General features: G+C 64.3%; 79 protein-coding genes, 1 tRNA gene, 2 pseudogenes and 1 riboswitch. Of the genes and pseudogenes, 46 read left to right on the top strand and 36 right to left on the bottom strand.

Features of this window, described 5'->3' with window-relative positions:
* Positions 1 to 147 precede the first annotated feature (147 nt).
* The 6 genes from dnaN to FJ471_RS08570 all read right to left on the bottom strand — a co-directional run bounded on the left by dnaN (position 148) and on the right by FJ471_RS08570 (position 7,364).
* A complete protein-coding gene (dnaN, locus tag FJ471_RS08545) occupies positions 148 to 1,266 on the bottom strand; it encodes a DNA polymerase III subunit beta (RefSeq protein WP_140802743.1) in 1,119 nt (372 codons plus the stop codon).
* Positions 1,267 to 1,569: 303 nt separating this feature from the next.
* Positions 1,570 to 3,117 carry a chromosomal replication initiator protein DnaA gene (gene dnaA / locus FJ471_RS08550; RefSeq protein WP_140802744.1) on the bottom strand — a complete coding sequence of 516 codons (1,548 nt, stop codon included), beginning with the start codon at positions 3,115 to 3,117 and terminating at the stop codon, positions 1,570 to 1,572.
* 843 nt (positions 3,118 to 3,960) lie between these two features.
* Positions 3,961 to 4,227, bottom strand: coding sequence for a 30S ribosomal protein S20 (gene rpsT, locus FJ471_RS08555; RefSeq protein ID WP_140802745.1), 267 nt, complete (start codon positions 4,225 to 4,227; stop codon positions 3,961 to 3,963).
* Between the two features lie 195 nt (positions 4,228 to 4,422).
* A complete protein-coding gene (locus FJ471_RS08560) occupies positions 4,423 to 5,196 on the bottom strand; it encodes an enoyl-CoA hydratase (RefSeq protein WP_140802746.1) in 774 nt (257 codons plus the stop codon).
* A gap of 46 nt (positions 5,197 to 5,242) precedes the next feature.
* Positions 5,243 to 6,133, bottom strand: a complete 891-nt coding sequence (gene mutM / locus FJ471_RS08565; protein WP_140802747.1) for a bifunctional DNA-formamidopyrimidine glycosylase/DNA-(apurinic or apyrimidinic site) lyase — start codon at positions 6,131 to 6,133, stop codon at positions 5,243 to 5,245.
* Positions 6,126 to 7,364 (bottom strand): phosphopentomutase, encoded by a 1,239-nt coding sequence (locus tag FJ471_RS08570; RefSeq protein ID WP_140802748.1) that lies wholly within the window; start codon positions 7,362 to 7,364, stop codon positions 6,126 to 6,128. The genes mutM and FJ471_RS08570 overlap by 8 nt, the downstream gene beginning before the upstream one ends.
* 173 nt (positions 7,365 to 7,537) lie before the next feature.
* On the opposite strand from FJ471_RS08570, the gene FJ471_RS08575 reads away from it, so the two are divergent.
* Positions 7,538 to 8,434, top strand: coding sequence for a PhnD/SsuA/transferrin family substrate-binding protein (locus FJ471_RS08575; protein ID WP_140802813.1), 897 nt, complete (start codon positions 7,538 to 7,540; stop codon positions 8,432 to 8,434).
* A 4-nt stretch (positions 8,435 to 8,438) separates the two neighbouring features.
* Here FJ471_RS08575 and FJ471_RS08580 read toward each other — a convergent pair whose 3' ends face one another.
* From FJ471_RS08580 to FJ471_RS08590, 3 genes are all read right to left on the bottom strand, one after another.
* Entirely contained in the window at positions 8,439 to 9,050 is a 612-nt protein-coding gene (locus tag FJ471_RS08580; protein ID WP_140802749.1) for a TadE/TadG family type IV pilus assembly protein, read from the bottom strand.
* Positions 9,051 to 9,091: 41 nt separating this feature from the next.
* Positions 9,092 to 9,673, bottom strand: coding sequence for a TadE/TadG family type IV pilus assembly protein (locus tag FJ471_RS08585; RefSeq protein ID WP_224666575.1), 582 nt, complete (start codon positions 9,671 to 9,673; stop codon positions 9,092 to 9,094).
* Positions 9,674 to 9,844: 171 nt separating this feature from the next.
* Complete coding sequence (locus FJ471_RS08590) at positions 9,845 to 10,267, bottom strand: pilus assembly protein N-terminal domain-containing protein (RefSeq protein WP_140802751.1); 423 nt, start codon at positions 10,265 to 10,267, stop codon at positions 9,845 to 9,847.
* A gap of 347 nt (positions 10,268 to 10,614) precedes the next feature.
* Between FJ471_RS08590 and FJ471_RS08595 the strand changes: the two genes are divergently transcribed.
* The 9 genes from FJ471_RS08595 (at position 10,615) to FJ471_RS08635 (ending at position 19,852) form a co-directional block, all read left to right on the top strand.
* On the top strand, positions 10,615 to 10,794 hold the full coding sequence (locus FJ471_RS08595) for a Flp family type IVb pilin (RefSeq protein ID WP_140802752.1): 180 nt from the start codon (positions 10,615 to 10,617) through the stop codon (positions 10,792 to 10,794).
* Between the two features lie 157 nt (positions 10,795 to 10,951).
* Complete coding sequence (locus FJ471_RS08600) at positions 10,952 to 11,470, top strand: prepilin peptidase (RefSeq protein ID WP_140802753.1); 519 nt, start codon at positions 10,952 to 10,954, stop codon at positions 11,468 to 11,470.
* Between the two features lie 254 nt (positions 11,471 to 11,724).
* On the top strand, positions 11,725 to 12,537 hold the full coding sequence (cpaB, locus tag FJ471_RS08605; RefSeq protein ID WP_140802754.1) for a Flp pilus assembly protein CpaB: 813 nt from the start codon (positions 11,725 to 11,727) through the stop codon (positions 12,535 to 12,537).
* Positions 12,534 to 14,042 (top strand): type II and III secretion system protein family protein, encoded by a 1,509-nt coding sequence (locus tag FJ471_RS08610; protein WP_140802755.1) that lies wholly within the window; start codon positions 12,534 to 12,536, stop codon positions 14,040 to 14,042. Before cpaB ends, FJ471_RS08610 begins: the two co-directional genes overlap by 4 nt.
* 14 nt (positions 14,043 to 14,056) lie before the next feature.
* Complete coding sequence (locus FJ471_RS08615) at positions 14,057 to 14,788, top strand: CpaD family pilus assembly protein (protein WP_140802756.1); 732 nt, start codon at positions 14,057 to 14,059, stop codon at positions 14,786 to 14,788.
* A gap of 39 nt (positions 14,789 to 14,827) precedes the next feature.
* A complete protein-coding gene (locus tag FJ471_RS08620; protein WP_140802757.1) occupies positions 14,828 to 16,117 on the top strand; it encodes a CpaE family protein in 1,290 nt (429 codons plus the stop codon).
* 30 nt (positions 16,118 to 16,147) lie between these two features.
* Entirely contained in the window at positions 16,148 to 17,653 is a 1,506-nt protein-coding gene (locus FJ471_RS08625; protein ID WP_140802758.1) for a CpaF family protein, read from the top strand.
* Positions 17,654 to 17,808: 155 nt separating this feature from the next.
* Positions 17,809 to 18,822 carry a type II secretion system F family protein gene (locus FJ471_RS08630; RefSeq protein ID WP_140802759.1) on the top strand — a complete coding sequence of 338 codons (1,014 nt, stop codon included), beginning with the start codon at positions 17,809 to 17,811 and terminating at the stop codon, positions 18,820 to 18,822.
* Between the two features lie 13 nt (positions 18,823 to 18,835).
* Complete coding sequence (locus tag FJ471_RS08635) at positions 18,836 to 19,852, top strand: type II secretion system F family protein (protein WP_140802760.1); 1,017 nt, start codon at positions 18,836 to 18,838, stop codon at positions 19,850 to 19,852.
* Between the two features lie 215 nt (positions 19,853 to 20,067).
* Here the strand turns inward: FJ471_RS08635 and FJ471_RS08640 are convergent, their stop codons facing one another.
* Positions 20,068 to 20,913: a tetratricopeptide repeat protein gene (locus tag FJ471_RS08640; RefSeq protein ID WP_140802761.1), complete on the bottom strand. Its 846-nt coding sequence runs from the start codon at positions 20,911 to 20,913 to the stop codon at positions 20,068 to 20,070.
* Between the two features lie 124 nt (positions 20,914 to 21,037).
* On the opposite strand from FJ471_RS08640, the gene FJ471_RS08645 reads away from it, so the two are divergent.
* The 5 genes from FJ471_RS08645 to pdeM all read left to right on the top strand — a co-directional run bounded on the left by FJ471_RS08645 (position 21,038) and on the right by pdeM (position 27,265).
* Positions 21,038 to 22,405 (top strand): leucyl aminopeptidase family protein, encoded by a 1,368-nt coding sequence (locus FJ471_RS08645; protein ID WP_140802762.1) that lies wholly within the window; start codon positions 21,038 to 21,040, stop codon positions 22,403 to 22,405.
* Between the two features lie 56 nt (positions 22,406 to 22,461).
* Positions 22,462 to 22,812, top strand: coding sequence for a MarR family winged helix-turn-helix transcriptional regulator (locus tag FJ471_RS08650; RefSeq protein ID WP_140782196.1), 351 nt, complete (start codon positions 22,462 to 22,464; stop codon positions 22,810 to 22,812).
* Between the two features lie 94 nt (positions 22,813 to 22,906).
* Positions 22,907 to 23,767, top strand: a complete 861-nt coding sequence (locus FJ471_RS08655) for an NlpC/P60 family protein (protein WP_140802763.1) — start codon at positions 22,907 to 22,909, stop codon at positions 23,765 to 23,767.
* A gap of 236 nt (positions 23,768 to 24,003) precedes the next feature.
* Positions 24,004 to 26,526: a ligase-associated DNA damage response DEXH box helicase gene (locus FJ471_RS08660; RefSeq protein WP_140802814.1), complete on the top strand. Its 2,523-nt coding sequence runs from the start codon at positions 24,004 to 24,006 to the stop codon at positions 26,524 to 26,526.
* Between the two features lie 22 nt (positions 26,527 to 26,548).
* The gene (gene pdeM / locus FJ471_RS08665; protein WP_140802764.1) at positions 26,549 to 27,265 is read left to right on the top strand and encodes a ligase-associated DNA damage response endonuclease PdeM; all 717 of its coding nucleotides are present in this window, start codon (positions 26,549 to 26,551) and stop codon (positions 27,263 to 27,265) included.
* Positions 27,266 to 27,270: 5 nt separating this feature from the next.
* On the opposite strand, the gene FJ471_RS08670 is transcribed toward pdeM, so the two are convergent.
* Genes FJ471_RS08670 through FJ471_RS08680 form a run of 3 tightly spaced genes read right to left on the bottom strand, consistent with a single transcriptional unit; the run spans position 27,271 to position 31,877 of the window.
* Entirely contained in the window at positions 27,271 to 28,206 is a 936-nt protein-coding gene (locus tag FJ471_RS08670; protein WP_140802765.1) for a DmsC/YnfH family molybdoenzyme membrane anchor subunit, read from the bottom strand.
* 9 nt (positions 28,207 to 28,215) lie between these two features.
* Positions 28,216 to 28,950, bottom strand: a complete 735-nt coding sequence (locus FJ471_RS08675; protein ID WP_140802766.1) for a 4Fe-4S dicluster domain-containing protein — start codon at positions 28,948 to 28,950, stop codon at positions 28,216 to 28,218.
* Positions 28,947 to 31,877, bottom strand: a complete 2,931-nt coding sequence (locus tag FJ471_RS08680) for a molybdopterin oxidoreductase family protein (RefSeq protein WP_140802767.1) — start codon at positions 31,875 to 31,877, stop codon at positions 28,947 to 28,949. Before FJ471_RS08680 ends, FJ471_RS08675 begins: the two co-directional genes overlap by 4 nt.
* Positions 31,878 to 31,954: 77 nt before the next feature.
* Between FJ471_RS08680 and FJ471_RS34715 the strand changes: the two genes are divergently transcribed.
* Both FJ471_RS34715 and FJ471_RS08690 read left to right on the top strand, forming a co-directional pair.
* Positions 31,955 to 32,101 (top strand): hypothetical protein, encoded by a 147-nt coding sequence (locus FJ471_RS34715; protein ID WP_181179256.1) that lies wholly within the window; start codon positions 31,955 to 31,957, stop codon positions 32,099 to 32,101.
* 55 nt (positions 32,102 to 32,156) lie between these two features.
* On the top strand, positions 32,157 to 33,062 hold the full coding sequence (locus FJ471_RS08690) for a LysR family transcriptional regulator (RefSeq protein ID WP_140802769.1): 906 nt from the start codon (positions 32,157 to 32,159) through the stop codon (positions 33,060 to 33,062).
* On the opposite strand, the gene FJ471_RS08695 is transcribed toward FJ471_RS08690, so the two are convergent.
* From FJ471_RS08695 to FJ471_RS08710, 4 genes are all read right to left on the bottom strand, one after another.
* Positions 33,063 to 34,319, bottom strand: coding sequence for an Hsp70 family protein (locus FJ471_RS08695; RefSeq protein ID WP_140802770.1), 1,257 nt, complete (start codon positions 34,317 to 34,319; stop codon positions 33,063 to 33,065).
* A gap of 181 nt (positions 34,320 to 34,500) precedes the next feature.
* A complete protein-coding gene (locus FJ471_RS08700) occupies positions 34,501 to 35,292 on the bottom strand; it encodes a TIGR02186 family protein (RefSeq protein ID WP_140802771.1) in 792 nt (263 codons plus the stop codon).
* Positions 35,292 to 36,215 (bottom strand): sulfite exporter TauE/SafE family protein, encoded by a 924-nt coding sequence (locus FJ471_RS08705; RefSeq protein WP_140542037.1) that lies wholly within the window; start codon positions 36,213 to 36,215, stop codon positions 35,292 to 35,294. The genes FJ471_RS08700 and FJ471_RS08705 overlap by 1 nt, the downstream gene beginning before the upstream one ends.
* 192 nt (positions 36,216 to 36,407) lie before the next feature.
* Positions 36,408 to 40,496: an SEL1-like repeat protein gene (locus tag FJ471_RS08710; protein ID WP_140802772.1), complete on the bottom strand. Its 4,089-nt coding sequence runs from the start codon at positions 40,494 to 40,496 to the stop codon at positions 36,408 to 36,410.
* 452 nt (positions 40,497 to 40,948) lie between these two features.
* Between FJ471_RS08710 and FJ471_RS08715 the strand changes: the two genes are divergently transcribed.
* The 7 genes and pseudogenes from FJ471_RS08715 to FJ471_RS08745 all read left to right on the top strand — a co-directional run bounded on the left by FJ471_RS08715 (position 40,949) and on the right by FJ471_RS08745 (position 49,198).
* The gene (locus FJ471_RS08715) at positions 40,949 to 41,413 is read left to right on the top strand and encodes a MerR family DNA-binding transcriptional regulator (protein ID WP_140802815.1); all 465 of its coding nucleotides are present in this window, start codon (positions 40,949 to 40,951) and stop codon (positions 41,411 to 41,413) included.
* 229 nt (positions 41,414 to 41,642) lie between these two features.
* Positions 41,643 to 43,439 carry an acyl-CoA dehydrogenase gene (locus FJ471_RS08720; protein WP_140802773.1) on the top strand — a complete coding sequence of 599 codons (1,797 nt, stop codon included), beginning with the start codon at positions 41,643 to 41,645 and terminating at the stop codon, positions 43,437 to 43,439.
* A 309-nt stretch (positions 43,440 to 43,748) separates the two neighbouring features.
* Positions 43,749 to 44,006: a DUF559 domain-containing protein gene (locus FJ471_RS35245; RefSeq protein ID WP_246684658.1), complete on the top strand. Its 258-nt coding sequence runs from the start codon at positions 43,749 to 43,751 to the stop codon at positions 44,004 to 44,006.
* Positions 44,003 to 45,172, top strand: coding sequence for an acyl-CoA dehydrogenase family protein (locus FJ471_RS08730; RefSeq protein WP_140802774.1), 1,170 nt, complete (start codon positions 44,003 to 44,005; stop codon positions 45,170 to 45,172). The genes FJ471_RS35245 and FJ471_RS08730 overlap by 4 nt, the downstream gene beginning before the upstream one ends.
* Before the next feature lie 33 nt (positions 45,173 to 45,205).
* Positions 45,206 to 46,414: an acetyl-CoA C-acetyltransferase gene (locus tag FJ471_RS08735; RefSeq protein ID WP_140802775.1), complete on the top strand. Its 1,209-nt coding sequence runs from the start codon at positions 45,206 to 45,208 to the stop codon at positions 46,412 to 46,414.
* A 13-nt stretch (positions 46,415 to 46,427) separates the two neighbouring features.
* Positions 46,428 to 48,647 carry a 3-hydroxyacyl-CoA dehydrogenase NAD-binding domain-containing protein gene (locus FJ471_RS08740; RefSeq protein WP_140802776.1) on the top strand — a complete coding sequence of 740 codons (2,220 nt, stop codon included), beginning with the start codon at positions 46,428 to 46,430 and terminating at the stop codon, positions 48,645 to 48,647.
* Positions 48,648 to 48,656: 9 nt separating this feature from the next.
* Positions 48,657 to 49,198 (top strand): annotated as a pseudogene (locus FJ471_RS08745) (thioesterase family protein).
* Positions 49,199 to 49,312: 114 nt separating this feature from the next.
* On the opposite strand, the gene FJ471_RS08750 reads toward FJ471_RS08745, so the two are convergent.
* Complete coding sequence (locus FJ471_RS08750; protein WP_140802777.1) at positions 49,313 to 50,962, bottom strand: hypothetical protein; 1,650 nt, start codon at positions 50,960 to 50,962, stop codon at positions 49,313 to 49,315.
* Positions 50,963 to 51,672: 710 nt separating this feature from the next.
* Here FJ471_RS08750 and FJ471_RS08760 point away from each other — a divergent pair.
* Together FJ471_RS08760 and FJ471_RS08765 are read left to right on the top strand one after the other, a co-directional pair.
* Positions 51,673 to 52,314 (top strand): helix-turn-helix transcriptional regulator, encoded by a 642-nt coding sequence (locus FJ471_RS08760; protein WP_140802778.1) that lies wholly within the window; start codon positions 51,673 to 51,675, stop codon positions 52,312 to 52,314.
* 10 nt (positions 52,315 to 52,324) lie between these two features.
* Positions 52,325 to 53,182, top strand: coding sequence for a thermonuclease family protein (locus FJ471_RS08765; RefSeq protein WP_348643324.1), 858 nt, complete (start codon positions 52,325 to 52,327; stop codon positions 53,180 to 53,182).
* On the opposite strand, the gene FJ471_RS08770 is transcribed toward FJ471_RS08765, so the two are convergent.
* Complete coding sequence (locus FJ471_RS08770; RefSeq protein ID WP_140802779.1) at positions 53,145 to 54,794, bottom strand: lysine--tRNA ligase; 1,650 nt, start codon at positions 54,792 to 54,794, stop codon at positions 53,145 to 53,147. The genes FJ471_RS08765 and FJ471_RS08770 overlap by 38 nt on opposite strands.
* A gap of 210 nt (positions 54,795 to 55,004) precedes the next feature.
* On the opposite strand from FJ471_RS08770, the gene FJ471_RS08775 reads away from it, so the two are divergent.
* Entirely contained in the window at positions 55,005 to 55,418 is a 414-nt protein-coding gene (locus tag FJ471_RS08775) for a tellurite resistance TerB family protein (protein WP_140802780.1), read from the top strand.
* Here FJ471_RS08775 and FJ471_RS08780 read toward each other — a convergent pair.
* Positions 55,415 to 56,236 (bottom strand): transporter substrate-binding domain-containing protein, encoded by an 822-nt coding sequence (locus FJ471_RS08780; protein WP_246684659.1) that lies wholly within the window; start codon positions 56,234 to 56,236, stop codon positions 55,415 to 55,417. The two genes, FJ471_RS08775 and FJ471_RS08780, sit on opposite strands and share 4 nt — an antisense overlap.
* Positions 56,237 to 56,515: 279 nt before the next feature.
* On the opposite strand from FJ471_RS08780, the gene FJ471_RS08785 reads away from it, so the two are divergent.
* The 3 genes from FJ471_RS08785 to FJ471_RS08795 all read left to right on the top strand — a co-directional run bounded on the left by FJ471_RS08785 (position 56,516) and on the right by FJ471_RS08795 (position 58,745).
* Positions 56,516 to 57,247 carry a LuxR family transcriptional regulator gene (locus FJ471_RS08785; RefSeq protein WP_140802782.1) on the top strand — a complete coding sequence of 244 codons (732 nt, stop codon included), beginning with the start codon at positions 56,516 to 56,518 and terminating at the stop codon, positions 57,245 to 57,247.
* Between the two features lie 98 nt (positions 57,248 to 57,345).
* Positions 57,346 to 57,984, top strand: coding sequence for an acyl-homoserine-lactone synthase (locus FJ471_RS08790; RefSeq protein ID WP_140802783.1), 639 nt, complete (start codon positions 57,346 to 57,348; stop codon positions 57,982 to 57,984).
* Between the two features lie 11 nt (positions 57,985 to 57,995).
* Positions 57,996 to 58,745 (top strand): enoyl-CoA hydratase-related protein, encoded by a 750-nt coding sequence (locus FJ471_RS08795; RefSeq protein ID WP_140802784.1) that lies wholly within the window; start codon positions 57,996 to 57,998, stop codon positions 58,743 to 58,745.
* A 146-nt stretch (positions 58,746 to 58,891) separates the two neighbouring features.
* Here the strand turns inward: FJ471_RS08795 and ppk2 are convergent, their stop codons facing one another.
* The gene (gene ppk2, locus FJ471_RS08800) at positions 58,892 to 59,797 is read right to left on the bottom strand and encodes a polyphosphate kinase 2 (protein ID WP_140802785.1); all 906 of its coding nucleotides are present in this window, start codon (positions 59,795 to 59,797) and stop codon (positions 58,892 to 58,894) included.
* Between the two features lie 202 nt (positions 59,798 to 59,999).
* Between ppk2 and FJ471_RS08805 the strand changes: the two genes are divergently transcribed.
* The 3 genes from FJ471_RS08805 to FJ471_RS08815 all read left to right on the top strand — a co-directional run bounded on the left by FJ471_RS08805 (position 60,000) and on the right by FJ471_RS08815 (position 63,286).
* Positions 60,000 to 61,265, top strand: a complete 1,266-nt coding sequence (locus tag FJ471_RS08805) for an ATP-binding protein (RefSeq protein WP_140802786.1) — start codon at positions 60,000 to 60,002, stop codon at positions 61,263 to 61,265.
* Positions 61,266 to 61,373: 108 nt separating this feature from the next.
* Positions 61,374 to 62,096, top strand: a complete 723-nt coding sequence (gene phoU / locus FJ471_RS08810; RefSeq protein WP_140802787.1) for a phosphate signaling complex protein PhoU — start codon at positions 61,374 to 61,376, stop codon at positions 62,094 to 62,096.
* 185 nt (positions 62,097 to 62,281) lie between these two features.
* A complete protein-coding gene (locus tag FJ471_RS08815; RefSeq protein WP_140802788.1) occupies positions 62,282 to 63,286 on the top strand; it encodes a magnesium and cobalt transport protein CorA in 1,005 nt (334 codons plus the stop codon).
* A 128-nt stretch (positions 63,287 to 63,414) separates the two neighbouring features.
* Here FJ471_RS08815 and FJ471_RS08820 read toward each other — a convergent pair whose 3' ends face one another.
* The gene (locus FJ471_RS08820) at positions 63,415 to 63,933 is read right to left on the bottom strand and encodes a GcrA family cell cycle regulator (protein ID WP_140802789.1); all 519 of its coding nucleotides are present in this window, start codon (positions 63,931 to 63,933) and stop codon (positions 63,415 to 63,417) included.
* A 357-nt stretch (positions 63,934 to 64,290) separates the two neighbouring features.
* On the opposite strand from FJ471_RS08820, the gene FJ471_RS08825 reads away from it, so the two are divergent.
* From FJ471_RS08825 to FJ471_RS08835, 3 genes are all read left to right on the top strand, one after another.
* On the top strand, positions 64,291 to 65,490 hold the full coding sequence (locus tag FJ471_RS08825) for an aspartate aminotransferase family protein (RefSeq protein WP_140802790.1): 1,200 nt from the start codon (positions 64,291 to 64,293) through the stop codon (positions 65,488 to 65,490).
* 17 nt (positions 65,491 to 65,507) lie between these two features.
* Entirely contained in the window at positions 65,508 to 66,419 is a 912-nt protein-coding gene (argF, locus tag FJ471_RS08830; protein WP_140802791.1) for an ornithine carbamoyltransferase, read from the top strand.
* A 122-nt stretch (positions 66,420 to 66,541) separates the two neighbouring features.
* The gene (locus FJ471_RS08835; protein ID WP_140802792.1) at positions 66,542 to 67,570 is read left to right on the top strand and encodes an Hsp33 family molecular chaperone; all 1,029 of its coding nucleotides are present in this window, start codon (positions 66,542 to 66,544) and stop codon (positions 67,568 to 67,570) included.
* 50 nt (positions 67,571 to 67,620) lie between these two features.
* On the opposite strand, the gene apaG is transcribed toward FJ471_RS08835, so the two are convergent.
* A complete protein-coding gene (gene apaG / locus FJ471_RS08840; protein WP_140802793.1) occupies positions 67,621 to 68,013 on the bottom strand; it encodes a Co2+/Mg2+ efflux protein ApaG in 393 nt (130 codons plus the stop codon).
* Between the two features lie 320 nt (positions 68,014 to 68,333).
* Between apaG and FJ471_RS08845 the strand changes: the two genes are divergently transcribed.
* Complete coding sequence (locus FJ471_RS08845; protein WP_140802794.1) at positions 68,334 to 69,479, top strand: ceramide glucosyltransferase; 1,146 nt, start codon at positions 68,334 to 68,336, stop codon at positions 69,477 to 69,479.
* An 83-nt stretch (positions 69,480 to 69,562) separates the two neighbouring features.
* Here the strand turns inward: FJ471_RS08845 and FJ471_RS08850 are convergent, their stop codons facing one another.
* Positions 69,563 to 70,753 carry an O-succinylhomoserine sulfhydrylase gene (locus FJ471_RS08850; RefSeq protein ID WP_140802795.1) on the bottom strand — a complete coding sequence of 397 codons (1,191 nt, stop codon included), beginning with the start codon at positions 70,751 to 70,753 and terminating at the stop codon, positions 69,563 to 69,565.
* A 56-nt stretch (positions 70,754 to 70,809) separates the two neighbouring features.
* Positions 70,810 to 70,887: riboswitch (SAM riboswitch) on the bottom strand.
* A 77-nt stretch (positions 70,888 to 70,964) separates the two neighbouring features.
* Here FJ471_RS08850 and FJ471_RS08855 point away from each other — a divergent pair.
* A complete protein-coding gene (locus tag FJ471_RS08855) occupies positions 70,965 to 72,059 on the top strand; it encodes a 2'-deoxycytidine 5'-triphosphate deaminase (protein ID WP_140802796.1) in 1,095 nt (364 codons plus the stop codon).
* Between the two features lie 13 nt (positions 72,060 to 72,072).
* Here FJ471_RS08855 and FJ471_RS08860 read toward each other — a convergent pair whose 3' ends face one another.
* From FJ471_RS08860 to chvE, 5 genes are all read right to left on the bottom strand, one after another.
* Positions 72,073 to 72,525 (bottom strand): hypothetical protein, encoded by a 453-nt coding sequence (locus FJ471_RS08860; RefSeq protein WP_140802797.1) that lies wholly within the window; start codon positions 72,523 to 72,525, stop codon positions 72,073 to 72,075.
* Positions 72,526 to 72,549: 24 nt separating this feature from the next.
* Positions 72,550 to 73,542 (bottom strand): AraD1 family protein, encoded by a 993-nt coding sequence (gene araD1, locus FJ471_RS08865; RefSeq protein ID WP_140802798.1) that lies wholly within the window; start codon positions 73,540 to 73,542, stop codon positions 72,550 to 72,552.
* 201 nt (positions 73,543 to 73,743) lie between these two features.
* Positions 73,744 to 75,036 carry a multiple monosaccharide ABC transporter permease gene (mmsB, locus tag FJ471_RS08870; protein WP_140802799.1) on the bottom strand — a complete coding sequence of 431 codons (1,293 nt, stop codon included), beginning with the start codon at positions 75,034 to 75,036 and terminating at the stop codon, positions 73,744 to 73,746.
* On the bottom strand, positions 75,033 to 76,565 hold the full coding sequence (gene mmsA, locus FJ471_RS08875) for a multiple monosaccharide ABC transporter ATP-binding protein (protein WP_140802800.1): 1,533 nt from the start codon (positions 76,563 to 76,565) through the stop codon (positions 75,033 to 75,035). The genes mmsB and mmsA overlap by 4 nt, the downstream gene beginning before the upstream one ends.
* Before the next feature lie 199 nt (positions 76,566 to 76,764).
* The gene (gene chvE / locus FJ471_RS08880) at positions 76,765 to 77,835 is read right to left on the bottom strand and encodes a multiple monosaccharide ABC transporter substrate-binding protein (protein ID WP_140802801.1); all 1,071 of its coding nucleotides are present in this window, start codon (positions 77,833 to 77,835) and stop codon (positions 76,765 to 76,767) included.
* 292 nt (positions 77,836 to 78,127) lie between these two features.
* On the opposite strand from chvE, the gene FJ471_RS08885 reads away from it, so the two are divergent.
* The gene (locus tag FJ471_RS08885) at positions 78,128 to 79,117 is read left to right on the top strand and encodes a LysR family transcriptional regulator (RefSeq protein ID WP_140802802.1); all 990 of its coding nucleotides are present in this window, start codon (positions 78,128 to 78,130) and stop codon (positions 79,115 to 79,117) included.
* A gap of 83 nt (positions 79,118 to 79,200) precedes the next feature.
* Here FJ471_RS08885 and FJ471_RS34720 read toward each other — a convergent pair whose 3' ends face one another.
* Complete coding sequence (locus FJ471_RS34720; RefSeq protein ID WP_181179258.1) at positions 79,201 to 79,653, bottom strand: hypothetical protein; 453 nt, start codon at positions 79,651 to 79,653, stop codon at positions 79,201 to 79,203.
* A 179-nt stretch (positions 79,654 to 79,832) separates the two neighbouring features.
* Here FJ471_RS34720 and FJ471_RS08895 point away from each other — a divergent pair, with 179 nt between their 5' ends.
* The 3 genes from FJ471_RS08895 to FJ471_RS08905 are packed head-to-tail and all read left to right on the top strand — an operon-like array spanning position 79,833 to position 82,166.
* On the top strand, positions 79,833 to 80,747 hold the full coding sequence (locus tag FJ471_RS08895) for a quinoprotein relay system zinc metallohydrolase 2 (protein ID WP_140802817.1): 915 nt from the start codon (positions 79,833 to 79,835) through the stop codon (positions 80,745 to 80,747).
* An 18-nt stretch (positions 80,748 to 80,765) separates the two neighbouring features.
* Complete coding sequence (locus tag FJ471_RS08900) at positions 80,766 to 81,581, top strand: quinoprotein dehydrogenase-associated SoxYZ-like carrier (protein ID WP_140802804.1); 816 nt, start codon at positions 80,766 to 80,768, stop codon at positions 81,579 to 81,581.
* Positions 81,582 to 81,620: 39 nt separating this feature from the next.
* The gene (locus tag FJ471_RS08905; protein ID WP_246684656.1) at positions 81,621 to 82,166 is read left to right on the top strand and encodes a rhodanese-like domain-containing protein; all 546 of its coding nucleotides are present in this window, start codon (positions 81,621 to 81,623) and stop codon (positions 82,164 to 82,166) included.
* Positions 82,167 to 82,190: 24 nt separating this feature from the next.
* On the opposite strand, the gene FJ471_RS08910 is transcribed toward FJ471_RS08905, so the two are convergent.
* Positions 82,191 to 82,264 (bottom strand) — tRNA-Gly (locus FJ471_RS08910).
* A 142-nt stretch (positions 82,265 to 82,406) separates the two neighbouring features.
* Here FJ471_RS08910 and FJ471_RS08915 point away from each other — a divergent pair.
* Positions 82,407 to 82,670: a DUF6460 domain-containing protein gene (locus FJ471_RS08915; RefSeq protein WP_140802805.1), complete on the top strand. Its 264-nt coding sequence runs from the start codon at positions 82,407 to 82,409 to the stop codon at positions 82,668 to 82,670.
* A gap of 12 nt (positions 82,671 to 82,682) precedes the next feature.
* Here the strand turns inward: FJ471_RS08915 and FJ471_RS08920 are convergent, their stop codons facing one another.
* A complete protein-coding gene (locus tag FJ471_RS08920; RefSeq protein ID WP_140802806.1) occupies positions 82,683 to 83,585 on the bottom strand; it encodes a histone deacetylase in 903 nt (300 codons plus the stop codon).
* 179 nt (positions 83,586 to 83,764) lie between these two features.
* Between FJ471_RS08920 and FJ471_RS08925 the strand changes: the two genes are divergently transcribed.
* Positions 83,765 to 85,096, top strand: a complete 1,332-nt coding sequence (locus tag FJ471_RS08925) for an MATE family efflux transporter (protein WP_140802807.1) — start codon at positions 83,765 to 83,767, stop codon at positions 85,094 to 85,096.
* Between the two features lie 28 nt (positions 85,097 to 85,124).
* Here FJ471_RS08925 and FJ471_RS08930 read toward each other — a convergent pair whose 3' ends face one another.
* The 3 genes from FJ471_RS08930 to FJ471_RS08940 are packed head-to-tail and all read right to left on the bottom strand — an operon-like array spanning position 85,125 to position 87,556.
* The gene (locus FJ471_RS08930) at positions 85,125 to 86,087 is read right to left on the bottom strand and encodes a cysteine synthase family protein (protein ID WP_140802808.1); all 963 of its coding nucleotides are present in this window, start codon (positions 86,085 to 86,087) and stop codon (positions 85,125 to 85,127) included.
* A 30-nt stretch (positions 86,088 to 86,117) separates the two neighbouring features.
* The gene (locus FJ471_RS08935) at positions 86,118 to 87,212 is read right to left on the bottom strand and encodes a quinone-dependent dihydroorotate dehydrogenase (protein WP_140802809.1); all 1,095 of its coding nucleotides are present in this window, start codon (positions 87,210 to 87,212) and stop codon (positions 86,118 to 86,120) included.
* Positions 87,209 to 87,556: a DUF952 domain-containing protein gene (locus FJ471_RS08940; RefSeq protein WP_181179260.1), complete on the bottom strand. Its 348-nt coding sequence runs from the start codon at positions 87,554 to 87,556 to the stop codon at positions 87,209 to 87,211. The genes FJ471_RS08935 and FJ471_RS08940 overlap by 4 nt, the downstream gene beginning before the upstream one ends.
* Positions 87,557 to 87,667: 111 nt before the next feature.
* On the opposite strand from FJ471_RS08940, the gene FJ471_RS08945 reads away from it, so the two are divergent.
* Both FJ471_RS08945 and FJ471_RS08950 read left to right on the top strand, forming a co-directional pair.
* Complete coding sequence (locus tag FJ471_RS08945; protein WP_140802811.1) at positions 87,668 to 88,102, top strand: hypothetical protein; 435 nt, start codon at positions 87,668 to 87,670, stop codon at positions 88,100 to 88,102.
* A gap of 186 nt (positions 88,103 to 88,288) precedes the next feature.
* Positions 88,289 to 88,948, top strand: coding sequence for a response regulator transcription factor (locus FJ471_RS08950; protein ID WP_140802819.1), 660 nt, complete (start codon positions 88,289 to 88,291; stop codon positions 88,946 to 88,948).
* 9 nt (positions 88,949 to 88,957) lie between these two features.
* Here FJ471_RS08950 and FJ471_RS08955 read toward each other — a convergent pair.
* Positions 88,958 to 89,528: pseudogene (locus tag FJ471_RS08955) on the bottom strand (MFS transporter); the annotation flags it as partial.

Here is an 89,528-nt window from a genome sequence, read left to right on the forward strand (position 1 = left end):
GTTTTCCGTCCGGAATTGCGACGGACAAAAGCGCAATTCCAGGAAAAGTGCATAGCGGTTTTCCGTCCGGAATTGCGACAGACAAAAGCGCAATTCCAGGAAAAATGCACAGCGGTTTTCCGTCCGGAATTGCGTCGACAGGGAGACCTAGACACGCATCGGCATCAGCACATAGAGCGCCGTCTCGTCGGCCATGTCGTGAATCAGCGTCGGCGAGCCGGCATCGGCCAGCATGAACTTCGCCTCCGAACCGGTGAGCTGGGCAGCGACGTCGAGCAGGTATTTGGCGTTGAAGCCGATCTCGATCGGATCGGACGAATAGTCGGCCGCCAGTTCCTCGGTGGCGCTCCCCGAGTCGGGGTTGTTGACGGCAAGTGTGACCTGACCCTCGTTGATCGAGAGCTTTACCGCGCGTCCGCGTTCGGACGAGATGGTCGACACGCGGTCGACGGCGGCGGCGAAGGTTTGACGGTCGATGATCAGCTTCTTGTCGTTGCCGGTCGGAATGACGCGCTGGTAGTCGGGGAAGGTGCCGTCGATCAGCTTCGAGGTCAAAACGACGCTGCCGATGGTGAAGCGGATCTTGGTGTCCGACAGTTCCGTAGTCACCGCCACATCGGGATCGTCGACCAGCTTCTGCAGCTCGCTCACCGTCTTGCGCGGAATGATGATGCCGGGCATGCCTTCCGAGCCTGCCGGCGCGTCGATCTCGGCCCGCGCCAGGCGATGCCCGTCGGTCGCCACCGAGCGCAGCTTCAATTTGCCGCCCACCTCATGTGTGTGCAGGAAGATGCCGTTGAGATAGTAGCGCGTCTCTTCGGTGGAGATGGCGAATTGGGTCTTGTCGATCAGGCCCTTGAGCGCCGCCGATTCCAGCCGGAAGATGTGCGAGAACGAGCCCGCCGAAAGCTCCGGGAAATCGGATTGCGGCAGGCACTGCAGGCGGAAGCTCGAACGGCCGGAGGTGACGGTCATCGCGTTGCCGTCCTCGTCCGTCTTCAGCATCACCTCGGCGCCGTCGGAAAGCTTGCGCACGATGTCGTAGAGCAGATGCGCCGGTACCGTCGTCGCGCCGCCGCGCTCGACCTTGGCGGGCGTTGCTTCCGTCACTTCGAGGTCGAGGTCGGTGGCCTTCATCTCGAGACTGGCGCCCTCGGCGCTGAGCAGGACGTTGGACAGGATCGGTATGGTGTTGCGCCGCTCGACCACGCGGTGGACGTGGTTGAGGGACTTCAGGAGATTTGACCGTTCCAGGATAACACGCATGACGAAACAGGCTCGCTTCAATGAATGAACGGGTTACCGGCAGGCGGCATCCCGCGAAAGCTCTGAAAGGCTTTCAGAATCTGTGTAAGCTGACAGTAAAAAGCCTGCGAACGCAAGCCCGCGGCACCGGTTCCGGCCGGTAGCGCGGGCTTTCTGGGGATAAAGCCGGCGAAGCGTGCCGCCCTATGCATGTCGCCCAAAACCGCGCAGCGGTTTTGGGAAAACGACATGCACGAAGACAATGCTTGAAGCGCGTCGCCAAATCCGTTTCGACGCGACGCGCTTTAGGATTTCCGCGCCCCTTCAGGCCTGGTCGTTGATCAGCCTTCTGAGCAGCTCGAGCTCCTGCGCCAGCGTGTTGTCGCCGCCCGAAAGATCCTCGATCTTGCGCACCGCGTGCAGCACGGTCGTGTGGTCGCGGCCGCCGAAGCGCCGCCCGATCTCCGGCAACGAGCGCGGCGTCATCACCTTCGACAGATACATCGCCACCTGCCGTGGCTTGACGATCGTGCGCGTGCGCCGGTTGGACAGAAGCTCCGTCTTCGACACGTTGTAGTGGCGCGCCACGATGCGCTGGATATCCTCGATGCGCACCCGCTTGGGCTCGCCGGAGCGGTAGATGTGGCCGAGGATCTCGTCGATGCGATCGATGGTGATCTGCGGCTCGAAGGACTGGCGGAACAGAAGCTGGTTGAAGGCGCCTTCGAGTTCGCGGCCGCTCCCGGTCACCGTGCGCGCGACATGCTCCAGAATCTCGTCCGAGATATCGAGCGAGGTGTCATCGGTCTTGGTGGTGGCGCGGCGCAGCTTCAGCATGCCGAGCCGCATGGCGAAATCCGGCGCCGACATTTCCAGCGCCACGCCGCCATTGAGGCGCGAACGCACGCGCGGCTCCAGCGATTCCAGTTCCGACGGCGGCCGGTCGGCCGCGACCACGACCTGCTTGGCGCTGTCGAGCAGCATGTTGATGAGGTGGCAGAATTCGTGCTGGATCGACTTGCCCTGCAGGAACTGCATGTCGTCGATGATCAGGAGATCGATGTCGCGCAGCTGTTCTTTCAGCGTCAGCGCGTTGTTGTCGCGGATCGCGGTGGCGAAGCGCCACATGAAATATTCCGCCGTCAGGTAGACAACGCGCGACTTCGGGTTGTGCCGCAGCGATTCCGCCGCGATCGCCTGCAGCAGGTGCGTCTTGCCGAGCCCGACCGTCGCGTGCAGGAAAAGCGGGTTGAAACGCACCGCGCTCGACTGCGATTCCGCCACCGCCCTGGCAGCCGCGAAGGCCACTCTGTTCGACGGCCCCTCGATGAAGGAGGCGAAGGTGTAGCGCGGGTCGAGTGGCGACCCCAGCACATTGTGGCGAAACTCCGGTTCCGCGGACGCGCCCTGGCGGGGCGCCGGCGCCCGTTGTTCCACGCGCCCGGCACTGGCGGTGCCGTTGGCCAGCGCGGTATGCACCTGCTTGGTCATCTTGCGCGCGGGCGCCACTTCCGGCTCGATAGGGTTGCGCCCCTGGCGCGTCGCGGTGCGCACGACGATCTCGATCTTGAGGATCTCCGGATCCTCATGCCGCCACAGCTCCGCGATGAGCTCGAGATAATGGCCGTTGATCCAGGACCGCAGGAAGGCCGTGGGCACCGAGATGCGGACGACGCCACGGGAGGCCTCTGCGACCTTCATACGGCCGAACCAGCTCGAATAAACCTCGGCTCCGAGACGCGCCTTCAACTGGGTCTTGACCCGCTCAAACTTCTGTTCCGCGTCGCTGGATGCCGCCACGTCGTGCCCCCCGGCAAAAGTTGCTGGAAATGGGAGCTCGCCCGCTAGCTCCCTCTCGATGCCGCTCTGCATGATCAAAGTTCCTTGTCTTCTCGTACCTGTTTTCCGCCGGGGATGCGCCTCCTGCATCCTTGGTCCAGCGACCTGATTTCGTCGCGTCGCCACTGCCGCCGCCGGCAAATGAACGTCGCAACTCGCGCAAGGGACCGGCTGCCGGCTCCGCACGCCGGCTATCCGACAACGACAAGGCAATACGGCACCCTCCGGCGAAAACGCCGGCGAGACATCGACCGCCATGTACAATTACGCCAGTCCCCTACCCGCACCGCAGAGACAAACCAAGCCACACGCGGAATTGCTCCACGTCATGAATTCTGCCATTTTGTGCTGGCCGATTCAGGCTGGGTCAGGGGCTAAAGCCCGTCCCTTCGATGGAGGGACATTACCGAAATCGTTGTGGATAGGGCAAGGCCACGTCTAACGGTTTTTTAACGAATCTGGTTAGCGGATGGAGCTTGAAATCGGGTGCCGCGGCGACAGGTTTTGACAAAGCCATTGTGATTCAAACCCTTTTCCGGCGAATATGAAAAAGGTCGCCCGAAACGAAATATTCTGAAATAATTCTCTTGACAGCTACTTCTCCCCCGCCGCTCGACCTTGAGTTGAACAAGCTGTGGATGACCAGCTATAAGCCTATGAAAAAACTACAGATTTTTTGACAGGCAAATTTGGGCCGGTTGCCGCGGGGCGGCGTGCTGATATCAGCCTTCTTGTATATGCCGGCAAAACATTACTGGCATTGGAATCGCGTCACAAGCGTTGCTCGCGAGCATTTTTTTCAAGTACTTGCCGGCAAACGAAAAAACCCGGCCTGTGCGGCCGGGTTCAACGTCGATGAATTGAGGCGGAGTTCGGTCAGGCCGACAGCGTCTTGACCCGCTGGGCCAGCCGCGAAACCTTGCGGGAAGCCGTGTTCTTGTGGACCACGCCCTTGGTGGCGGCGCGCATCAATTCCGGCTCGGCCACCTTGAAGGCTTCCACCGCCGCGGCCTTGTCGCCGGCGGCCAGCGCCTCTTCGACGTTGCGGACATAGGTGCGGACACGCGAGCGGCGGTTCTTGTTGACCGCTGCGCGGCGGGCGATCTTGCGCGTTGCCTTTTTGGCCGAAGACGTATTGGCCATGATGCCTCTCTTCTGATCTGGTGGCGCCAGCGGGGTGCCGCAGGGCGCAAAAAACAAACGGGCAGCCACAAGGCCGCCTCGGTTGGTGCGGCTTATAGTTCAGCTTTTCCGGCGCGTCAACGCCACTTGGCGGTCTTTTTGGGGACTGGAAGCGCTTGGGGTCATAACCCGCTTTCAGTCATTGCGCAGCATGCCCTAGCGATTGATGAAATTCGGCTTCCGCTTCTCGACGAAGGCGGCCATGCCTTCCTTCTGGTCGTCGAGCGCGAACAGCGAATGGAACAGGCGGCGCTCGAAGCGCAGCCCTTCGGCGAGTGTCGTCTCGTAGGCGCGGTTGACGGCCTCCTTGGCCATCATCACCGACGGCAGCGAGAACTCGGCGATCTTGGCCGCCGCCTTCAGCGATTCGTCGGCGAGATCGGCGACCGGCACCACCCGCGATACCAGCCCGCTGCGCTCGGCTTCGGCCGCGTCCATCATCCGCCCGGTCAGGCACATGTCCATTGCCTTCGACTTGCCGACGAAGCGGGTCAGCCGCTGCGATCCGCCCATGCCCGGCATGACGCCGAGCGTGATTTCGGGCTGGCCGAACTTGGCGTTGTCGCCGGCGATGATGAAGTCGCACATCATGGCCAGCTCGCAGCCGCCGCCGAGCGCATAGCCCGCGACCGCCGCGATGATGGGCTTGCGCGTGCGCGTGAGTTCCTCCCAGCCGACGAAGAAGTCCTGCGTATAGGCTTCGGCGAAGGACATCGCCTGCATTTCCTTGATGTCGGCGCCGGCGGCAAAAGCCTTTTCCGAGCCGGTAAGCACCATCGCGCCGATCCCAGGGTCGGCATTGAACGTGCTCGCGGCCGCCACGACCTCCCCGAGGACTTGCGAATTCAGCGCGTTGAGCGCCTTCGGCCGGTTCAGCGTGATCAGCCCGACCTTGCCGCGTGTTTCCACGAGAATGGTTTCATAGGTCATGGTTCGCTTCCTTCCGCGGCAGTGGGATGATCGTACCGTTCCTAGCTTACCGCTGACAGGTCCGGCAATAGAAGGTCGAGCGGCCGCTTTGCACGATGCGCTCGATGTGGCCGCGGCAGCCCAGCTTCGGGCATGGCTCCCCCTCGCGGTCGTAGACCGCGAAGGAATGCTGGAAATAGCCGAGCGATCCGTCGGTCTGCACATAGTCGCGCAGCGAGGAGCCGCCGGCGGCGATCGCATCGGCGATGACCGAACGGATCGCCTCGGCAAGGCGCCCGCTTTGCTCCTTCGCCTTCTTGGCCGATCCGGCGATGGTGCCGGCTTCGCGCAGCGGCGAGAGGCCCGCACGCCACAGGGCTTCCGCCACGTATATATTGCCGAGCCCGGCGATCAGCCGCTGGTCGAGCAGCGCCGCCTTGAGCGGCGATCTGCGGCCCTTCAGCCGCGAGGCCAGCAGGGGGCCGTCGAGCGCGTTGCCGGTTGGCTCGATGCCGAGTCCCGCCAGCATCGGATGCGTGTCCGGCGCGCCTTCGGCAAACAGCATGAAGCCGAAGCGGCGCGGGTCGTTGAAGATGACCCGGGAACGTTCGTCCTTCGACGAGACGACGTCGAACACGACATGGTCGTGCGCGGCACTTTTCGAGCGCTCGTGATGGAAGGTGCCGGGAATGTCGCTTGCCCCGGCGGCTTCGACGCGGAACGATCCCGACATGCCGAGATGACAGATGAGAACCGGGCCGTTCTCGATATGCATCGTCAGGTATTTGGCGCGCCGGCCAAGCGCCGTCACGGTCTTGCCGGTCAGCCGCTCCGAAAAGCGCTCGGGAAACGGAAAGCGAAGGTCCGGCCTGCGCGCTTCCACCTTGACGAGCCGCGCCCCTTCCAGGACCGGCTGCAGTCCGCGTCGGACAGTCTCGACTTCAGGCAGCTCAGGCATGGCCGCCTATCGTTGCGAGGAAGGATGTTCCGTGGTGGCCAGCCGCCAGGCCGAGGTGTTCCGCGACGGTTTCGCCGATATCGGCGAAGGTCGGCCTGAGCCCGATGTCACCGCCCTTCAGCCCCGGCCCGGTGCCGATCACCGGAACGCGTTCACGCGTATGGTCGGTGCCGCGCCAGGTCGGATCGTTGCCATGGTCGGCGGTAAGGATCAGAAGGTCGCCCGGCCCGATGCGCGACAGCGCCTCCGGCAGCCGGCGGTCGAACGCTTCGAGCGCTCCGGCATAGCCGGCGACGTCGCGCCGGTGACCGAACTCGGAATCGAAATCGACGAAATTGGCAAAGACCAGGTCGCCGTCGCCGGCATCGTCCATTGCGCCGAGCGCCTTGTCGAACATAGCCATGTTGCCGCCGGCCTTGCGCACGTCCGAAATGCCGCGATGAGCGAAGATGTCGCCGATCTTGCCGACGGCGATGACCTTGCTGCCGCGGCCGGTCAGCCTGTCGAGCAGGGTCGGCTCCGGCGGCGGCACGGCATAGTCGCGGCGGTTGTGGGTGCGCTGGAACGCAGCTTTTGTCTCGCCCACGAAAGGCCGCGCGATCACGCGCCCGATCTTGAGCGGATCGACCAGCCGGCGCACCGTGAGGCAAAGCTCATAAAGCCGCGCCAGGCCGAAATGCGTTTCATGCGCGGCGATCTGCAGCACGGAATCGACCGACGTGTAGCAGATCGGTTTGCCGGTGCGGATATGCTCTTCGCCGAGCCGCTCGATGATCTCGGTTCCGGGTGCATGGCAATTGCCGAGGATTCCCGGCAGCTTGCCCTCGCGGATGATCGCTTCGGTCAATTCGGCCGGAAAGGCAGGCACGGTGTCGGGGAAATAGCCCCAGTCGAAGCGCACCGGCAGGCAGGCGATTTCCCAGTGGCCGGAGGGCGTATCCTTGCCGCTCGACACTTCCTGGGCGGCCCCGTGGAAGGCCGAGGCGATCGGCGACGCGTCGATGCCGGTTCTGAGGCCTGTCGCGGTTTGCGCCGCCCGGCCAAGTCCGAGCGACATCATGTTGGGCACAGTCAGCGGCCCATTGCGCAAGCCTTCCCGATCGGCGCGACCATCGGCGCAGGCCTGAAAAATATGTCCGAACGTGTCGGCGCCGGCATCGCCATAGCGTTCGGCTTCGGCCGCGCCGCCGATGCCGAAAGAATCGAGAACGAACAGGAACGCGCGCGCCATGGGTATCTTTGTTGTCAGTCCTGGCTGCCAGACATAAGGTTCCCCGGCGGTGTTGGCAAATCGGAAACCAAACTGCAACGGCTTGGCGCCATAGTTGCGGCGAGGCGCGGATGCGGCGGGAGCGAACAGGGATGGCAAGGCGCGGCAAAACCGCGGCAAGGCAGGCCGCGAAGATGTGCGCGGCCGCTCTCGCGGCGTTCGGCGTCGCCTGCTCGCCGGCACGCGCCGACTGGCGTGACGGCATCGGCACGTTCCGGATCGGCGTCGTTGCTGAACCCGGCGGCGGCAACACCGTTCCGGGGCTCGCGCGCCTGACCGACGCCTATGCCAATGCGCTCGGCATGAAGGTCGAGTTCGTCGTCGCGCGCGACTACGCGGCACTGATCGAGGCGCAGGCGAGCGGGCGTGTGCAATATGCGGTTTACTCGGCTCTCGCCTATGCCGTGGCCTCCGAACGCTGCGGCTGCGTCGAACCTCTGGTGGCACCGGTCGATGCCGACGGTGCCGTCGGCATCCGTTCCGTCCTGGTTACGCGCGACGGCAGGCTTCCGGACCTTGCCGCCATGGCTTCGCACCGGATCGCGATAGCGCCGGCCGAAAATGTCGGCGGCGCGCTGCTGCCGCTGGCGGCGCTGTCCGCCGAAGGCGTCAAGATCACGCGGGATTCGCCCTTCCTGGCGCGCGCCGCTTCGGCCACTGCGGCCGAAACGATGCTGAGCGGCGGCGAGGCGGACGCCCTGTTCGGCTGGGAACCGGCCGATGCCGACGGCCGATCCACCCATTCCGACGGTACGGTCGCGCGGCTGGAGGCTGCCGGGATCCCTGAAGCGTCGCTTCGGGTGTTGTGGACCTCGGACCTCTTGCGTTACGGGCCGCACGCCGTCCGCAGCGATCTCGATCCAGAGGCGAAACGCCGGCTGATGGTCTTCCTGACCAATCTCAAGTCGCAGACGCCCGATGTGTACGACCTGCTGGAGGGAGCGCATTCCGGCGGCTTTGGGCCGGCCGTGCAGAAGGACTATGCGATGGCGGTGGCGATCGTGCGGCAGGAAACGGCCGGGCAGGAATAGCGTGTCAGCAGTCGCTGCAGGGAATCGTCGGACTCCGGCGGGGCCTTAGATAATAGGTTTCGCTCATCGATATGTTGCTGAAGGCCGAGGTCAGCCCGAGCCCCTGCGAATTGCTGGCGGACCAGGTGATGATCGGTCTGTAGCCGAGGTCGCTCTCGACGCGGATCAGGAAGGTGTTGCGGATTCTCAGCGTCGCCGGCACCGTGGTGATCGCGTTCACGGCCGCGTCGGCGCTATAGGTGGTGCCCACCACCTTGCGCGACCATGCGACCTGCACCCTCGGCGCCGCTTCGTCCGTGATCTGTATGCCTGTGATGATGATCGTCGGCAATGAACGGTTGTAGGGCTGCAGCGTCGATGTGCCGATCTTCATCATGGCATCGAGGTTCGCCTTCACGACGGCCTGCTGCTGCGTGACGAGATCCGCGACCATGCTGCCGATGCGGCTGACCTTCTTGCTGGTCTCGATGGCCTGCGAGGCCTCCATCGTGATGAAATACATGATCAGGAGTACCGGCACGATGAAGGCGAACTCGATCGCCGCGACGCCCCGGCGATCGCGGCAAAACCGCTCCACCTTCGCCGAAATCCCCTGGAGTGCCCCCGCACTATGCATATCGTCCTCCATGCCGCGGCTTAGCCGTCGAGCAGTCTCACTCAATTGTCGTCGAATGGTTCGTTCTGCCAGGTCACGGACGCGAAATGCAGCGTTTTGCTGTCCTTCAGATTTGCCATCGATTTGGCCATGAAATCGGTCATCACCGGCCATTTGTAGAACACGCGCAGCATGTTGATGGACTCCGCCAGTCCGGGCGAGACAGTAGGAGACACCGTGCTCGCGCCCTGCGTCAGCACGATATCGCCGCTTACGATCTTGAAGCCCGCCGTCGCGGCGTCCGCGAAGCTCGAATATTCGCGCAGATCGACCAGCAGCGGAGCATTTGGCCCGGTATCGGTGCAGTTGTTGGAAACCATGATCTGCAGGCGATTGCAGATCAGTTGCTTGATCGAGGCTTCGGTGACGTTGTTCTGCTGAAGCTGCCCGGTGCGCAATTGGCGGGCGACATCGTCGGTGACGTTGGCCATCACCTCCTGGCCGGCGAACGAAATGCAGCTCTCGAGGATGGCGAAGACGAGAAGCGCGAACGGGATGGCCAGCATCGCGAATTCCATCGCCGTGCTGCCGCGCCTGTCGCTGAAGAAGCCAGGGCGGGCTTTGGCGCGCGCCTTGCTGTCCATGCCGTCGCCGGACGTCGCATCCTTGCTCATATCGCGTTCCTGCCGATCCCCTTTGTGGTACCGGCGGCAAGGTTAGCGAAAACCCATTGAGTTCCGGTTTGGATGATCGTTAAATTCGTCGGGCAAGCTTTAAGCGGTCTTTAATGCCCGTGGATTCGCCCCTCGCAGAGCTCAGTGCCCGGCGCTCATTTCGGATTCGGAAGCTTTCTCGGCATCGCTCTTGAACGCGCTCTCGCAATAGGGCGTGCAGGACATGGTCTGGACTTCGGCGCGTCGGTAGATGCGTACCGAGGAGGCCGCCTGTCGCACGACGGTTACCTGTTCGTCGATGATCGGGCTACCGTCCGAATCGAGCACGACCATATTGGTGACGCCGAAGCCCTTGCCGGTGAGAACGATGGTCGAGGCGTCCTGCACGGAAGCGTCTGCGATCGCCGGATTGCCGATGACGACCGTGTCGGCCGCGCGTGACAATTTGACGATCTTTGCCTGGTTCATGGTGACTTCTATGCCGGCGCCGGCCCTGGCCGGCATGACCAAGGCGGCAGTTGCCAGCAGCGCGGCGACTGGAAACAACGATCTCGACAACGTCATTGAAGCGCTCCCGGCGGGCAGATTCTTCAACGGAACATGAACGAGATTGGTGAAGCAACGGTTAAGCCGGGCCCGGCATGATTAAGGATCGGCCTGCATGGCGCGTCATGCGTCGGTGGCGCTTACTGTTTTAGGAATATTGCACAAGCGCCGGTTTCCCGGGGGCCCGAGTTGGCTGGCGTTGTTTAGGCCGCGGTTAACCACACAGCGCGTTCGCCGCCGGAAAGGAATCGGTAAGGCTGTTTATTAAGCCGATCGAAACGGCTTCTCCCTAGATTTGCAGCATCCGATCAACCGAAAAGAGAAGTTGACGGAAGTGCTGTAACACGTGGAGTAGGAGCTCTCGAATGTCTAATCTCATTGCACGTTTCGTGAAGGACGAATCCGGCGCGACCGCTATCGAATACGGTCTGATCGCCGCCCTCATCGCGCTCGCCATCATGGTTGGCGCTACCCAGCTCGGCAGCGCGCTGAACAGCAAGTTCGCGAACATCGCCGCCACCCTGAACGGCGCCAACGCTCCGTGATAAGGACGCGATATCGCATCTTTCGATAGAGAGAAAGGGCCGCCAGTTGGCGGCCCTTTTTTCATGCGGTCGGCCGGCTTTGATCGTCCGGCCTCATCGATCGTTAATCCAGCGCGCCTAGGATGCCGCTGGAAATTGTCATGGGCGCGCCGTATCGATGCTTGAAGCCGTGATCTTCGTCGTCTTTCCTTTCTGCATGCTGTTCGCTGCGGTCTCTGACACCTTGTCGATGACGATCGCCAACCGTGTTCCCGTGCTGTTGGTGGCGACATTCGCGCTTGTCGCGCCGCTCACCGGTATGGACTGGGCGACCTATGGCTGGCACTTCGCAGCCGGCGCCCTCGTGCTTGCGGTGACGTTCGGTCTTTTTGCGCTTGGTGGCATGGGCGGCGGCGACGCCAAGCTTCTGGCCGCCACCGCCCTGTGGATGGGCCTCAGCATCAACCTGATCGGCTATCTGGTGACGTCGGCTTTCATCGGCGGCCTGCTTACCCTGGCAATCCTTGCCTACCGGAAATCGCCGCTCGCCATGTACACCGGCCACAGCCGGTTTCTGCGCCATTTCGCGGACGAGAGCGTTGGCGTCCCGTATGCCATAGCGCTGGGCGCGGGCGGACTGATCACCTTCCCGGATTCGCCGCTGATGGTCTGGGCGCTGCAGAGGCTCACGACATAGGCCTGGCGACATCGGTGTCGGCGATCCTGGCGGCACTGCCGCTTCTTCTAGATCCCAGGGCGGCCTGGCCGCCTTTTGCTAGATACCAGGCGGCCTTGCCGCCTTTTTTGTTAACGGCGGGCCGTTCCATCCAATTTGAGTAAACCTTAAATTAATCACGATCGTAAGCATTGCATTAACCTTGTTTTGACGATTGCGGCTGCAAAGTCCGGCCTGGCGAGGTGGTTTGCCTTGAGGCGAAGGGTTTCGGACGAATGCCAGCATCCCGATTGATTATTCTGGGCGTGGCTGCGGTCGCGGCGGGTGGCGCGGGCTACGTGGCGAAGAACATGGTCGTGGCGCCGCCGCCCCAGGTCGTGGTCGATGCGCCGAAGCAGCCGGCAATCGCATTGCAGGATGTGCTGGTGCTTTCCGGCGACGTGCCGATGGGCAGTCAGCTCGGCACCAACATCAGCTGGGAACAATGGCCGGCCGACGGCGTCAACGCCAATTTCATCACGCGCGCCGCCGAGCCTGACGCAGTCGAAAAGCTCAAGGGCTCGGTCGCCCGCGTGGCCATGTACACCGGCGAGCCGATGCGCCGCTCCAAGCTGGTCGGCGAGGGGCAGAGCTTCATGTCGTCGATCCTGCCTTCCGGCATGCGCGCCGTCGCCACCGCGATATCGGCCGACACGTCCGCCGGCGGCTTCATCCTGCCCAACGACTTCGTCGACGTGATCATGACCCGCCGCGCCGATACCGGCAATGGCGGCAGCGGCTTCAACACCGAGACCATCCTCAAGAACATCCGCGTGCTGGCTATCGACCAGACCATCCAGGAAGACGAGGAAGGCAAGAAGACCAGGGTCGGCCAGACAGCGACGCTGGAGCTGACGCCACAGCAGGCGGAGATCATCACGGTGGCGCAGCAGATGGCGGACCGCCTGACGCTGGCGCTGCGCCCGATCACCGACATCCATGAGAAGAGTACGGACGAAGCCGACTACCTGGTCAACGGCAACGGCCGACGCGGGACCGTGCGGCTGATCAAGTCCGGTGAGGTTTCCGAGGTGGGAGCAAGGAAATGAGGCTAAACGGTAGACTGCTCCCCTTCCTGGCCGCCGCGGCGATCGGCTTTTTCCTGGTCGGCACCAGCGCACCGGAACTGGCCGAAGCCAAGGCCGCGAGCGCCGGCGTGTCGGCCTCCGTCGCCACGCAGCGCGTCAAGCTCGGCCTCAACAAATCCGTGGTCATCGACTTGCCGAGCGACGCCTATGATATCCTTGTCGCCAATCCGGCGGTTGCCGATGCCGTGACCCGCACGGCGCGGCGCATCTACCTGTTCGGCAAGGCGGTCGGCGAAACCAACATCTTTGTTTTCGGCCCTAATGGCGAACAGATCGTCAGCCTGGATCTGGCCGTCGAACGCGACGTCGCCGGGCTGGAGGACTATCTGAAGCGCTTCATCCCGTCCTCGCAGATCAAGGTCGAGCTTCTCAACGACAACGTCGTCCTGACGGGCACCGTCGACACGCCGCTCGATTCCAAGCGCGCCGTCGACCTGGCGACCATCTTCGTGTCCGGCGGTGAAGCGACGACGGGCCAATATTCGCAGACCGCCGCCGGCGGCTCGGTCAATGGCGGCGTCGACATCAACAACCCCGACCAGGAACGCCGGACCTCCAAGATCGTCAACCTCTTGCAGATCATCGGCGACGATCAGGTGACGCTGAAGGTAACCGTCGCCGAAGTCAGCCGCTCGGTGATGAAGCAACTCGGCGTCAACATGGTGGGCAATGGCAGTGCCAACGGCATAACCTTCGGCTCCGCTGTCGACACCTATCCCGGCCTCGGCAAACCGTTGTCCAGTTCAGGCCTCGACTTCAAAAGCTCGTCTCTGCAAGGCACCATCAACGCCATGGAGCAATCTGGCGTCATGAAGACGCTGGCAGAGCCGACACTGACCGCCGTTTCGGGCGAAAAGGCGACGTTCAAGGTTGGTGGCGAATACAATATGGTGAGCAGCGTCACCAACAACAAATCGACAGACAATCAGACTGGCGAAAGGACCTGGACGGCAAGCCAGGTCGAATACGGCATCGGGTTGGAGTTCCAGCCGGTGGTGTTATCTGCCGGCCGCATCAGCCTGAAGGTAAGAACCGCGGTTTCAGAGCCGACCACGGAAGGCTCGTTCGCGTTGGGCGACACGAATATCATATCGCTGCGCAAACGCTTGGCGGATACGACGGTGGAATTGCCTTCCGGCGGCTCGATGATGATAGCAGGCCTCGTGCGCGACGATGTCAGGCAGGCTGTCACCGGGTTGCCCGGCCTGACCAAGATCCCTGTCCTTGGCACGCTCTTCCGCAGCAGGGACTTCGTGCGCAACGAAAGCGAGCTCGTCATCATCATCACGCCCTATCTGTCGCGGCCGGTGGCGCGCAACGACCTGGCCAAGCCGGACGACAATTTCAATGCCGCGAGCGACGGCGCCGCTATGTTCCTAGGCCGCGTCAACCGCGTCTACGGCACCATGCAGACGGACAAGCCGGCCGGCCGCTACCACGGTGTCGTGGGCTTCATCTACAAATGAGTGGGAATGCGGATATGTCCAAGGCAGCATCGAAGGTCATGACGGTCCGGACAGCATCCGGCATCGCAAGGATCCGTCGGCAGATGGTTCCGGCACTGGCGGTCATGCTTGCGGCGTCGCTCGCAGGCTGCGCCAACCGAGACAGCGTCACGGTAGGGTCGATACCGGACGATTACCGCACGACCCATCCGATCGTCATCGCCGAGAAGAACCAGAAGATCGACCTGCCGGTCGGCGCCGGCGATCGCGGCATGACCGGCGCGCAGCGCGACACGCTGCTTGGCTTCCTCGACGGCTACGACAAGGGAGCCGCCCCGTCGCTGACCATCGCAATCCCGCGAGGCTCGGCCAACGAGGTGGCGGCACTGGTCGCGGGACGCGACTTCGCACGGGTCGCCATGGCGGCGGGCGTCAAGCGCAACCGTATCGTCATGACGTCCTATCAGTCGGATGTGCCGGAGGCGTCCGCGCCGGTGCGCGTCGCCTTCGTCGCGGTGAGGGCCCAGACCGACAAATGCGGGCGTTGGCCAGATGATCTGACGGAGACGTCGGAGAACAAGCACTATGCCGACTTCGGCTGCTCGTACCAGAACAACCTCGCCGCCCAGGTGGCCAATCCCAACGATCTGCTCGGGCCGCGCAAGCAGTCCGATATCGATGCCGAGAACCGGGGCGCGGTAATCGACCTTTATCGCTCGAGAGGCATTTCGAACGAATTCCTGGGCAATTCGGAAGTGACTTACTAAGCCGCGCCGGACGACGAAGAAAGCAGTCACGGAAAGAGCATGACGATGAGCAATCTTGCCTACGACACGCCCGCGGAAACCGGCGACCTTTCGCAGCAGGACATCGCCGCCATGCAGGCGCTGCGTCCCGTGCCGCGCATTTCGATCCAGGCCTTCTGCGAGACCGACGGGGTCGCCAACCCCGTCGAGCGCGCCGGCGAGGATCGCCGGATGGCCAAGGCCCATCTCAAGGTCCATATGGGCGGCATCCCGACCGCGATCGAGTTCTACCAGTCCGCGCCGACGCCGAACCTGATCCTGTTGGAATCGCGCAGCGAACCGCAGCAGCTGCTCGAGCAACTCGGCCAGCTCTCGGAATATTGCGATCCCTCCTCCAAGGTCGTGGTCATCGGCCACTACAATGATGTCGGGCTCTACCGCGAGCTTATCCGCTCGGGCATTTCCGAATATGTCATCGCGCCGGTCTCGATGACCGACATCGTCAGCGTCGTGTCGTCGATCTTCGTCGATCCGGAATCGGAGCCGATCGGCCGGTCGATCGCGTTCATCGGCGCCAAGGGCGGCGTCGGCTCGTCGACCATCGCCCACAATGTCGCCTGGGCGATGTCTTCCCTGTTCAAGTCCGAAGTCGTCATCGCCGATCTCGATCTCGCCTTCGGCACCGCCAACATCAATTTCGACCAGGATCCGGCGCAAGGCATCGCCGAGGCGGTGTTTTCGCCCGAGCGGGTCGACGAGGTCTATCTCGACCGTCTGCTCGCGCAATGCGCCGAGCATCTGTCGCTGCTCGCGGCTCCCTCCACGCTCGAGCGCGTCTATGATTTCGACGCCGAGGCCTTCTCGCAGATCATAGAGACGGCGCAGCGCAGCGCGCCTCTTTTGGTCCTCGACATCCCTCACGTCTGGAGCGGGTGGACGAAGAGCACGCTGATCAAGGCGGACGAGATCGTCATCACGGCGACGCCCGAGCTCGCAAATCTTCGCAACACCAAGAACATGGTGGACATGCTGAAGCGGCTGCGTCCGAACGATCCGCCACCGAAGCTGATCATCAACCAGGCGGGCGTGCCGAAGCGGCCGGAGATCGCCGCTTCCGATTTCGCCGAACCGCTCGGCATCACGCCGATGGCCGTGATCAACTTCGAACCGCTGCTGTTCGGCAACGCCGCCAACAATGGCCGCATGCTGAGCGAGATGGACGCCAAGAGTCCGGTCGTCACCACCATCAACGAGGTAGCGCATGTGCTGACCGGGCGCAGCGAGATCAAGGCAAAGAAGAAGGCAGGCCTGGGCTCGATCCTCGGCAAGCTCTCGCGCAACAAGAAGTGACGCTGATTGAGCGGCATCGGGTAGTGGATCATGTTTGGTAAAAGAGGCAAAGACGACGGCAGCCGGGCAACGCCCGAATTCCGCCCGCCGGCGTCCACTCCCGCCGCCGCTCCAACGGGAACGATGACGGCCGAACGACCGGCCGCGCCGCCGTCCAGCGCGCCGGCCACGCCCGCCGCGCCGGCTGCGCGCCGCCCCGTCGAGCCGCCGCCCATGGCGCCGGAGCCGCCAAGAAGGGTCCCGCGCGAACGCAGCGAGACCTATTACGACACCAAGAGCCAGGTGTTTTCGGCGCTCATCGACACGATCGACCTGTCGCAGCTCGCCAAGCTCGATCCCGAGAGCGCGCGCGAGGAAATCCGCGACATCGTCAACGATATCATCGCGATCAAGAACTTCGCGATGTCGATCTCCGAGCAGGAAGAGCTGCTCGAGGACATCTGCAACGACGTTCTGGGCTATGGACCGCTGGAGCCGTTGCTGGCCCGCGACGACATCGCCGACATCATGGTCAACGGCTCCAAGAACGTCTACATCGAAGTCAATGGCAAGGTCGAGCAGACCGGCATCCGCTTCCGCGACAATCAGCAACTGCTCAACATCTGCCAGCGCATCGTCAGCCAGGTCGGCCGCCGCGTCGACGAATCGAGCCCGATCTGCGACGCGCGCCTCCCCGACGGCTCGCGCGTCAACGTCATCGCGCCGCCGCTGTCGATCGACGGTACCGCGCTCACCATCCGCAAGTTCAAGAAGGACAAGCTGACGCTGGACCAGCTGGTCAAGTTCGGCGCCATCTCGCCGCAAGGCGCGGAAATCCTCAAGATCATAGGCCGCGTCCGCTGCAATGTCGTCATCTCGGGCGGCACCGGCTCCGGCAAGACGACGCTGCTCAATTGCCTGACCAACTATATCGACCGCGATGAGCGCGTCATCACCTGCGAGGATTCGGCCGAACTGCAGCTGCAGCAGCCGCATGTGGTCCGTCTCGAAACCCGGCCGCCCAATCTGGAGGGCGAGGGCGAGGTGACCATGCGCGACTTGGTCAAGAACTGCCTGCGTATGCGGCCGGAGCGGATCATCGTCGGCGAAGTGCGCGGACCGGAAGTGTTCGACCTGCTGCAGGCGATGAATACCGGCCACGACGGCTCGATGGGCACGATCCACTCGAACAGCCCGCGCGAATGCCTCAACCGTATCGAATCGATGATCGCCATGGGCGGCTATTCCCTGCCGCAGCGGACGGTGCGCGAGATCGTCGTCGGCTCGATCGACGTGATCATCCAGGCGGCTCGCCTGCGCGACGGCTCGCGCCGCATCACCCACATCACCGAAGTGGTCGGCATGGAAGGCGATGTCATCATCACCCAGGATATTGTCCTCTACAATATCAAGGGCGAGGACTCGAGCGGCCGGCTGGTCGGCGAACATGTCTCGACAGGCATCGGCCGCCCGCATTTCTGGGACCGTGCCCGTTATTATGGCGAGGAGCAGCGCCTCGCCAACGCGCTCGAGGCGATGGAGAAACGCGCTGACTGATGCATCTGGAGGTCTGAAGCAATTCCAGGAAAAGTGTGAAGCGGTCGGGTTCGGCGACTTCGCCGGAACTTTCCGTCCGGAATTGCGTCAAAACAAGGAAATGGGGCGGCTCGCCGTTTCTTTGAAACGGCGAAATGCCCTGGGGATCCCGGTCGATGTTCGGAGTTGACACCACCGTACTGGCTTTCATCGTGCTCGCCGGCTTCAGCGCCGGCGCGGTGGCCTATGCCTTCCTGTTCACGCGCATCGACAACGAGAAGCAGGCCGGCAAGCGGCTTCAGACCATCAAGACAGCCGAAACCGACCGGTCGGTGGTGAAAGCCACGCGCGACCGCGCCGCGGAAGCGGTCAAGCGGCGCAAAAGTCTTCAGGATACCCTCAAGCAGCTCGACGAGAAACAGAAGACCAACGACCGCAACGTCAAGAAACCGCCGCTGAAGGCTCAGATCCGTCAGGCCGGTATGAAGGTTTCGCTCGAACGCTTCTATCTCTACTCCGCCGTCTGCGGCGCCGTGCTGACGGGCCTTCTCTTTTTCGCCGGCGCGCCTCTGTGGGCTCTGCCCGGCGCCCTGCTGGCGGGTGGCCTCGGCCTGCCGCGCTGGTTCGTGTCGTTTCGGCGCACACGCCGCGTCAAGGCCTTCCTGGAAGAGTTCCCGAACGCGCTCGACATCATCGTGCGCGCGGTCAAGTCCGGCCTGCCGCTCAACGATGCGATCCGCCTGATCGCCAACGAATCGCCCGAACCGGTCCGGTCGGAGTTCCGCCGCATCGTCGATTCCCAACAGATGGGCCTGTCGGTGCCCGAAGCCGCCATGCGCATGTCCGAGACCATGCCATGCACCGAGGCCGGCTTCTTCGGCATTGTCATCCAGATTCAGTCGCAGGCCGGCGGCAACCTGTCCGAAGCGCTGGGCAACCTTTCGCGCGTCCTGCGCGACCGCAAGAAGATGAAGGCCAAGGTCCAGGCGCTTTCGATGGAAGCCAAGGCATCCGCCGTCATCATCGGCGCCTTGCCCTTCGTCGTCGCTTTCCTCGTCTATCTGTCGAGCCCGAACTACATCATGCCGCTGTTCACCACCAATGTCGGCAACCTGATCCTCGGCTGCTCGGGTGTGTGGATGTCGATCGGCATCCTGGTGATGCGCAAGATGATGAACTTCGAAGTGTAGGGGCGCGGATCCAGTGACAGAGCAGGTCGTCAAAACACTCACCGACCCTTCTTTCCTGATCGCGATGCTGGTCGGCATCGCCGTGTTCGCGACCGTCTTCACGCTCATGCCGGCGTTCGGCGGCACGTCGCTCAAGTCGCGCATGAAGAGCGTGGCGCTCGAACGCGACAAATTGCGCGCCGAGCAGCGTGCGCGGCTGGCCAACGAGGCCGACCGCCGCCGCAAGGGCCTGCGCGAGGAACAGTCCGTCGGCATGCGCAACATCGTCGACCGCCTCGACCTCAGGCGCGCGCTTGCCGACGAAAGCACGATCCAGAAGCTCAAGGTCGCGGGCTTCCGCGGCCAGAACCCGCTGACGCGTTTCCTCTTCTTCCGCCTCGTCCTGCCATTCGTCGGCTTTGCCTTGGCGGCCATCTATCTGTTCGTGCTCGGCGGCCTGCCGCAGCAACCGGCTTTCATCAAGCTGTTCGTCTGTGTCGTTGTCGCCTATGGCGGCTTCTACGCGCCGATCCTCTACGTCAACAACCGCGCGACCAAGCGCAAGCAGTCGATCCAGCTGGCATGGCCGGACGCGCTCGACCTGATGCTGATCTGCGTGGAATCGGGCATGTCGGTGGAAGCGGCCTTGCGCAGGGTTGCCGACGAAGTCGGCGCGCAGTCGGTGCCGCTTGCCGAGGAATTCGTGCTCACCAATGCCGAGCTCTCCTATCTGCAGGATCGCAAGGTCGCCTATGAGAACCTGGCAAGCCGCACCGGCCTGGAATCGGTGAGGTCGGTGTCACAGGCCCTGGTCCAGGCCGAACGCTACGGCACGCCGGTGGCGCACGCGCTGCGCGTGCTTGCCTCGGAAAGCCGCGACATGCGCATGAACGCGGCCGAAAAGAAGGCCGCGGCGCTTCCGCCGAAGCTCACCGTGCCGATGATCCTGTTCTTCCTGCCGGTTCTGTTCGCCATCATTCTGGGGCCGGCCGGCATCCAGGTCAGCCAGCGCGGCATCTTCGGCGACCAGCACAGCTCATCGAGCCAGTAGGCCAGAGCGGTTCACCGTTTCACGGAAACGACGAACCGCTATGTCTCTTTGTTCCCCGCAATTTCGAACGGAAGGCTACGGCGAAGTCGCCGAGCCTGACCGCTCGCGTCTTTCCCGGAATTGCTCCAGTCGTTCCCATCAAATCATAAAGCCGCGCGTGGATGCCGCGCGGCTTTGTGATTTTGATGTGGGGTGGCGTGCGGCGTCGCCCGCGATCAGTTGGTCGCGGTCGGGGCCGCCGCCGCGACCTTCGCCTTGCCCTTGTCCTGATCCTTGAGCTGGCTCCAGGCATTCTGCTGGGCAAGCATCTGGCGCAGATAGGCGACGTTGGCCTGCGCCTGCTCGGGCGACAGCTCCTGCGAGGCGATCTTCTCGGCCTCGTCGAAGCGGCCCTGCAGTCCGACGACCAGCGCCAGGTTCTGCCGCACCCTGCTGTCGGCGCCGGGCTGCTGCGCGGCCGAGCGCATATAGGTTTCGGCCGTGCGCAGGTCGCCCTCGAGCACATAGGACATGCCGAGATTGGACAGCACCGAAGGCTCGTTCGGCTTCAGTTCCAGCGCCTTGCGATAATCCTGCCGCGCTTCGTCTTTCTGTCCCATCTGGTCGAGAATGGCGGCTTCCGCCGACACCAGCTTCCAGTCCGGATATTCGGGCGTCTGCGCGCGCCGCACAGCATCGAGGGCCGGCTCGAACTGGCCATTGGCGGCAAGCGCCTTGCCGTAGGCGGCAAGCACCTCGCGATCCTTGGGATAGGCGATCGCCAGCTTGCGCATCACCGCCAGCGACTGGTCGGCGTCGCCGTCCATCTGCAGCGCCGCCGCGAAGTTCATCGCGATGCGCTTGTCGCTCGGATTGCGGGCATAGGATTCGCCGAGCCTGGACGTGGCGGTGCGCAATTCGCCGGCCGACATCGTTTCCAGCGGCCTGCTATCGGAGCGGGAGATGGAGCCTGTGGTGAGCTTGCTGGTGCTGCCGCAACCCGCCACGCTGGCCGCCAGCGCAGCCATGAAGACCGTGGTGATCAGACGCTTGGCTGTAAGGTTCAACGCTTCGGTCGGCATCGGCGCCCGGTCTCCATTCCTGTGCGGCCATTGGCTGGCCGTCTTCCCTCCCGCAGAAATATTCTGTTAACCCTAACGGATCGTTAAGAAGCGCCGACTCATCTGTTCGGCCGGAGATCATCGCATGCCTGTCGAATTCGTTGAGCAGAAGCCGCAAGCCGCCTTGCCTGTCTATCTAGTGGCAAGGGACGCGCTTGAAGCCGCGGCGCTGCCGCCGCCCGCCATCGCCTGGGCAAGGGTCAACGGCTTTTCCGGCGAGGCAGGGCGCACGCTGGTCCTGCCGGACGCGGGCGGCGGCCTTGCCGGCGCGCTGTTCGGCACGGGCGACGACGAAAGCGTTCTTGCCCTCGGCGCGCTCGCAAGGGCGTTGCCGGAAGGCGATTGGCATTTTGCGTCGGATTTGCGCCAGCCCGATCTGGCCGCGCTCGCTCTGGTTCTCGGTGGCTATGTCTTCACCCGCTATGGCAAGAAGCCAGGCAGGCCGTTGCGCTTTGCGCTTCCGGAAGGCGCCGACGCTGCGCATGTCCGCCGCGTCGCCGACAGCGTGTTCCTGGCACGCGACCTCGTCAACACGCCGACCAGCGACCTCGGTCCGGTCGAACTGGAAGAAGCCGCCCGAAAGCTGGCGGCCGCCCATGGCGCCGACATCTCCGTGATCCATGGCGACGATCTCCTGGCGCGCAATTTCCCGATGATCCACGCGGTCGGCCGGGCCTCGACCGACGCGCCGCGGCTGGTCGACATGAGCTGGGGCCCGAGCGACGCGCCGAAGGTGACGCTGGTCGGCAAGGGCGTCTGCTTCGACACTGGCGGCCTCGACATCAAGCCTTCGTCTGGCATGCTTTTGATGAAGAAGGACATGGGCGGCGCCGCCAATGTGCTGGGCCTCGCCTCGATGATCATGGCGGCGAAACTGAATGTCCGGTTGCGCGTGCTGATCCCCGCCGTCGAGAATTCGATCGCCGGCAATGCCTTCCGGCCCGGCGACGTGCTGCGCAGCCGCAAGGGCATCACGGTCGAGATCGGCAACACGGACGCCGAAGGGCGGTTGGTCCTGGCCGACGCGCTGGCGCTGGCCGACGAGGAACAGCCTGCTTTGCTGATCGACATGGCGACGCTGACCGGCGCCGCGCGCGTCGCGCTGGGACCTGATCTGCCGCCTTTCTACACTGGCGACGACACGCTGGCGTCTGACATCGCCGCCGCTTCGCTTGCTGTGGAAGATCCGCTCTGGCGCATGCCTTTATGGCGCCCCTACGATGCAAAGCTTTCCTCGAAGATTGCCGACATCAACAACGTTACCACGGACGGCTTTGCCGGATCGATTACCGCCGCCCTTTTCCTCAAGCGCTTCGTTGAGAGAACCCACAGCTGGGCGCATTTCGACATCTTCGCCTGGAACCCTGCCGATCGCCCCCACGGGCTGACCGGTGGCGAGGCGCAAGGCATTCGTGCGCTGGAGCGCGTCATCGTCGGGCGTTTTGGAGGGTAGCGGCGAAACGCCGCCACTGAAACGGAACCGAAACAATTTGCCGGCATGCTTGGGCGATGTCGATTTCGATGCGCCCGAGCCAGGCCTTGCGACTGTGGCAGCAGGTGATGCTGGCCCAGGTGCGCGACGGCGCGCCGGACCTCACCATGCGCCAGACGGCGATCCTGTTCACCATCTATCTCGATCCGCCGCCGCATACGGTGCGCGGACTGGCCGCCAAGCTCAACGTCACCAAGCCGGTCATCACCCGGGCGCTGGATACGATGGGCGCGCTGAAACTGGTCTCGCGCCACCGCGACGAGCTCGACAAGCGCAACGTGCTGATCCGGCGCACGGTGGAAGGCGCGCTCTTTGTCGAGCGCTTCGGCGATGGTATCGTCGCCAGGGCGCACGAACTGCCCATCTAGAGCATGATCCCGAACCGAAGGACCGCGTCAGCGAAAAGTGGGAACCGGTTTTCGGATAAGATCATGCTTCAACGAAAATGACTGGATTATCGATTTGACCGCCAGGGATGCCCGCCTTCATGCCTTCCGTTCCGACCTTGCCGATGCGAGGCTGAAGGGCGAGGTCGCAGCCGACCGCTTCGTCGCCGGCCGTCCGGCGCGCATCACGGCCTCGGTCGCCGATCTGCGCAAGGCGCCGCGTCCAGACGCGGGCGTGAACACGCAGGCGCTGTTCGGCGACGACGTGCTGGTCTTCGAGGATGCCGAGGGCTGGGCCTGGGTGCAGGCCGAGCGCGACGGCTATGTCGGCTATGTCGCCGACAATCTCCTGGGCGCGCGCGAGCATGCACCCACGCACATCGTTTCGGTGCCGCGCACCTTCCTCTATCCCGGGCCGGATCTGCGTTTCCCGATAGGCGGGCAGCTGTCGATGGGCTCGACCGTCACGGTGACCGGCTCGGCCGAAACGCGCGGCACGCATTACGCGCTGCTGCCCTCCGGCCAGGCGATCATCGCCGGCCATCTGCGGCCGATCGTCGAGCTGGCCGACGACTATGTCACCATCGCCGAAAGTTTCCTCGGCACGCCCTATCTCTGGGGCGGCGCCTCCGGTTTCGGCATCGACTGCTCCGGCCTCGTGCAATTGTCCATGCGCATGACGGGCAGGCAAGTGCTGCGCGACTCCGACATGCAGGCGGCATCGATCGGCACGCCGTTCGAGCCGGGACCTGACTATTCAGGACTTCAACGCGGCGACCTCGTCTTCTGGAAAGGCCATGTCGCTGTGATGACCGACGAAAAGGACATGATCCACGCCAACGGCCACACCATGCTGGTCTCGCGCGAAGGGCTGACGGAGGCGGTCGACCGCATCGGCTATCTCTATGGCGGCCCGACTGGGTTCAGGAGACCGTAGCGCCTTTTACCTCTCCCCTTGTGGGAGAGGTCGGATTGCCCCGAATTGCCCTTCGCAATTCGGTTGGCAATCCGGGTGAGGGGTAAGCTTGGCGCCAAGCTGGAACACCCCTCATCCGTCTCGGCGCTGCCGTGCCGATCCACCTTCTCCCGCAGGGGAGAAGGGGAAGAGTTGCATGATCCCCTTTTGTTCCGATTTTCCTTGGCGATTTCGTGCCGCCGCGCTACCTCTTGCGCGTGACCGAGCAACCGCGCCTTGCCGAACAGAATGCCGCCGTCCTGCTGCCCGAACCATTCGTCAATTGGTTCGGCGAAAAGGGCTGGTCGCCCCGCGCTCATCAGCTCGAGCTGCTGGCGAAGGCGCAAGGCGGCCAGTCGGTGCTGCTGATCGCGCCGACCGGCGCCGGCAAGACGCTGGCCGGCTTTCTGCCATCACTGACCGAGCTCGCCAATCGGCCGAAGCGCAAACCGGGCCAGGCGCATCGCGGCATCCACACGCTCTACATCTCGCCGCTCAAGGCGCTGGCTGTCGACATCGAGCGCAATCTCGGTAAGCCGGTCGAGGAGATCGGACTGCCGATCACCATCGAGACCCGCACCGGCGACACGCCTTCGCACAAGCGCCAGCGGCAGAAACTGGCGCCGCCCGACATCCTGCTCACCACGCCCGAGCAACTCGCTCTGCTGATCGCTTCGAACGACGCAAAGCGCTTCTTCGAGGATTTGCGCTATGTCGTGCTCGACGAATTGCATTCGCTCGTCACCTCCAAGCGCGGGCATCTGCTGGCGCTCGGTCTTGCGCGGTTGCGCGCCTTCGTCCCCGGATTGCAGACCATAGGCCTGTCGGCCACCGTGGCCGAGCCGGACGAATTGCGGCGCTGGCTGGTGGCGCAGAATCCACCTGGCGAGATGGCCGGGCTGATCACGGTTGCCGGCGGCGCCAAGCCGGACATCTCGATCCTGGACTCGCGCGAGCGCGTGCCGTGGTCGGGCCATTCGGCCCGCTACGCGATTCCCGAAATCTACGAGGCGATCAAGGAGCACCAAACCACGCTTCTCTTCGTCAACACCCGCAGCCAGGCCGAGCTTTTGTTCCAGGAGCTGTGGCGGGCGAACGAGGACTCGCTTCCGATCGCGCTGCATCACGGCTCGCTCGATGTCGGCCAGCGCCGCCGCGTCGAGAAGGCGATGGCCGACAATGCGCTGCGCGCCATCGTCGCCACCTCGACGCTCGATCTCGGCATCGACTGGGGCGATGTCGACCTGGTCGTGCATGTCGGCGCGCCGAAGGGCGCCAGTCGCCTGGCGCAGCGCATCGGCCGCGCCAACCACCGCATGGACGAGCCTTCGAAGGCGATCTTGATCCCGGCCAATCGCTTCGAGGTGCTGGAATGCCGCGCCGCGCTCGACGCCAACTATCTCGGCGCGCAGGACACGCCGCCCTTGATCAAGGGCGCGCTCGATGTCTTGTCGCAGCATGTGCTGGGTGTCGCCTGCGGCGGACCGTTCGATGCCAATCTGCTGTTCGAGGAGGTGCGTGGCGCCGCCCCCTACGCCGCGCTGGAGCGCGAGACCTTCGACCGCGTCATCGACTTCGTCGCCACCGGCGGCTACGCGCTGAAGAACTATGAGCGCTATGCCCGCATCCGGAAAAACAAGGACGGGCTCTGGCGCGTCTCGCATCCGAGCGTGGCGCAGCAGTATCGGCTGAATGTCGGCACCATCGTCGAGATGCCCGAGCTCAATATCCGTTACGTCCGGCAGGGCCGGGGCATGGCCGGCCGCGGCGGGCCGGTGCTCGGCAAGATCGAGGAGTATTTCGCCGAGACGCTGCGCCCCGGCGACAACTTCCTCTTCGCCGGCAAGGTGCTGCGCTTCGAAGGCATCCGCGAGAACGAATGCGTCGTCTCCAACGGCGCCGGCGCCAACATCATCGTGCCGTCCTATGCCGGCGGCAAATTCCCGCTTTCGACCTATCTCGCCGAGCAGGTGCGCGGCATGCTGGCCGACAGCGACCGCTGGAAGCTCCTGCCCGAACAGGTGGCTGACTGGCTTCGCATCCAGCAGGAGAAGTCGGTGCTGCCCAAGCGCGGCGACCTTCTGGTCGAGACCTTTCCGCGCGGTAACCGCCACTACATGGTGGCTTATCCCTTCGAGGGCCGGCTGGCGCACCAGACGCTCGGCATGCTTTTGACCCGCCGGCTGGAGCGAGCCCATGCGAGGCCGCTCGGCTTCGTCGCCACCGACTATTCGCTGGCGGTGTGGGCGCTGGACGACATGGCGGCACTCTTTAGGGCGAAGAAGCCATCGCTGGCCGCGCTTTTCGACGAGGATATGCTGGGTGACGATCTGGAGGACTGGCTGAACGAGAGCTGGATGCTGAAGCGCACTTTCCGCACCTGCGCGGTCATCGCCGGGCTGATCGAGAAGCGTTACCCCGGCCAGGAGAAGAGCGGGCGCCAGGTGACGGTCTCGGCAGACCTGATCTACGACGTGCTGCGCAGCCATGAGCCGGACCATATCCTGCTGCAGGCGACGCGCACCGACGCCTCGGCCGGTCTGCTCGATGTCAGCAGACTTGGCGAGATGCTCTCGCGTGTGCGCGGTCGAATCATGCATAAGCATCTCGATCAGATCTCGCCGCTGGCGGTGCCGGTGATGCTGGAGATCGGCAAGGAATCGGTCAATGGCGGCGCCAACGACACGCTTTTGATGGAAGCCGCCGACCTGGTCGAGGAAGCCATGGGCGGCCGGGCGTGACGAACCGAGAGGCCAGGAGGGGATGAATTTTTCGCTGTCGCGTGCAACGCTGATCGCCGAGGCCGATCTTGTCGGCATCGCTGGCGAGCGCGCGGTCTGCGACCGCCGTGGCGTGCTCTATTTCCCCGACCTGCGGCTGCTCGCCGTCTCCGACCTGCATCTCGAGAAGGGCTCGTCCTTCGCCAAGCGCGGCGCGCTGATCCCGCCTTACGATACCGGCGCGACCCTGCTGCAATTGCAGGCGGTCATAGCCGACTACCAGCCGCGGATCGTCGTCAGCCTGGGCGACTCCTTCCATGATGGCGGCGGCGCCGAGCGCATGCATGCAAGTTTCCGTGAACGCCTGGAGGCGATGATGGCCGGCCGCGACTGGTTCTGGGTTGCCGGCAACCATGACCCGGAAGCGCCCGCCGATCTGCCGGGCGAGACGGTGCGGGAACTCGCCATCGGCTCGCTGCTCTTTCGCCACGAGCCGTCGAAGACGCGGGTCGAGGGCGAGATATCAGGCCATCTCCATCCCTGCGCGCGCATCGTCCAGCGCGGCCGCTCGGTCCGGCGGCGCTGCTTTGCTGGCGATGGCGGCCGCATGATCATGCCGGCCTTCGGCGCCTATACCGGCTCGCTCAACGTGCTCGACCGCGCCTATGCCGGCCTGTTTAGGCTGGAAACGCTGGTAGCCTATATGCTCGGCGCCGACCGCATCTTCGCCATATCAGGCTCGATGCTGCGGCCGGGCTGACCCTCCTATCGTCCGTAATAGAGCGCGACCGTATGCTTCGCCTCGGCGAAGAACAGCCAACGCTCGACCAGCATGCCGGTTAATTGCGCAAGGGCAGCAAGCACGGATGCGATCACGCCCAAAGGCCATGGCAGGAAGAACGCGATTACCAGCAGGAAAGCCGGCGCTGCAAAGGCCAGCGCCTGCGTGACCCGCCGCAGCTTCGCGCTGTGCTTGCGCGCGATGCTAAAGCCCATCTCTTTCAGCAGATAGTTCTCTTCCGTATGCGGCCATTCGATCGACCGGACCGTGCCGCCGACAAGTCCGGTCGCCGTGTTGGCGGTGGTCGGAATCTCCAGCCGGTCATTGTAGTTCCAGGTCGCAAGTTTCCAGCCCCAACCGGCAAGCGTTGCCAGCAATCCGCCGATCAGGACCGTTGTCGAGGCTGCGCCGAAGCATTGGAATAAGGCGTTCCCCAACACGCTTCCGGTCATCGCCGCGAAGATAAGATAAGCCGGCAAAGTATAGCGGCTGTGCCACTGCGCGATTGGCTTCAGCGAGGCGTAGATCATGCCTGTCGTGCAGGTTGTGACGAGCGCGCCCGCCGCAGCCAGCAGCCCGGCGACGGCCACCCATCCGCCATTACGGCCGAGAAATACCCAGCCGACGCCGAACAGTGCGGCTGGAATGAAGGTCGCGACCGAGGCCACGCCTTCGCGCGACAGCCATGAGCTGCGCCACTGCGAGAAGGCTCGCCAGGCTCGCTCGGGACGGCCCAGGTGGCCAGTGGAGGACAAAAGCCCTGCCGCGATCAGCCCGAGCGCCAGCGCCATGCCGACAAGGCCAAGCCAGAAATCGGCCGGGATCACGCCAAACCCGCCAAGCAGGCCGAGCAGCGCCAAGAGGCCGTAGCCGGCCCCAGTGGCGGTGGTGAAGAAGACGACCGAGAAAGCAGGGTGCATGATGATCGGCTAGTTCGAAAGCATGCGGTCGATCCAGCCGAGGAAACCGCCCTCGGCCCGGATCGGCTCAAGCGCCGGCGCGTCGACCTTCGCCGCGCGTTCGCTGCGGGCACGCGGCGGCAGATATCTGTTGGTCGGCTTGTAGCCGAGCTCGGGCATGAGCGCGACGCCGCCGCGCTCCTCGACAAGCTGTGAGATTGCAGAGGCAGGATCGCCGAGATCGCCGAAATGCCGGGCGCTGGTCGGGCAGGCGGCGACGCAGGCCGGCACGCGGTCCTCTTCCGCCAGATTGTCGTTGTAGATGCGGTCGACGCAGAGCGTGCATTTCTTCATCACGCCGACATCCGTGTCGAATTCGCGCGCGCCGTAAGGGCAGGCCCAGCTGCACAATTTGCAGCCGATGCATTTGTCCTCATCGATCAGCACGATGCCGTCCGAGGCGCGCTTGTAGGAAGCGCCGGTCGGGCAGACGGTGACGCAGGCCGGCGTCTCGCAATGCAGGCAGGAGCGCGGGAAGTTCACCGTGCGGCCGCCCAGTTCCGTCGTATGCTCGTAACTATGCACCCGGTTGAACCAGACGCCATCGACATGTCCGCCATAGGGATCGATATCGGTCAGCGGCGCCATATGGCCGCCGGTGTTCCACTCCTTGCAGGCGGTGACGCAGGCCTGGCAGCCGACGCAGGTGTCGAGGTCGACGACGAGCCCGAGTTTCTTGTCGGTATGTGAGGGAAGGCAGGTCATTCGGCGGCTTCCCTCTTTGCATGGAACTCCGCGCCAAAGCGCAGCACGTCGGGCGGAGTTGGGAAATGTGGCGGCTGGGCAAAACGCTCGAATTGCGGCTCGGTGAAACCGGCTTCGTTGGGCGCGCATTTTGCGATGCGCACGCGCACGTCGAACCACGCCGCCTGTCCGGTGACGGGATCCGAATTCGAGTAGCGCTTGCCGTTGGCGTCGGCCGACGTCTGGTCGCCGATGATGTGGTTCAGCAGGAAGCCGCGATTGCTCTCCGCCGCATCGTCCTTCAGGCCCCAGCTGCCGCGGCGCTTGCCGATCGCATTCCAGGTCCACACAGTGTCCGGGTTCACGCCGTCGACCAGCTTGATCTGGCCCTTCACCCGGCCGTTGACGCTTTCAATCCACACCCAGTCATCGTCGGCAAGGCCGAGCCCAGCGGCCGTCTGATGATGGACGAACAGGCGGTTCTGGTTGGTGATCTGCCGCAGCCACGCATTCTGCGAGCCCCAGGAGTGGTACATATGCATCGGTCGCTGCGTCAGCGCATGCAGCGGATATTTTTCGAAGTCGACGGTGTCGTCCTCGAAGGGCGCGTACCAGAACGGCAGCGGATCCATATAGGCTTCGATGCGGTGGCGCTCGGCGTCCGGCGGCTGCACCTTGCCATGACCACGCGCGGCAAGCCGAAAGCGCTGCATCGGCTCCGAGTAGAGCTGGAAAACGATGGGCTCGGCCTTGGCGATGAAGCCCATCTCGACCGCGAAGTCGAGGTAAGAGCGGTTGCCCATCTTGTAGTAGCGCTGGTCGTCGGCAAAATCGTGGTGCCAGAAGCCGCCATTGTCGATGTAGCGCTGCAGCTGGTCGGGGTTGACATCGCCCCTGCCGATCGCACCGCCATTCTTGCCACGCCAGCCGGCTAAAGGGCCGATGCCGGGCGTGCGCTCATGGTTGACGATGTAGTCGGCATAGTCGCGGTATTTCGCCGAGCCGTCGCCTTTGACAAAGCAGGGCAGGCCGAGCCGCGCGCCGAGGTCGATCAGCACCGATTGGAACGGCCGCACGTCGCGGTCCGGCTGCACGACCGGATGGCGGATGGCGTCGCCCGGTCCGTCGGCATGGCTGATCGGCCGGTCGAGCAGGCTGATGCAATCATGCCGCTCGAGATAAGTGGTGTCGGGCAGCACCAGGTCCGCGAACGGCACCGTCTCCGAGTAATAGGCGTCGGAATAGATGATGAACGGGATCCTGTAGGCGCCCGCCTCATCCTTGTCGGTCAGCATGGCAATCGTCTCGACCGTGTTCATCGACGAGTTCCACGCCATGTTCGACATGTACATCATCAGCGTGTCGATCGGATAAGGATCGCCGGCCCAGGCGTTGCGGATGACTGTGTGCATCAGCCCATGTGCGGCCATGGGCGCTTCCCAGGAATAGGCCTTGTCGATGCGGGTGGGCCGGCCGGTCTCGTCGACGAGAAGATCGTCCGGTCCGCAGACGAAGCCGAGCGGCATGCCGTCCAGCGGCGTCATCGGCTGGGCGTTTTTACCGCATGGCTTCGGCCCTGGCGGCGCCGGGCGCGGGTAAGGCGGCTTGAAGCGGAAGCCGCCTGGAACGTCCACGGTGCCGAGCAGCACCTGCAGCAAATGGATGGCGCGGCAGGTATGAAAACCGTTGGAATGTGCCGAGATGCCGCGCATCGCATGCATCGAGACCGGCCGGCCCTTGATCGTCTCGTGCCGGCGGCCCGCCCAGTCGGTCCAGGCGATGGGCAGCTCGATCGTCTGCTCGAAGGCGACATGCGCCAATTCCGCCGCGATCCGGCGGATCGTGTCCACCGCAACGCCACAGCGCTCCGCCACGGCGGTTGGCGAGTAGCTTTCGTCCAGATAACGATCGGCGATGAGCTGGAACACCGGCACGCAGCGCCGGCCGCCGACCTGATAGCTGCCAGTCAGCGCCGGCTTCGCTTCGGGGCCGGCCGCATTGACCGGCCGCTTCGCCACCCTGTCCCAGGCAAGCGGATTGCCGTCGCCGTCGCGCACGAACAGCCCGTCATCGGCGGCCCCCGGTTCCTGCACGACCAGCACTGGCGCGTTGGTGTAGCGCAGCAGGTAGTCAAGATCGACGCGCCCGGCCTTGAGCAATTCATGGACCAGCGCCAGCACGAACAGTCCGTCCGTGCCCGGCCGGATGCCGATCCAGTCGTCGGCGATGGCGTTGTAGCCGGTGCGGCAGGGGTTGATCGAAACCACCTTGGCGCCACGCGCCTTGAGCTTGCCGAGGCCGATCTTGATCGGGTTGGAATCATGGTCCTCGGCGACGCCGAACAGCATGAAGTATCGGGTGTTGTCCCAGTCGGGCTCGCCGAACTCCCAGAACGAGCCGCCGATCGTGTAGAGGCCGCCCGCCGCCATGTTGACCGAGCAGAAGCCGCCATGCGCGGCGAAATTGGGCGTGCCGAATTTCGCCGCCCACCAGCCGGTCAGCGATTGCGACTGGTCGCGTCCGGTGAAGAAGGCAAGTTTTTTCGGATCGGTGCGCCGGATCGCCGAGAGCCTTTCGGTGGCGATGGTCAGCGCTTCGTCCCACTCGATCTCGCGGAATTCGCCGGAGCCGCGTGGCCCTGTCCTCAGCAGCGGCTTCCTCAGCCGCGCCGGGCTGTAATGCTGCATGATGCCGGAGCTGCCCTTGCCGCAGATCACGCCGCGGTTCACCGGATGGTCCTTGTTGCCGTTGATGTAACGCACCTTGCCGTCCTTGATATGGACGTCGATGCCACAGCGGCAGGCGCACATGTAGCAGGTGGTCTTGGCGATGCGGTCGGAGACGCTCGGCGAGGTCTCGACGCCGTCACCCTCATTCGGCGCTCGGCTGTCGGCCAGCGGCCGCTGCGAAGGGGCGGAATTGGCGCCGCGCGGCGCGGCTCTGCTCATGATCCGCGACCGCTCTTGCCGTTCGCCATCTTGGCCTTCGTCTTGGGTCCCGGGCCGCGCATGTAATGGAGCTCGGGATGATAACGCTCACCGGCGAGTTGCCGCTTCAGCCGACCGCCCCAATGCGCGAACAGGGATTTGAAGCGCCCAACCATTTCCCACTCTTGGCCTTTGACGACCAATTTTTTCCAACTTCAGTGAAAAACTTAGAACAAAGCAATTAATCCGTCTAACAAGCGGCTCTTGTAATTCCGATCGATTTTGCTTCTTAGTTGCGCCATGACCCTGGATCAGCTGCGCATATTCGTCGCCGTCGCCGAGCACGGCCACATGACCAAGGCGGCGGAGCGGCTCGGCATCTCGCAGTCGGCTGCGTCAGCGGCCATCCGCGCGCTCGAAAGCCAGCATGGCGTGCGCCTGTTCAACCGGGTAGGCCGCAACATCGAACTGGCCCAGACCGGTCATCGCTTCCTGCCGGAGGCCAAGGCGGTTCTGGATCGCGCCGCGGCTGCCCGCGGCGTCCTGGAGGATGTCTCGCAGACCGTCGCCGGCAGCCTGTCGATCGCGGCCAGCCAGACCATCGCCAGCTATTGGCTGCCGCGTCGCCTGGCGTCCTTCCACGAAGCCTATCCCGCCGTGAAGCTGAGCGTGACGATCGGCAACACCAGGCAGGTCGAGGCCAATGTGCTGGACGGCCGCGCCGATTTCGGCCTGGTCGAGGGTCGCACCGAGTCCGACATCCTGCGCCGCGCCACGGTCGACGAGGACCACCCGATGCTGGTGGTGGCGCGCTCGCATCCCGAAATTCCGATGACGCGGGCGGGCAACCTCGACATCAGGGCGTTGCGCTGGATCATCAGGGAAGGCGGATCGGGCACGCGCGAGGCGCTGGAGGATTTCGCGCTCAGTCAGGGGGTCCCGCCGGCGGAGCTGCAGATATTCCTGGTCCTGCCCAGCAACGAGGCCGTGCGTCAGGCGGTCGAGGCCGGCGCGGGCGCCACGATCATCTCGGAGCTCGTCGTCGCGCGTTCGCTGGCGGAGGGCAGCCTCAGGGCGGTGCCGGTCGAACTGCCGAAGCGCGACTTCGCCATGATCACGCATCGCGACCGCCAGGCGAGCCTTGCCCAGATGGCACTGAAGGCGCACCTCACCGGCAAGGCGGACGTGCCGGCAAGCGCGGAATAATCAGGCGTATTTGCGCTGCGCGTCGAGCGCGAGGCCGAGGCCGACCGAGCCGAACATGTCGCCTTCGATGACCGAGGCCTGCGGCACCAGCGAGAGGATCTCCCGCTTCGCCAGCGGGATGGCGGTCGAGCCGCCGGTGAGGAACACGGCCGTGATGGCCGAGGCATCAACGCCAGCGTCCGCGATCGTCTGTTTGACTGTCGCGGTCACGCGTTCGATATCGCCCGCAATGGTCTCCTCCAGACCCGCGCGCGTGATCTCGGCCGCGAAGCGCGCGCCGGGCAGCGACACCTTCACCTCCGCCAAGGGCTGGTCGGTCAGCGCGATCTTCGCCCTTTCGACCAGGCCCGCCATCGCATGGCCATAGCGATGCTCGACGACATGGATGAAGCGGTCGACAAGGTCGGCCCGCTCGGCCTCGTAGCGGATTTGCCGCAGGTCGTTCATGGCCTTGGCTGTGTAGACGAGGTTGATGCGCTGCCAGGTCGCCAGGTCGATGAAGTAGGCCGCCGGCAGGTTGCGCTTGTGATCCTTGGTCCGCGTCAGATAGCCGAGCTCGGGCATCACATGGGCGATGCTGAGCAGCCGGTCGAAATCGGTACCGCCGATATGGACGCCGCGATTGGCCAGGATGTCGGCCTTGCGATCGGTCGAGCGGGCGCGCTCCGGCGAGACCCGCACGATCGAGAAGTCGGAGGTGCCGCCGCCCATGTCGACGATCAGCGCCAGCTCCTCGCGGGCGACCTTCTGCTCGTAGTCGAGCGCCGCCGCGATCGGCTCGAACTGGAAGGCGATGTGCTTGAAACCCTGCGCGCGGGCGGCCTTTTCCAGCTCGCCCTGCGCCTTTGCATCGGAGGCCGCATCGTCGTCGACGAACTGCACCGGCCGACCAAGCACCACGTTCTCGACCGGACCGCCGGCATCTTCTTCCAGCCGCTTCTTCAGATGATCGATGAACAGGCCGATGATGTCGATGAAGCCGATCTGGCGCGCCTTGATGCGTGTCTTCTCGTTGGCCAAGGAGCTGCCGAGAACGCTCTTCAGCGAGCGCATCAGACGGCCTTCTATGCTGTCGGTATAGTCGCTGATCGCACGGCGGCCGAAATAGGTGTAGCCGTCCTCGAAGTTGAAGAACACCGCGCTTGGCAGAGTGGATTGCTCGCCTTCCAGCGCCACCAGTCGCGCCCGGCCGTCACGGATCACGCCAACGGTGGAATTGGACGTGCCGAAATCGATGCCGCCGAATGCCGATCGCATCGCAGCCTCCTGTCGTTGTTTCATGGCGGCAAGCCGACGCGTTGCGCGCCGTCATCCGGAAGGCCGGACCGCTCTATCGAAATTGAATGTGTTGCTTGTCCCTAGGGCTGGGAGGCGGCGATGTATCGCAAAACCGGGAAAAGGGGAACCCTCTTTTCACGGGAAATGGATTCCCGAGGCATCAATCCTTGCGGAAGATCAGCCGGCCCAGCCAGCCTGTCAGCATGGCGAGCGATATGGCGAACACGCCGTAGAGAAAGGAATAATCGTGCGCGACGCGGAAGATCGACTGTTCGAAACCGGATTTGCGGATTTCGAGCTGGGCCGAGCTTTCCTTGACGAACATGCCGCTCTTGAACAGGAATGCGCGGGCCTTATGGGTTCCGACCGGCACGTTGGGCGCGAGCCGCACGGTGGCGCGAAACAGGTTCTGCGACAGGAACTGCACGCCGCCGACATTCTCGCTGTAGAGGCCAGTCGCGGCCTTGCGGTCGCGAAGTGCCGCGGTGAATTCCTCGATGGTGGCCGGGCTGTCGGTCTCGTCGGCCGGCTTCATGTAGAGGTTTTGCGCGCCGAGCGAGAGCTGCTTGTACTTGGCAGGCTCGGCGATGTCCTGCAGTGGCCGCGTCGTCGCCACCGAATAGGAGACCGGCACGTTCTCGAACGTCTCCGACTCCAGGTTGATCCAGACGCCGAGCACCCGGTCCTTGCGCCGAACGACAACCGGCCGTGGCGGTCCTTCGAGCACGACGACCACGTCGTATCGTCCCTGGCGAGCGACCAGCGGATCGGGATTTTCCAGCGATCCGAAGATGGTGAGGTCGGCGCCGGAGAAGCTCGCCGTGATGGAAATGGCGTCGGTCGACAGGCCGATCTGGATGCTTTCGACCGGCGGCGTCTGCGCCGTCGCCGGTGAAAGCGCAAAGAGCATCGACAACGAGACGGCAGCTGCAAATGCTCGTCGTGCCGCCATCAGTTGAGGCCCGCGGCGGTAAGCGAATAGAGGTTGGGCGGCGTCACGAAGAGATCGACGGCAAGGCGGATGGCGACGGCCAGCACCAGCATCGCCAGCAGCGCGCGCAGCTGCTCGCCGCGCAGCCTCTGGCCGGCCTTGGCGCCATATTGCGCGCCGGCGACGCCGCCGGCCATCAGCAGGAAGGCCAGGATCACATCGACCGTCTGGTTGGTCGTGGCATGCACCAGCGTCGTATAGGCCGAGGTGAAGATGATCTGGAACAGCGAGGTGCCGATGACGACATTGGTCGGCACCTTGAGCAGGTAGATCAGCGCCGGCACCATGATGAAGCCGCCGCCGACGCCCATGATCGACGACAGGAAGCCGATCCCGACGCCGAGCCCGAGCACCGGGATGACGCTGACGAACAGCTTCGAGGCGCGGAAGCGCATCTTGAACGGCAGCCGGTGGATCCAGTTGTGCTGTCCGGATTTCTTCAATACCGGCGCCGCGCCGCTGCGGCTGGCGCGCAGCGCATTGACGCTTTCGACCAGCATCAGCCCGCCGACGGTGCCGAGCAGCACGACGTAAAGCAGCGAGATGAACAGGTCCAACTGGCCGAGCCGGCGCAACAGCGCAAAGACGAAGATGCCGGCTGTCGAGCCGACGATGCCGCCGGCCAGAAGCACGCCGCCCAGCTTGAAGTCGAGCGTGCCGCGCTTGAAGTGCGAGAGCGCGCCGGAGAAGGAGGAGGCGATGACCTGGTTGGCGCCAGTGGCCACCGCGATCGCCGGCGGGATGTTGTAGAAGATCAGCAGCGGCGTGATCAGAAAGCCGCCGCCGACCCCGAACATGCCCGACAGGAAACCCACCGCCGCGCCCATTGCCAGCAGCACGAAGACGTTGACGGAAATTTCCGCGATCGGGAGATAGATGCCCACCCGTCTGTCTCGATCAGTTTGTCTGTCGGCCTATAGTGCCGTCCCTGGACACTAAAGCACCGAAAAGCCAATTTTTTATTGCGCCGGCGCGGCGGCCGATTCAAGCCCCGCCGCCGCGCCGAAACAAAAACCATCTCAATCAGTTAACAGGCAAATGTGTGGCAAGGCGTCGTGTATGCGACGCGCCTGCCGTTATTTCTTCGCCAACAGAGCCTTGACCAGCGGCGCGTCGACCTCGCCGGTCGGCTTCATCTTGTTGTCGGTCTGGAAAGCCATGATGGCGTTCTTGGTCTTGCCGCCCATCACGCCGTCGGCGCCGCCGGCATCATAGCCGTTCTTGTTCAGGATCAGCTGGATGTTCTTCACCGCCTTCTTCATGTCGATGCCGGCGGTGGTCTGCGGCGCGCTGTCCTGCCAGGACTCCGGAACGTCGGCCGAGTTGGCGGCCGCGTTGAGCGGCTTGGCCTTCCACAATTCCGTCGCGGCGCGCGCCCGTTCGAGCTGCTCGGGCCGCAGCGCGTTGGCGATCTCGTCGCGCTTGGCGGCGGCGTCCTTGTCGCCGGTCTTGGCGACGAGCGCGAACCACTTGTAGGATTCTTCCAGGTTCTGCTTCATGCCGACGCCCTTGGCGGCCATGATGCCGAGGTTGAACTGGCTGTCCTTGACGCCGAGGTCGGCGGCTTCCTGGAACCAGTGCGTGGCCGATTCATTGTCGGTCACGCCGTCCGCCGCCATGGCGAACAGCACCGCCAGATTGTGCATGGCGCTGGCGTTGCCCTGTTCGGCGGCGAGCTGGTAGTAGGTCTTGGCCTTCTTGAGGTCGCGCGCTACGCCGATGCCTTTTTCGTAGAAATTGCCGATGCGGTATTCGGCCGGCGCGAAGCCGAGCTCGGCCGACTGCTCATACCATTTGGCGGCCGCCTTCATGTCCTCCTTCACGCCGCGCGATTCCGCGTAGCGCGAGCCGACCTCGAACAGCGCCTTGGCGTCGCCGCCGGCGGCCGCGTCGTGCAGCGCCACCGGACCGATTTCGGCGGGAATATCGAATTTGGCCGCGGCCGTCTGGCTTGCCGCAGGCGGCACGGCGCCTGTCGTGTCGGCGGAGGTGGCCGCCGGCGCGCTGGCTGCGGCGCCGTCGGCCGCCGGACTGGCCGTCGCCGGCTCCTTCGCCATCGGCTGCGCGTCGCCATCCGTGTCTGTCGCGGAGGCTGCTGCTGCGGCGGGTTCGGATGGCATCGCCGAGGCCATCGGGGCCGGGGCGGGCTGGGCAGGCGCAGCAAGCGCCATCGGTGCGGGCGCCGGCTCGGCCGGCATTGCGGCGGCAGTCTCGGGGCTTGCAGGGATGGGAGCGGCCGGTGCCGCGTCCTTGACGGGCTCGGCCTGCCTGACGGCAGGGGCGCTTTCGGCCTGCGCGGTTTCCGCGTCGGCCTTTTGCGTGTCGGCCTTCGGTGCGGCCGTGACATCGAGCGAAGCCGTGTCGACCGTCTGCGTGGAGACGATCGGGGTGGGTTGGTTGTTGGCCGTTTCGACGGGATCGGACAAGAAGGCCTTGCCCAGCTGCAGGCCGGCCAGCGCCATCATGATCGCGGCGGCCGCCATCAGGATCGGCTTGCGCCGCGCCTTGAGCAGGTCGCCTATCCTCAGCGCCTTCACCGGGCCGGTCATGGTCGACTGCCGCTTCAGCGTGTCGGCTTCCGCCGCCGCCGCCTGGGCCGCACGGCGGGCCGCGGCGATGAAATCGGACTTGGCGGCATCGCTCTCGGTGCGCCGAGCCGGCTGGCCGCTGCGCTCGTCGCGCACGCGCTTCATGATGGCGTTGAGGTCCGGCGCGCCGGAACCGGGTTCCAATGGCCGGTTGGCGGCCTTGGGGTCGAGCGGCTCGTCAATGTCGACGCTTGGCACGTCGCCGACCGGCGCCGAGCCAGCCAGCGGCTGCGTATCCGCGTCCTTCTTGCCTTTGAAAGCGCGCGCCAGGCCGCTGAACATCGATTTCTTGCGGCCGGCCGTCTCGCTCTTGTCGCCGACCACGTCCGGCCCGAGGGCCGCCATCGCGGCTTCGGCCGCCGCTTCGGCGGGCGTTCGCGCCGAGGCGGGCTCGCTGCGCATGATGGCCGCGGCGCGGCCTTCGAGATCAACCATGTCGCCGCCAAGCGGCAGCGGCTGGTCGATGTCCATCGAAGGGGCGTCCTGCACCGCGATCTTGCCGCCGCGGCCGCCGCGCTTGCCGGCCGGTTGCGGGTCGACCAGCTCGCTGACCGCTTCGCTGGTCTCAGTCGATTCCAGCGAGCCGAGCCTGTCGACGATCTTGAGCAGCGTGTCGTGGATGGCTTCGAATGTCCGCGAGTTGCGTTCGTCGGAACGTCGGGTGAGCGCTTCGAGCGTCTTCAGGTCCTGGGCGAGGCCGGCAACGGCGGTCGCATTGGTCTGAGCCGTGCTGGACGTCGAGTCGGCAAGCGATTTGACGGCGCTCTCGGCCGCCTCGCGCGCCACGCTCAGGATGGAATCGCGCGTGCCGGCCAGCGATTTCTCGATTTCGTTGAGGCGCGGGCTGATGTCTTCGAACTCGGGCAGCGGCGCGCCGGGCTTGGAAAGATGCGCCGACAGGCCGGCGACCTGCGCTTCCAGGCTGCGGATCAGCGCCGGATCGATGCCCGCGACTTGCTGCGCGGACGATTCCAGCCGGCTGGAAATGTCCTCGAGCCGGCTTTCCAGCCCGCGGATCGCCATCTCGCTGGCGGGATCGGGCGTGCGCGTCTCGATGCGCTGGGCCAAGGCGGTAAAGCGGGCGTCGATCGCTTCCATGATGCCGACGCTTTCGTCCTGGCGCATGCGCTGGTCGAGCCGGTCCGCGACCTCGTCCAGCCGCCGCTCGAGATCGCGAAACAGCATACTGCCCTGTTCCATCGCATCGCCCTGGCGGCGCTCGAGCAGCATCGACAGCGCGTCGAAGCGCTGTTCCAGGCCCTGGAAGATATGGTCGGCGTCGGGCATGGCCGGCGCGCGTTCCATCTTGTCGGTGATCAAGGCGATCTGCTTGCCGAGCCGCTCCATGGCCTGTTCGGGCAGGTCGGCGCGGCCGGCCAACTGGTCCACGCGGCTGGTGAGAAGGTTGAGGTGGTCGAGGACTTCCGCGCCCGGCCGCGACTGCGCGACCTCTTCGATCTGAACCGCCAGGGAGGCCATGCGCTTCTCGATCCGGCCGAAGGTTTCGGGGTCGAAGGCATTGGCCTGCGCGGCCACGGTCGAGGCGACGATGGCGCGGGAGATCTCGTCCAGCCGCTCGTCGATCATGGCGAGCGTTTCGCCGCCGCGCGCGGTCTGCTGGCCGGCGAAACGGTCGACCGCGCCGGCAAGCGTGCGCACCTTTTCCTCCAGCGAGCGCAGCGAAAGCGATTCCGGCAGGTTGTTGACGGCGCTGCTGATCTGTTCGAGCCGGTCGGTCAGCGCCGAAAGGCCCGGGCCTTCCGCGCGCTTGCGCTGATCGGCGTCGACGCGGTCCTCGAAGGCGCTCCAGCGGCGGTCGAAATCGTCCCAGCGGCGGTCGACCTTCTGCAGGCTTTCCTCGCGCGCCAGCGTGTCCAGCGCGCCCTTCACCTGTTCCAGTTCCAGCCGCAGCAGATTGACGCTGCGGTCGTCGCTTTTTTCGGCGAGCGTCTGGATGGCACCCGAAAGCCGCTCGAATTCGAGGCCGAGCTCGGCGCTGCTCTTGTCCGGCATGCCGTTCGACGGGGCGCCGTGCTGGCTGTTGGCCTGCATAGCGCGATCGATGTCCTGGCGAAACGCTTCGAATTCGCGCTGCAGGCCAACGGTCATCTGGTGGCGCAATTCCTCGCGCAGGCCGCGCAGTTCGACGGCGATCTTGCCGACCATGGCGACGCTGTCTTCCTGGCCGCGCACCCGGTCGATGTCACGCGCGATCGCCTGATAGCTCTGGCCGAAGGCAGGCGCGGCGGGGGCCGGATTTTGCGGCGCGCGGGTTTGCGGCCGCTGATTCTGCGCGCCGAGAGCCTGCGTCGCCATGGTCTGCGGTGCGCGGTCCTGCGGCCTCTGCGCGGGATAGGTATCCTCGTACCAGCGCGGCTGGTCGTAAGGCTGCGTGCTTGGATAGCGCGGCGCGGCCGGCGGCCGCCGCAGGTCGGGGCGATCGGGCATGTCGGCGCGCGTCCGGTCCAGCCGCTGCTCCAGTGTTTCGAGCGAGCGATTCAGTTCTTCGAGCGAGGGCTGCGGCCGGCGTTGCCTGCCGGCGTTGAGTGTATCGAGATAGGACCGCTTGCTGTTCATCGATGCGCCCGTGTTCAGAATGGCCGGCCTAAGGCCGGTTTCCCCAGTAGCCTGCCGGGAACGAAGCGAGCCGAGCGGTTTTGCCGCGGAGGAAGACGGGCTTCCCGGGTTTTCACCCACGCTTCGAAAAACCGTGAAAAATTCGCTACAGGATAAACACGGGTGACCGACATGCGCACATTTCGCCCAACGTGGTAAACAAGGCGTTAACCAAGCTTAAGAAGCCGCGCATAAATCATGCGCCGCCTGCCGGGTGCGGCATAAAGGTCGGTTTCGATAACGCCCTTGCGTCACCCCGCGGCTGTCGATATAGAATTGACGTAAACGTAAAAGGTGCGAAGCCGTGCCTCTTGCGATTGACTTGTTGCAACCACGATGGAAGCACGCCCCCGCTTCCATTCAGGCGACGCTTGGTCCGCGACCGCGACGCCACCAGGGGAAAGCCAGTGACCATGAAACTTGTTTCGCCCGGCGAGGCCGCGGCCAATACCAATGACATTCCAACTGAAGCAGGCGAGGAATTCGCTCGCATCGGCGAGATGGCCAAGAAATACGGCGTGACGCTGCGCACGCTGCGTTTCTATGAAGACAAGGGCCTGCTCAACCCGCATCGCGACGGCTCGACCCGTCTCTACACGCGCCGCGACAAGGCTCAGCTGAAGCTGATCCTGCTCGGCCGCAAGGTCGGGTTCTCGCTGCGCGACGTCAAGCAGATGATGGATCTCTACGATCCGACCGGCACCAACACCAAGCAGTTGCGGCTGGCGCTGGACAAGTCGGAGAAGCAGCTCGCCCGCCTGCAGAAGCAGCGTGCGCTGATCGACGACGCCATCAACGAGTTGAGCACGTCGATGACGGCGGTGCGCCAGATGCTCGTCGAGCGCACCGCGGCGCCGCAGGCCAGCGCCGCCGGCTGACCGCTCGCGTTCGACAGCGACAATCCCGGAAATGGAAAGCCGCGTGGCTATAGCCGCGCGGCTTTTTTGTCGCCACAATGCCTGACCGCTCACAAAAATTTTTGGCTGCGACGAAGTTGACGTTTACGCAAACGTCAATATTTGCTATCGGGATGTCGACATTGGCCCGGCCTCCTGTCCATGACAGGCAACGTGCTGGCCGGCCGGGACTGTAAGGGTGGAGGAAGGCATGACGACCTACAGGGCGCCGATCCAGGACACGCTATTCTTGCTCAACGACGTGCTGGGCTATCAGCGCTATTCCAATCTTCCGGGCTTCTCGGACGCGACGCCCGATGTGGTCGAGGCGATCCTCGCCGAAGGCGCCAAGCTCGCCGAGAACGTCATGCATCCGCTGAACCGTGTCGGCGACATGGAAGGCTGCGTGCGCCATGACGACGGCTCGGTGACGACGCCCAAGGGCTTCAAGGACGCTTACGACCAGTATCGCGAGGGCGGCTGGATGGGGCTTGCCGCGCCTGCCGAGTTCGGTGGCCAGGGCTTGCCTTACGCTGTCCACACCGCCGTCTCCGAATACATGATCTCCGCCAACATGGCGCTGATGATGTATCCCGGCCTGACGCAAGGCGCGATCGCGGCAATCGTCACCCACGGCACGGACGAGCAGAAGGCCACCTGGCTGTCGAAGCTGATCGAGGGCACCTGGACCGGCACCATGAACCTGACCGAGCCGCATTGCGGCACCGACCTCGGCCTGCTGCGCAGCAAGGCCGTCCCCAACGGCGACGGCACCTACAGGATTTCCGGCCAGAAGATCTTCATCTCGGCCGGCGAGCACGACATGTCGGACAACATCGTCCACCTGGTGCTGGCCCGCGCCGAGGGCGCGCCGGAGGGCGTCAAGGGCATCTCGCTGTTCATCGTGCCGAAGTTCAAGCTCGATGCCTCGGGCAATCCCGGTGAGCGCAACACGCTCTCCTGCGGCTCCATCGAGGAGAAGATGGGCATCCACGGCAACTCGACCTGCGTCATGAATTATGACGAAGCCGAGGGCACGCTGCTCGGCGAATTGAACGGCGGCCTGAAGGCCATGTTCACGATGATGAACGAGGCCCGCCTCGGTGTCGGCCTGCAGGGGCTTTCGGTCTCCGAGATCGCTTATCAGAACGCCGTTTCCTACGCCAAGGACCGGCTGCAGGGCCGCTCGCTGTCGGGCGCCAAGGCTCCGGACAAGAAGGCCGACCCGATCATCGTCCATCCCGACATTCGTCGCTCGCTGATGACCATGAAGGCCTTCAACGAGGCCGGCCGCGCGCTGGCGCTGTGGACGGCGATCAAGTCCGACGTCGCGCATCGCTCCGGCGACGACAAGGACCGCCAGGCGGCCGACGACTACACCGGCCTGATGACGCCGGTGGTCAAGGGCGTGCTCACCGACAAGGGGTTCGATCACGCTGTGATGGCGCAGCAGGTGTTCGGCGGCCACGGCTATATCGAAGAGCACGGCATGAGCCAGTTCGTGCGCGATGCCCGCATCGCCATGATCTATGAAGGTGCCAACGGCATCCAGGCGCTCGACCTTGTCGGCCGCAAGCTGGCGCAGAATGGCGGCCGCGCCGTGCAGGCCTTCTTCAAGGAGGTCGGCGAGTTCTGCGAGGAAAACCGCGCCGACGACAAGATGGCGCCCTACACCAAGGCGCTGAAGAAGGGCCTCAACGACCTGCAGGCGGCAACCATGTGGCTGGTGCAGAACGCGATGGCCGAGCCCGACAATGCCGGTGCAGCCTCGACAGACTACATGCATCTTTTCGGCCTGGTGGCGCTGGGCTACATGTGGGCGCAGATGGCGAAGTCGGCGCAGACGAAGCTCGCGGAAGGCGCCAACGGCGCCAGCGTGTTCTACGACACCAAGCTGGTGACCGCGCGCTTCTTCATGGAGCGCATCATGCCGGAAACGGCGACGCGTCTTGCCCGCATATCGAGTGGCGCGGACACGCTAATGGCGTTGCCGGCGGAAGCGTTCTAGAAATGCTCGGCGTCCCCCTCCCCTTGAGGGGAGGGTGGCCAGACGAAGTCTGGTCGGGTGGGGTCGCCCGCGACGATCTCGACGCCAATTTTGACGGATGTGCGCTAGGAGGAGGACCACCGCAATGCCCCGCACGCGGGTCAGTTTCGAGATGCGGCAGAAGGCTCGCTCGCTTCGGCTCCATGCGACGAAGGCGGAGTCGTTGCTGTGGTACGAATTGCGGGAATTGAAGGCTGATGGCCTGAAGTCAGGCGGCAATCGCCGATCGGCCCGCACATTGTCGATTTCGTTTGCCCGTCGGTCAAACTCATCGTGGAGGTCGACGGCGACCTGCATGAAACCGAGGCCGGCAAGCGTCACGACGCGAATCGTTACTCCTATTTGCGGTCGCTCGGCTACGTCATTCTCCGGATCGACGAACCGGATGTCATCAACAGTGCATGGCATGTGGCGCAGTTCGTTAAAGAAAAGGCCGAGCGTGTCGCCGGCGACCCCACCCGACCGCTTCGCGGCCACCCTCCCCTCAAGGGGGAGGGGGACGCTGGCGCAGCGGAGGAAATAGCATGACAAATCCAGCCGAAATTCTTGGCCTGCCGAAGCCCGCCTGGGCGGCGGACGAGGTCGGCATGCTCTATGACATGGCGTCCCGCTTCATGGCCGAAGAGATTGCGCCGCGCTACGACGAGTTCGAGAAGAACGAGATGTTCGACCGCGAGAGCTGGCTGAAGGCGGGGGCCGCCGGCTTGCTTTGCGCCTCGATGCCGGAGAAATACGGCGGCTCGGGCGGCACCTTCGCGCATGAGAGCGCCATCATCGAGGCGATCGGCCACGTCGGCGTCGACGGCTTCGGCATCGGCCTGCACAACTCGATCGTGGCACCCTACATCCTGCATTACGGCTCCGAGGAGCAGAAGCAGAAATGGCTGCCCAAGCTGGCGAGCGGCGAGCTGATCGGGGCCATCGCCATGACGGAACCTGGCGCCGGCTCCGACCTGCAGGGCGTCAAGACCCGCGCCGAGAAGGACGGCAACCACTATAAGATCAGCGGCTCGAAGACCTTCATCACCAACGGCCAGCTCGCCAATCTGATCATCGTCGTCACCAAGACCGATCCGGACAAGGGCGCCAAAGGCACCTCGCTGATCGTCGTCGAGACCGACGAGGTCGAGGGCTTCGAGCGCGGCCGCAACCTCGACAAGATCGGGCTGAAATCGAACGACACGTCCGAGCTGTTCTTCAACGACGTCCGCGTGCCGACCTCGAACCTGCTCGGCCACGAGGAAGGCAAGGGCTTCGTCCAGCTAATGCAGCAACTGCCGCAGGAGCGGCTGCAGATCGGCACCGGGGCGATCGCCATGATCGAGCGGGCGCTGGCGCTCACCATCGACTACGTCAAGGAACGCAAGGCCTTCGGCAAGGCGGTCATCGATTTCCAGAACACCCAGTTCAAGCTGGCCGAATTGAAGACCGAGGCCACGATCGGCCGCGTCTTCTACAATGACTGCGTCGCCCGCCACATCGATGGCGGCCTCGACCCGGTCACCGCCTCGATGGCCAAGTACTGGCTATCCGACCTGCAGGGCAAAGTCGTCGACGAATGCCTTCAACTGCATGGCGGCTATGGCTACATGAATGAATATCCGATCGCCCGCATGTACCGCGACGCCCGCGTCCAGCGCATCTATGGCGGCACCAACGAGATCATGAAATTGCTGATCGGGCGCTCCCTGTGAGCGCGGCGGCCGGCAAAGCCAAGGAGCACCAAAGTGACTGAGGCTTACGTCTACGACGCCGTGCGCACGCCGCGCGGCAAGGGCAAGAAGGATGGCTCGCTGCATGAGGTGCCAGCGGTGCGGCTCGCCGCAAGGACGCTGGAAGCGCTGCGCGACCGCAACGGGCTCGACACCGGCAATGTCGACGACATCATCTTCGGCTGCGTCGACCCGGTCGGCGAGGCTGGCTCGGTCATTCCGCGCGCCGCGGCCTTCGAAGCCGGCTACGACACCAAGGCGCCCGGCATGCAGATCTCGCGCTTCTGCGCCTCGGGCCTCGACGCCATCAATTTCGGCGCCGCCAAGATCGCGCAGGGCGCGGACGAGATCGTCATTGCCGGCGGCGTCGAATCCATGTCGCGCGTCGGCATGGGCATGTCGGGCGGCGCCTGGTTCATGGACCCGTCGGTTGGCCTGCCCGGCTGGTTCGTGCCGCAGGGCATCTCGGCCGACCTGATCGCCACGAAATACGGCTTTTCCCGCGACGACGTCGACGCCTATGCGGTCGAGAGCCAGAAGCGTGCGGCCAAGGCCTGGGGCGAGGGCCGCTTCAAGAATTCGGTGATCCCGATCAAGGACCAGAATGGACTCTTGATCCTCGACCATGACGAGCACATGCGGCCCTCGACCGACATGCAGTCGCTGGCCTCGCTCAACCCGTCCTTCGTCATGCCCGGCGAGATGGGCGGCTTCGACGCGGTCGCCGTGCAGAAGCATCCGGAAGTCGAGGAGGTCAATCACGTCCACCACGCCGGCAATTCCTCCGGCATCGTCGACGGCGCCGCCGCCGTGCTGCTCGGCTCCAAGAAGGCTGGCAAGGCGATGGGGCTCAAGCCCCGCGCCCGCATCCGCGCTTTCGCCAATATCGGCTCGGAACCGGTGCTGATGCTGACCGGTCCGGTCGACGTCACCGAGAAGCTGTTGAAGCGCGCCAAGATGAAGCTGTCGGACATTGACCTGTTCGAGCTCAACGAGGCTTTCGCCTCGGTCGTGCTGCGCTACATGCAGGCGTTCGAGATCCCGCATGACCAGATCAACGTCAACGGTGGGGCGATCGCCATGGGTCATCCGCTCGGCGCCACCGGCGCCATGATCCTGGGCACGGTGCTGGACGAGCTGGAGCGCCGCGACCTCAACACCGCGCTTGTCACGCTCTGCATCGGCGCCGGCATGGGCACCGCCACCATCATCGAACGCGTCTGAGGGAGACAAGAAGATGAGCTACACCAATTTCACCCTCGACGTGGACGCCGACGGCATTGCTTTGATCACCTGGGACATGCCGGACCGTTCTATGAACGTGTTCACCGAGGAGGTGATGCGCGAGCTGAACGCCATCGTCGATAAGGTGGCCGGCGATGCCGCCATCACGGGCGCGGTCATCACCTCGGGTAAGGACTCCTTCTCCGGCGGCGCCGACATCACCATGCTGCAGAAGATGCTGGCGACCTTCGCCGTCGACAAGGAGAAGGATCTCGACAAGGCGGCCAGGGCGCTGTTCGAGAATGCGGGCTATATGACTGGGCTGTTCCGCAAGATCGAGACATGCGGGAAACCGTGGGTCTCGGCGATCAACGGCACCTGCATGGGCGGCGCCTTCGAGATGTCGCTTGCCTGCCATGGCCGCGTCGCGGCCGATTCCGACAAGGTGAAGATGGCGCTGCCCGAAGTGAAGATCGGCATCTTCCCCGGCGCCGGCGGAACCCAGCGCGTGCCGCGGCTGACCGACCAGCAGCAGGCGCTGCAGATGCTGACCACCGGCCAGAACCTTTCGCCGCAGAAGGCGAAGCAGATGGGCCTGATCCACGAGATCGCGGAGCCGAAGAAACTGGTCGAGACCGCCAAGGCGATGATCAGGAACGGCCTGAAGCCGGTAGCGCCCTGGGACGAGAAGGGTTTCAAGCTGCCGGGCGGTCCGATCTATTCGGCGGCCGGCGCAAATCTCTGGCCGCCGGCCATCGCCATCCTGCGCCGCGAGACCTACGGCAATTATCCGGCCGCGGCCGCGATCCTGAAATGCGTCTATGAAGGCCTGCTGGTGCCGTTCGACACCGCGCTCAGGATCGAGCAGCGCTATTTCACCGAGATCATGCAGTCGAAGGAAGCGGCGGCGATGATCCGCTCGCTGTTCCTCTCGCTGCAAGAACTGAACAAGGGCGCGCGCCGCCCCGCCGGCGTGCCCGACACCAAGTTCAAGAAGATCGGCATCCTCGGCGCCGGCTTCATGGGTGCCGGCATCGCCTATGTCACCGCACGCGCCGGAATCCCGGTGGTACTGCTCGACCGCGATCTGCCCTCGGCCGAGAAGGGCAAGGCGCATTCCGACGGCCTGATGGCCGACCAGGTCAAGAAGGGCCGTGCCAAGCCGGAGGACAAGGACAAGCTCCTGTCGCTGATCACGCCGACGGCGGACTATGCCGACCTTGCCGGCTGCGATCTCGTCGTCGAGGCGGTCTTCGAGGATTCGGGCGTCAAGAAGGATGCCACCGAGAAGGCCGAAGCGGCGCTGAAGTCGTCGGCGATCTTCGCTTCGAACACGTCCACGATCCCGATCACCGCGCTGGCGAAGAATTCGGCGCGGCCAAAAAGCTTCATCGGCATCCACTTCTTCTCGCCGGTCGACAAGATGATGCTGGTCGAGATCATCCTCGGCAAGAAGACGGGCGACAAGGCCCTGGCCGTCGCCTTCGACTTCGTGCGCGCCATCAAGAAGACGCCGATCGTCGTCAACGACACGCGCGGCTTCTACGTCAACCGCTGCGTGCTGCGCTACATGTCGGAAGCCTATAAGATGCTGATTGAAGGTGTGCCTGCGCCGATGATCGAGAATGCCGCCAAGGCTGCCGGCATGCCGGTCGGGCCGCTGGCGCTGACCGACGAGACCGCCGTCGACCTTGCCCAGAAGATCATGAAGCAGACCATCAGAGATCTCGGCGAAAAGGCCGTCGATCCCAGGCAGATGGCGCTGATCAACACCATGGTCGACACGCATGGCCGCTTCGGCCGCAAGAACGGCAAAGGCTTCTACGACTATCCGGCCAAACCGGCGAAGAAGAAGCTGTGGCCGGGCCTGAAGGACCTCTATCCGCAGCTGAACCCCGAGAAGGTCGACTATGAGGAGCTGAAAGAGCGGCTGCTGGTCACCATCGCGCTGGAAGCGGCACGCGTGATGGAAGAGGGTATCGTCACCGATCCACGCGAAGCCGATGTCGGCTCGATCCTCGCCTTCGGCTTCGCGCCCTTCACCGGCGGCGCGCTGTCCTATATCGACGGCATCGGCGCCAAGCGTTTCGTCAAGATCGCCAAGGGTCTGCAGAAGAAGTACGGCGCCGAGTTCAAGGCGCCGAAGCTTCTCCTCGACATGGCCGAGAAGGGCGAGACCTTCTACCAGCGCTTCGACCCCTACCAGAAGGGCGAGGTCAAGCAGGCGGCCTGACGAACTAGGATGTATGTCTGGGGGCGAAATGGCCCGCACCATGGCCACGGCGTCGAGCCGTGGCCCCTATAGGGTCGGCGACGGCAGCCGGCTGGCCTTTCGCTGTCTGCCGATCGACATCGATTTCAACCTGCATCTGAACAACGCCCGCTACATGATGCTGGCCGATCTCGGCCGCATCGACATCTTCCTGCGCGTCGGGCTCATCGCGCTTGCGCGCAAGAATGGCTGGGCGCCGATGATCGGCGGGCTGCAGGTGGCCTATGTGCGCGAGATCAAGCTGTGGCGCCGCTTCGAGGTGGTGTCGTCGATCGAGACCTGAAGGCACGGCCGTCATCGGCAGGCACCGTTTCGTCCTCGACGGCGGCGAGACGGCGGCGCTGATCCTGACCACCGGCGGCGTCTATGACCGTGGCGGCCGCCGCTTCCTCGACATCGACGAGGTCGTCGCGGCGCTCGGTCACGCCGCCAGCCCACGCCCGCCGACCGAAGCCGAGCGGGCGTTCATGCTTTCGCACCGGAATTTGCGCGAACAGGCCAAGGCGGCCTGATCGCGCTTGGAGCAATTCCAGGAAAAGTGCGTCGCGGTTTTCCGTCCGGAATTGCGTCAAAACAAGGAGATGGAGCGGTTCGCCGGTTCCGTGAAACGGTGAAACGCCCTCAGCTCATTCCGCCTTGCCGAGCAGGAAGTCGGCCACCTCGTCCGAAAAGACCATCAGATCGTCATCAAAGGCGACAACGGCCCGCCTGCCTTGCGGATCCGGCCGTCCGGCAGGCATCCCGTGCGCCACAAGCGCTGCGGCGCAACCCACCCAGTCGCCACCGGGTTCGGGCTCGTTGACCGATGCCCAGCCGAGCGTTCCACGCACGTCGCCGCCGAAGCCATGCTTCTCTTTCCAGTCCGCGCCGTACTCCAGCAGGAAGACCGTGAGGTCAGTATCGCCGCGAAAGACGGCATGGTTCAGCGCCGAGGCGTCCCAGTCGCCGCCGCGCCGGGCGATCGGCCAACCGAGCCTGACCATCGCCTTCACCGCGTCGCCGCAGCCTTGCGCGGCAAGCTCGGGCAGAAGCCGCAATTGCTGGTCCGACAGCGAAGCCGGCAGGTCGGGCCGGCGAGCCTTGATCGCGCGCGCCGTCGTCTCGTCGCCGGCCGCGCAGGCGGCGATGAAGCGCTCATCGTCGGGAAGCGGGGCGTCGTCTCCAGCTTGCCGCAGCAGCGCGGCTACATCCGGCAGCCCGAAGCGCAAGGCGACCTGATAGGCGCTCAAACCCTCGGGCGTTCGCGCCGACGGGTCGGCACCGGCGCCAAGCAGCGCTTCGATATGCGCCGGCGAACGTCGCCGCCGGATCGCCCACAGAAGCGGCCTGCCCCAGTCGGAGGTCGGCTGGCTGCCGGCTGGTTCGTTCGGATCCGCATCCGGCGCGGCAAGCAGCAGGTTCAGCGCCTCCAGCCTGTCGAGATCCAGCACACGATAAAGCGCATTGGAGCCGGTGACACGAGCGCCGGCCGCAAGCAGGAGCCGGGTACAGGCCGGGTTCTCCAGCGAGTGGTAGAGCGACTCGCCGTCATTCGGATCTGCGCCGGCATCGAGCAGCAGCTTGGTCATGACCGGGTCGTGGTTCTGCCCGGCCGCGCCGTAGAGCGCCGACAATGGATATTGGTCCGAAGGCTTCGCCAGCGAGGCCGGCGGCCTGCGGCTGCCGGTCGCCTGATTGGGATCGGCGCTGGCCTCGATGAGCAGTCTGGCGGCGGCGTGAAGCGCGTCGCGAAAGCGCGGCAGCCGCACCAGGCTCGAATGGGTCACGGCCACCAGCGGCGGCAGGTTCAGCGGGCCGCCCGGGCGGTTGAGCCAGCCGGCGTCCCGCTTCGTCGCCTCCTGCAATGCCGTCTCGTCGCCGACCGCGCAGGCCAGATAGGCGTCGCCCCGGACGAGGTCGGGATGGTCTTCGGCCATGCGCGCGGCGGCCTCGGGGTGCGCCCGGTCGGTGCTGCCGGTGATGTCCCCGGCATAGACGAGTCCCGCCCAGTTGCGGATCGAGGCGGCGCGGTCGGCGCCATAGGCGCGCTGCGCGGCGACGAAGCTGTCGAGGTCGCGCCAGGACGGGAAGCCGTATTCGCGCGCCAGGCAGGACTGGGCGTCATGCAGGCGAAGGCCGAGCGCCGCGATTGCCGTATCGTCCCTGCCCGCCGCTGAAGGCAGGCTTTGGCGAAAGCGGGCGAGCGCGTCCGGCTCGCCGCGCCGGTAGGCCGCGAGCAGGTCCTTGGCCTGTTTCTTCAACAGGTCGAGATTGGGACGGTTGGGGAGTTGGTTCATGAAAACCTCCGTGCGTTCTTCGCCGAAGGTCCGCAAATCCGGCTGCACAAAGGTTTGGCTGTCAGCTCATCGAAGCAAGTGGGTTCAACCCTTCCCGCGGACCCGGATGCGGCCTGCACCGCGGGCCGGACCTTAGGGGCATTCAGCGTCCAAGGTCAATCCGGCGCGGTCGCCGCCGGCCCGATCACGCTTTCATGAGCAGGGCGCCGCCAGCTTTTTTGCAATAGGCCGGAATGATAGATTAGCTATCGCTAACGGAAGTGTTGAGGAGCGATTATCATGCGCATGATGCTGAAAGTTACCGTTCCGACCGTCGAAGGCAACAAGGCACTCAAGGATGGCAGCATGGGGAAGTTCATCGAACACACCCTGTCCGAGCTTAAGCCGGAGGCCGCCTACTTCACCGCCGAAAAGGGGTCAACGAACGGCTTACCTGTTCGTCGACATAAAGGACAGTTCCGACATGCCGCATTTCGGCGAGCGGTTCTTCCTGGCTTTCAACGCCGCCGTGGATTTCGTGCCGGTCATGAATGCCGAGGAACTCAGGAAAGGCCTGCCGAAGGCCCTGGCCGGGATCGGATAGGTACTGCGTCCGAACGGGAAGGGGATGGAGCATTCTTAACGATCCGCCGGCTGCGCCGGTGGACAAGGGCGTGACTGCGCGCTAGACAGGCTTGAGGCATTTTTTCCTGTTTTAAAGGAGAGCGCGCGTGCTCTCACACGACCGCGTATGGGCCGCAATCGACGCTCTCGCCGAGCGCTACTCGCTTTCGGCTTCCGGCCTTGCCCGGCGCGCCGGCCTCGATTCGACGGCCTTCAACAAGTCGAAGCGCCTGTCTTCCGACGGCCGGCCGCGCTGGCCCTCGACCGAGTCGCTGGCCAAGATCATCGAAGCCACCGGCGCTTCGCTGGAGGAGTTCACCGGGCTGGTCGAAGGACACGGCGGCGCCTCCCTCGCCCAGCATCGCAGCGCCGTCCCGCTGCTTGGCTTCGCCCAGGCCGGCGCGGGCGGCTTCTTCGACGATGCCGGCTATCCGGCGGGGCAGGGCTGGGATCTGGTCGAGCTTCCGGCGCGGGCGACCGAGACGTCCTACGCGCTGCAGGTGCAGGGCGATTCCATGCTACCGCTCTACCGCAACGGCGACGTGCTGATCGTCGAGCCGGGCGCACCGACGCGCAAGGGCGACCGTGTCGTGGTCAAGACCACGGCCGGCGAGGTGATGGCTAAGGTGCTCGATCGGCAAACGGTGAAATCGATCGTGCTGGTTTCGCTCAACCCCGCTCACCCGGACCGTGACATCCCGACGCGCGATATCGAATGGGTGGCGCGCATCGTCTGGGCGAGCCAGTAGGTCCGGACTGGTGCGGCTTCCTCAAACAGCCCTGGCGGTTCTGGCAATTCCGGTGATGGCGGCGCTCGTCGTTGCCGGCGGCCGCGCAGTCAAAGGCCATGAGAGCACGATCGCGGTGGATCAGATCGATCCGGACGCGCTTGCAGATCCAGGCACTGAGACGCCGCCGGAAGAGCCGGCGACCTCGGCCATTCCCGCGCCCGCCGCTCCGCAGCCCCCCGTTCATTCGAGAGCCATCGATCCTGAAACGGTGGCGCCGCCCGCTCTTTCGGACAATCAGCTCGAACGGGTGGAACCGCGCGCGCCGCTCAGCGATCTGGCGCTGGCCGGGCCGCCCAAGCCGCCCAAAACGAAGATGCCAGGCGACTGGAACGGCACGAAATTGTTCCAGCCGGTCGCCACCGCCGCCGGGCTGATCGAATCGAAGGGCTACGCGGTCGCCGTGTCGGGCGTGGATGTCGTCAAGGCGGACGAAACCTGCAGCGACGAGGGCAAGAGCTGGGCCTGCGGCGCGCGCGCCAGGACAGCGTTCCGCGCCTTCCTGCGTGGCCGTGCCGTCGCCTGCACCGTGCCGCCGGAGGGCGGTCGCCACACCATTTCCGCCGAATGCCATATAGGCAATCAGGACATCGGCCAGTGGCTGGTCGAGAATGGCTGGGCGCGCGCCGCGCAAAGCGGTCCCTATGTCGAGGCCGAGAGCAAGGCCCGCACTGCAAGGAAAGGTATTTTCGGCCCGGCGCCGAGCCTGGACGGCCTGCCGGCGCCTCCGGCCGCGTCAGGGCCGGCGCCGGTGGCGCCGGATTCGATCCTGCCGGCCGATGGCGGCGCAGTTACGCCGCCAACTGACCAGCCAGCGCCCGCTCAATGAGCGCGCGCGTCTCGGCGATGCCGTAGAGCGCCGCGAAGGAGCCGAAGCGCGGGCCGCGTTCCTGGCCGATCAGCACCTGGTAGATCATCTGGAAGAAGGCGACCGACACGCCGGGCCCGCCCTCCGGGCTCTGCTTGGAATGGTCCTGGTAGCGCTCGATCTTGCGGGCGACGTTCAGCGCGGCGTTCTGGATCGCCTCGCCGTCGGCGTCTTGCGGCAGCGCGCCAAGCGCCTCGGAAAGCGTCGCCAGCGCCTCGCGCTCCACCTCGTCGGCGGCGCGGAAAACCTTGGTCGGCTTCACGAAGTCGTCGAAATAGCGGATCGCGTAGCCGGTCAGCCGGTCGAGTTCCGGATGCGTCTTCGGTGTCACGCCCGGCGCATGCCGCGAGATGAAGCCCCACAGCACCGACTTGTCATGCGCGTTGGAGGCGCTAACCAGGTTGAGCAGCAGCGCGAACGGCACCGGCAGGTCGATGGCCGGCGGGTTGCCGTCATGCATATGCCAGACCGGATTGCCGAGCCGCTCCTTCCAGTCCTGGCGCGGATAAGCGCCGAGGAAAGCGTAATACTCGTCCACCGCCTTCGGGATGACGTCGAAATAGAGCTTCTTCGCCTGCCGCGGCCGCTGGTACATGTAGAGGCCGAGGCTCTCCGTCGGCGCGTAGGTCAGCCATTCGTCGATGGTCAGGCCATTGCCCTTCGACTTCGAGATCTTCTGGCCTTCCTCGTCGAGGAACAGCTCGTAGACGAAATGCTCCGGCGCGCGCCCGCCGAGGATGTTGCAGATGCGGTCGTAGATCGCCGCGTTGGTCTGGTGGTCCTTGCCGAACATCTCGAAATCGACGCCGAGCGCTGCCCAGCGCATGCCGAAATCCGGCTTCCACTGCAGCTTCACATGGCCGCCGGTGACCGGCAGCGTCGTCTCCGTGCCTTCATCGTCGAAGGTGATGGTGCCAGCCTTGGCGTCGACATTTATCATCGGCACATAGAGCACGCGGCCGCTCTTCGGCGAGATCGGCAGGAAGGGGCTGTAGGTCGCTTGACGCTCCGGCCCGAGCGTCGGCAGCATCACGCCCATGATCTCGTCATAGTGCCCAGCGGCGCGCAGCAGTATCTCGTCGAAGCGGCCGGCCTTGTAGTACTGCGTCGCGCTGGCGAACTCGTAGTCGAAGCCGAACGTGTCGAGGAAGCGGCATAGCATCGCGTTGTTGTGGTCCGCGAAGCTCGCATAGTCGCCGCCGAACGGATTGGGCACCGAGGTCAGCGGCATATGCAGATAGGGCTCGAGCGCGGCGCGGTCCGGGACGTTCTCCGGGATCTTGCGCATGCCGTCCATGTCGTCGGAGAAGCACAGGAGCTTGGTCTTGACCTTGTCTTGCGTCAGCACCCGGAAGGCATGCCGCACCATGGTCGTGCGCGCCACCTCGCCGAAGGTGCCGATATGCGGCAGGCCGGAGGGGCCGTAGCCGGTTTCGAACAGCACGGTTTCGGGAAAATCCTTGCCCTTGTAGCGGGCGATAATCTTCTTGGCTTCCTCGAACGGCCAGGCCTTGCTCTCGGCCGCCGCCGCAAGCATCTCGGGATTGAGATCGATGAGGTTTGATCCCGTCATGTCAAAGGTCCAGTCATGGCCGTCTGCGCGGCGGATAAAGTTTGTCGACCGGTCTCTAGGCGCGCGAGACCGGAGCGTCAACGATTTGCGCCGGTTTTCCTTGCGACGCCATAATGGGGTCCCTACGTTGGAGCGCGATTATCCTGTGCATGCCGCCCCAAAGTGCCTCGTCGTTTGGGGAAACGACATGCACGCTTCCAGGAGTTTTGAATGCCCTTATTGACGCCGCACGAAGCCCTGATCCACCTGATGGTCATCACCTCCGCTTCCGACCGCGACATGACCGATGTCGAGCTTGCGCGGATCGGCGACGTCGTCCGCTCCTGGCCGGTGTTCGTCGATTTCAACCAGGATAGGCTGGTTGCCGTGGCGCAGGCCTGCCAGAAGGCGCTGCATGAGAAGGATGGGTTGGAAGGCGTGCTGGCGCGCGTTGCCGATGCGCTGCCGGAGCGGCTGCGCGACACGGCCTACGCCGCCGCTTTCGAGGTCGCCGCCGTCGATCTCGAGATGCGCATGGAGGAGGTGAGGGTGCTGCAGCTCATCCGCCTCAAGCTCGATCTCGATACGCTGACCGTGGCCGCGATCGCGCGGGCGGCCAAGGCGCGCCTGCGCACGCTGACCTAGAAAAAGCTCACCGGAAAATAGCGTAGATAAAACTCGGCGAAGGTGCCTTTGATCGAGATCTCCTGCAGCGCGTAGTCGAAGGCGGTGGCAAGCGCGGTGTCGCTCTTGCGGGTGGCGATCGCCATGCCCGAGCCCAGATACTCTGGCGCTAGATAAGGACCGCCGGCGAAGCGGCAGCAGCCGGCGGCGTCCGAGCCGCCCAGCCAGAAGGAAAAGCGCATGCCGTCGCCGAAGGCGGCGTCGATCTTGTTGGCCTTGAGGTCGGCATAGAGGTCCTCCGGCTTGTCGAACGTAACCACCTGCACGGTCTTGAAATAGTCGCGCAGCATTTTCTCATGCGCCGAGCCGGTGACGACGCCGACCCGCTTGCTGCGCAATTTGTCCAGGATCGGCTCGGCGAAGGCCTTTGCCTTGGGCATGATGAAGCGCGCCGGGAATTGCATGTAGGAGCGCGAGAAGGCGTATTTCTCCCGGCTCTCCGGGGTCGCGGCGATGCCGGCGATGATCGCCTCGCCTTCGCCTTTCTGGAGGGCATCCTCCAACTCGTTCCACGGCAAGGCCTGGACCTGGCATTTCTCGACGACGCCCAGTTCCGCGCAGATCGCACGCGCCAGATCGATGTGGAATCCCGACAGGCGGCCTGAGCCGTCGAGGAAGTTGAAGGGCGGAAAATCGGTGGTGGTGAGGAATCTGAGCCGCGGCAGCGCCGAGAGGTCGGGCTTCGGCAGCCGCTCCTTGGCGTCCCAAAGCACCGGCACCTGCGGCTCCGCACCTTGAGTCGCGCCGGCAAGGGGCAGTGCGCCGCCCAGCACCGACATCAGGGCCAGAAATATCCGCCGCAACATCACGATATGGCTCCGCGCCTGTCCCCGTTCCTTGGCTTTTCGTATGAAAATGGGGCAGGCACAACGGTTTTTGATTTCAAGCGGCCAAATTAAGCGTATGGTTTAGCTCGTTTGCAAATGACCTGCGCGCCGGAAGGGGGAAGCTGCCGGCATAGCTGAGGAGATTGCAAAGTGGGGGTTGATGGCGACGGGGTGTTCGTCCATCTATCGTCGGTAATGATAAAGCAGAAGCAACATGGGGTAGATGTTGCGATGGGCCTGTTCGACAGAACTCTGGAATACATAGACCAGTTGCAGCATGCTGGCACTGCGGCCGCAGTCTGCGAGCGGCTGCTCGGCGTCACCTCGAACTTCGGCCTGACCGCACTGATGGCGGGAACGGTGCCGCAGCCGGGCACGCCACGCGGCCAGCAGAAGCAGCACGTGCTGCTTTGCGATTGGCCAGGCAATTGGCTGGAGCGCTATGTGGCGCGCAACTATGTCGACCACGATCCGGTCGTCAGTCACATGAAGCAGCTTCAGGCGCCGTTCCAATGGCGGGACGCCTCCAGGAATGCCCTGATCGACAAGAGCAGCGACGAAGTCATGGGCGACGCGCGCGAGTTCAAGCTGCGCGACGGCCTGGCGCTTCCGCTGGTCACGCTCGACGGCCAGATCGTCATGGTCTCGCTGGGCGGCGAGTCCGTCGAGCTGTCCGACGAGGAATTCGGAATGGTCTCGCTGGCGTCGACCTATGCGATCGGCCGCGCCATGCAACTGCACACCAAGGCCGACAGCGTCATCGATCACATAGAATTGACGGCGCGTGAGCGGGAGTGCCTGCAATGGGCCGCCGTCGGCAAGTCCGAATGGGAGATATCTCAAATTTTAGGCATCTCGGAACACACTTCCGAGAAACATCTTCTTAACGCCAAGAGCAAACTGGGCGCAGCCAACCGGGTCCAGGCAGTCGCGGAGGCGATTAGACGTGGCTATATTAGCTAGGTCGGCCGTGCCGACCTAGAAATTCTTGCCTGCGCATTCGCGCAATATTTTAAGGGACATCACGGCCGTATCTTCCTCTTAAGCCTAGGAGACGGCTAATGCTTTTTGCCCTTACCACTCAGGAACTGATGGAACGTCCCGACCTGTGGGAGGCGGTCCATCGACTGCGCTACAAGATCTTCGTCGAGGAGATGGGATGGACCGATCTCGATCGCCCGGACCATCTCGAGATCGACCAGTTCGATCATGACGAGGCCGAGCACCACCTCGTCATCCGCAACGGCGAGCTGGCCGGCTACCAGCGCATGCTGCCGACCACACGGCCGCATCTTCTGACTGACGTGTTGTACGACCTCTGCGAGGGACCATCCCCCACGGGGCCGAATGTCTGGGAGCTGACCCGCTACGCAGTGGCCCCGGGCTTTCGTGACGGCAAGCGCGGCGTCTCGACGGTCGGCACAGAACTGATCGCCGGCTTCGTCGAATGGGGCCTGAAGCGCAACGTCAACCAGGTCATCATCGAGTTCGAGCCGATGTGGGTCCTGCGCGCGCTGCAGCTGCACTTCCTGGCCAAGCCGCTCGGCTACCAGCGCACCTACGGCAACCAGCAGGTCGTGGCGACGCTGCTCACCTTCACCGAGCATACGCTCGATGTCGTGCGCCAGCGCCGCAACCACCATCTGCCGGTGCTGACCTGGGGCTATCCGGGCCAGCTCGGCCTCAGGCAGGCATCGTGATGGAGGCGGTCATGAGTTTCCATCCCGAACCGGAACTGCGCGGCCACACGCTGGTCGTCACGGTGTCCTCGCATGACGGCCGGCCGGTACTGGACAGGCACGCCTATGCGAGCCTTGCCAGGACCTTGCACGAGGCGGCTGTCAATGATGAGGTCCGCGTCGTCATGCTGCGCGGCCTTGCCGGCTGCTTCTGTCTTGGCGGTGACTTCTCGGAGTTCCTCGACGCCACCAAGCACCGGGAGCTGATCGCCGCCGTCACCGACATGTTCCGCATGCTGGCGACCTTCCCCAAGCCGGTCCTTGCCTGTGTCGACGGCGATGCCGTCGGTGTCGGCTGCACCATCCTGTTCCATTGCGACATGGTGATCGCTTCCAGAGGCAGCACCTTCAGGGTGCCGTTCGTCGATTTCGGCCTGGTGCCGGACGCGGCGACCAGCATTCTGGCGCCCCAGAAGCTTGGCTATGCCGGTGCCTTCCGCTTCTTCTGCCTGGGCGACACGCTGGGCGTCGAAGACGCCAGGGCGCTAGGCCTGGTCGGCGAGATCGTGATGCAGGGCAGCGCCGAGGAAGCGACGCTGGCAAGGGCGAAACAGCTGGCCAAGAAGCCTGTGGCGGCATTGCTGCAGACGCGCAGCCTGCTCAAGGGCGATACGGACGTGCTGTGCGACCGCATCGACCATGAGATCACGCTGTTCCAGCAGGCGCTTCAGGACGACACCACGCTGAGGCGGCTGCAGCGGATCGCTCGCCTGGCTGCCTGAGCGGCCGACATGAAAGTCTCAGCGCCGCGCGAGCCGAAGGCCGCGCGGCGCTGTAATCCGCGGTCTTTGCGTGGAGCATGTCGTCTTCCCAAAACCGCCGCGCACCCTCGGGTCGAGTCCGAGGGCATGCTTTCGGGAGATGTGCATCAGTCTTTCAGGAATTCCGGTCCCTCGCCGATGATCTTCTTGTCGGGCTTGCCGACGGCGTCGAGGTCGCGGCCGTCATAGGGCAGGGAAAGCAGGATACGCTGGATCACCGCGAGCCGGGCGCGGCGCTTATCGTTGGCTCGCACGATGGTCCAGGGCGAGAACTCCTTGTGCGTGCGCTCGATCATCTGGTCGCGCGCCTTGGTGTAGTCGTCCCACTTGCCGACGCCGGCGATGTCGATCGGCGAGAACTTCCAGTTCTTCAGCGGCGACCAGCGACGGTCATGGAACCGTTCGAGCTGGGTCTCGCGGCCGATGTTCAGCCAGAATTTGAAGAAATGGATGCCCTCGTTGGCGATCATCCGCTCGAAATGCGGCGTCTCGTCGAGGAATTTCTCGTGCTGCTCGGGCGTGCAGAACCCCATGACCGGCTCGACGCCGGCGCGGTTGTACCAGGAGCGGTCGAAGGTCACGAACTCGCCCGAGGTCGGGAAATGGTCGACATAGCGCTGGTAGTACCATTGCCCCGCCTCGGTCGGCGTCGGCTTGGTCAGCGCGACGTTGCGAGCCGTGCGCGGGTTCATATATTGCCGCAGCACGAAGATCGTGCCGCCTTTGCCGGCGGCGTCCCTGCCCTCGAACAGCGCCATCACCCGCTTGCCGGTCGCCTGCAGCCAGGCCTGCGCCTTGACCAGTTCGATCTGCAGCGCCTCGAGCTCCTTTTCGTACTCCTCGCCTTTCATCTTCTTGTCGTAAGGATAACCGCCGGTGGTGAGCTTGTTGTCCTCGATCCAGTCAGGGAGTGCCGGATTGTCGATGTCGAACTCGCGCTCCTTGCCGCCGATCTTGATCTTGATCGGCGCCGTGGCCGGAACCGCTTCAGCTGCTTCCTTGGCCTTTTTCATCCAGACGAACCTTTCCAGTTTGCGGACTCATGCTATGGAGCCTGTGCAGCGCAGCGCGCATTCGGGCGCAAACACGCTGTAGCATATTGATTTTGCGCATGAACCTTCGCGAAAATCGATCCTGATTTTCAGGGTCCCATGCGTCACGCCGGTCCAGCAAGCCGCTGGCCGGTCGAACGGGATGCGGGGTGGCGCGGGGCCTATGGCAGAGACGGGCGCGGGACGAAACAGCAAGGGGCAAGCCTTGGCGGCGCGGCTGTCGCGCAACCGCTGGCTGCTTGGCGCGGGTGTTCTTGCGGTATTTGCCGTCTATTTTTTCGCCGGCGCCTCCGTCTATGTGCTGGTGCTGGCCCTGGCCGCGCTGGCGGCCGCGGCGATGCTGCCCGCGGATGCCGGACGCCAGCCAGCCGATACGGGGGCAGCGATCGAGGCAAGCGGGCTGCAGAGGCTCTCCGGCGAGTATCTGGCGGCCGCGGTCGCCGATCCGCTGATCATCTTCGAGGATTCCGCCGCCATCGTGCACGCCAACGCCGCCGCCTTCGCCGCCTTCGGCGGGCTGGCGCCCGGAATGTCGCTGGCATTGAAGTTTCGCGCGCCGGAAATGCAGGCGCTGCTCGACGGCATCCTGTCGGGGCAGGTCGCGGCCGATGCGGTCGACTACACCGAAAAGCTGCCGGTGGAACGCACATATCGCGTCAGCGCGTCCACGGTCGGCCATGCCACCGGCCTTTACGTGCTGGTGTTCAAGGATCAGAGCGAGACGCGTCGCATAGATCGCATGCGAGCCGATTTCATCGCCAATGCCAGCCATGAGCTGCGCACGCCGCTGGCCTCGATCGCCGGCTTCATCGAGACGCTGCGCGGGCCGGCCCGCAACGATCCGGCGGCGCGCGACCAGTTCCTGCAGATCATGCAGAACCAGACCGGCCGCATGGCCCGTCTGATCGACGACCTGCTCTCGCTGTCGCGGCTGGAGATGAAACCCTATCTGAGGCCGGGCACGGAGGTCGATCTTCGCCAGACGATCGACAGCGTCATCGATTCGCTCGGGCCGCTGGCCAGCGAGAACGGCATCGTCATCGAGCGGGAGTTCGCCAATGGCCCGCTTGTTGTTCCCGGCGATCGCGACGAGCTGTTCCAGGTATTCGAGAATCTCCTCGAGAACGCCTGCAAATACGGCCAGTCAGGCGGGCGCGTCGCCGTATCGATCGCCAGCGCCGAGGATAGCCAACAGCCGGGCTTCGACGTCACGATCAGGGACTATGGTCCGGGCATTGCCGAAGAACACATCCCGCGCATCACCGAGCGCTTCTACCGCGTCGATGTCGAAAACAGCCGCACCCAGAAAGGCACCGGGCTTGGCCTTTCGATCGTCAAGCATATATTGACCCGTCATAACGCAAGACTGTCCATCAAGTCGGAAGTCGGCAAGGGCGCGGCGTTCACAGTTCATTTGCCGGCTCGCTGATCGTGTACAGGTTGCCAACCGGGATTTTCTTCTTTCTGTCATGCGGTTCGCGTATCAGCGACGGATTGAGGGAACGCACCAGCCGGTAAAAACCGGGAAGGCATATCCATGCAGTCCGTCCATATCGTCAGTGCCTATGATGAAGAACTGAAATTCCTGTCGAAGCGCATCGCCGCGATGGGCGGGCATGCGGAGCGCATGGTCGAACAGGCGGTCGCGGCACTGGTGAACGTCGACCATGGCCTCGCGCAGAAGGTCATCCAGGACGATCTCGTCCTCGACGAGGGGCAGCGCGAGATCGACGACAAGGCGATCATCATCATCGCCAGGCGCCAGCCGATGGCGACGGACCTTCGCGAGATCGTCGGCGCCATCCGCATCTCGGCCGATATCGAGCGTGTCGGCGACTTGGGCAAGAACGTCGCCAAGCGCGTGGCCTCGGTCGACGGCCGCCAGCCGAACAGCCTTTTCCGCGGCCTCGAGGCCCTTGCCAACCTGGCGCTGACGCAGCTCAAGGAAGTGCTCGACATCTATGCCTCGCGCTCGGTCGAGAGGATCGGCTTCGTGCGCGACAGGGACGATCAGATCGACGCCATGTACACCTCGCTGTTCCGCGAGCTTTTGACTTACATGATGGAAGATCCGCGCAACATCACGCCCTGCACGCATCTTCTGTTCTGCGCCAAGAATATCGAGCGCATCGGCGACCATGCCACCAATATCGCCGAGACGATCTATTACATCGTCACGGGCGACCAGATGCCGGCCGACCGGCCGAAGGGCGACAAGACCGACAAGGTCGTGCTTCCCGGCCCGGTGCCGGCTAAGTGAACCGGCGCCTCTCGAACGGTTTCCTAATATAGGCTAAGCTTCTCCGAGCAATTCCAGGAAAAGTGTAAAACGGTTTTCCGTCTGGAATTGTGTGAAACAGGGAGGCGGAGCGGTTCGCCGTTCCATGAAACGGTGAAACGTTCCAGGCACAGCGATTTGTCAGTCGCAGTCTCGGGAGGTTTGCGATGGAGCAAGTTCGGAACCTGACCCCGGCCGCAACGTCGGGCATCATAGCGTCCAGCGTCTATTCGGGCGGCAAGCGCATCGCAGACATCGCGATCGAACAGGCCGGCGAATGGGCGGCTAAACCCGGCCATGTCGTCTGGATCGGCCTGCTCGAGCCCGATCGCAACCTGCTGCTCAGGGTGCAGGCGCAATTCCACCTGCATGACCTGGCGATCGAGGACGCCGAGCATCCGCATGCGCGCCCTAAGATCGAGCAATATGGCGACGCCCTCTTCATCGTCGCCCGCACCGCGCAATTGATCGAAGGCCGCGTCACGTTCGGCGAGACGCATCTGTTCGTCGGCACCGGTTACATCGTCAGCGTCCGGCATGGGCCGTCGACTTCCTATGCCGCGGTGCGCCAGCATTGGGAGAGCTGCCCGCATTCGCTCGCCAAGGGCGAGGACTTCGTCCTCTACGCCATCCTCGATTTCATCGTCGACAATTACATGCCGGTGCTGGAGCAGATCGAGGACGAGGTCGAGGCGATCGAGGACAAGGTGCTTTTGAAGCCGATGACCGGCGCCGATATCGAGCGGCTTTACATGTTGCGCCGCGATCTGCTGCGGCTGCGCAACGCGGCCCTGCCGCTGGTGGAGGTGTGCCGTCGGCTGACCAGCGCCGACCTGCCGCAGGTCCATGCCGCCATGCATCCGCTGTTTCGCGACGTGACCGACCACATCCGCACCGTGCAGGAAAAGATCGATAGCCTGCGCGAGGTCTTGGCCTTCGCCTTCGAAGCCAGCCTTCTCGTCGGACAGAGCCAGGAAACCGCCATCTCCAAGAAGCTCGCCTCATGGGCCGCCATCCTGGCAGTGCCGACGGCTTTCGCCGGCATCTACGGCATGAACTTCTCAGACATGCCGGAGCTGAAGATGGAATATGGCTATCCCGTCATTCTGCTGGTGATGGCCTCGATCTGCTCGTTCCTGTACTGGCGGTTCAAGAAGAACGGATGGCTGTGAGCGGAAGCGAATAGCCAATAGGGAGCGGTGAATAGGGAAGCAACGAAAAACGGCTTGCTCCCTGTCGCAGAAACCAAGCCGTTCTATTCGCTATTCGCTATTCGCTATTCGCTATTCGCTATTCGCTATCAGCGAGCCCGTCGCCGTTCCGCCGCCGGCTGGAACGCAACCCGGGAATGATATTTGCAATACGGTCCCGTTTCGGCGGCGTCGTTGCCGCAGAAGCTGAAGCTCTCCGAGAGCGGATCGCCATTCGGCCATTTGCAGGTGCGTTCGGTCAGCTCGACAAGCTGCAGGTTGCGTGAGATCGGCACCACGACGTTCTCGACCGGGCGGAGGTAATGACGCGCGACCGGCTCGGCGTCGAACTGCACCTGCAGCGCGGTGGCGCCGATGGTGGCCGTCACATGCCGTGTGGCGCTTGCGGCGCGTGTTACCGATTTCTGCATCGAGGCGCCTTGCGTCGTCTTCTTCTGGCGCGCCGGGGCAGCCGTCGCGCGGCCGCGGCCCGACAGCTTCAGGCGATGCACCTTGCCGATGACGGCGTTGCGGCTCACTCCGCCAAGCTGTGCGGCAATCTGGCTGGCGCTCAGACCCTCCGACCACAATTTCCTGAGAAGTTCTACCCGCTCGTCAGTCCAATTCATGGGGCCGCGCTCCTGCTGAGGCGTGCGTAGTCAGAATCCATTCCCGACCCGGCTCCTGCCGGGCAAACAACACCACATATATCGGGTGATTTAGGTCCGCCGCACGAAATCTAGTTATTTCTCGACTACAAATACCTTATGCGCTGACTCGGTGACAAGAGTCCCCAGGGCAACACGATTTGGTTTTTTCGGTTTTCCCCAACTTGCCGGTCTACTCATGAGCCGGCGTGACGTCGGGGGTTGGCCACGCGCTTCTGCGTGACGTTTTCGTTGACTTCATGGCCGAAAAACATGATAAGCCGCAAAGGCCGCCGCATTGGCGGCTTTTTTGATTTTCCGGTTCCGGAGACGCATATAATGAGCGGTTCGGCGCTTTACGAGACCTTTGCTCGCGCACCCCTGGCTTTCGACCACGGGGAGGGGACCTGGCTGGTCACCGACAAGGGCGAGCGATATCTCGACTTCGCGGGCGGTATTGCGGTGAATTCGTTGGGCCACAGCCATCCGCATCTGGTCGCAGCGCTCACCGAACAGGCCGCCAAGCTCTGGCACGTCTCCAATCTATACGAGATCCCAGAACAGCGCCGGCTGGGCGAGCGGCTGGTCGATGCCACCTTTGCCGACAAGGTGTTCTTCACCAATTCGGGCGCCGAGGCGCTGGAATGCGCCATCAAGACGGCCAGGCGCTATCAGTTCGTCAAGGGCCATCCCGAGCGTTTCCGCATCATCACCTTCGAGGGTGCCTTCCATGGCCGCACGCTGGCGACGATCGCCGCCGGCGGCCAGTACAAGTATCTCGAAGGCTTCGGCCCGAAGGTCGAAGGCTTCGACCAGGTCGCTTACGACGACATCGACGCGGCCGAAAAGGCGATCACGCCGGAGACCGCGGCGATCCTGATCGAACCGGTGCAGGGCGAGGGCGGCATCCGCCCGGTGCCGACGCAATCGCTGAAGCGGCTGCGGCAGCTTTGCGACCAGCATGGCCTGCTTTTGATCTTCGACGAAGTCCAGTGCGGCATCGGCCGCACCGGCAAGCTGTTCGCGCATGAATGGGCCGGCGTCACGCCCGACCTTATGGCGATCGCCAAGGGCATCGGCGGCGGCTTCCCGATGGGCGCCTGCCTTGCCACGGATGAGGCGGCGGCCGGCATGACGGCCGGCGTGCACGGCACCACCTTCGGCGGCAATCCGCTGGCGATGGCGGTCGGCAACGCGGTGCTCGACGTGGTTCTGGCCGATGGCTTCCTCGAGGACGTGCAGCGCAAGGCGCTGCTTCTGAAACAGGGGCTGGCTGGGGTCGCGGACGAGTTTCCCGATGTCATCGAGGGCATCAGGGGAACCGGCCTGATGCTCGGCCTGAAATGCGCCATGCCAAACACCAAGGTGAACATGGCGCTGCGCGACCAGCACCTGCTTGCCGTGCCGGCAGGCGACAATGTCATCCGCCTCCTGCCGCCGCTCACCGTTGCCGACGGGGAGATCGGCGAGGCGCTGGAGCGCATTCGCGCCGGCGCCAAGGGGCTGACCGACGCGATTGCGGCCGAAGCCGCGAAATAATTTCTGGAAACCTGCCGATGAGTGTTCGCCACTTCACCGATCTATCCGCCGTTTCCGCGGGCGACCTGCGCATCATGCTGGACGACGCGATGGCGCGAAAGACCAGGCTCAAGGCGGGTGAGCGTTCCAAACCGCTCGACGGCAAGGTGCTGGCCATGATCTTCGACAAGCCGTCGACGCGCACGCGCGTGTCCTTCGACGTCGGCATGCGCCAACTCGGCGGCGAGACCATCATGCTGACCGGCACCGAGATGCAGCTCGGCCGTTCGGAGACCATCGCCGACACAGCAAAAGTGCTGTCGCGCTACGTCGACGCCATCATGATCCGCACCACCTCGCATGACCGGCTGCTGGAGCTCACCGGAAACGCCACCGTTCCGGTCATCAACGGGTTGACCGACGACACGCATCCCTGCCAGCTCATGGCCGACATCATGACCTATGAGGAGCATCGCGGTCCGGTGGCCGGCAAGACCTTCGCCTGGACCGGCGACGGCAACAATGTGCTGCATTCGCTGCTCGAAGCCTCGGCACGGTTCCGCTTCAATCTCAATGTCGCGGTGCCCGAAGGCAGCGAGCCTTTCGAGAAATATGTCGACTGGTCGAAGGCCAATGGCGGCAAGGTCAGGTTTTCCAGGTCCGCCGAAGAGGCCGTCGACCAGGCCGACTGCGTCGTCACCGACAGCTGGGTCTCGATGGGCCAGGAGCATCGCGCCCGTGGCCACAACGTCTTCCTGCCCTATCAGGTTAATGCGGCGCTGATGGCCAAGGCCAAGCCCGATGCGTTGTTCATGCACTGCCTGCCCGCGCATCGCGGCGAGGAGGTCACCGACGAGGTGATCGACGGGCCGCATTCGGTGGTCTTCGACGAGGCCGAGAACCGGCTGCACGCCCAGAAGGCGGTGCTGGCCTGGTGCCTGGGCGCTTGAGAAGGGCCGACCCGATGGCTCCGGCCCGATCGGTGTAAACTTGATCCGGGGATATGTGATGCCTATTTGCGGGCCATCACGTAAATTGAACGCGCTTCGACGCATGCGGCTCATCGGGTTGCATGGCTGCGCCCCGGAGTTTTGTCATGTTGGAAACCCATACCTTGGCTGAGCATAAACCCCAACTCGGTGAATTCGGCTTCGCCGGCGACGATCACGTCGTGCCCTATGAGGTCGCGCCGCTCGATGTGCGCGGTCGCACCGTGCAGTTCGGGCCGATGCTCGACGCCATCTTGAGCCGCCACGATTATCCCGAGCCGGTCGCCCGCCTGCTGGCGGAAGCCTGCGTGCTCACCGTGCTGCTCGGCACCTCGCTGAAGTTCGAAGGCAAGTTCATCCTGCAGACCCGCACCGACGGTCCGGTCGATATGCTGGTGGCTGACTTCAGCACGCCGGATGCGCTGCGCGCCTATGCGCGCTTCGATGCCGACCGGCTGCAGGCGCTGATCGCCGCCGGCGAGACCTCGCAGCAGGTGCTGCTTGGCGACGGCGTGCTGGCTTTGACCATCGACCAGGGCGCGCATACGCAGCGCTACCAGGGCATCGTGCAGCTCGACGGCACCTCGCTGGAGGATGCCGCGCGCACCTATTTCCGGCAGTCGGAGCAGATCCCGACTGAGATCAAGATGTCGGTCGCCAAGCTGGTCACGCCCGGCCCGGCCGGCGCGCGCGAGCAGTGGCGCGCCGGCGGCATCCTGGCGCAGTTCCTGCCGCAGGCGCCGGAGCGCATGCGCGTGCCCGACATTTCGGGCGGCGACGGCGATCCGCGGGACGTTACGCATCAGCCGGCCGACAATTCCTGGCAGGAATTGCTGGCGCTGCTCGGCACTATCGAGCCGACCGAGCTGATCGACCCGACGGTGGGCGCCGAGCGGCTGCTCTACCGGCTGTTCCACGAACACGGCGTGCGCGTCTTCCGCGGCGTGCCGGTCGCCGACCAGTGCTCCTGCTCGCGCGAGAAGATCCACGGCATCCTCGAAGGCTTTTCGGCGCAGGAGATCAAGGACTCGACCGAGGACGGCGGCATCCATGTCGCCTGCGAGTTCTGCTCGACGCAATACGACTTCGATCCGGCCGAATTCGTGAAGTAAGAAAGCTCCGGTTCCTCTCCCCACTTCGTGGGGCTAGGAACTCGAGTTCTTTAATTCACCGTGCGCCTCGTCCCCGGCATGTCGAGCGAGAAAGCCGGAATGGCGATATCGAACGTCTCGCCGCGGCCGTTACGCATCGTGTAATGGCCGACCATGATGCCCGACGGCGTCGAGAGCGGGCAGCCTGAGGTGTACTGATAGCTGTCGCCGGGATTGAGTTCCGGCTGGTCGCCGACGACGCCGGCGCCGCGCACCTCCTCGACCCGGCCTCGCCCGTCGGTGATATGCCAGTAGCGCGACAGAAGCTGCACGAATTCATCGGAACGGTTGTCGATCGTCACCTGGTAGCCCCAGACATAGCGGTTCTCGGACGGATCGGAGCGGTCCTCCAGATAGAAGGGCCTGACCAGGACTTCGATGTTGCGCGTCACTGCGCGATACATGGGCCACTCCGGTTGCCGCCGCGGAACATTCGTCGCGCTTCGCTGTTTGACGCGCAGCGCCGACCGTCCTGCCAGCCTTGTAGGCGCAGGTGCCGAAAAACAATGTCATTTAAGTGACACATGACAATGTTGGTGTGCACAAACCGTGCCGGGCGACTCGGACACGCTGTCGACGGATGAAACGGCCGCTGTGGCCTGAAGCAATTGCAGGAAAAGTGTGAGCGGTTTCCCGTCCGGGATCGCGTGAAAACAAAGAGATAGAGCGGTTCGCCGTTTTCGCTGAAACGGTGAAACGCCCTGTCGGGAGTGACCAGATCTCGATGGAACCGACTATCGCAGCCGGCCTGGCTTCGTCAGCCCTTCTCCTATCCAATCTCGCCAGCATCCTGCTCGCCTCGTCGCGGCTCAGACGGCGGCGTGTCATTGCGCCGCCCGCAGCAGGCACCCAGCCGGTCTCGATCATCGTTCCCTTGCGCGGCGTCGAGCCGTTCGCGCAGGAGACCTTGCAGCGCGCCTTTTCGCTCGACTGGCCCCGCTATGAGCTGATCTTCTGCGTCGCGCACGCCGAAGACCCGGTGGTCAGGCTCGTCAATGCGGCGATCGCGCGCTACCCGAAGGTTCCGGCGCGGCTGCTGATAGGAGACGACCGCATCAGCGCCAATCCCAAGCTCAACAACTGCGTCAAGGGTTGGCAGGCGGCGCGGCACGATTGGGTCGTCCTCGCCGATTCCAACGTGCTGATGCCGAGGGACTATGTCCAGCAGCTGATGGCGGCGTGGCGCGCGGATACCGGCCTCGTCTGCTCGACGCCGATCGGCTCGCGGCCGGACGGGTTTTGGGCCGAAGTCGAATGCGCGTTCCTCAACACCCTGCAGGCGCGCTGGCAATATGCCGGCGAGGCGCTCGGCCTTGGCTTCGCCCAGGGCAAGAGCATGCTGTGGAACAAGCCGATGCTGGACGCCAATGGCGGCATCCAGGCTTTGGCCGCCGAGATCGCCGAGGACGCGGCCGCCACCAAGCTGGTCAACAGCCTGGGCTTGCGCGTCAATCTCGTCGCCTCGCCTTTCGAGCAGCCGCTCGGCCAGCGTTCGCGCGCCGAAATCTGGTCGCGCCAGGCGCGCTGGGCGCGGCTGCGCCGGGTCACCTTCCCGCTGTTCTTCGCGCCGGAGATCCTGACCGGTGCGGCGATGGCGCTGCTGCTGGCGCTGATTGCCGCGGCAGGCGCCGGCGTCAGCCTGCCCGGCACGGCTTTATGCGTGCTGGCGATCGCCTATCTGCCGGAATGTCTGCTGGCGTCGGCCAAGGGCTGGTACCTGTCGCCGCGCAGCGTCACCGCGATGATCGCGCGCGACTTGATGCTGCCAGCCATCTGGGCGCGCGCCTGGTTCGGCGGCGCCGTGGAATGGCGCGGCAACGCCATGACCATCCGCACCAAGGCGATGACCGAACTGGAAGAGCTCGCCTAAAGCAATTCCAGGAAAAGTGTGTAGCGCTTTTCCGCCCGGGATTGCGGCTCTGGAAGGCTCAGGCCGCGACCGGCAGTGGCTTTCTATTTGGCCGCCTTCAGCGCCTGCTCGATGTCCTCCAGAAGATCGTCGGCGTCCTCAAGGCCGACGGAGAGCCTGAGCGTGCCTGGCCCGATGCCCAGCTCTGCCCGCGCGTCGTCGCTCAGGTTCTTGTGGGTCGTCGTCGCCGGATGGGTGATCAGGCTCTTGGCGTCCCCGAGATTGTTCGAGATCAGCACGATGTCGAGCGCGTTCTGGAAGGCGAAGGCCGCCTGCTTGCCGCCCTTGACGTCGAGACAGATCAGCGTCGAGCCGCCCGACATCTGCTTCTTCACGACATCCGCCTGCGGATGATCGGCGCGGCCCGGATAGATGATGCGTGCGATCTCCGGCCGTCCGGCCAGGAAATCCGCGATTTTGCCGGCGCTCTCGGTCTGCTGGCGCACCCGCAGCGGCAGCGTCTCCAGGCCCTTCAGCAGCGTCCAGGCGTTGAAGGGCGACAGGCTCGGGCCGGTGTGGCGGAAATAGTCGTGCAGGTTCTCGTCGATCCATTTCTTGTCCGACAGGATGACGCCGCCGAGGCAGCGGCCTTGGCCGTCTATATGCTTGGTCGCCGAATAGACGACGATATGGGCGCCGAGCAGCAAGGGCTTCTGCTGCAGCGGCGTTGCAAAGACATTGTCGACGATCACGCGCGCGCCGATCGAATTGGCGAGCTTGGCGACCGCGGCGATATCGACCACTTCCAGCGTCGGATTGGTCGGGCTTTCCAGGAAGAACAGCTTGGTGTTCGGCCTTACCGCCTTTTCCCAATTGGCGATGTCGGTGCCGTCGACCAGCGTCGCCTGGATGCCGTAGCGCGGCGCCAGCGTCTCGACCACCCAGCGGCAGGAACCGAACAGCGCGCGCGCCGCAACGATATGATCACCGGCCTTGACGCTGCAGAGCAGGGCGGCGGAAACGGCGGCCATGCCGGAGGCGGTGGCGCGGGCATCCTCGGCGCCTTCCAGCGCGCACATGCGCTTTTCGAACATATCGACGGTCGGGTTGGCGTAGCGCGAATAGATGAAACCCGGCTCCTCGCCCTTGAAGCGGGCTTCCGCGGCCTGCGCCGTTTCGTAGACATAGCCCTGCGTGAGATACATCGCCTCGGCGGTCTCGCCGTACTGCGAACGCAGCGTTCCGCCATGCACGAGTGCCGTTTGAGGTTTCCAGTTACGCTTCTTGGTGCTCATAGCCCTGCTTCCAGACACAAAAAAACCGGCCGCGAAGTCGCAACCGGTCCATATAGCCTTGCGGCTCGACGGTCCTTTAGCGACTTGTTTTACGTGGCTGCAAGCCGACCGGCCAAATCACCACGGGATAACGACCCTTTAGACCCGCGCCGCGCTTGCGTCAATTGCCGGCTCCATTAAGAGGTTTGTACCAGCAGAGCGGAGTAAGACTTTGCGGCAGACAGGCATTCTCCCCGACCAGGATATTTCCGCGCTGTTCCAGTCCGGTGCGCTGAAGTCGCCGCGCGCCCTCGATGCCGATCAGATCCAGCCGGCCAGCCTCGATCTCAGGCTCGGCGACAAGGCGTTTCGCGTGCGCGCCTCCTTCCTGCCTGGTCCGGACCACTTGGTCGCCGACAAGCTCGAGCGGCTGAAGCTGCACGAGATCGATCTCACCGGGGGCGCGGTGCTGGAAACGGGCTGCGTCTACATAGTGCCGCTGCTCGAAAGCCTGGCGCTGCCGGCGAACGTATCGGCCTCGGCCAATCCGAAGAGCTCGACCGGCCGGCTCGACATCTTCACCCGCGTCATGACCGATCGCGGCCACGAGTTCGACAAGATCGCCGCCGGCTATCGTGGGCCGCTCTATCTCGAAGTCAGCCCGCGCACCTTCCCGATCGTCGTGCGCGCCGGCTCGCGGCTATCGCAGATCCGTTTCCGCACTGGTAACGCGTTGCTCTCGGAGAACGAGCTGCGCGACCTGCACCGCGCCGAGATGCTGGTCGCCACCGAGCCGCCCAACATTTCCGGCGGCGGCATCGCGCTCTCCATCGACCTCGACGGCGATAAGGACGGCCTTGTCGGCTATCGCGGCAAGCACCACACCGGCCTGGTCGATGTCGACAAGCGCGCCGCGCAGGATGTCGTCGATTTCTGGGAGCCGATCTACAAGAGCGGCGCCGGCGAGCTGGTGCTCGATCCGGACGAGTTCTACATCCTGGTCTCGCGCGAGGCGGTGCACGTGCCGCCGCTCTACGCCGCCGAGATGACGCCCTTCGATCCGCTGGTCGGCGAATTCCGCGTCCACTATGCCGGCTTCTTCGATCCGGGCTTCGGCCACTCCGCCGCCGGCGGCACCGGCAGCCGTGCCGTGCTCGAAGTGCGCAGCCACGAGGTGCCGTTCATCCTCGACCACGGCCAGATCGTCGGCCGTCTCGTCTACGAGCACATGCTGAAGCGGCCGCAGGCGCTTTACGGCACCGATCTAGGATCGAACTATCAGGCGCAGGGCCTCAAGCTCTCCAAGCATTTCCGCGCCGCGCGCTGATCCGCTGGCCTTGTCAGCCGCGAAACAGAAATTCTTTGGCCGCGCCAAGGCAGGCATGGAAGTCGCTGACAAAGAGCAGCTCGCGTTCAGTCAGGCGCTTTCTGCCCCAAAATCCTTTGGTCTGCTTAGTTTCATCAAGCGGTGAGCCTGGGCCGGCGCTTAACGGGAACAACTGCTTGTCGAGGCATGCGAGCACATAGGCTCGCGCGGAGTCGATACCGCAGGCCCTGGCTTTGTCGTTTAGCTGGTCGGCGCGCAGCGCCGACGTCATGCGATCCGCGTTGCGCATCAGAAAGATCGCTTGCGGCTTCGAGTAACCGGTGGCCAGAAGCCGGCTCGTCATCGTCGCTTGAGCTTGGCGGTAGGACTGCGGGCTGCATTTCGCGGCGCCGTAAGCCGCGGAGGAAGTGCAGGCGAGGGCAAGCATCACCCCCATCAAGACAATGCCGATCCGCTTGCGATCCATTTATCCTCCAGGCCTGGCGCTACCTCACAGCGCCTTCACCGCCACCTTCACCGGCTTTTCGATCTCCAGCGGGTTGCGCAGCGGCAGGCCGAAATCCTGCGCATCGATCTCGAACGTGTCGCCGGCCTCGGTCCTGATGCCGTCGGCGAAGGAGAGCGTCGCGGTGCCGAACATATGCACATGCACGTCGCCCGGCTGGCGGAAGGCCGAATATTTGAAATGGTGGTGCTCGAGATTGGCGATGGTGTGCGACATGTTCGCTTCGCCTGAGAGAAACGGCTTTTCCCACAACAGCTTGCCGTCGCGCCAGATGCGCGATGCGCCGCGGATGTCGGCAGGCAGGTCGCCGATCAGGATCTCGGGGCCGAACGAGGCGTTGCGCAGCTTGGAATGGGCGAGGAACAGATAGTTCACCCGTTCCGTCACGTGGTCGGAGAACTCGTTCGACAGTGTGAAGCCGACGCGGAACGGCGCGCCGTCGTCGCCGATCACATAGATGCCGGCGATCTCCGGCTCCTCGCCGCCGTCTTGCGCGAAGGCCGGCGACACCAGAGGCGCGCCGGGCGCTACCGCCATCGTGCCATTGCCCTTGTAGAACCATTCCGGCTGCACGCCGGCCTGTCCCTTGGCCGGCTTGCCGCCTTCGAGCCCCATGCGGAACATCTTCATGGAATCGGTGAGCTGCTCTTCGCCGTCATTGAGCTTCTTGTGCATGGAATCGCGCGTCGCCGCGGAACCGAGATGCGTCAGGCCTGTGCCCGTGAGGTGCAGATGCGCGGGGTCCGGATGGTTGATCGGCGAGACCAGCCTGCCCCTCTTGTAGGCGGCATCGAGATCGACCGTCTCGCCATAGCCTTTGCGTTCGATCAGCGCTTCGAGCCCCGTGCCGGTTCGCGCGGCCTCCATCGCCAGCGAATAGACGCTGCGCGCGCCGTTGATGACCCTGGTCTTGCCGCCGCCATTGCGGGCGACGACGCGGATCGTCTCGGCGTCGTCGAGGATCTGGGAGATCAGCATGTTTGAATCCTCTCTCATTTAGCGGCTGCCTGCGGGGCAAGCCTTACCCGGCGTGGCGTGGAGCGATCCACGACACGGTTGAAATTCTTCGTCCGGATTGCGCTCGCGAGCCTGGTCCTTGTCGGGACTTCTTGATGCCGACGGGTTGCCGGCAGCTTCGCGATCTGAAACCCGTATGCCTCCTGAACTTTGTTCCGGCCCTTAAGCCTTGTTCTTGTTGTAAACGTCGAAGATCACGGCGCCGAGCAGCACCAGGCCTTTGACCACCTGCTGCCAGTCGACATTGACGCCCATGATCGACATGCCGTTGTTCATCACGCCCATGATGAAACCACCGACCACGGCGCCGATCACCTGGCCGACGCCGCCCATTGCCGAGGCGCCGCCGATGAAGACGGCCGCGATGACGTCCAGCTCTGAGCCGAGACCGGCGGCCGGCACGGCCTGGCCGAGGCGCGCCGCGATGATCAGGCCGCCCAGCGCCGACAGCACGCCCATGTTGATGAAGACGAGCAGCGTCAGCCTTTCGGTGTTGATGCCCGACAGCTGCGCGGCCTTGGCGTTGCCGCCCATCGCATAGATGCGGCGTCCGATGGTCATGCGCTTGGTGACGAAGACGAACAGCGAGATCAGCACGCCCATCACCAGGAGCACGACCGGCAGGCCCCGGTAGCTCGCGAACTGGAACACCAGGAACAGCGCCAGCGCGCTGCCGACCAGCGTCTTGATGACGAACAGCGGGAAGGGCTCCGCCTCATAGCCATGGCGCTCGCGCTTGCGCCGTGTCCTGAAGCCGAAATAGGCGTAGGCGAGCACCGCGATCAGGCCGAGCACGATGGTCGTCATATGCAGCGTAAGCCCACTGCCCAGGATGGTCTTGCCGGCGGCATTCACCGTCGGCGGGATCAGCACGAGCGGGCCGATCACGTCCGGGATGAAGCCTGAGCTCAGCGCCTTGAAGCTGTCCGGCAGCGGGCCGACCGAGGAGCCGCCGCCAAGCAGCGCCTGGCAGATGCCGCGGAAGATCAGCATGCCGGCCAACGTCACGATGAAGCTCGGTATCCGGTGATAGGCGATCCAGTAACCCTGCGCCGCGCCTATGAGGCCGCCGACGATCAGGCAGACGATCGAGACCACCAACGGATTCGAGAATATCCCGAGCGGCCAGATCACCATCATCATCGCCGCGAGCGCGCCGATGAAGCCGGCGACCGATCCCACGCTGAGGTCGATATAGCCGGCGACGATCACCAGCAGCATGCCGAGCGCCATCACGATGATGAACGAGTTCTGCTGCACCAGGTTGCTGAGGTTCACCGGTTTGAACAGTGTTCCCGACGTCGTGTACTGGAAGAACAGCATGATGACGATCAGCGCGATGATCAGGCCATATTCGCGCAGGTTCGTCGTCAGCGCCGAGACGGCGACGCGCTGTCCCTGCTTGACGTCCTCGGCGACGCCGCTTTGCGGCGCGGGAGCGCTGTCTGTGCTCATGATGCTTTTCCTTCTCCCCGAACGATGGCGCGCATGATTTTTTCCTGGCTTGCGTCGCTCGCCGCCATTTCGCCGACGATACGCCCTTCGTTCATGACATAGATGCGGTCGGAGATACCGAGCAATTCAGGCATTTCCGACGAGATGACGATGATCGCTTTGCCCTCGGCGGCGAGGCGCGCGATGATCGTGTAGATTTCGTACTTGGCGCCGACGTCGATGCCGCGGGTCGGCTCGTCGAGGATCAAAACCTCCGGATCGGCGAACAGCCATTTCGACAGCACCACCTTCTGCTGGTTGCCGCCCGAGAGGTTGCCGGTCAACTGATAGACGCTGGAGGCGCGGATGTTGGTCTTCTTGCGATAGTCGTTGGCGACGCTCATCTCGCGCATGTCGTCGATGACGCCCCGGCTCGAAACGCCGCCCAGATTGGCCAAAGTCACATTGTGCTTGATGTGGTCGATGAGGTTGAGGCCGTAGGTCTTGCGGTCCTCGGTGACATAGGCGATGCCACCTGCCACCGCCTTGCTCACTGACGAGAGGTCGATAGGCTTGCCTCGGAGCGACACCTCTCCGCTGATATGCCGGCCGTAGGAGCGGCCGAACAGGCTCATCGCGAATTCGGTGCGGCCGGCGCCCATCAGTCCGGCGATGCCGACCACCTCGCCTTTGCGCACATTGAGGTTGATGTTCTTGATCACCTGTCGCTCGGCATGGATCGGGTGGTACACCGACCAGTCCTTGACCTCGAAGATGATCTCGCCGATCTGCGGCTCGCGCGGCGGATAGCGGTCGTCGAGCGAGCGGCCGACCATCGAGGTTATGATGCGGTCTTCCGAGATATCTTTCCTCGGCAGGGTCTCGATGGTGCGCCCGTCGCGGATCACCGTCACCTTGTCGGCGACCCGGTTCACTTCGTTCAGCTTGTGCGAGATCAGGATCGAGGTCATGCCCTGGCGCTTGAACTCGAGCAGGAGGTCGAGCAGCGCCTGGCTGTCCTTTTCGCTGAGCGAGGCGGTCGGCTCGTCGAGGATCAAGAGCTTCACTTCCTTGCTGAGCGCCTTGGCGATCTCGACCAGCTGCTGCTTGCCGACGCCGATATTGGTGATCAGCGTCTTGGGGTCCTCGTTGAGCCCGACTTTGTTGAGCAGGGCGGCCGTGCGCGTTTCGTTGGCGTCCCAGTCGATGACGCCGTAGCTGGCATGCTCGTTGCCGAGGAAGATGTTTTCCGTGATCGACAGCATCGGCACCAGGGCGAGCTCCTGGTGGATGATGACGATGCCGATATGCTCGCTGTCGTGAATGCCCTTGAAGTTACATTCCTGGCCGCGGAAGATGATCTGGCCGTCATAGGTGCCGGATGGATAGACGCCCGACAGCACCTTCATCAACGTCGACTTGCCGGCGCCGTTCTCGCCGACGATGGCGTGGATCTCACCTTCCTCGACGCTGAGGTTGACGTTCGACAACGCCTTCACGCCGGGGAACGTCTTGGTGATGTCGCGCATCTCCAAAATCGTCGAGGCCATCAGGATCTGCTCCCTGGCGCACGGCTCCCAAATCGGCATCGATTGTGGAAAGGCCTATGCGCGAAATCAATACACTGCGGCGGGCTTCGCGTTTTCGGATCGGCGCGTGACGCTGCAGAAGCCGGCAAGACAATACCGGGGTCGCTTGTGAACGAAAAGGGGCCCTGCGTCGCGCAGGACCCCTTCCTTTGAGGCTGTATTACTTCAGCTCGTCGGCCTTGATGTAGCCGGAGTCGACCACCTGCGCCTGGTAGTTCGACTTGTCGACCTCATGCGGCGTCAGCAGGATCGAGGGAACGACCTTGACGTCGTTGTTGTAGGTCTTTTCGTCGAGGCCATCGGGTTTGCCGCCGGAGAGCACCTTGTCGACCAGCTGCACGGTGGCCTTGGCCAGTTCGCGGGTATCCTTGAACACCGTCGAGTACTGCTCGCCCGAGATGATCAGCTTGACCGAGGCGGTCTCTGCGTCCTGACCGGTCACGATCGGCCAGGGCTGTGCATCCGTACCGTAGCCGACGGCGCGCAGCGAGGCGGTGATGCCGCGCGACAGGCCGTCATAGGGCGACAGAACGCCATCGACGCGGCTGCCGTCCGAGTAGTTGGCGGAAAGCAGATTGTCCATGCGAGCCTGGGCGGTGGCGGCGAGCCAGCGCAGCGTACCGACCTTGTCCATGCCGGTCTGGCCGGACTTGATCTTGATCGAGCCGTCGTCGATCAGCGGCTGCAGGACGGAAATCGCGCCATTGTAGAAGAAGAAGGCGTTGTTGTCGTCCGGCGAGCCGCCGAACAGCTCGACATTCCACGGCTTGGTGTTCGGGAAACGCTCCTTGAGGCCCTTGACCAGCGAATTCGCCTGGATCACGCCGACGCCGAAATTGTCGAAAGTGGTGTAGTAGTCGACATTCTTGGTCTTCTTGATCAGGCGGTCATAGGCGACGACGACGACGCCGGCGTCGTTGGCCTTCTGCAGCGCGTCGGCCATGGTGGTGCCGTCGATCGAAGCGATGATCAGCGCCTTCGGGCCCTTGGTGATTTCGTTTTCCAGCTGGCTGAGCTGGTTCGGGATATCGTCCTGCGCATACTGCAGGTCGACCGTGTAGCCGAGCGCTTCGAGCTGGGACTTGACGGCGTCGCCGTCGTTGATCCAGCGCTGCGAGGTCTTGGTGGGCATCAGCACGCCGACGAGACCCTTGTCGGCGGCATGCGCCGAATAGGTCGTGGCGGCAATGCCAAGGGCCGCGATGGCGGCCAGCGTCTTGATGATCTTCACATTACTCTCCCTGGTTGATGGACGCGACACCTCGGGGCTTCGCGGGCCGCGCAGTCGAGCAGATGCGCTGGCGCGCAACTGTCGGCTTTATCGATCTCCGGTATCCTCCCAATCGGTCCCGCGACGCAGTTTCAATCGATACGAATTTGCTCGTTACCGACCCCTGCGCCTCGGAACGCACGAAGGGTGGGTTCCTTTGACATAACTGTCAAATGCGATCTTTGCTGGTTGCTATATCGAAACCGGTATAGATAAAACGGCAGATGGAAACACGGCGGAGAGGCTTCAATCCATGGCGGCACTACGCGATCCAGAAGCGATTTCAGGCAGTTACGAGAAATTGCCGGGAGACGGGGAGACCCTGCTGCGCAGCGGCCTCAGCCTTCGTCACATGCGCATGATCACAGCGCTGGACGATCACGGACGGGTGAGCGCCGCCGCCCAGGTCATGAACATCTCCCAGCCGGCCGCCTCGCGCATGATCGCCGAGATGGAGGCGGTGCTCGACGTTAAGTTGTGCGAGCGCCTGCCGCGCGGCGTGGCGCTGACCCCCTACGGCCAGGCTCTCGCCCGCCGCGCCCGCTCGATCCTGCTCGAGATGCGCGAGGCCGACCGCGAGATTTCCGAGCTCAAGGCCGGCAAGGGCGGCTCGGTGTTCCTCGGCGCGGTGACGGCGCCGGCGATCGAATTGGCCGTGCCGGCGATCCGCGAGATCCGCCGCATCTACCCGCGCATCGAGATCACCATGCAGGTCGAGACCTCGAACGTGCTCGCCCGCGAACTGATCGCGTCGCGCCACGACTTCATCATCGCCCGCATCCCCGACGACCTCAATCCGCGGCTCTTCGAATCGCGCGTCATCGGCGTCGAGAAGGCCTGCCTCATCGTGCGCCGCGGCCACCCCTTAGCGAGCGGCAAGATGGTGCGGCTGGAAGAAACGGCGGGCTATGATTGGGTGTTCCAGTCCGGCGGCTCGCCGCTGCGCCAGGCGATGGAAAGCAACTTCTTGAACCGTGACATTCCGCTTCCCGACCGTATCCTCAACACCTCTTCGCTGCTGCTCACCTTGGTGATGGTGGCGCAGTCCGACGCCATCGCGCCGGTCTCGATCCAGGTCGCGAAGTTCATTCAAGGCGGCGACGGGCTGGCCGGCGCTATCGACGTCGTGCAGACCGAGTTCGATATCGAAGTCCGGCCCTACAGCCTGATCACGGTCAAGAATCGCGTGCTCTCGCCGGCCGCGAAAATGTTGCACGACTTCATCTTGCGCGAAGTGGGGTAATGGAACGACAATGCTACTTGTACGTTCAAACCGATCGGCCGCTCGCTGGAGCCCGTTGCGGGTGAGGGAAGAGCTGCCGATGCTCAACAGCTCGGGAGGTTTTGATGGAACGTCGATTGTTTCTGACTGGAATGCTTGGCGTTGCGGGGGCGGCGGCACTTGCAAGCCTTGCCGGACCCAGCAAGGCCGTTGCCGGTATTCCCGCCGGTAACGGAATTCTGGACGAGCTCGACAAGCCGGAAAACGCGGTCTTCGATGGCGAGGATCCGGCTGAAGTGGAATTGGTGTCGCACCATCGTCACCATCGCCGTCACGGACACGGGAATTGGCGCTGGCGCCACCGTCGTCGCGGTCGCCGGCGGGGCTGGAGGCATGTCTGCCGCCGCTACTGGCATCATGGCCGTTGGCGCCGCCGCTGTCGGCGTGAGCGCTTCTGGATCAATGTCTGGCTGTAACGGCGTCACTCGCCGGGGTACGTTGAGCTCGGATCTTGCGCATCTGCGCAAGATCCGAGTTTCCTTGATGTAGACCGTCATCACCCTTGCCGGCGCCGGCATCCGGCGATCTGCCTGTCGCTCGCGCCTTGTCTTGTCAGTTGGCATTTTGGCCAATATGCCGGCTGCGAGCCGGCATGCTATACGCGCATATGCATATTTCGTCCTTTTTGAAGGATGTGTCAGGCCAGCCCGGCATCGGGGCTGTGTCGGCCCTTCAGATGTCACGACGCGCCGCGCTGATCGGCGGATTCTGCCTCTGCTGTTTGCCGAGCAGCACCGCTGCCGCGACCATGACGGAGGTGGGGCCGGGTATTTTCATTCGCGCAGCCCCGCACGAGGAAGCCGCGGCCGCCAACCACGGAGGCATTGCGAACATCGGCTTTGTCGTCGGGCGCGATAGCGTGCTGGTCACCGATTCCGGCGGCAGCCTCACCGATGGCGAGTGGTTGAGGGCCGAGATCAGGAAGCGGACGGACAAACCCATCCGCCATGTTCTGATCACCCATGTGCACCCGGATCATTCTTTCGGCGCCGCCGCCTTCGCCGCGGACCGGCCGGCCTTTGTCGGGCACCACGCGCTGCGGTCGGCGCTGGAGGCGCGCGGCGAGTTCTACCAGAAGCGGCTTGCGGAGGTCCTCGGCGCCGAGAGCGCCGGCAGTGTCGTCTATCCCACCCAGGAGGTGATGAAGGACGGCGCGGAAATCGACCTGGGAGGCCGCGTTGTCCGGCTGAGCGCGCACGCGACGGCCCATACGGATTGCGACCTGTCGATGCTGGATGTCGAGACCGGGTTGCTCTTCCCGGCCGACCTGCTTTTCGTAAACCGGGTTCCTTCGCTTGACGGCAGCTTGCCGGGATGGCTCGCCGAACTCGACAAGCTCAAGGCGCTCGGCGCGTCTCGAGCCGTGCCGGGCCATGGCCCGCCGATCGTGGATATGGCTCCCGCCATGGCTGACCTGACGCGTTACTTGTCCACCTTGAGCGACGGCACGCGCAAGGCGATAGCCTCGGGCGTCTCGATCGAGGATGCCGCCCGCTCCGTCGCGCAATCGGAGCGGGACCGCTGGGTGCTGTTCGACGACTACAACGAGCGCAATGTCATCCAGGCCTACAAGGAGCTTGAGTGGGAGTAGGCCGACGAGGAGGAGACCATGAAGATTCTGCCGCTTGCCATATGCCTCGCCGTCCTTGCCGGGGTGCCGCTCACGCGAGCATCGGCCTCGGAGCCGGTCAACATGGAGCCTGAGCGGCAGGAACGCTGGAACCAGATCGCTCAGTATCTGTTCGGCGACCGCAAGGTCGAGCCGACCGAAACGCTGATCAAGCTCGACGCGCCCAAGCGCGCGCAGGATGCTGCGCTCGTACCGATCACGCTGACGATGCCGGAGAAGAACGGGATCAAGTCGGTCTATCTGGTCATCGACGACAACCCGGCACCTTTCGCGGCCAAATTCACCTTCGGTCCTGCGGCGGATGCCGGGTCGGTGCAGTTGCGCGTGAGGATCGATACCTACACGAATGTCCACGCCGTGGCCGAGACCAAGGACGGCAGGCTCTTCGAGACGGCCGCCTTCGTGAAGGCCTCCGGCGGCTGCTCGGCGCCGGTTGCGGCGAGCGACGAAAAGGCCATGGCGGGCATGGGCGAGATGCGGATGAAATTCGCCGAGGGCGCCGCGGCAGGCAAGCCGGTAGAGGCGACACTCATGATCCGTCATCCCAATTTCAACGGGATGCAGAAGAACCCGATAACACAATACTTCACGCCGCCACGCTACATTGACAAGATGTCGGTCTCCTCCGGCAATGCCAAGGTGTTCGACCTCGAAGCCGATATCTCGCTCTCCACCAATCCAGTCATCACTTTCTCCTTCGTCCAGAACGGGAGAGAGCCGCTGAAGGTCGTTGCTTCCGACACCAAGGATGGCCATTGGGAGCAGGGCTTCGACATTCCGGCTGCGATGAACTGATCGGGCCCGGCGATGCGTTCCATTGTTGAAATTGCCAGGATGGCGGCCATCGTTGCCGTGGTGGCGCTCCTCCCTAATATGACCCGCGCCGATCCGGTCGCCGAGCCCAGCGGTTTGTGGAGCGGGCCGATGCATGGCGAGACGCCGGCGACGCTCTCAGGCGCAAGGGTGCTCGACCTCGCCGCCCTCGAGGCGCTGATGGCCAGGAAGCCGATCCTTCTCGATGTCGGTCCGGCCGACAGGAAGCCGGACGATTTCCCCAAGGACGGGCTCTGGCTTCCAACCCACCGTTCAATGCCAGGGGCGGTGTGGATGCCGGGCGCCGGAGCGGCGTCTCTCGGGGATGGGCAGGAGAAGATATTCTATGGCCGCATCGAGGCACTGACGCAGAAAGACAAGGCAAGGCCGATCGTGACCTTCTGCCGCCCGCAATGCTGGGGCAGTTGGAACGTCGGCAAGCGGCTGGTGATGAAAGGCTACACCAATGTCGGCTGGTTTCCCGCCGGCATAGATGGCTGGCAGGAGAAGCACGAGACCGCTGTGGTCAAGCCGGAGGCCGGTTGGAGCGCAGCCGCGCCCAAATAAGAGGCGCAAATCCTGCCCGCCAGCTGGAGCGGGTAGCGGGAATCGAACCCGCGCGTTCAGCTTGGGAAGCTGACAGGCTACCATTACATCATACCCGCGCGAGCCCTCGTTACCATGATGGCGCCGCCTCAAGCAATCGGCAAAGCGAAGCCGGCGGCTCCATTGCTTGATGCCTTTCCGCGGAATGCGTATCTCTGGTATCGCGCTGCCGAATCGGGCGGCTCGAACCGGAGAATGGCCTTGTCCGCACTGACGCGCTTTCTTGGCGACACGCCGCTGAGGGTGCTCCTGAAGCTGCTCGTGGTCTCTTTCCTCGTCGGCCTCGTCATGCATGCCTTCGGCTGGTCGCCGATGGATGTCTTCTATGGCATCCGCCAGTTCTTCGTCGATTTGTGGAATCTCGGCTTCCATGCCATCGACCGCTTCCTGGGTTATATCCTGCTCGGCGCGGCGATCGTGGTGCCGGTGTTCATCCTGCTCAGGATCGCCAACTATAGGAAATAGCTCAGCCTGGCATCACGCATATCGGGAGGCGATCTCGAACAATATGGCGTGGCGTGCGGCCAGTGCCGGCACGTCGGTCGAGTAGCCGCCGCCGATGACGCCGCACAGCGGCACGCCGCGCTTGCGGAAATGGCCGATGACCATGTCTTCGCGGGCGCGGAGGCCGTCGTCGCTCAGCGCCAGCCGGCCCAGCCTGTCCTCGGCATGGACATCCACGCCCGCATTGTAGAAGACGGTGTCCCAGCGCCTTTGCCCGGACAATTCCGGCAGGATGGCGGCGAGCCGCTCGAGATAGGCGCCGTCGCCGGCGCCGTCCGGCAAGGCGACGTCGAGGTCGGAGGCGATCTTGCGCACCGGATAGTTGCGCTCGCCATGCATGGAAAAGGTGAAGACGCGGGGCTCGTCCTTCAGAATGTCGGCGGTGCCGTCGCCCTGATGCACGTCGAGATCGACGACCAAAACATTCTCGACGGCGCCTTCGGCCAGCAGCGCCAGCGCGGCGACGGCGACATCGTTGAAGGTGCAGAAGCCGGCGCCTTGCGCGCGCCGTGCATGATGGCTGCCGCCGGCCGCGTTGCAGGCAATGCCATGCTTCAGCGCCAGCCTGGCGGCCAGCACCGTGCCGGCGGTGGCGAGTTGCGCCCTGAGCGACACGCGCGGACCGACCGGAAAGCCGATCTCGCGCTCTATCTTCTCCGGCACCCGGCAGGCGATCACCTGGTCGACATAGTCGGCCGCATGCGCAAGCTTCAGCCGTGCGGCAGGTCCTGGTTCGGGCATAGAGAGCGCTCCGGGCATGGCCAGCCCGCGCGTATGCAAAGCCTCCATCAACAGCGGATATTTGCTCATCGGAAAGCGATGGTTGACGGCGAAGCCGGCGTCATAGTCGGGATGATGGACGATCTGCAGCGGCATGGATCGGAAGGCCTGCGCCAGCCTGGAGCAATTCCAGGAAAAGTGTGAAACGGCTTCCGCCCGGAATTGCGTAGGACCAGCAGAAAATTCGGTTGGCAGTCCGGCGGATGGTGGTTGCGTGAGGCCTGCAAACTGGGGCACATCGTGTCCTCGATCAAGCCGCAATCAGCCAGGCAGCAATGGACGCAACCCAAGCCAACGCCAGGTCCTTCGCCGTCACCAACCGCTCGGTGCTGGCGATTGCCGTGCCGATGACGCTTGCCTATCTGACGACGCCGCTGCTCGGCATCGTCGACACGGCGGTGGTCGGCCAGTTCGGCGACGCGGCCTTGCTTGGCGGCCTGGCGGCGGGATCGCTGGTCTTCGACGTCGTCTTCACCACGTTCAACTTCCTGCGCTCCGGCACCACCGGCCTCGTCGCCCAGGCGTTCGGTCGGGGCGATCCGTTGGAGGAACAGTCGGTGCTGTGGCGCGCCGTGCTGATCGCGGTCGTCGCGGGCGTCATGCTTGCAGCCCTTTCGCCGCTCTTCGCCGTCGCCGGCCAATGGTTCATGGGCGCCGAGCCGCGCGTCAGTGCGGCGATGTCGGTCTATATCCGCATCAGACTGCTCGCCGCGCCCTTCTCGCTGATCAACTACGCCATATTGGGCTACGTGCTGGGCCGCGGCGAGGGTGGGATCGGGCTGATGCTGCAGGCCGTGCTCAACGGCATCAACATCGTGCTCTGCTTCCTGCTCGGCCTCGAGCTCGGCTGGGGCGTTGCGGGCGTCGCCTGGGCGACCGTCACCGGCGAGTTCCTCGCCATGCTGCTCGGCTTGGCAATAGTGCTCAACCGCTTCCGCAAGCTGGAACGGCCGTCGCGCCGTCGCGTCCTCGACCTGCAGGCCTACCGGCGCATGCTGTCGCTCAACCGCGACATCATGATCCGTTCCTTCTCGCTGCTTGCCGCCTTCGCGCTGTTCACAAGGCAGGGCGCGCAGTTCGGCACGGTGACGCTCGCCGCCAACGCCGTGTTGATGAATTTCTTCCTCATCGCCGGCTATTTCCTCGACGGTTTCGCCACCGCCGCCGAGCAGCTGGCCGGCCGCGCCATCGGCGCGCATGCGCCGGCCCCGTTCCGGCAGGCCGTGCGGCTGACGTTGATCTGGGGCTTTGGCCTAGCCGGTATCGCCACGCTCATCCTGCTAACCGCCGGTGCGAAACTGGTCGCGCTTGTGACGACCTCGATGGATGTTCGCGCGGTCGCCGACACCTACCTGCCCTGGGCGGCCTTCACGGCGCTGAGCGGCGTGCTCGCCTTCCAGATGGATGGCGTCTTCATCGGCGCCACCTGGTCGCGCGACATGCGCAACATGATGCTGTTGTCGTTCCTCGCCTTCAGCGCCGCGCTCATCACCCTGGCGCCCGCCTTCGGCAACAACGGCCTGTGGGCATCGCTGCACGTCTTCCTGCTGGTGCGCGGAGTGAGCTTACTTGCGGTGCTGAGGCTCAGGCTACGCACGGCATTTTAGCGCTGGATACGTGCGTCTGAGGCGTTTCTCAACTCCAGAGGTCGGTCGAGAGGTATTTCAGCCCGGAGTCGCAAATCACGACAGCGATCGTCTTGCCTGATTGATCGCCCTTTAGCAAACGCAGCGCGGCGCCCACATTCGCCCCGGAGGAGAAGCCGCCGAAGATACCTTCGCTGCGCGCGAGCAACCGCGTCGCCTCGCGTGCCTCGTCGCCGGAAACCTGAAGATAGCCATCGACGGGCGTATTGTTCAGGAATGCCAGGTCCGGCACGGCGTAGCCGCCGCCTTGAATGGGGTGTTCGGGTCGGGTAACCGTCTCTCCCGCTGCTGCCGCGGCGCCCTGAGGCTCGACGATGAAGCACTTGACCAGGGGATTGCGTTCCTTGAGTGCCCTCGCCACCCCGGCATATGTGCCGCCCGAGCCGATGAAGTCGACGAATGCGTCGACCGCGCCACGGCTGGCGTCCCAGATTTCCGGTCCGGTCCCGTGATAATGCGCGAGCCAGTTCCCGTCGCGATGGAACTGGTCGGCGCGGTAGGCGCCTCGTTCCGCCGCCACCGCTTTGGCGGCCTGCTCGACGAGCGCCAGATCGCCACCCGAGACCTGCCCCGGCACCGACCCAGGCAACTGGTCCACGAGGATCACTTCCGCGCCGAGCGCCGTCATCATGCGGGCGCGCTCCTCGGAGTTGCCTTTCGACATCACCGCGACGAAAGGGTAACCCCTGACGGCGCAGATGATCGCGAGCCCCGTGCCCATGTTTCCGGAGGTAAGTTCGACCACCGTTTGCCCCGGTTTGATGGCGCCGGATCGTTCGGCTTCCTCGATTATTCCAAGCGCCGCACGGTCCTTCTTGGAAAAGCCCGGATTGAGATATTCCAGCTTGGCGAGGATTGCTCCGTCGACGCCTGCCTGCGCCGTCAGCCTGTCGAGCCGGACCAACGGCGTTCCGCCGATCGAGTCCACGACGGAGCTCAGAATCTCGGCCATCGTCTGTCCTCCTGATTCGGTGGGAACGCGTCAGAGCCGTTCGGACCAGCTTGCGCAGCCGGTGTCGCGCAGCTCTCCGATGGATTTGAGGCGCTCTCTCTCCGCGAAGCGCGCCATGCCGGCAACGATGCGCCCGGGCAGCGCCGGTCCGGCATAGATCATGCCGGTGTAGAGCTGGACGAGGTCGGCGCCGGCGCGGATTTTCTCCAGCGCCGCCTCGGTGGAGTCGATGCCGCCGACGCCAATGATGGCTATGTTCGGGCCGAGCAGCTTGCGCATCCTGGCGAGCACTGCCGTCGAGCGCTCGAACAGCGGCTTGCCCGAAAGGCCGCCAGCCTCGCTGGCCACGGTCGTGCTTCGCAATCCGGTCCGCGCAAGCGTCGTGTTGGAGACGATGACGCCGTCGATCTTTTTCTCGATGACCTCGGCCGCGATATCTTCCAGCTCCGCCTCGACGAGGTCCGGCGCGATCTTGAGGAAGACCGGCGGCTGCGCCGAAGCGGCCGTGCGCGCGGCCATCACCCGCGACAGCAATTCGCCGAGCTGCTCGCGCGCCTGCATGTTGCGCAGACCCGGCGTGTTGGGCGAGGATATGTTGACGGTCAGATAGCTCGCATAAGGCGCAAAGCGGGCGACGCCGCGCTCATAGTCGGCGATGCGGTCGGCGCTGTCCTTGTTGGCGCCGATGTTGACGCCGACGATGCCCGGTCGCCCCTTGCGCGCGGCAAGCCGCTTTTCCGCGGCCGCGTGGCCCTCATTGTTGAAGCCCAGCCGGTTGATCACCGCTTCGTCCGCCGTCAGCCGGAAGATGCGCGGCTTCGAATTGCCGGATTGCGGCAGCGGCGTGATGGTGCCGACCTCGGCAAAGCCGAAGCCAAGCCCGAGCAGCGCGTCCGGCACCTCCGCGTTTTTGTCGTAGCCGGCGGCCATGCCGAGCGGATTGGGGAATTCGAGGCCGCAAAGGTTGAGCTTCAGCCGCGCGTCATGCGTCGGCAGCCGCGCATCGCGCGGCGCCGTCGCGCCGACCGGCAGCCCGCAGCGCAAGGCCGCGATCGATAGGCCATGCGCGGTTTCCGGATCGAAGGAGAAAAGCAGCTTTTGGCCGATCCGGTCGAGCACGCTCATTCGCCCTCCAACGCCGGGAATTCGTGACCGTTGGCGCCGAGCGGCAGCGGCTTCGCCCACAGGACCGCATCGAGAGCGAGCGGGGCGTAGAGATGCGGGAACAGGGCGCCGCCGCGCGACACCTCGTATTTCAGCGCATCGCCTAGCTTCGCCCCGTCGATCGCGATCAGCAGCAGGTCCGTCTGCCCGGCGAAATGCTTGGCCGCCGTCTCGCGCGCTTGCGCGGCGGTGGAGAAATGGATGAAACCGTCGGCGATGTCGATCGGCGCGCCGGTGAAGCGCCCGCTCGTCTCGGCTTCGCGCCAAAGCGCCTCGGGGGCGATCTTGTAGATAATCTGAGACATTGTCGCGCTATAGTCCGAACCGAAGGTGCGGGGAAGGCGTGAAGCTCGACTCTTCCCCATTTCCGGCGCAAACCTGTGATAGCCCGCCTTCACTGGCTCATGGAGGACAATATGCGTCTGCAGCACATCCTGATCCCCGCGGCGCTTTGCTCGCTGGTTGCCGCTTCCGCCTATTCCGAAGAGACCGACCGCTACCGGCTGGAAAAGTCGGCCGACGGCTATGTCCGCATGGACACCCAGACCGGCGCCATGTCGATCTGCGAGGAACGCTCCGGCCAGCTCGTCTGCAAGATGGCCGCCGACGAGCGGGCCGCCTACCAGGACGAGATCGACCGGCTGGACAGTTCGGTCAAGGCGCTCGACGCGCGCGTCGCCAAGCTCGAGAATTCGCTCTCGGCCCGGCTGGAATCGCAACTGCCCAGCCAAGAGGATTTCAACAAGACGATGGGCTACATGGAGCAGTTCTTCCGGACCTTCAAGGACATCGTCAAGGACATGGACAAGGAAGACGGCGACGGCGGCGCCAAGTTGAACCAGAAGACCTGAACCGGCGCGCGATTTCAGAAAAAGTGCGCGGGGGTTTTCCGTCTGGAATTGCGCAAAACAAGAGCCGAACCGTTGGGGAAAACCTTTCGCGCGGCCTTTGCCGCTTGAAAACGCGCCACGCCGCCGCATAATCATTCCGGTCCCCGCAAGAAGCACACAATGATGATGGGATCGGGGGAGGAATATTTGCCGTCGGGCCACACCTTCGTCATTGCCGACGACCATCCGCTTTTTCGCGGCGCGCTGAAGGAGGCGCTGGCCGGCATCGGCGACGTTGCCGCCATCCACGAGGCCGGCGATTTCGAAAGCGCCAAGGCGCTGGTCCTGGCCAATGAAGAGATCGACATGGTGCTGCTCGACCTGTCGATGCCGGGCGCCAGCGGCCTCTCCGGCCTGATCTCGCTGCGCGGCATTCATCCGGCGGTGCCGCTGGTGGTGGTGTCGGCGCATGACGATCCCGTCACCATCCGCCGCGCGCTCGATCTCGGCGCCTCCGGCTTCATCTCCAAATCGGCGAGCATGGAAGAGATCCGTGGTGCCGTGCAGGCGGTGCTTGCCGGCGATATCGCAGCACCTTCCGGCATCGAGCTCGGCGTCGAGCGCGATCCGGAAATCTCCGACCTGATCAAGCGCTTGCAGGCGCTGACGCCGCAGCAGACGCGCGTGCTCGGCATGCTGGCCGAAGGCCTGCTCAACAAGCAGATCGCCTATGAGCTCGGCGTCTCCGAGGCGACCATCAAGGCGCATGTCTCTGCCGTCCTGCAGAAGCTCGGCGTCGACAGCCGCACCCAGGCGGTCATCCAGCTGTCGAGGATCGGCGGCGACCCGCTGCAGCCGGTCGGCTGACCATCCGGTTCAGTCCGGGCGCTGAACCGCCTCATGCCGTAGCGGTCGTGCCTTGAAGATGGCAAAGCCGATCGCCGCCATGATCCATACGCCGATGCCGCCATAGAGCATCACCCAGCCAAAGCCGTTTGCCAGCGCGTTCTGCGCGACCTTGTCCGGCAGCCCCGGTACCGGATTGCCGGCCGCGATGGCCTGGGCGAATTGATAAAGCCTTGCGCTGTCGCGATCGGGCAGCACGACTATCAGATGCGAGAGCACACCGCTCGCCAGGATGAAGCCCATCACCGCGATGTTCACGGCAAGCGAGACCATGCGCGCGCTCATGTCGATGCCGGACGCCATCCCGGCGCGGTTGCGCGAAACCGAGCCGGTGGTGGTATTGGTGACCGGCGTGTTGGTGATGCCGAGGCCGGCGCCCGCGATCAGGCATCCCGGCAGCATGGTCAGCCAGCTGGCATGAGCCGCCGCACTGCCCCACTTCATCAGGAAGAAGCCGATGCCGATGGTTGCAAGCCCCGCCGGGATGATGACGCCGGGCCGGTAGCGAAGCGATAGCCGCTCGGCCAAAGGCGGCATGACC

The sequence above is a fragment of the Mesorhizobium sp. B2-7-1 genome, from assembly GCF_006440735.1.
Taxonomy (GTDB): Bacteria; Pseudomonadota; Alphaproteobacteria; order Rhizobiales; family Rhizobiaceae; genus Mesorhizobium.

What these genes read in the sequence shown, in the direction of transcription:
- FJ471_RS08715 (WP_140802815.1), top strand. Translation starts at nt 40,949, where the DNA reads ATGAAACTTGTTTCGCCCGGCGAGGCCGCGGCCAATACCAATGACATT.
- FJ471_RS08630 (WP_140802759.1), top strand. Translation starts at nt 17,809, where the DNA reads ATGTTCGGAGTTGACACCACCGTACTGGCTTTCATCGTGCTCGCCGGC.
- FJ471_RS08920 (WP_140802806.1), bottom strand. Translation starts at nt 83,585, where the DNA reads ATGCCGCTGCAGATCGTCCATCATCCCGACTATGACGCCGGCTTCGCC.
- FJ471_RS08610 (WP_140802755.1), top strand. Translation starts at nt 12,534, where the DNA reads ATGAGGCTAAACGGTAGACTGCTCCCCTTCCTGGCCGCCGCGGCGATC.
- FJ471_RS08615 (WP_140802756.1), top strand. Translation starts at nt 14,057, where the DNA reads ATGTCCAAGGCAGCATCGAAGGTCATGACGGTCCGGACAGCATCCGGC.
- phoU (WP_140802787.1), top strand. Translation starts at nt 61,374, where the DNA reads ATGCAGTCCGTCCATATCGTCAGTGCCTATGATGAAGAACTGAAATTC.
- ppk2 (WP_140802785.1), bottom strand. Translation starts at nt 59,797, where the DNA reads ATGAAAAAGGCCAAGGAAGCAGCTGAAGCGGTTCCGGCCACGGCGCCG.
- FJ471_RS08580 (WP_140802749.1), bottom strand. Translation starts at nt 9,050, where the DNA reads ATGCATAGTGCGGGGGCACTCCAGGGGATTTCGGCGAAGGTGGAGCGG.
- FJ471_RS08900 (WP_140802804.1), top strand. Translation starts at nt 80,766, where the DNA reads ATGAAGATTCTGCCGCTTGCCATATGCCTCGCCGTCCTTGCCGGGGTG.
- FJ471_RS08795 (WP_140802784.1), top strand. Translation starts at nt 57,996, where the DNA reads ATGAGTTTCCATCCCGAACCGGAACTGCGCGGCCACACGCTGGTCGTC.
- FJ471_RS08695 (WP_140802770.1), bottom strand. Translation starts at nt 34,319, where the DNA reads ATGCGATCGGCATTCGGCGGCATCGATTTCGGCACGTCCAATTCCACC.
- FJ471_RS08895 (WP_140802817.1), top strand. Translation starts at nt 79,833, where the DNA reads ATGTCACGACGCGCCGCGCTGATCGGCGGATTCTGCCTCTGCTGTTTG.
- FJ471_RS08790 (WP_140802783.1), top strand. Translation starts at nt 57,346, where the DNA reads ATGCTTTTTGCCCTTACCACTCAGGAACTGATGGAACGTCCCGACCTG.
- FJ471_RS08905 (WP_246684656.1), top strand. Translation starts at nt 81,621, where the DNA reads ATGGCGGCCATCGTTGCCGTGGTGGCGCTCCTCCCTAATATGACCCGC.
- FJ471_RS08805 (WP_140802786.1), top strand. Translation starts at nt 60,000, where the DNA reads ATGGCAGAGACGGGCGCGGGACGAAACAGCAAGGGGCAAGCCTTGGCG.
- FJ471_RS08845 (WP_140802794.1), top strand. Translation starts at nt 68,334, where the DNA reads ATGGAACCGACTATCGCAGCCGGCCTGGCTTCGTCAGCCCTTCTCCTA.
- FJ471_RS08625 (WP_140802758.1), top strand. Translation starts at nt 16,148, where the DNA reads ATGTTTGGTAAAAGAGGCAAAGACGACGGCAGCCGGGCAACGCCCGAA.
- FJ471_RS08885 (WP_140802802.1), top strand. Translation starts at nt 78,128, where the DNA reads ATGGCGGCACTACGCGATCCAGAAGCGATTTCAGGCAGTTACGAGAAA.
- FJ471_RS08750 (WP_140802777.1), bottom strand. Translation starts at nt 50,962, where the DNA reads ATGAACCAACTCCCCAACCGTCCCAATCTCGACCTGTTGAAGAAACAG.
- dnaA (WP_140802744.1), bottom strand. Translation starts at nt 3,117, where the DNA reads ATGCAGAGCGGCATCGAGAGGGAGCTAGCGGGCGAGCTCCCATTTCCA.
- FJ471_RS08585 (WP_224666575.1), bottom strand. Translation starts at nt 9,673, where the DNA reads ATGGACAGCAAGGCGCGCGCCAAAGCCCGCCCTGGCTTCTTCAGCGAC.
- FJ471_RS08820 (WP_140802789.1), bottom strand. Translation starts at nt 63,933, where the DNA reads ATGAATTGGACTGACGAGCGGGTAGAACTTCTCAGGAAATTGTGGTCG.
- cpaB (WP_140802754.1), top strand. Translation starts at nt 11,725, where the DNA reads ATGCCAGCATCCCGATTGATTATTCTGGGCGTGGCTGCGGTCGCGGCG.
- FJ471_RS08590 (WP_140802751.1), bottom strand. Translation starts at nt 10,267, where the DNA reads ATGACGTTGTCGAGATCGTTGTTTCCAGTCGCCGCGCTGCTGGCAACT.
- FJ471_RS08680 (WP_140802767.1), bottom strand. Translation starts at nt 31,877, where the DNA reads ATGAGCAGAGCCGCGCCGCGCGGCGCCAATTCCGCCCCTTCGCAGCGG.
- FJ471_RS08945 (WP_140802811.1), top strand. Translation starts at nt 87,668, where the DNA reads ATGCGTCTGCAGCACATCCTGATCCCCGCGGCGCTTTGCTCGCTGGTT.
- araD1 (WP_140802798.1), bottom strand. Translation starts at nt 73,542, where the DNA reads ATGCTGATCTCCCAGATCCTCGACGACGCCGAGACGATCCGCGTCGTC.
- FJ471_RS08690 (WP_140802769.1), top strand. Translation starts at nt 32,157, where the DNA reads ATGACCCTGGATCAGCTGCGCATATTCGTCGCCGTCGCCGAGCACGGC.
- FJ471_RS08675 (WP_140802766.1), bottom strand. Translation starts at nt 28,950, where the DNA reads ATGACCTGCCTTCCCTCACATACCGACAAGAAACTCGGGCTCGTCGTC.
- mmsA (WP_140802800.1), bottom strand. Translation starts at nt 76,565, where the DNA reads ATGGCCTCGACGATTTTGGAGATGCGCGACATCACCAAGACGTTCCCC.
- rpsT (WP_140802745.1), bottom strand. Translation starts at nt 4,227, where the DNA reads ATGGCCAATACGTCTTCGGCCAAAAAGGCAACGCGCAAGATCGCCCGC.
- FJ471_RS08620 (WP_140802757.1), top strand. Translation starts at nt 14,828, where the DNA reads ATGACGATGAGCAATCTTGCCTACGACACGCCCGCGGAAACCGGCGAC.
- FJ471_RS34715 (WP_181179256.1), top strand. Translation starts at nt 31,955, where the DNA reads ATGATAACGCTCACCGGCGAGTTGCCGCTTCAGCCGACCGCCCCAATG.
- mutM (WP_140802747.1), bottom strand. Translation starts at nt 6,133, where the DNA reads ATGCCTGAGCTGCCTGAAGTCGAGACTGTCCGACGCGGACTGCAGCCG.
- pdeM (WP_140802764.1), top strand. Translation starts at nt 26,549, where the DNA reads ATGAATTTTTCGCTGTCGCGTGCAACGCTGATCGCCGAGGCCGATCTT.
- dnaN (WP_140802743.1), bottom strand. Translation starts at nt 1,266, where the DNA reads ATGCGTGTTATCCTGGAACGGTCAAATCTCCTGAAGTCCCTCAACCAC.
- FJ471_RS08780 (WP_246684659.1), bottom strand. Translation starts at nt 56,236, where the DNA reads ATGTCGGTGCTGGGCGGCGCACTGCCCCTTGCCGGCGCGACTCAAGGT.
- FJ471_RS08940 (WP_181179260.1), bottom strand. Translation starts at nt 87,556, where the DNA reads ATGTCTCAGATTATCTACAAGATCGCCCCCGAGGCGCTTTGGCGCGAA.
- FJ471_RS08825 (WP_140802790.1), top strand. Translation starts at nt 64,291, where the DNA reads ATGAGCGGTTCGGCGCTTTACGAGACCTTTGCTCGCGCACCCCTGGCT.
- FJ471_RS08775 (WP_140802780.1), top strand. Translation starts at nt 55,005, where the DNA reads ATGCCCTTATTGACGCCGCACGAAGCCCTGATCCACCTGATGGTCATC.
- FJ471_RS08720 (WP_140802773.1), top strand. Translation starts at nt 41,643, where the DNA reads ATGACGACCTACAGGGCGCCGATCCAGGACACGCTATTCTTGCTCAAC.
- FJ471_RS08560 (WP_140802746.1), bottom strand. Translation starts at nt 5,196, where the DNA reads ATGACCTATGAAACCATTCTCGTGGAAACACGCGGCAAGGTCGGGCTG.
- FJ471_RS08930 (WP_140802808.1), bottom strand. Translation starts at nt 86,087, where the DNA reads ATGGCCGAGATTCTGAGCTCCGTCGTGGACTCGATCGGCGGAACGCCG.
- argF (WP_140802791.1), top strand. Translation starts at nt 65,508, where the DNA reads ATGAGTGTTCGCCACTTCACCGATCTATCCGCCGTTTCCGCGGGCGAC.
- FJ471_RS08710 (WP_140802772.1), bottom strand. Translation starts at nt 40,496, where the DNA reads ATGAACAGCAAGCGGTCCTATCTCGATACACTCAACGCCGGCAGGCAA.
- mmsB (WP_140802799.1), bottom strand. Translation starts at nt 75,036, where the DNA reads ATGAGCACAGACAGCGCTCCCGCGCCGCAAAGCGGCGTCGCCGAGGAC.
- FJ471_RS08700 (WP_140802771.1), bottom strand. Translation starts at nt 35,292, where the DNA reads ATGGCGGCACGACGAGCATTTGCAGCTGCCGTCTCGTTGTCGATGCTC.
- FJ471_RS08640 (WP_140802761.1), bottom strand. Translation starts at nt 20,913, where the DNA reads ATGCCGACCGAAGCGTTGAACCTTACAGCCAAGCGTCTGATCACCACG.
- FJ471_RS08925 (WP_140802807.1), top strand. Translation starts at nt 83,765, where the DNA reads ATGGACGCAACCCAAGCCAACGCCAGGTCCTTCGCCGTCACCAACCGC.
- FJ471_RS08730 (WP_140802774.1), top strand. Translation starts at nt 44,003, where the DNA reads ATGACAAATCCAGCCGAAATTCTTGGCCTGCCGAAGCCCGCCTGGGCG.
- FJ471_RS08835 (WP_140802792.1), top strand. Translation starts at nt 66,542, where the DNA reads ATGGCTGCGCCCCGGAGTTTTGTCATGTTGGAAACCCATACCTTGGCT.
- FJ471_RS08595 (WP_140802752.1), top strand. Translation starts at nt 10,615, where the DNA reads ATGTCTAATCTCATTGCACGTTTCGTGAAGGACGAATCCGGCGCGACC.
- FJ471_RS34720 (WP_181179258.1), bottom strand. Translation starts at nt 79,653, where the DNA reads ATGACGGTCTACATCAAGGAAACTCGGATCTTGCGCAGATGCGCAAGA.
- FJ471_RS08570 (WP_140802748.1), bottom strand. Translation starts at nt 7,364, where the DNA reads ATGGCGCGCGCGTTCCTGTTCGTTCTCGATTCTTTCGGCATCGGCGGC.
- FJ471_RS08785 (WP_140802782.1), top strand. Translation starts at nt 56,516, where the DNA reads ATGGGCCTGTTCGACAGAACTCTGGAATACATAGACCAGTTGCAGCAT.
- FJ471_RS08670 (WP_140802765.1), bottom strand. Translation starts at nt 28,206, where the DNA reads ATGCACCCTGCTTTCTCGGTCGTCTTCTTCACCACCGCCACTGGGGCC.
- FJ471_RS08935 (WP_140802809.1), bottom strand. Translation starts at nt 87,212, where the DNA reads ATGAGCGTGCTCGACCGGATCGGCCAAAAGCTGCTTTTCTCCTTCGAT.
- FJ471_RS08850 (WP_140802795.1), bottom strand. Translation starts at nt 70,753, where the DNA reads ATGAGCACCAAGAAGCGTAACTGGAAACCTCAAACGGCACTCGTGCAT.
- FJ471_RS08815 (WP_140802788.1), top strand. Translation starts at nt 62,282, where the DNA reads ATGGAGCAAGTTCGGAACCTGACCCCGGCCGCAACGTCGGGCATCATA.
- FJ471_RS08645 (WP_140802762.1), top strand. Translation starts at nt 21,038, where the DNA reads ATGCCTGTCGAATTCGTTGAGCAGAAGCCGCAAGCCGCCTTGCCTGTC.
- FJ471_RS08575 (WP_140802813.1), top strand. Translation starts at nt 7,538, where the DNA reads ATGTGCGCGGCCGCTCTCGCGGCGTTCGGCGTCGCCTGCTCGCCGGCA.
- FJ471_RS08740 (WP_140802776.1), top strand. Translation starts at nt 46,428, where the DNA reads ATGAGCTACACCAATTTCACCCTCGACGTGGACGCCGACGGCATTGCT.
- FJ471_RS08860 (WP_140802797.1), bottom strand. Translation starts at nt 72,525, where the DNA reads ATGGATCGCAAGCGGATCGGCATTGTCTTGATGGGGGTGATGCTTGCC.
- FJ471_RS08770 (WP_140802779.1), bottom strand. Translation starts at nt 54,794, where the DNA reads ATGACGGGATCAAACCTCATCGATCTCAATCCCGAGATGCTTGCGGCG.
- FJ471_RS08650 (WP_140782196.1), top strand. Translation starts at nt 22,462, where the DNA reads ATGTCGATTTCGATGCGCCCGAGCCAGGCCTTGCGACTGTGGCAGCAG.
- apaG (WP_140802793.1), bottom strand. Translation starts at nt 68,013, where the DNA reads ATGTATCGCGCAGTGACGCGCAACATCGAAGTCCTGGTCAGGCCCTTC.
- FJ471_RS08600 (WP_140802753.1), top strand. Translation starts at nt 10,952, where the DNA reads ATGCTTGAAGCCGTGATCTTCGTCGTCTTTCCTTTCTGCATGCTGTTC.